Raw genomic sequence first — 115,343 nt, 5'->3', positions numbered from 1 at the left:
TCGCACCGGCGATCTGGCCCGCTGGTTGCCGAACGGAGAGGTCGAGTACCTCGGACGTATCGACCAGCAGGTCAAGCTCCGCGGTTATCGGATCGAACTCGCGGAGATCGAGCATCAACTGCGCGGCTACTCTGGCGTCTCGGACGCAGCGGTGATCGTACGTAACCGTGGTATCGACGCGGTTTTGCATGCTTATGTCCAAGCGCCCGGGGCGGTTGACGAAGACGCGCTGCGTCGCCACTTGGCTAACAAGCTTCCTGAATATATGATCCCCGCGCGTCTGGTCACGCTCACGCAATTTCCGCTAACGCCCAGCGGCAAGCTGGATCGCAAGGCACTACCGCTTCCCGAACAGGGTGGCGCCACCACACACTTCGAGGCGCCGGTGTCGCCGGTCGAGATCGAACTTGCCGCGATCTGGCAACGAGTCCTTGGTGTGCCGGGCGTCGGTCGCTATGACAATTTCTTCGCGTCCGGCGGGACGTCGATTCACTTCGTGACAGTACTCGCGCAGGCAAAGGCACTTGGGCTGGTGTTTTCGTTTCAGGACTTGTTCGCGCACCCCACGGTGGCGAGCCTTTCCGCCGCGATCGCGGTACAGGAGGCGCCCGCGCAGGGCGGGCTCGAGATTCAGCCTTTTGCATTGCTGAGCATCGAGGATCGTGCGCGGGTGCCTGCGGGCGTAGTCGATGCGTATCCGATGACGATGCTGCAGGCTGGCCTGATTTTTCAGAATGAACTGACGTTCGGCACCGCGCAATATCACGACATCCTGACTTATGTGATTCAGAGCCGTTTCGAAGAAGCGCCATTTGTGGAGGCATTCCGCCATCTGGTGAGCCGTCATGCGATCTTCCGCACAAGCTATCACCTGCGAGGCTATTCCGAGTACGTCCAACAGGTTCATGCTGAGTTGCCGTTACCTCTCGAGATCGTGGATTTGCGTCACATGGATGAGGCCGATCAGGAAGCATGGCTGTCCGGCTGGGCGGAGCGTGAGCGGCAACGCCGCTTCGACTGGGAAAACGGCGGTCTCGTCAGATTGCACGTACACGTATTGCGCGACGATCTTTTCCACTACACGCTCGACCAGCACAATTCGGCGCTGGACGGCTGGAGCATCACGCTGGTCCATTCGCAACTGTTCGACATGTATTACCGGCTAATGCGCGGTGAGACGCTCGACGGAGATACTGGCTTTCGCAATTACCTACGCGATTACGTTCTGCTCGAGAAGGCGTCGATCGAATCCGAGCGCGACCGCGCGTTCTGGTCCGGCCTGATGGAGAACGGCACTCATACGGAACTCTCCCGCTGGCAAGCGGAAAGTGAAGCCTCGAAGCTCGACGTCGTCTTCCACGACGTCGATATCTCGAAGCCGCTGTCCGACGCGTTGCTGGCGCTCGCGGATCGCCTGGCGGTACCCCTCAAGTCGATCCTGCTGGCAGCCGACATGATGTTCCTGAGCGTCGCGTCGGCGGTCGACGACGTGATTGCTGGCTATGAGCATAGCGGTCGCCCCGAACTCGAGGGAGCGACCGAAGCAATCGCGCTGTTTCTGAATACAATCCCGTTCAGGGTGAACGTCGCCGAAGCAGCTTCGTGGCAAGCGCTGATCGAGGCGGTCTACCAAGCGGAGATCGCCTTGTTGCCGCACCGTCGCTATCCGATGGCGCAGATCAAAAATGATCTGGGAACCCAGGCGGCACTGTTCGAGACCGCGTTCAACTATACGCACTTTTATCGGCTGAAGGCTCTTCGCGAATTACCAGAGTTCGAGCTTCTCGACATCCGCGCGAATTCCGAAACAGAATTCACACTACGCGCCGAGTTTTCACGGCATTTCTACACCGACGAAGTAAGACTGAGCCTGCATTACCACGCCCATGTTTTCACCACCGACCAAGTCGCGGCATTCGCCGGCTACTACCGCCGTATTTTTGAGCTGATGGTGCAATCGGCCGATGCGCCGCTCCTTGAGGATCCGCTGCTCGCAGACGCGAAGCGGATCAGTTTGGAGGTGAAGAAAGGGCGGCCGCCGACGCAGACGTTCAATGCGAAATGCGCACCCGACCGCACGACGGCAGGATCGACGACAGCACATGCGGCGCTCGCTTCCGATGCTGAGCGTCAGATCGCAGACGTGTGGTCAAAGATACTCGACATCCCAGAGGCGGAGATCGGTGCGGAAGACAACTTCTTTGACCTTGGCGGCAACTCACTCGGTGCAATGCGCGCGGTGATCATGCTGCAGCGCCAGATATCCCTTGGTGACTTCATGCGGAATTCGACGCTGCGACCGCTCGCCGGCCGGCTCGAGGCATCCCGCGCCGCCGCCCGGGACCTGCTACTTGACCTGTCGCCCGAGGTGCAGCGCACGGCCGAAGGCGGTGTGACGCTAGTGTGCTTTCCGTATGCCGGTGGCCATGGAATCAACTATGGACCGCTTGCCAGGGTGCTGGCCGAGCGAGAGCCAGAGCTCAAGGTGCTGGCGGTTGACCTGCCAGGACGCGACGGTTCGACGCGAGATGGTGATCTAACGGATGTCCCCGAACTGGCGAAGTGGCTCCAGGCAGAACTGCTCAAGGGTTACCCCGGCCAGCGCCTGGTGTTCTGGGGACACTGTGCCGGCGCCGCTTTGACGCTGGAGACGGCACGGGGCCTCCAGTTCCACGGACGAGAGGTCGAACACGTATTCATCGGCGGCAAGCTCTACGGGCAGCCGGACGAAACCGCCCGGCTAATCGATCAAATATCGAACTTGACCGATGCGCACGTTACAGAGATCCTTGCCCGCGAAACGGGTTACACGGAACTCCGTGACGCGACAACCGAAATGATGACGACGCTCGCGCGAGCCTTCAGGCACGATGCCTTGTGTTCTCATCGCTATTTCATGAACGCGCCGAAAATCTGGCATGGCATGAGACTCAATGCGCAGCTCAGTGTCGTGGTGACATCGGACGATGCCTTCACCCCTGCGTATGCAACGAACTATCTGCGCTGGAACGCATTTAGCGACAACGTCGAACTGCTTGAACTGAATGACGGAGGGCATTTCTTCTGTCGTACCAAGCCGCTTGAGGTTGCCGAAATCATCGTCGAGCGGGCCGCAAGTCGACGCTGCACGACGCTTGACGGGACGCAACGCAGATAAGCGGCTCGCAGGAGGGGATCCCGATGGCGAAATAAGGTCGAGTGGGATTCCCACTTCCTTCCATACAGCAAATGAGAAACAAGCCGTGCACTCAAAAGGCAACAAGCAAGATCAATACACAGCGGAAATTGAGCATGAGCAGCCCGGCTTCCGCCTGGCAATGGCGCTGAGCGGAATGCGCGGGATGACGTCCTTTCTGGTCTCCGCGTTTCCGATGGGACTGATCGGCGGTGTACTGGGCGTGACGAGCGGTCTAGGCGGCTTCAAAACGTTGGCGCTGGCGATGATCGCCAACTCGGGAACGGCCCAGTTTGTCGCGATCAGGCTGTTGCAGGAGCGCGCGAGCGGCACGGCGATCGTCGTCACGGTCTTGATCCTGAGCTTGCGGCTCCTGATGTATGGCGTGATGCTGAGACCCCATACCAGGCCGTTGTCGCCGCCATGGCGAGCCGTTCTCGGTTTTTTTCTGATCGACGCGGTTTTTTTCGTCGTGATCGAGCGCCTCAAGGGCGAGGAGCGCACGCGTGCAGGGTGGCAGTGGTTCTATCTGGGCGCTGCGGCCGCAATGTACATCAACTGGATGGTCGCTACGGTGATCGGTATTGCAGTCGGTGCCTCATTGCCGAAGGGGCTGATTTACGGCCTTGATTTCCCGATGACCGCCGTGTTCGCCGCGATGCTGGCCGGTGCCCTGACCAATTGGAGATACTGCGTGGCGGCGTTGTTCGCTGCTGCGGTGGGCGTGATCGCGAACCCTCTGCCGTACAACCTGGGTCTCATCCTTGCGGCACTGATCGGTGCATTCGCTGGGATTGCTTGCGATGCCCTTCAGAAACCTCAATTGTCGGGGCGACAAGGAGTCTGACATGTCCATCTATCTAGTTTTCATCGGCGTGGGATTGGCCGCATTCTTGCCTCGATATCTGCCCTTAGTGCTGTGGGGTGAGCTTGAACCGCCTGCGTGGGCCCAGAGCGTCCTGCGCTTCGTTCCAACGACCGTACTGGCGGCGATCGTCGCACCGTCACTGCTGATGCCGTCCGGTGACCGAATCGACTTGAGCATGCATAACGCCTATATCTTCGGCGGCTGTGCGGTACTTATCATCGCGCTGATCTCGAAACGGATGCTGCTATCCTGCTTTGTCGGGGTTGCGGTGTTCTACGCATGGCATGCATTTGTGCGATGACGACCCCAGTGTCGCAAGCGTCTTTATCTGAACTCGTCGGTTCTGCGCAACAGTCGGAAGGGATTGTCCTGGTCGGTCTAAGTGAGCGTGTCATGGAGACGACGGACGACGATGAATTGACGACGCTCACCGATATCGAGCGCGACCGTGCACGAGCGTTTCGCAACCACGACGACAAGCGCGATTTTCTGGCCGGGCATCTCCTCGTGCGGCGGGCTGCCGCGATGCTGACCGGTGCAAGCGCGAGCACGTTCGTCGTGGAGCAGCACTGCGACCGGTGCGGCGGTCCGCATGGTCGTCCGCATCTGCGTAGTCACCCGAATCTGCACGTCAGCCTGAGTCATACGAACGGCGTGGCTGCGGCGGCGTGCAACCGCGGCCCAATCGGCGTGGACATCGAGCAATGGAGCAATGTTCCGGTGAGCCATGGTGAGTTGGGTCGTGTCCTGACCGATGCCGAACGTGAACTGCTGAATGCGTGCGCGGCCGATGTTTCATCGGATGGCTTGGAGCCTGACCAGTTGGCGTTCCTGCGATTCTGGGTGCGCAAGGAATCGCTGGTCAAATTCGGCGCGCTTACGCTCGACACGCTTTCGACAGTCGATCTGTCTGATTTGCCGTTATCTGAGTCCACCGCTCGCCGTTGGTGCCGCCGCGTGAGCAGCGGCCCATGGAAGTTTCTGGAGTGGAGTGATCCCGCACGCCGAATTTCGGGTTGCGCGGTCGGCGACGGCCATGTCAGGCTGGTGGAAATCGCCAGGTAATCGCTGTGTTTTCCGTGGCGTCGTATCCAATCCAACTTACGAGAAGCTCGCTATGTCAGCACCTTTTATCGTAGCGGCAGCCCAGTCCGTTTCGGTTGCCGGCAACCTGCGGAAGAACGTCGATCGGCATCTGATATTTCTACGCGAAGCCGCTGCGGGAAACGCACGCTTCGTTGTCTTTCCCGAGCTTTCATTGACCGGGTACGAAAGAGCACTCGCAAAGGAGTTGGCAATCCACGGCGACGATTCGCGTCTCGTACCGCTTAGGGATGAGTGCGTCCGAAACGGGCTGACCGCCGTCGTCGGCGCCCCGTTGCGATACGACGATGTCGTGCGGATCGGTGCTTTAACCTTCACCCCGGACGGGAAGGTGTCCACTTATACGAAGCAATATCTGCATCCGGGCGAGGATTTGGTCTTTGCTCCAGGGACGGGCGGGAAGCCGATCTCTGTCGACGGTACGACCATCGCCCTCGCGATCTGCGCGGACACGGGTCATCCAGAGCATGCGGAACAGGCAGCCACGAGCGGCTCGAGCCTGTATGCCGCGGGCGCGCTAATCACCGCCAACGGTTACGTCGCGGACACCGCCTTGCTTGAAGGATATGCTATGCAACACCGCTTTGCCGTTTTGATGGCGAACCATGGTGGAGAAACGGGGGGATGGTCGCCGATCGGCAAGAGCGCATTCTGGGCCGAGGACGGTCGTCGCGTGATCGCCGCAAAGGGCGCGGGTGAAGCCTTGGTGATGGCGAGTCGGTCGGGCGCCGGTTGGAACGGCCATGTCGTGACATTGGACTAGACATCATGTATGGCCCTGTCCCGCTCAACGCGGCTCTGAGTCGCGGTGTAACCCATAATCTGCGTAACCTGAAGTACAGCAGGCCTCTCACCCGACACCTAACGCGCTGAAATGCATGGTCGGTGAAACCCGCGCCATAGCGACCATGCCTGCACATCGCGAGGCGTGTTCGTCGGAACGAGTGCATAGCTGCGATGTGCACACGCCGACGCGGACATTATTCCGTCATAAGCGCGCACCCGGGCAGCGCCCCCAACTGTCGGCCCAACGAGGATGGGCGCTTTCGCGCACATTGGGTCAAAAGCAGTGGCCTTGGCGAACTGCGAAACGCGTTGCGGTCTGCAAATCGAGGCCGCTCGTGGCGACATTCGATCTTCGCTAACACTGAAACGACCAGCAGCAGTCGGCCTAACGCTGCCTCCTCTGCTGGTCACGACGCCGAATGCGCACGCAGTTCCACGACGAAGTTGTTCAACTCATTATCGCCGGCATCGGTGATCGCCCAATAGTTCATCCCCGCAGCGCTCCAGTGGGCCAGATGGTAGCCCTGATGCGCCTGTATGCGAGGCACCGCGCCCGCGTCGTTACCCGGCCACACATAGAGATTGAGCGGATGCAGCTTGTAGCGATAAACCATCACCGCCACCGGGCGTCCATTCAGGTAATCAAGGCGCCCACCGACCAGCGGATATCCCTGCTGCGCCAGATCGATCACCGGAGGCGCAAAGTCCAGCTTGCCGTTGAACCAGGGCTTAACCGTATGCTTGTCGGTTGAAATCACGTCGGAGATATGGTTGAACTGCAGCGAGCGGATATGATCGTCCACGACTTCTTGCGTAAGCCGCTGCTCGCTCGTCGGTACACCGAGATAGAGCACCACGCTCCAGCTCAAGGCGATCACGCTCATTGCCATCGCGCCGACCGGCGCCCACGTCCGCGATCCACCACCGAACCAGTTCTGCAAGCCCTCAGTGAATCTTTCCCACGGCGAGCGCCTGCCCGGCAGCGCCGCCTTGATCTTCGCGACCAGTTCCTTCGGCGCCTCCACGCGCAACCCCGCCTGCTTCAGTTGAGAACTCACCTCGCGATGCATCGCATACGCTTGCTGGCAATCTTCACAGCTCGCCAGATGACGCTCGAATTCGAGGGCCTCCGACACGCTCAACTCCTGGTCGAGATAGCCCGGCAACAGTTCAAATGCTTGTTCGTGGTCCATCACTTCCCCCGGTTCGTCGGCGCAAGGATTGCCGCGAGTTGCTGGCGACCGCGAGCGAGACGCGACATGACCGTGCCGATCGGTATGCCGACGATGCTGGCTATTTCCTTGTAAGACAGCTCTTCCAGTTCCCGCAGCACGATGACCTCCCGGTATTCCAGTCCCAGGCTTCGCAGGGCCTTGTGCACCTGTTGCAGGTTTTCGGCGCGTACCAGCATCGCTTCCGGACTATCGTCCCGATCGGCGGTACTCATTTCATGACTATGCAACTCCTCTTCGAAGAGGGTGGTCTCGCTCGCGTGCTCGCGGTTCTGCTGATGCCACGTGTAGAAGGTGTTGCGCACGATGGCGAGGAGCCACGCCCGCGCATCCTCGCCGCGAAACGAATCGAAAAACCGGAACGCGCGCAGGTACGCCTCCTGGACCACGTCCTGGGCGTCCTGATCGTTTCGCGTGAGCCAGCGCGCGACATTGAAAGCCGAATTCATATGAGGTAACACCAGTCTCTCGAAGCGCTGCGCGATCTTAGGGTCGGCCATTTTTGAAATTCCCGCTGTATTCGAAATCCATGACCGCCCAATAGGAAGACCGCCGGTATGCCGGTTTTATTCCCGGCACAGCGCTCTGGAATAGATTCCGCGCTGCTCGGGTAATGGCGGGCATCGGTCACTCGATCCGCGCACTCCGTCCAGAACGCGATGAGGCACGTCCTCGATCGACGCTTCTCGTTCGGCTGCCTGAATCTGTCCACGCCGTGTGCGCCTTGAGCGCGCGACGCGGAACAGGCCAGTACTCGATCAGGGAACTCCTCTTTCTTGCAACTGATCGGCGACACCGGCTTTTGAGTCTGACCGAATCAAAGACATTGTAGCGTCGGTAAGCGCAAAGCGATCCGCGCGCATTGGATGGCACCACCGGTTGAGGGCTTGTCGATACCACGTGCGGACGAACCGATCGCGAGAGCTTGCGCTGATCGTTGAGGATGGTCTGCGTCAGAGCTTCGACAACTGCGTCAGCGTTCGAAAAATTTTTGAACGCATGGGAATAACGGTTGGCAACGCGGCGTCTACTCATGGCAAGTCGCACAACACGCTAAGGAGTGGGAAATGAAGAAGGTCACCATGGTTGCTATCTCTCTTGCCATGCTCGCGTCGTCGAGCGCGTTCGCGCAGGGAAAGACCCGGGCCGAGGTCTATCAGGAACTGATCGAGGCACAACAGTCCGGGCTCAACTACATCACCGACACGTCCTACCCCGACGTCAATCCAATCTACTTGCCACAGGTAAGCCGCATGAAGCATGCGCAACTTGCTCAACACAACGCTGCGACGACGGTCGATGGTACGACCCGGTAAGCAGCCTCAACCCCAGGAGTATTGACATGAAATCAGCTTCGTTGAATCGGAAGGCCGTGCGGTCCATGTGCGGTTCGCTCATCGTCGGTGCCGCGCTGATCGCGACGTCGGCCGTGACCTATGCGCAGACGTCCCTGGACGCCGGTACGCATCCGCTTACCCGTGCGGAAGTGCGGCATGAACTCGAGGAACTGGAGTCGGTCGGTTACAACCCGGCTGCAGGCGACGATCCCGATTACCCCGCTGCCCTCCAGGCGGCGCAACACAGGCTGGAAGTCAAGCATCAAGAGGAAAGGAACGCGCTGGCCAGCACTGATCCGACATCGCCGGCCAAGGCTGCGCATTAGACCAGCATGGCTCAACGCCGACGCAACCGCGTTACGAGCATTGCGCCAGACGAATCGATTGCCAGCCGCCCGACTCGCGACAGCAAATGACGCGGGAATAAAGCGGACGGTCCGGCAGTCTAGCTGTTGAACCCAGCCCAAAGGCTCGTCGGGTCGTCCGGCCGTCTACCTCTTGAAACCACATGTGAGGGCAATATGTCATCAGATCTTCCGTCCGATCCGTCGCGCCGCGGCGCATTGAAATGTCTCGCTTTCGGTGGCGCGGGCACGCTGTTCGTCTTGTCCGGCGGTGTGCTTGCGCCAGTGAACCTGGCTCTTGCCGCGTCGGAGAAAGGCGTGTCGGCGGGCTCGGGCGTCCCCCTGTTCCTGCAGATCAGCGATACGCATATCGGCTTCAACAAGGAAGCCAATCCCGACGTCTCGGCCACGCTCAAGCAGACCATCGACTACGTCAACGCCATGCCCGTCAAGCCGGCGCTGACGATTCACACCGGCGACATCACCCATCTTTCCAAGGCCGAGGAATTCGACCACGCGGCCCAGTTGATGTCCGGCCTGAAAATCACCGAGCTGCATACCGTGCCCGGCGAACACGACGTGACCGATGGTCCCGGAACAGAATATTTCAGCCGCTTCGGGCAAGCCTCGAAAAACAAGGGCTATTACAGCTTCGACCACAACGGCGTGCACTTCGTCGCCCTGGTGAACGTGATGCACTTCAAGCCGAACGGCCTGGGCGGCCTGGGCGACGACCAGCTCGCCTGGCTGCAGGACGATCTGAAGGGCCGCTCGTCCAGCACGCCGATCGTCGTCTTCGCGCACATGCCGATGTGGACGATCTACGAACCGTGGGGTTGGGGCACCGGAGATGCCGGCCAGGCGATGAGCAATCTGACGCGCTTCGGTTCGGTCACTGTCCTGAACGGGCATATCCACCAGATCGTGTCGAAGGTGGAAGGCAATATCACGTTCCATACGGCGCGATCGACCGCCTATCCGCAACCGACGGCCGGCAACGGACCCGGACCCGGGCCACTGACCGTGCCACGCGATCAGCTTGCCGGAATGCTCGGCGTGACGAGCATCAAGGTGATGCGCCACCCGCTCAAGACAACGCTCGCCGATGCCACGCTTGCCTGAACCTCAAGCATCGCTCGGACACCGATTACTCACCTGGATCACTATCATGCTTACGAATACAACGCGTCGCGCGCTCATGCTTCGCATCGGAGTCGGGATGCTCGTGGCCGCATCGACTTGCATGGTCTCCGTCGCCCAAGCGGAGGACCCCAATGTCATCGTATTGAAGAATTTCATGTTCGAGCCGATGTCGCTTACGGTGAAAGCCGGCTCGACGGTGACCTGGAAAAATCTCGACGGCGAACCGCATACGGTAGTCAACGACTCCGGCCTGTTCCGCTCCAGTGCACTCGATCAGAACGATACCTTCAAGTTCAAGTTCGACAAACCCGGCGTCTACCGGATCTTCTGCGGCATACACCCGAACATGAAGGAGACGATCACCGTCCAGTAAGCGGTGCTTTGACGATCGACTCCGCCAGAAGCGAACGTGCCCCCTGAGCCGACGGTTCAGGCGCGTGGCTCTGGCGGGGACGCTCGCAGACCGACGCAGTTACGAAAGCCGAGATAAGCGCAATCATCCGTCGCCGACCACGATGACGTGGCCGACAAGCCCGACGACTTCGCCCGATTCCGGCCGGACGAGTTTGCGGCCTACAGTTGTTCATCCGCCGCAGCGAGCAGGTCGGTCGCTTCTTTTTCCCTCGACAGAAACCCAAGCCGCGCAGCCGATACTCGCCGTCGCTCTACCCGCAGGCGACGACGCGCATGCCTCGCACCTCGCTACGCATTATTTCCGCCACTTCAATGCCTCTTTCACGGACGAGCCGGGCATCACCACGGCAAACCCTTCCAATTGAATCTCGCCGTTCACGCCGGGCAGTCATGGCGGAAATGCACGAGCGCTCGAACGACCCTAATTCCTCGTCAGCGTTGCCCTGCTCCGTCCTGGCCGGCGTCCATGTTCTTTCTCACGCCTCGGCGATGCGAAATCGAACAAAACACTCATTAAACGAACATCTTCGTATCCTGTACGACGTAAGAATGTCGTAGGACAACCTCAGCCACTTCGCCGTCAAAATTTTCCGAAGCCCTTCAGAATGGTTATAACAGGCCCATTCATAGCGTTTTTACCTATTTAAACCACAACGCCAAGTGGTACGATGACCTACCTTGAAGCGGCAGAAAAAATGTTCGTATTCGAACATCGACGATCAAACGGCATGCGGTGTTTCGACAGACAAAAAGGAAGGAGACGAACTTGAAAACTATTGTTGGCTTGCGTTGGTGGATCATCGCGCTCGTGTGTCTCGGCACGATCGTCAACTACCTCTCGCGCAACGCACTCGGCGTGCTGGCCCCGCAGTTGAAGACAATGCTCCATATGACGACGCAGCAGTACTCATACGTCGTCGGAGCGTTCCAGGTCGGCTACACCATCATGCAACCGGTGTGCGGCCTGATCATCGACATCATCGGCCTTCGCATCGGCTTCGCGATATTCGCCTGCCTGTGGTCGCTGGTGGGCTGCCTTCACGGCTTCGCCGGGAGCTGGGTTTCGCTCGCGGCGTTACGCGGATTGATGGGGCTGTCCGAGGCAGTCGCGATCCCGGCCGGCATGAAGGTCGTCGCCGAATGGTTTCCGAACAAGGAAAGGTCCGTCGCGGTCGGTTATTTCAACGCGGGCACGTCGCTGGGTTCGCTGCTCGCGCCGCCGCTCGTCATCTTCATCTCGCTTCGCTATGGCTGGCAGATCGCTTTCGCGACAACCGGCGCGCTCGGTTTCGTCTGGGCTGCGATGTGGTACCTGTTCTATCGCTCGCCCGCGGATCACAAAAAGATCTCCGAGAAGGAGCGCGACAAGATCCTCAGCGGACAGAGCGTCGTGGGGCCGGCCATGCAGGGCAAGCGCCGCGTGCGCGAAGTGCTCGGCACGCGCCGCTTCTGGGCAATCGCTCAAGCGCGCTTCTTCGCAGAGCCGGCCTGGCAGACCTTCAGTTTCTGGATTCCGCTCTATCTCGCGACCGAACGCCACATGGATCTCAAGGAGATCGCCCTTTTTGCGTGGCTGCCGTTCCTCGCGGCCGACCTGGGCGGCCTGTTCGGCGGATACCTGTCTCCGTTCCTGATGAAGTATCTGCGCGTGCCGCTGATCTGGTCGCGCATTGCCGGTGTAGTGCTCGGCGCATTCATGATGATCGGCCCCGCCTGCATCGGATTCGTCGCTTCGCCGTATCAGGCCATCGCGCTCTTTTGCGTCGGCGGCTTCGCTCACCAGATGATCTCGGCACTCGTCAACACCCTGAGCGCGGATGTCTTCGAATCCGGCGAAGTCGGGACGGCCAGCGGTTTCGCCGGCATGGCGGCGTGGATCGGCGGACTGGGATTCTCGCTGCTCGTCGGCGCGCTGGCGGATTCGATCGGCTACAAGCCGCTGTTCGTCGCGCTGGGGGCATTCGACCTGATCGGCGCCACGCTGCTGATGATCCTGATGCGCGGCTACACGCACGAACCCCGTCAACTTCCGGGCAATCACGGCACGAGCACCGCCGCTTAACCCTACGTCAATAGGTGTGACATGGCTTCTCTAAACATTCGACCCCGCTTCGCGCTTACCGGCCACGCCGGCAATCACCTGGAACTGACGGCGGACACCGGATGCCGAATCGAACTGTTCGTCCTCGCCGACGACATCGTCCGCGTGCTCGTCCTTCCCGACGGCGAACTACACGGTCCCCGCACCTGGGCGATTGCGCCGGGGATGGAGGACACAGCAGTCGAGGGCCGCGACCGCCGCGACATGAGCGGCTTCGGTGAAACGCAATACACGCTATCGAACGCGGCGGAGCGCGTTGTCGTCGAAACGGCCTGCGTACGTCTTACCGTCGAGCACGACGGCGGATTTTGCTCGTGGGAGGTGCTGCACGGCGACACATGGCATCGCGTGCTGAGCGACCGCAAGACGCAGGCGTACAACTTCGGCTGGTGGGACTCGCGCGTCTATCACTATGTCGAGCGCCAGCGCGGCGAAATGTTTATCGGGCTTGGCGAGCGTGCCGGTTCGCTCGATCGCGCAAACCAGAGCTACGAGATGCGCAACATCGACGCGATGGGCTACAACGCGCGCACGACCGATCCCCTTTACAAGCACATCCCGTTCTATGTGACATGGCAGCCGGAAAAGGCGACCGGCTTCGGCCTCTTCTACGACACCCTCGCCGACTGCCGCTTCGACATGGGCCGCGAACTGGATAACTACCACGGCGCGTACCGGCATTTCATCGCCGAACACGGCGACCTCGACTACTACTTCATCGCATCGCCCGGCACGCCGCTCTCGGCCGTCAAGCGCTTCACGTGGCTGACGGGCCGCCCCGCATGGATGCCGAAGTGGGGACTCGGCTACTCCGGCTCGACGATGAGCTACACCGACGCCCCCAATGCGCAGGAGCGCATGGGCGAATTCATCGAGCGATGCAGCGAGCACGACATCCTGTGCGACTCATTTCACTTGTCGTCGGGCTATACGTCGATCGGCGCGAAGCGTTATGTCTTCAACTGGAATCTCGACAAATTCCCTGACGTCGATGCGTTCGTCAATAGTTACCTCGAACATGGCGTGCGGCTGTGCGCGAACATCAAGCCGTGTCTGCTGCAGGACCATCCGGCGTTCAAGGAAGTCCATGAAGCCGGACTCCTCGTCCGTGCGGGCGACGGCAGTCCGGCGTGGGTGCAGTTCTGGGACGAGGTCGGTGCGTATCTCGACTTCACGAATCCCGCGACGATCGAATGGTGGAAGACGCGCGTCAAGGAAAGCCTCTTGCGCTATGGCGTGGCGGCCACCTGGAACGACAACAACGAGTTCGAAATCTGGACGCCGGATGCCATCGCGCAGGGCTTCGGCAAGCCGTATCCGGCGCATCAGGCGAAGGTGCTGCAAACGCAACTGATGATGCAGGCATCGCGCGACGCGCAACGCGAACACGCGCCCCACAAGCGCCCGTTCCTCGTGTCCCGCTCGGGCGGGGTCGGCATGCATCGATATGTGCAGACGTGGTCGGGCGACAACTACACGTCGTGGGAAACGTTGCGCTTCAACCTGAAGATGGGCCTGGGCCTCGCGATGTCGGGCGTATCGAACTCGGGGCACGACATCGGCGGATTTTCGGGGCCCGCGCCGGAGCCTGAACTGTTCGCGCGCTGGGTCGCATTCGGCATCTTCCTGCCGCGCTTCAGCATCCATTCATGGAACGACGACGGCAGCGTGAACGAGCCATGGATGTACCCGGACTTGACGCGTCAAGTCGCCGATCTGATCAAGCTGCGTTACCGGCTGATTCCCTACCTCTATGAGCTGCTGTGGCAGTCGCACAGCGCCTATGAGCCGGTCCTGCGTCCGTTGTTCGCGGAGTTTCCCGGCGATCCGAACTGCCTCGCCGATGGCGACGACATGATGCTCGGCGCATCGCTGCTGGTGGCGCCGGTCGTGGAACCGGGGCAAAGCACGCGCGAGGTCTATCTTCCGTCCGGGCAACGCTGGGTTTCCTGGTGGAGCGGCAAAGTTTTCGACGGCGGCCGCACGGTCCGCTTGCCCGCGCCGTTCGAGCAACCCGTCATGTTGATTCGCGAAGGCAGCGTGATTGCGCTCAATGTGGCCGAACAGCATTTCGGACGACCCGCCGACGAGCGCGCATTCATCGTCGTGCCATTGACCGCGCCGGGCGTTGCGCGCGGCGGCTGTGTCGAGGACGACGGCGAAAGCGAAGCGTGGCGTAGCGGAGCGCAAGGCCGGTGGAATGTTTCCATCGAAACGACAGAGCAAAGCCTGCTGGTTTCCGTCACGCGCGAGGGGCGGATGCCCGACGCGCAATCGCAAGTGAAGCTGCTGATCCCGGCTGGCGACATGCGTCCGGTTGCGTGCGCGGGTGGGGAACTGATGGGCGACGAAACGTCGGCGGGCTGGCGCAACCTGACCGTCCGGGTCATCTGACAAACAACATTTCAAGGCGATACCTGATGAACAAGCGGAACAAGCGGAAGATGAACAAACATAGGCGGACGCGCGTACGGACTCTGGCCCTCTCCTTCGTGCCGCTGTGCGGCGTGACGCTGTCGTCGGGCGTCATGGCGCAATCGAGCGTGAGCCTGTACGGCGTCGTCGACGATGCCTTCACCTATGTCAGCAACCAGCGCGGACATTCGAACTTCTACTTGAGCCAGGGCAATCTGCAAGCGAGCAAGTTCGGGTTGCTTGGCGCCGAAGAACTCGGTGGCGGCACGCGGGCCATCTTCCGTCTCGAAAGCGGATTCAACTCCCTCACGGGAGCGCAAAGCAGTGCCGGCTTCATCTTCAACCGGCAAGCTTATGTCGGCTTGAACAACGATACGTACGGCACGGTCACGCTCGGCCGCCAGTACACGCCCTACTTCAACATGGTCGGCAGCCTCGGTCCCACCGGCGTGCTGACGGGCGCCACGGGCGCGCACCCGGGCGACCTCGACGCACTCGATACGACCTTGCGCTTCAACAACTCGGTGACCTACGCGTCGCCGGTCCTTGCGGGCCTGCAATTCAGCGCGCAATACGCGCTGGGCGGCGTACCGGGAAGCGTCACGAACGGCAGCAACTTCAGCGCGGCCCTGCGCTATGACTACAAGGCGTTTGCCGTCGCCGCGGGCTACGTCAAGCTGAAGGACATCGCGACCAGTCAGGCGCTCGGGACCTTCGCCATCAACTCGCCGGTGAACAACGGCTACGCGTCCGCGCACAGCGCTCAACTGATCGCGACGGCGGCGCGCTACAACTTCGACAACCTGATGGTCGGCGTCAACTATTCGAATGTGCAGTACGCGCCGGGTTCGGGATCGCTGTTCGCGGGCGAAGCCGTGTTCAATACCTACGGCGTCATATCGACGTACCGCTTCACGCCTGCGGTGATTGTCGGGGCCGGCTACAGCTACACGATGGCGAGCAAGGCGAATGGCATCAGCGATCCGGCCCGCTACCACCAGGTGTCGCTCGAAGAAACCTACAGCTTGTCGAAGCGCACGACGCTCTATGCGCTCCAGGCGTATCAGCACGCGCAGGGCAAGTCGCTCGTCGCGGCGGGATCGGGCGCCACGAGCATCGTCGACGCCGTCGCCGTCGTGGGCGACTCGCAGAATACTTCGCCGTCGTCGGGACCGTCGCAATTCGTCGGCATGGTCGGGATCCGGCACGCGTTCTGAGTTCTGTCTCCTGTGCTTTGCGCCGCATGAACCGATGGACATGCGCGCCGCCCGTATCCCGATTCCTTCAACTTTGTCCGGAGCGTTCGTGTCATGAGCGGGCCTCGCTACATTCTCGCGCTCGATCAGGGAACGACCAGTTCCCGCGCGATCCTTTTCGACCGCAGCGGCGCACCCGTCGCTGCCGTGCAGCGCGAGTTCGCGCAGCACTATCCGCACCCGGGATGGGTCGAGCACGATCCGCACGATATCTGGCAATCGCAACTGGCCGTCGCGCATGAAGTGTTGCGCAAGGCCGGCGCGCAAGCATCCGATATCGCCGCGATCGGCATCGCGAACCAGCGCGAGACGACGCTCCTTTGGGATCGCGCGAGCGGTGAGCCGGTCGGCCCGGCGATCGTCTGGCAGGACCGCCGCACCGCGGCGCACTGCGAACGGCTCGCGGCGCAAGGTGCCGCGCCGCTGATCCAGAGCAGGACGGGCTTGCTGATCGACCCGTACTTCTCCGGCACCAAGCTTGCATGGCTGCTCGACAGCGCACCCGGCGTGCGCACGCGCGCGGAGCGTGGCGAGCTGGCGTTCGGCACTGTCGATGGCTGGCTCGTCTGGCAACTGAGCGGCGGCCGGCGCCACGTGACCGATGCGTCGAATGCATCGCGCACCTCGCTGTTCAATATCGAAACCCTCGACTGGGACGACGACCTGCTCGCGCTCTTCGGCATTCCGCGCGCCGTGTTGCCCGAGATCGTGCCTTCGAGCGGCGCGCTTGCGCATACCGATGCATCGTTGTTCGGCGCGAGCCTGCCCATTACCGGCATCGCCGGCGACCAGCAAGCGGCGACCTTCGGCCAGGCGTGCGTCGAACCGGGACTCGCGAAGAACACCTATGGCACCGGCCTTTTCCTGCTGATGAACACGGGCGCGCAGCCGGTCGCATCGAGCCATCGGCTTGTCACGACGGTCGGTTGGCAACTCGGCGCGCACAGGACGTATGCGCTCGAAGGATCGGTCTTCATGGGCGGCGCGATCATCCAGTGGCTGCGCGACGGGCTCGGCATCATCGAGAGCGCGCCGGAGATCGAAGCGCTCGCCGCGCAATGCGCAAGCAGCGAAGGCGTGATCCTCGCGCCCGCTTTTGCGGGACTCGGCGCGCCGTACTGGGACCCCTACGCGCGCGGCACCCTCCTCGGCATGACGCGCGGGACGGGACGCGCGCACATCGCGCGTGCCGCACTCGACGCCATCGCGTTGCAGACGGTCGACGTGCTGAGCGCGATGGAGGCCGATGCGGGCATCGCGGTAAGCGAGTTGCGCGTGGACGGCGGAGCGTCGCAATGCGACCTGCTGCTGCAGATCCAGGCCGACCTGCTCGGCAGGCCGGTCGTGCGGCCCGCCGTGATCGAAACCACCGCGCTGGGCGCGGCGTACCTCGCCGGACTTGAAACCGGCTTCTGGTCGGGCCTCGACGAAATCGCGCAGCAATGGCGCGCGGCGCGACGTTTCGAACCCGCGATGTCGGCCGACGAGCGCGGCCAGCGGATCGCCCAATGGCATCGCGCGATCGACCGCGCTCGCGCGTGGGACGTGCCGGCCGATCAACCTTGCAGCGCAACCTGACTCCGACATGCAATCAATCATTCCCCCCGACCGCGCGAGTCTCCTGCGCGAACTCGACCAGACGGCGCTCTGGGATGTCGTCGTGATCGGCGGCGGCGCGACCGGTCTCGGCACGGCCGTCGATGCCGCGTCGCGGGGTTATCGCACGCTGTTGCTCGAAGCGCGGGACTTCGCAAAAGGCACCTCCAGCAAAGCGACCAAGCTGGTCCACGGCGGCGTGCGGTATCTCGCGCAGGGCAATATCGCGCTGGTTCGCGAGGCGTTGCGCGAGCGCGGCCTGCTCGCGCGCAATGCGCCGCATGTCGTCAGCGCGCTCGGCTTCGTGGTGCCCGCGTATCGCCGGCGCGACAAGCCGTACTATGGCGCCGGACTGAAGATCTACGACTGGCTCGCGGGTTCGTTGAATCTCGCCGCGAGCCGCAGCCTGAGTCTCGCCGAAACGCGCGCCGAAATGCCGACGCTCGCCGAGCGTTTGCACGGGCGACCGCTGCGCGGCGGAACGATCTACTACGACGGCCAGTTCGACGACGCACGGCTCGCCATCACGCTCATGCGCACCGTGTTCGATCTCGGCGGCGTGGCGCTGAACAATGCCGCGGTGCGCGGAGTGACTTTCGACGACGCCGCCAGGGAACATCTGATCGCCGTCGAGGAAGTCGAGACGGGCGATCGGCTGACGGTGCGCGCGCGCTGCGTCGTCAATGCGACGGGCGTCTGGGTGGACGCCATCCGCGCGATGGCGGACCCGTCGGCGCGTCCGATCGTCGCTCCGAGCCAGGGCGTTCACCTGACCTTGCCGGGGCACTTTCTCAAGAGCCGTCATGCGATCCTGGTGCCGAAGACGGATGACGGCCGCGTCTTGTTCGTCGTGCCATGGCATGGCAGGACGATCATCGGGACGACCGACACGCCCCGTAGCGACCTGCCGCTTGAACCGCGCGCGAGCGATGAGGAAGTGGACTTCATCCTCAAGACCGCTGCGGACTATTTGTCGGTCGCGCCGACGAGAGACGATGTGCTGAGCGTCTGGGCGGGGCTCCGGCCGCTGGTCAAGGGCGACGACAGTGCATCGACTGCGGCGCTGTCGCGGGAGCATACGGTCGAGTTGCATTCCACCGGGATGATCACCGTGACGGGCGGCAAGTGGACGACCTACCGGCACATGGCGCAGGAAGTGATCGACCTTGCGGTCGCGAAGGGGATACTGCCGGCGGCGCCATGTTGCACTGACGCGCTGCCGTTGCATGGGGCGGTTGGCTTTAGCGGGGATGGCGGGTATTACGGGACCGACGAGAGCGTCGTCGCGCAACTGCCGGGGGCGTCGAACGTGCTTGTGGAGGCGAGCGGACTGACCGAGGCGCAGGTGAGGTTCGCGGCCCAGGCGGAACTCGCGCGCTGCGTGGAAGATGTGCTGGCGCGGCGGAACCGCGCGCTGTTTCTCGATGCGGCGGCGGCGCGGCGGGCCGCGCCGGAGGTTGCAAGGGTTATGGCGGAGGTGTTGGGGTTTGGTGAAAGGTGGCAGCGGGAGCAGGTGGAGCGGTTTGAGGTGTTTGCGCGGGGGTGGGGGTTGGGGTGAGGTGTGGTTTCCTGCTGCGTTTCGTGCTGGCGTTTTTATGGGGCCGCCCGTGATTGCATGACCGTTACTGGCCAGACGCCTCCGTCGGCGTTCCGCTTTAGCTTACGCGTTGTCTTACGAGGCCCGCGAGTCGAGTTTTATCCTGACGGTTTCGATTTGATTGTCCCGTCATAGTCGTCTGGCATGATGCATGGTCGCCTGTTCGGCGCGCAGTGCGCCAAGGCCAGGCAAAAAAAACCCCTCCGCGAATTTCGACCGGATAGCCTATGTGCAGGCCGCGCCGCGCGCTTGCATCGCAGATCCACCGGGACAATAGGAATCGAACACATGAGCTTTGTACACTTTATCGGCGGGGAAAAAGGCGGGGTCGGGAAATCGCTCGTCGCCCGCGTTCTGGCGCAGTACTTCATCGACCACAACTTGCCGTTTCTGGGCTTCGACACGGACCGCTCACACGGAGCGCTGCTGCGCTACTACGCCGATTTCACCGCGCCCGCCGCGCTCGACGACCACGACAGTCTCGACCCGGTTATCGAGCAAGCTCTCGAACAACCCGAGCGCCGCATCCTTGTCGACCTCGCAGCGCAGACCCAACAATCGATCTCCAAGTGGTTCGACGACGCCGACGTGCTCGGTATCGCGCAGGAAAACGGCATTGCACTCACGTGGTGGCAGGTCATGGACGCGGGCCACGATTCGGTCGACCTGTTGCGGCAATGGCTCGATCAGTTCGGCGGCAAGTTGCGCCTCGTGATCGTGCTGAACGAAATCCGAGGCGAGCGCTTCGAATTGCTGGAAGCCTCAGGCCAACGTCAGCGCGCGGAAGCGCTTGGTGCGAACGTCGTTTCGCTGCGCCATCTTCCCGACACGACGATGCAGAAAATCGACCAGAAAAATTCGAGCTTCTGGGCCGCGGCATATCATCCGGATCGCGCGAGCACCGGTCTTGGCATGCTTGAACGCCAGCGGGTCAAGGTCTGGCTCAACCGCATTTATGAGGAAATCGACAAGGTCGCGCCCTGACCGACGAGTGGCGAGCCTCGACGGATCGGGAAGTTCGGTGTCTGCCCGCCATTCGCTGTCCCTCCTCTGATGCGAACGTCCCCTGCCGACCCGTTCCTGCCTTTCAGTTAGTTTCTGCGAATGTCACTACCCCGCTCCCAAGCGGCCGTTTTGCCCTACGTGTCGCCATCGGGTGTGACTGGAGGCCGTCGGTTCGTGTTCGCTCCGTCCATGCTCACGCAGGACTATTTGTCCCGATTGAACGACCCGATTGTCGATCCATCCGCGATTCCTGGTGACTTTTTTTGTCTCGGCTTTTTATGTGTCCGATTCTGGCTCATTAGAAATTTCCGACTCCTGCCCGAGGCGCACGGTGGCGGGATGCGTCGATAAGGGGGCATCATGAAAGGACGTGGCCTGATCACGGCGAGCATGCGCGGACTGGAACGAGTCAAGATCATCGAGGCCGTCGCGGAAGGGCGCCTGCGGTGTTTTAAGGCGGCTGAGCGGCTGGAGCTCGGTGAACGGCATATCGCAGCGCTGAGGACCCGACAGTCAGGGGCGCCCGTCGGTCCCAGGCGTATAGTCGTTTTTGCGCGCAGCCGTTGCAGTTCACGGCCCCCTTCAGGAGGCAGCCCCGTCAGCGCCCACGTAGGCTGCAAAGGACGACCACCATTATGAACACGACCAATCGAAACGCCATCTTCCATCTGCTGAACCAGGCGGGGCGAGTCAGGGGGCTGGACTGGGAGTCACGCGTCGACTTCGGAGCGCTGATACCTCTGATGGACCGATGGTATGACGACTACAAGGCCTTTGAGCGCGACGACACCATCGCCTGCGCCTTCCGCGAGCAGCGGCTGTCGGTGAAGGGCATGGACCCCGTCTGGCAGGATTCGATCGCCTTCAAGGGCGCTGACAAGCAGATGCATCGCTTCGTTGACCCGCGTGGCATGTCGTATGCCCTCGACAAGGGATTGAGCGGTATGCGTCTGAGGATCGACCCACGTAACTTTCTGCCCTTTGAAGGCGGTGACAGCAAGAAGCTGGACCTGGGCCTTCACGACACCAGTTCCGGGCTGATGAGTGCGCAGCGACCCATCAGTGAGCAGCAGTACAAGAAGCTGGAGGCTGGCATGGACAATGTGACCAAAAAGCTTTACGTCTTCATGCCGCTGGGGTACCAGGAGGATCAAGCCTTGTTCCAAATGCTCAACGACCTGGGCAAACGCGTGCGCCTGGAGCGGCCCGAATTCTACCGTCTGGTCAGGTTCATCCGGGCTCGCATGACGCGGGTGAAGCTGGCTGCGGAGCACGACATGAGCACGAACTTCTCGCTGGCCACTCCTGTAAGCTACAAGATCAACAGCGCGGGCGACACGGTGCCGAAGTTCCAATTCGGCCTGCTCGCCGAGACGGGTGCCACCGTGAGGGACAAGGAGTACCTGAACGACGCCGGCAAAGAGGCGCTGAAGACAAAAGCAAAATGGGGGAAGCCTGACGGTAAGATCAAAACGGTCCCCTTCACGCCCGAACTGCTCTCCGCCAGACGGCAGGCCGCCATCAATTACCAGAAACTCGTGCTCGACCAGTACAGCTACGGCGAAGTGACGATTGCCTACCGCAAGCACGAAGGCGGTTTTCCGCTCTTCACGATGTTCTCACACGACGACAAAGGTTTCCTGGTAGGCACGGTCGACAACGACACCTGGGTAGCGAAGAATCCCAAGGAGATCATTCCCGACCGCCCAGTCTGAAGGCGGCGGCGTTGCCGGGCCAGGCGATGTTGACCTTATTGCACTGAAAACCAGTGGTGGGGATTGGTGTGTACCGTCAGTTCCGCCGCCGCCGCTGACCGCTGATCAGATTTCAACGCTCGAGAAGGCGTTTGCGGGTCCATTGCATTCGACGGAAAAACAGCCCTACCCGGATTGGCCCTGGGACGCCAGAGTGAGTGCGCAGTCAGGTACCACGTATAGCCAGAACTGGCGCTCATGATGTCTTGGCGGCTATGCATCGGCGACCAGCAATGCAACCAAGCTGGTCTTTGCACCCGCGGAAGCGGTGGTCTATACCGCGCCGCCACGCGTGCCCATCTCGACGGCTGATGCCCTCAGCTACTCGCTTGCCTACACCTTCGATACCGATCCACAAACGCTGACCGGTCCCCAGGAATCTATGCGCAGTCGGCGGCACCAGCGACCGACAGTTCAATATGCTGCCGCAGCTCGTGAGCTGGGTGGAGAGCGGCGTAGCACTCGACTTGGTCATTGCCAGTGCTACAAACCCTGGTTACCCCAATGTTGCGTCGCGGAGTCGCCCTCTCTGTCCCTACCCGCAGCAGTCACGCTACGGACGATCTGGAGGTATTAACGTTGCTGCGTACTTTGTTTGCCGTTAGAAAGCGACGTCACCCTCGACTGAGGCCTGATTCGTATAAGCGGCCGAATGGGGGAAACCGCAGGGGGCGCCCGTTTGGAAGGCGCTCCCCGCAACTTGCAGTAGCAGCGCTCAATCACTTCACTGGCTCTCTTGGGACAGAGGCCATCTCAAGCGCGTGTTCGTGCGTGCGGACGGCCGGACCACCGAGAGCAGAAGCGACCATCGGCGCACGTCACCTATGCACCAATGAACGGCCGTACGGCGCCAAACCACGACTGTCCCTTCCTGGCCGACTCCCGCCCGTCGCGGTATGGCGCGGTGCCCCTGCATCCCCCAAACCGCACCAATCGTCACGACAGCCAGGCGACTCGTCGGCGTGAGCGATTCCACTCTGCAAAACCCACCCCAAAGCCGTAATCAACCATCCGCCCCCCTTCATAAAACCCCCTGACCACCACCCCCAAAAACCTATCGTCATATCCGACCATTACCTGACCGCCACCTCATCCAGGCAACGCGGAGGGCACCATGAGCAAGCTGACGGACAGCATCAACACCTTCGTAACCGGCGACCTCGTATTCACGCGCCACCCGCCCACGAGTCCGCAGCCGATCCACGTCACCGTGTTCCTCGAACCGCGCGCCGGCCTCGGCGGGCGCAGCTACGTTCACGCGGGCGCAACGCAACTGGAAATCGCGGACGCAGCGACCTACAGGCGCGAATGCTCCTGTCCTTCGACGATGTCGGCCTCACGTGGCAACCCGAGAAGATCCGCACCTGCTTGCAGACGCTCAACGGGCTCGTCGACGCCAAGTACTTAAGCTCGCCCATCCTGTCGGAACGTGTGCGGAAAATCGGCTGGCGCACGGTGGCTTTCGACGCCTACTGATCAAAGGCTCAGGGCGCGGGCGAGGCGCTGCAAGACGGCGTCCTCCGACAATGCGGATCGGCCGGCTTGAGATGAGCCGCACACGAATGTTCGGTATCGACATCGACATCGATATCGACAACCGGACGCGCTCAATCTCTGCACCGCCAAGTCCGCGAACGCTGGCGCCACGAAACGCAGCCTCGCACTACCCTTCCCGGTCTCACCAATCACCCGGCCGACTCGGCCTCGTCAGCCGAAGGCTTGGGGCTGCGATCCGCCAACGCCTCGAGCAACGGTGCCGACGGAACAAAAAACAAGCCCCCGGTCACCGCCCGACTGTAATCGAGCAAGCGATCGTAGTTACCGGGCGGCCGTCCGACAAACATGTTCTCGAGCATCTGCTCGATGGGCTCGGGCGAGCTGGCATAACCGATGAAGTAGGTCCCGAACTCGCCCGCGCCGGGTCGGCCGAAGGCCATGTTGTGGCGCAGGATCTTGACTTCCTGACCGTCCTTTTCGATCGTCGTCAGCGAACTGTGCGACGACGACGGCTTGACCCCTTCGGGAAGCTCGACATCGGACAGCTTCTTGCGGCCGATGATGCGTTCCTGTGCCTCGACGGGAAGCGATTCCCACGCGACCATGTCGTGCAGGTATTTCTGCACGATCACATAACTGCCCCCCGCGAATTCGCGGTCCTGATCGCCGATCAGCGCGAAATCGAGCGCCTCGCGGCCTTGCGGGTTTTCCGTGCCATCGACGAAACCGACCATGTCGCGCAGGTCGAAATAGCGGAAGCCATGAACCTCGTCGACCACCGATACCGCCTCGCCCAGCCGCGCCATCAACTGGGCGGCGAGTTCGAAGCAGAGATCCATATGGTCGGCGCGGATATGCAGCAGGATATCGCCCGGCGTACCGATCGCGCGGCGCGTGCCGTCGCCAAACTCGCGGAACGCGTGCAGGCACGCGGGACGCGGCGCACCGAAAAGCGTATTCCATGCATCGAAGCCGAAGCCGCACACGCATGACAGATCAGCCGTGGGCGCGCGCGTACCCACGGCGCGAACCAGGGCGGCGATGTCGGCACACACCGCGCGCACGGTGTTCTCGCTTTCGACGCCGGGCTTGAGCGTGGCGACGAGAAAAATGGCGCTGCGGGTAATGGAATGGCAAACGGCTTGCGGTTCTGGGATGTCGTCAGGCATCGGACACATTCTCTCGACTCGCTAAAAAATCACGGCAACAGGGGGATGGGGTCTTGAGCGAAAGGCAGGACCCCGCTGGTTGGAACGAGTCCAGCAAGGTTAATCAATTCCAGCGAGCAGCGCGAGGGTAAAGACCGTGACACTTGCAGGTTGCGCCGGTCGTCGCGGCGATGAAAGCTACACCCAGCGCCAGATGCCCGCAGCCCAACCGGCGAGCGGAACATGAGCCCAGGTCGCGGCGAGCCACACCACGACGCCGCCCAAAATGGCGTGCAGGCCAAACCCGCCGAGCCGCGCCCGGCCAGCGGCGATCGCCGCGAACGGCACGTAACTCGTCTTCGACTCCCATGCCGGCCAGAGATCGGGCTGGAGCCGTTCCTTCTTCCGGTCCTGCAACGCGGCGCCGACGAGCGCGAGGATGATCATGGCCGCTGCGACCACGATGTTCTTGGCCACCGGAAACACCGCGATGTGGCACAGCCCCCAGAGGGCGAACGCCCACATCATCGGATGGCGCGTCACCGCGTAGACGCCGCGCGCTGCTTCCGGGATCGCGCCGGGCCGGCCGCCCGTGGGAAGTGCCGGGTTGCGGATCAGCGAACCCATCAGGAGGATCGACGCGATCAGCATAAGCGCGGTCGCGATCGCCCAGAGGCCGTTCCCTACCGGCCAAAGCGGTGCCGTCAAAGGCGCCTTTCGGTATGCCACGATCATCCAGCCGAGCGTCAGGAACGCAACCAGCGAATAAAGGCCCAGGAACCCCCTTTCGCCGATGGCGCGGACCAGGCCCCCGCGCAGCGGATGGGACAGGAGAAAGTGGCTGCCCACGAAGGCGATTGCCGCCACCGCGACTGCGTTGGTGCTTTCCATTGGCCGGTTCCTCGATTCATGTCGTTGGCCGCTGTGGCGCGCTCGTTCGCGAAGCCGCGTGGCGCCGGCATCGAGCGTGCTTCGGCATGACGATGTCTTCATTCGGACATGTCGTCATCGCAATCTGGCCGCCATGGAAGGCGGAGAGTTGCCCTTGCCCCTATACAGTATCGAAGATTGGAACTTCGTGTGCCATCCAGGGGAAATCGACCTCGGCCGCTTCTCTCCATCGAAAAGTCTCGTTCACGCCGCTTTGCCTTCGCGCCATGCACGCGCTCCTGCAAGTGGGTAACGCTCCGGGACACCCCAACTCTAGCTTCGCTCGCGCTTGACCTGGATCAAGTGCGTTACGCCGCTCGCTCGTACAGTCGATGCAGGCCGGAAGCGGTATTCGCGCTCCCGCCCCTACCCACCGGAGACATGCGATGAACCTCAAAAGTATCGTTGTCCACCTCGACGCAAGCGAGCGCGCGCATGCGCGCCTGGAACTCGCACTACACCTCGCCAAGCGCTTCGATGCGCATCTGACCGGACTCTACGCCGTATTCGCACCCGAGGCGCGCTCGTTCTACGTGATGGCGGGCTCGGCTGCTTATTTCGAAACACACGATGCGTCGCGTCGCGAGCGGCGTGGCGCCATCGAACGGCTGTTCCATGCGGAAGTCGCCCGCGCATGCGTGAAGGGGGAATGGGTCGAGGCGCAGGGTCACGCCAATCTCGCGGTGCCGCGCGTTGGCCACTGTGCGGATTTGATCGTCGCGGGCCAGGAAGACCCGAACGACCCCGAGTCGTATATCGGCGAGCACTTCCCCGAGACGCTCGTGATGTCCGCGGGCCGGCCCTTGTTGCTCGTGCCCTACGCGGGCTTCTTCCCGTCGGTGGGCGAGCACGTGATGATCGCGTGGGATGGCAGCCGCGAAGCAACCCGCGCGGTGTACGACGCGCTGCCGCTTCTCAAGATCGCGAGGCGGGTGACGCTCGTCAGCATCGATTCAGAAAGCCACGACGGGACACCTGCGCGCATCTCCGGCTCGGACATCGCCGCGAGCATTGCGCGCCACGGCGTGCACGTCGAGGTGTCCGTGACGGAAGCGGTGGCCGACGCCAATGCAGGAGAACTGCTGCTATCGCGGGCCGCCGATCTGGGTGCGGATCTCGTCGTCATGGGCGGCTACGGCCACGCGCGCTGGCAGGAACTCATGCTGGGCGGCGCGACCCGCACCGTGCTTGGCTCGATGACCGTGCCTGTCCTGATGTCGCATTGAACGCACTTTGCGTTCCGAACCGACGAGACCCTCCATGTACACCCGAATCCTTGTTCCCATCGACGGCAGCGCAATCGCGAACCATGCGTTCGATGAGGCGCTGATGATCGCGCGTGCCACCGGCGCCGAGCTTCAGCCGCTTTACGTGGTCGATGTGCCGCCCGTGAGCGTCGCAGCGACCGCCGACTTCTATGTCGATATCCGCGATGCGTATGTGAATGAAGGCGCCGAGCTGAGCGTCGATGCCGCGGAGCGCCTGAAGCAGGCGGGCGTTCGGGGCGCGCCGCGGGTGGCGGATGTCGAACTGACCGGCGACGACATCGCGCACCGCATTCTCGCGAGCGCGCGGGAGTACGGCGCGGATCTCGTGGTGATGGGCACGCACGGACGGCGCGGCTGGCGGCGGATGGTGCTCGGCAGTGTGGCCGAGCAGTTCTTGCGCCTGTCGCCGTGCCCGGTGCTGCTGGTCCCGGAGCGCGCGTCCAAGGCGCAATCGGAGGCCGTGCGGGAGGAGTCGAACCTGCGAAAGGAGCCGTACTGATGTTTCGTTGAGGGGTCGGTGCGGCGAGCGCCGGCGCAGGTTCCGACAAACCCATCGCACCGGCAAGCAATGTATCCGTCCATCGGCGGCCGAGTCCACGCGCCTTCCTGCCTCTATCCGGCCGCCGAGTGGTTCGTCGAAGCCTTCGGGACGAACGCCGTCGGCGCATGGATCGCCCGCCATGCCGCGCCCGGCTGGTGGCAGCCCGTAGCCCTCGACATCGACCTGCCGGCCCGCTGCGCCGGCGCCTGTGCCTGCGAGCGCACGGATTGCGCGGATTGCGTGGACCGCGCCGATACGAGCCCATGCCTGTCGCAACTCGAAACGGAGATGGCGCTCTATCACGCGGCGCGCGGCGAACCTGCCGACGTGCTCGAAGTGCAATGGTCCGCCGGCGTGACGTCGCGCTCGCCCGCCGCGCTGGCCGCGCTTCGCGATGCAATCGACCGGCACTTCCGGCTCACGGCCAACGCGAACCGCGTGGCGGTCATCGATCCGTGCGACGCAACCGAGGTCTCGCTCGCGACGCTGCGTGCGCTCGGCGCGACCACGCTACGCATCCTGTCGTATGGGGACGGGCACGCGGCCGCCGCCGTCATCACGGCAACGCGCCGGCTCGGCTTTCCGTGGATCGAAGCCTGCGTGTCCGCCACCCCCGCGCGCCGCGTCCGCGAGGCCGCCCGCCTGATCGACTGCCTCATCGCCGCCGCGCCCGATCGAATCGTGCTTCCGGCTGCGCATCGCGGCGACGCGGCGCGGCGGCTCATCGATGCCGGCTATGCCTGCGTCGCGCGCAATGTGTTCGCACCGGCGTCAGGCCAAAGCGCCGACACCCGCGGCCCGCGCCCGGCAAATCGACCACCTTTCGCATGTTCAGCGCGTCCAGTCGGCTCCGTGATTGCGCTCGGCCCGCGCTCGGTCGGCCGGCTCGGGCCGCTGTCGTATCAGAATCACCGCGTGCCGCGCGATTATTTCGCCGCGCTCGAACGGGAAACGCTGCCCATCGAGCGCGGACTACTGCTGACGCACGACGACATCGTGCGCGGCGCGGTGATCGCAAGCTTGTCCGCCGATCTCTTCGTCGATATCGCGACGCTCGAGGCCGCTTTCTGCATCGACTTCCGCCGGTATTTCAGCGCCGAATGGAAGGCGCTGCGCAAGCTGGAACGCGCGGGCGCATTGTCGATCGGTGCGACACACCTCGTTCTTACGCCGCAAGGGCGGCTCGCGTGCGACGACGTGTGCCGCGTCTTCGATCGGCGGACTCGCATGCTGACCGAAGCCTGCACGCGCTCGCACCTGCTTTGAGCGGGCCGGAACAGCCAGGATCGGCGAGAATCGACGACAATGCTTTTGCCGGCGCCGCACGTCATTCGGACGCGCGCTTCTCCTGGCAACGTTCGTCGCATGTCTTCGATCCGGGGCTTTCATGGATGCTCGCGGTAAACCGCGCGCACGCGCTCTGCCGCTCCTGAGCGGCCTTGCCGCATTGCTGCTGGCAGGCGGCGCCGCGTTCGCGCGTGCCCGGCAGCGCAGCGGCGAGACGCGTGCGCAAGCAACGCGTAACGACGCGCGCATGCTCGCGATCGTGCGCACGTCGATGGAGGCGATCATCACGATCGACGAGGCGCAGCGCATCGTCATCTTCAATCCGATGGCTCAGAAGCTGTTTCGCTGCGCAGCCGGGGACGCGCTCGGCGCGCCGCTCTCGCGCTTCATTCCCGAACGCTTTCGCGAAGCGCACGCTCGCCACGTACGGCAGTTCGGCGTCACCGGCGTGTCGGATCGGCAAATGGGACGGCAGCTCGTGCTCTTCGGCCTGCGCGCCGACGGCGAAGAGTTCCCGATCGAAGCGTCGATCTCGCAGATCGACGACGACAACGGCAAGCTCTACACCGTCATGTTGCGCGACGTCACCGAGCGCATGAAAGCCGACGAAGCGCTCAGGCGTTCGCGCGAGGAATTGCGCGAACTGTCGGCGAATCTGCAGAACGTGCGCGAGGAGGAGAAGAGCCGGATCGCGCGCGAGTTGCACGACGATCTCGGCCAGCAACTGACCGCGCTGAAGATGGACCTGTCGTCGGTCGAGGCGGCGCTCGATGACGCGTCGCCGCCCATAGCCGAGATCGTCGGGCGGTTGCACAGCATGCGCGCGCTGGTCGACCGGACGGTCGCGTCGGTGCGGCGCATCGCGGCCGACCAGCGTCCCGTCATGCTCGACGACCTCGGCCTGCTGCCCGCCGTCGACTGGCTGGCCGACGACTTCACGAACCGCTATGGCGTCGAGGTCGAGCGTCGCATCGACTCGGGCGAGATCGCGTTCACGCCACACGCCGCGACCGCGCTCTTTCGCATCGTGCAGGAGGCGCTGACGAACGTCGCCCGCCACGCCGACGCCACGCGCGTCACGCTCGACATGCACATCGAAGCGGAGAATGTCATTCTCACCATCACGGACGATGGACGCGGCAGTCCCGGGACGAATGCCCAGCGCGGCAAATCGTTCGGCCTGATCGGCATGCGCGAGCGGGCCCGCATGCTGGGCGGGTCGGTGTCCGTCCGCACGGCCGGAGGCGAAGGGTTCGCGGTCACCGTGACATTGCCGCTACGCGCCGTCCAGCACGAGGAAGCACCAACATGACGACCCGGGTCCTCATCGCCGACGATCACGCGCTGGTGCGCGATGGCTTGCGGCACATCCTGACGAACGCGTCCGGCTTCGAGGTCGCGGGAGAGGCGAGCGATGGCGCGGGCACGCTCGCCCTCGTGCGCTCGACAGCGGCCCATGTGCTGGTGCTCGATCTCTCGATGCCGGGCCGCAACGGCATCGAACTCATCAGACAGATCAGGGACGAGAAGCCCGCACTGCGCATCCTCGTGCTCACGATGCACGCCGAGCAGCAATACGCGACCCGCGCCTTCAAGGCGGGCGCCGCTGGCTATCTGACCAAGGAAAGCGCGAGCGCGGAACTGGTCGCCGCGGTCACGAAGGTGGCGGCGGGCGGCGTGTACGTGAGCCTCGCGATGGCCGAGCGCCTGGCACAGAGCCTCGCGCAGAGCGTGAACGAACCCTCCGATGCGTTGCCGCATCAGCGCCTTTCGGACCGCGAGCTCGACGTGTTCCAGCGCATCTGCGCGGGCGAAACGATCACCGAGATCGGCGAGGCGCTGTGCCTGAGCGCGAAGACGGTCAGCACCTACAAGGCGCGCATTCTGGAGAAGATGCAGATGCCGCACGAAGCCGCACTCGTGCGGTATGCGGTGCGTCACAAGCTCTTCGACGACCGCAACGAGTTGTGATGCAGTCGAAGTCGTGCCGTGTCAGGAATGCCCTACACAGCTTCGCGAAACCCTACGCCAGCTTCCGCCATCGCCGATTTAATTTTGAGAACGGGCGTCCAATAATGGGCTGCGTGCGGCGCCTCGCGCGCGGCACGCGGCGCCGCCGCGAACGTTCAATGAGCCCAGGAGCCGGACATGCTATCCGCGATCGACAGTGCCACTTCCACGTCGGTGTGTCCTCCCGTGGCGCGGACCGCCCTCGTCGCAGCCAATGGCGGCAAGTGCGTGGCTGGCGCGCGCTGCTCCGGCTGCTCGATGCGGCGCGTCTGCGTGCCAGCGGACTTGTCGGCGGTCGAGTTCGCGCGGCTCGACTCCATCATCGGTTCGACGCGGGTCGTCAGGCGCGGCAAGATGCTGTATCGCGCGGGCGATCCCTTTCACAGCATCTACGCGGTGCGCACCGGTTGCTTCAAGACGCTGCTCACGCATCGCGACGGCCAGGAGCAGGTGACGGGCTTTCACCTGCCGGGCGACACGCTCGGCCTCGATGGTGTCTTCGACGATCGTCATGGCAGCGACGCCATCGCGCTGGAAGACAGCACGGTGTGCATCATTCCGTTCGACCTGCTCGAACTGCTGTGCCGCGAAGTCAAGGCGATGCAGCATCACATCCACCGGTTGATGAGCGGGGAAATCGTGCGCGAGTCGGGCCTCATGATGCTTCTCGGCACGATGACCGCCGAGCAGCGGGTCGCCGCATTCCTGCTCAATTTGTCGAAGCGGCTGAAGGCGCGCGGCTACTCGCCGGCGAACTTCGTGCTGCGCATGAGCCGCGAGGAAATCGGCAGCTATCTGGGGCTCAAGCTCGAGACGGTGAGCCGCATGTTCTCGAGACTGCAAAAGGCGGGCATCGTGGACGCGCGCGGCAAGGAGATTCGCATCCTCGATCACGAGCAACTGGAGCGGCTGTAGTCGCCCGCTGCTGACAAACGCGCTTCGATGGACCAGGGCGCGCGCACCTCGTGCAGCTCAGACGCGCATGCTCCTGCCGCGCAGATCGTCGAGAACCGGCACGACCGCGAGTGCGACGAGGATCGTGGCGAGCGGCACCGTCGCGACGAAGCCGGCATGCTTGAAACCGAAAGCGCCCACGATGGCCCCGGCGAGAAACATCCCGAGCAGCGATGAAAGCAGGCGCAGCCGGGCACGGTCGGCGCGCACCTTGTCGCCGCCTTCCTGCGCCGCGCCGAGATTCCAGTAGAAAAGCTTGCCCAGTTCGATGCCGATGTCGGTGACAAGTCCTGTCACATGGGTCGTGCGGATCTCGGCTTTCGAGATCTTGGTGATCATTGCGTTCTGCAGGCCCATCACGAAGCACAGCAGGCCGACCGTGGCCGGCATGAACATCACGCGATGATGCTCAAGATTCGAACCAAGCAACCCGAAGCAAAGCAGCAAGCCGGCTTCGAGCAATAGGGGCGTCGCGTATTCGCTGTGGGCCTGTCTGCGCCGGCCCCAGTTGATGAGAATCGCCGACACCGCCGCGCCGCATAGGAACGCCGCCAGCGCGCTCAATCCGCCGACGACCAGCATCGTCTCGCCGATCGCGAGATTGTCGGCGAGCGCGGAAACGATGCCCGACATGTGCGACGTGTACTGCCCGACCGCCAGGAAGCCGCCCGCGTTCGCCGCTCCGGCGACGAACGCGAGTGCGAAACCGAGGCGGCGGTTAGCCGCGCCGGTGCGATGGCGTGCAGTGAGACTGCGAAGATAGTGGATCGGCATTGACCGGCACGAGAACGGGCGAGCGCCTATTTTATGCCATCAATATTCGGGGTTTCCGTGCGATGGGTTGCATCAGGATTCCGCGTGACCCGGGATGTTCCACTTCACCTCGACCACCCCGCCCTCCAGATGCCTATGGCGTCGAGGATCACGACAAGCGCGAACAATCCGCCGGGCAGGCCGAATCCAAGACGCCACTGCTGTTTCACGAAGGCCCAGACATAGGTAAAGAAGAACGCGGGCCAGGACCAGCCCTACTTGACCGCCTCACTCATGCCCGACGGATGCTTGAATACCTTGAATTGCGTCATGATCCCTCCCTTGTCTGGCCACCCTGAGAATGATCGGGCGGCACGATCCTGAATTGATCCGCTGCCGCTCGCGATAACTGCGCGCCACGTCATGGCCGCGCCTCGCGCATGCGGGAGACCGCGTCGAAAGTCGCCGTTGCGCGTTCGTCGATAGGTTCTCCCTGGCGTGTGTTTTGGAAGGGGAAGACGCTTGTCCGCGACTGCTCTTTAAAAGGGCCTAGGGCCATATCAACAAGACGAACAGCCGAAAAAATATTGAAAGCGCTTCGAGTGGCGTCGGCGTAGTTCGCACGCTATCCGGCAAGGGTCGCGCTCGAGTTCGCGCCACTGGCTGAATGTGGCACCGCCGTCACTTCGCCAGTGCGACGCCAAGGCACAAAAGACCCCGACTTCAGAATCCGCCGCACTCTTCGTTCTAAGGAAAGGACCGGGAGTCATGCGATGGAAGTATTCGCAAGCGCTCCACGACGAGCCTCGATGACCAACCCAAGCGCCTGCGATGAACAGTTTTGACGACAAGACCGTGCGGTTAAGCCGGTCTCCCCTTTCGACTGAGCAGGGGAGCGACGCGGACGTGGCGACGCGCCCCCGCGCCATCGTCGACGAGGCGCCGAACGCCTTGCCGGTGGGCACCCGGCTTGCGGAATTCGAGATTCTCGGATTGATCGGCGAAGGCGGCTTCGGCATCGTCTATCTCGCCTGGGACACTCAACTCCGGCGCAACGTCGCGCTCAAGGAATACATGCCGGCCTCGCTTGCCTCGCGTCACGGGCACTCGGAGGTGACGGTGCGCTCGGAGCGTCACGAGGAAGCCTTCGTGGCGGGCTTGAAGAGCTTCGTCAACGAAGCGCGAATGCTCGCCCAGTTCGACCACCCGGCCCTCGTCAAGGTCCATCGATTCTGGGAAGCCAACAGCACGGCATATATGGTGATGCCGTATTACGAGGGCACGACGCTCAAGGACGCCCTGCGCCAGATGCCCGCGCCGCCCTCGGAAGCGCTGCTGCTGAACCTGCTCGGCCCGCTCGTCGATGCGCTCGGCGCGCTGCATCGCGCGCAGTGCTTTCATCGCGATATCTCGCCGGACAACATCATTATTCTCAAGGACAGTGGCCGCCCGGTGCTGCTCGATTTCGGCGCGGCCCGCCAGATCATCGGCGACCTGACGCAGGCGCTCACCGTCATTCTGAAAACGGGCTACGCGCCTGTCGAGCAGTACGCGCAAGTGGTGTCCCTGAATCAAGGGCCCTGGACCGACGTCTACGCCCTCGCGGCCACGATCTATTGTGCGATTCGTGGGACGACGCCGCCGGCCTCGGTCGGCCGCATCGTCAACGATACCTATGTGCCGCTGGTCGAAGCCGCGGCCGGCTGGTATTCGGAACGCTTCCTGGGCGCGGTCGATCACGCATTGGGCATCATGCCCGCCGACCGTCCTCAGAGCATCGAAGCATTCGCCGACGAACTCGGCGTGACGAAGGCCGCCAGCGCGACATCGTCGCGGATGTCGTTCGAGACTGAAGCGCCTGCGCCTGTGGCTCCGTCTGCGTCTGCGCGTGCATCTGTGGCTGCTCGGAACGATGTCGGCAAGGCGCCGACCCAGCAAGCACCCGGGCGCGCGACGCCAGGCGCGAGCCAAACTCCCGCAAGCACAGCGGCGCGCATGGGCAAGCCGATGATCGCGGGGCTCGCGGCGCTCGGTCTGGTTGTCGTCGCGGCCGGCGGAGCAGGATGGCGGTACTGGCACTCCACGCATCAGGAGCAGCAGACGGTGTCGCCGATCCCGGCTCAACGCACGATAGTCGAGACGCCTGCTCCCGCCAGGCCGCCGGCCGCGTCCGAACTGCCGTCGCAAGGAGCGTCCGGATCACCGCCGCAGCGAGCCTCGGAAACGCCACCGCAACACACTTCCGAACCGCCGCAGCAACAAGCCTCCGAGCCGCCGCCGCAGCCGCCCGCCACGCCGGCGCCGAAAAACACCACTCGCGTAACGCCCCCGGCAGCGAGCGTCGCGGAAGAGAAAAAGACCCCGCCGGCACAGGAAAAGCCCGGGCTCGAAGGACGCGTGACGGTGGTGCTTGACTCCAGCGCCCTCGTCGTCGCGGGCCACGTCGTCAACCTCTATGCCATTCGCGGCGAGGACGGCGCGCAGGCCGAGGCGCTCAGGCGATACATCAACGCGCGGGGCGGGCGGCTCGTATGCCACACCCGCACCGACGACGCATATCAATGTCTTTTGCGAGGGGAGGATATAGCAGAGCGAGCTGTGCGCAACGGCTGGGCGCGATCGAGAGCGGGCGCTCCCGGCGCATATGTAGCAGCAGAAAACGAAGCGCGCAGTGGCAGACGCGGCATCTGGGCCATGTAGGAACGGCGCGATCGAAACACGTTTCGGCGCGCCGGCATTTCAGGAAAGGGACACAAAATGATCATGCGTTCATCGACCATCGCCAGCGCGCTTTGTGCGTCGGCGCTCATCGCCGGCTGTGCGAGCGACGGAACATTTGGCGACAATGGAAAGACCGTGGGAGGCGCGACGCTCGGCGCGCTGCTGGGCGGCGTGGCAGGCGCCGCCACGACACATGGCAACGCAGGCGCGACGATCGTCGGCGCGTTGGCCGGCGGGTTGATTGGCGGCGCGATCGGCGCGCAACTCGACGAGCGCGACCGCAGGATGCGCGACGCGGCACTCGCCGCATCGCTGGAGTCGCGCCGTGATGTCGCGCGCGAGTGGCGCAACCCGGAGACCGGCAATTCCGGCGCGATCAAACCTCTCAGCGGATACACGAAGACTGCGAACGCTCAAGTGTGCCGCGACTTCAACGAGAGCTACACGAAGGACGGCACCACCCGCACGGAGCAATCGCGCGCGTGCCGCGATACCGACGGCAAGTGGAAGATCGTGCACGCCTAGCATCGATGACCGCGAACCGCCTGCTCGCGCTCGTCATGGCGGCCTTCATGGCGTGCTCGACGGCACGGCATGGGGTAGCCGCGAGCGCCAGGCCGGCCAGTCCGGCAGACACGACACTCCTGCGCAGCGGCACGGCATTCATCGTGTCCCGGGATGGTTACATGCTCACGAGCGCGCACGTGGTGCGAGGCTGCCAGAAAATCGAAATATGGCCCGGCAACGCACCGCCGCTCGCTGCCAGGCTCGTCGCAGTGGACGACCAGTTGGACATCGCCCTCCTCTCGACAAAGCGAATGGTGGATTTTGCCGCCATGCCGCCCGCCGTTCCCCTGAAAGCGGGCCAGGCGGTCATCTACACGATCGGCTTCGGCCTCACGCCATCCACGCCGCGCGTGCCGGTGCTCACCCAGGGTTTCATCGACGGCACGACGTGGCGCGACGGGCGTCCCTTGCTCGTGATTCGCGCGCGTCTGTATGAAGGCAACAGCGGTGGCCCCGTGATCGATACGCGGGGCGCACTGCAGGGGATGGTCATCGGGCGCTATGTGACGAGACCCGATCTGAGCGTCGCGGTGCGGAGCAAGGAGATCGCCGGTTTCCTGAAGGCCCATGGCATCGAATCGATGTCGTTGCGGCTCAGAGCCCAGGCTGGCGGGTCCAGAAGCGAGCAGCTCTCGACGATGGCCTCGCTCGTGCAGTGCGCGCAGGCGCGGTGATAAGGCGCGCGTTCATGCTTGCGCGCATTCGTCTGTGATCTCGTGAATTTCCACCGCTTTTGGCCGGGTGATCCGGGGATCGCGTTCCATGCTCCGCAGGGCCGGCGCCGGCCGGAGCGCGATCTGGTTCGACTCCTCCGCCAGCAAGTTGAGCACGAGCAGAATGGCGTCGTCGTTGTCGGGGCCGATGTCGATGCCAAGCACGTCGACGAGCCAGCGCCCGATCTTGCTTTGCGCATAGTCTTCGGCCGACGCGGTCTTTTTGACCTTGACGCCAAGCCTGATCGCGCGATAGTGGCACGACGACACGCGATGCGCCGCCGCCAGCGCGGCAAGACTGCCCTTCTCGTCCGAGCACCGTCCGATGCTGCCGGCCAGGATGATGCGGTCGACGTCATCGAGCGCCTGGACGAAAGCGTGCGCGGCGCGGCGCACGCTGGATTCGCTCAGTCCGTGTTGCATCAGTACCGATTCGACCGGGTCCGAACCCGGATGCGCCAGCCTTTCCACCTCATGCCTGATCGCCTCGGTTTCCATCGATACATGGCGCTGGTGGTCGGCGCTGCGCAGGCAATCGATCAGGAAGCGCCGGAAATAGGCGCGGATTGCATAGAAGCTGGAGGGCGCGCTTTCCGCCGAGCACCGCGATTCTGCCCGGTTCGACGCGAGCCGCAGCACCTTGAGAAAAATGAACTGGGCGACGAGTTCGTCCTTGTCGTCGCGCAGGCATCGGAGCTCCGGCGGGTGGTAGGCATGAAGCGCGCGCTTCACCGCATCATAGAGCGCCGCCGTCTCCTGCTTCGAAAGCTGCGACCGGCGGCGCCACAAGTCGACGAGTTCGGGGCAGTGGGCGTCATCGTCGAGACGTTGGATCGTCAATGGCATCATCTGGGTCTCCAGGAGATGGCAAGGCAGCCGCGCCGGTAAGTCCGCGATGCGTGGCCACTAGCAGCGCGGCGCGGGGACCGCCGGGGCGGTGTCTGATGCATAAGATGTGCGATACCTCGCAGGTGCCAACGGTCGGACATGCGACGACAAACTTCGCTTCGACTGACCGAGCGACGCGCATCTGCGGCGCGAAGTCGACACGCTTGCCTGGTCGGCTGCTGCAATCGACATCCGACGTTGTGAATGGTGCGATCATTGGCCCTGGGGCAACACCCGCTATATCGAGGGAGTCGCGCCATCCAAAGGAAGGGCTCCTCGGGGGCATGGGCGAGGACGATTGCTCCTGCTTTTACATCTCGTCGGCATCGATCGAGGGCGCGCGTTTGCCTCGCCACGATGTCGGCAGGCAGCGTGTGGCTGGTCTATATGCAAAGCTTTACGACGGCGGGCGGGCATCGAAGAACTCAGTGTGTTCGGCCGCTGTGTCTACGGCGGGCATTGTCAGTGGCGACGGCGTCGCGAAGCATACTTCCCGCGCTCTCGCATCGACTGTTAAGCGCGGCACTTTGGCGGTTAGAATTGATCGTGTGCGCGTCAAGTCGATATGCGTAAAGAACTAAGACTCCCGGCGCGCAAGACTCCCAAACGATCAAACTTTCGATACCGATGGCATATACAAGTCCTCACGTCGCCGAACTGCTGGCACAACACAACGCACTTGAAAAGCAGTTGGCCGAAGCGCGAGAAAAAGAAACGCGGCTTGCGCTAATTGAAATCGTGCAAAAGATGCGCGAGTACAAGATCACTCTGCACGAACTGGTTGGCCGCAAGGCGCCTGCCGTTTCTGATTCCGGCGAGCCGGAAAGCCTCGTGAAGTATCGCGATCCTGTCACGGGTGCGACCTGGAGCGGTCGAGGGCGAGCACCGCGCTGGATCATCGGGAAGGATCGAGGCGAGTTTTTGGTGACGGCACGGGCGAGTGCTCGACGACCAGCGGCTAGCTCGCAGGGCAGCCTGTTCTCTGAAGACAACTGATGGTGGGCTTCGGCGATTTTTGTGAATCGCCGCGGTGGTGAGCTATGACAGTGTGAAAACGCCGCCCGCTGGGGACATTTGCCACTGCCGTTGAGATAGGTAACTGGCACGGCACGAACTGCCGATGCGCCGTGGCTAACGCTTTACCCCGCAGCGAGCGGGAGTTAATAGGTTTTCCGCAACGAGGTTCAGCATTTCCGCTTGGCAGGTTTGCTGAAATACTCCCAGGGGCAGCCCAAAAAAATGGACAACCGCACAGGAGGCTCTACAAGCCGCTCGTGCGACTCGAGTAAGGGGAGCCATCCCCGAACCGCGTTACAAGCCTCCGCAATGGGTATTTCTGCAATCGGGTAGGCGACGAATGGTTTTGCGGCGCCGTACCCTGCGTTCCAAATTTTTTTGATTGGCCACGCGCTCCACGGCGCGATCGCCTCGACGTCGACCGAACTACCGCCGCTGCGTGTTTAGCAGCGATAGTGGGTTTCCTGGCGCTTCAAACGGCGAGTTCGTCTGACGGCTGTCAAATCGCTCCGCGGTTCTAATCGGCTGGTATCAGCATACTTTCGCTTGCCGACCGAGTGTATGCGTCCGCCAAGCCGGGCGCTGACGCAGCATTCAACGGACCTGTTCGGTTGGCATGCGGTTGAACTTCGTTTCAGGACGCATGTGTTTGTCTCACGCTATTGCGCAATACGACGAGCGTCTGGCGGGAGCATTGCAGTCGCTACGTTTTACGTGTTGTCCGCTACATTTTTTGGCTGTAGCGGTGCTTTTGGATATAGGGGTGTCGGCGATAGACGAACACCGATTGCTGTCTTGTTTTTGTGCCGTTGTTTCGTGAAACAAAGTGAGTTTTCTCGCGTAACTAACTGTTTTAAATTGATTTTTTAGTTCTTCGCTGCGGATACCGATGTTTCACGTCTCGTCGAGGTCGTTCATCCAGCAATCGGTCAGGTGCATCGTTCTTTTTTCGGGGCTTTGGCTATCGCGGTGCGGTACCCAAAGCCGAGGTGCAAGGCGCGTATGCACGTTGGGCAATGGCTTCCACCTCCCGACTTCCCATTAGTCTCGATAAACGGGTCAAGCTTTGTCGGCGTCTAGACCGTTTAAGCAATTATTATGCCCGGAACGGGCAGTTTGCTTGGCTTGCGAGATGGCAACTTCCTTCATCTGCGCTCCGTGCACGAGACTATCGATTCCGCCGAGTCGGTTCCTGCTATTCCGAGCTAGGCAGGTATTTTGCGTTGGATGGAACCCTCAAGATGTTGGCCCAAAATTTAGAGCCGTTCCATTTGCTCCGAAGCCCCGCGCGCCGGCCGAATTTACAGGCCGTACGGTATTTACCACGTCGCGGATCCGCGCACCCGCCCAAACAGAGGCGATGAATCGCGATTGAGTCGGTCGCGGGGTCAGGAGTTGGATGGGTCCGGTGGGCGAATGGTTACATTCGATCGTAGAGCGTCGCGGACCGAAGTATGGTGTTGAGTGCTAGTAGTCAGATCCACATCGACGAACAGACTCACTTTGCGTACTCACATGCCGATGCGGCTCGTAAGGCAGGTTGCGGCGCGCCGGGTACAAGCGTTTGCGCAAGGCCGCTTCGTCGCTTCGGCGATACGGGTCCGAATTCCTGTCAGCCTGTGCCTTGCGTACATGCCTCTGCCAACTGTCCGGCGCTCTCACGCTTCTTGCTGATTTCGATGCCGATTCGAACTGTCGGAGAAAATGCCTGCGAATCGGGGAGCAGACAGAACGCCCGTATCGCAACGTCCGGGGAAACGCCTTCTGTTTGTGTTCCGGGCAAGCATGCTCGCAGTAATGGCCCGCGTATCTGACTCGCTCCAGCGAACGTGTGTCGAGTCGACACACTTCACTGCGCCCGCCCCCGTTACCGATCTGTCAGCCCGAGAACGCACGCGAGTCGAGAGCCTTCGCCGCGCGATTTTAGTTTGGGACAGAACGTCTAACCGCGGTAAGGCAATGTGTGTCGACTCGACACACACCGGGGAAGCATTCACCAACCCGCCGAGGCGGCGAATACCGTGCAGTTACTTTTAAGGCGTCGAAGGCTGTAACGTGAGCAGCCAAATCTGAGTCTTCCCGGAAGTCACCGAATGCGACACGGATTTTCGCGAACGGATGAGTGACCGCGTCTGCTTTCCGTGCCGGATGAAATAGGAGGTCCGCGCAGTTAATATTGGTCCTTGCAAGCCCTGCTTGGACTGCGACTACTGTATTGCGACAGTCGGTCGATGTGGTTGAATGACGCGCTCCGGATTTTTCGGAATACCCCGCGACTCAAGCTAGAAACAATATCAGTTCTTAAAGCGCTCGCGATCGCTTGGCGAGGCTCGTAAAAAACACCTGTGTTGCGCACCAAAATTTGCATGGCGTCGCGCAATGTCCGCCCACCATCGGCACGACCGCTATGCGTTACGAGGCATCTTGTATTGGCCGGAAACAAGAGGCCGAGATTTTTTTGCGTTCGTCTAGTCAGGGCGACCGGATTTGAACGTCGACCCAGTTCGTTGGAATCCCGCCACGCTCGTGGCTGCGCGGACCCACAAACGCCTTGGTTTTTGAACCTCAATCCGTGACCCGAAGTTATGCGGTTTGCGCAGCAATGGCCCGGTTGTCCAGTGCAACGCCTCGACTCGGATCATAACGGCAACGCAGCACAGCGACGGCCGCGAGCCGGATTCGGAGATTGCTCGCGCGGGCCAGGAAAGTCGGCCTTGTTACCCTGACGAAGAAGTTCGCAGGCTACGGCGCAATCCTCTGGACTCTAACGTCCATAGCCTTGCATCTGTCCGTCAGACAGAATGTGTAACCTTCTGTGGGTCGTCTTCTCGCGCTAGAGTGCGCCCGAAAGGCATTAGCATATGAGGGAAAGCGGGCGTGTGGCTGTGCAGTTCCGATCAACGGCGCGTCTCCACGTGGCATCTCGAAAAGGCAAAGGGCCCCTGAAAATAAGGCGCAAGAGGATCAGGCAGAGCATCTCACCAAGTCGCGCCGTCTCGCGCAGTCGCGCCCGATCGACGTTGTCGAACACGCTGCCGGCCCGAGCTTAACGTGCACCGCGCCCCATCCGTACGCAGTACTGTTGCTCGGCCAGCCTGCTCAGCCATATATTTCCAAGAAGGCACAAAAGTGACTCGACAGCATCCCGACAAAAATCCGCCCAGATCTTCGTTCTCAAGTCACTTCCAAGAGCAAAAAACAAAAATGCCGCTCAGCGCATAACTGAGCGGCACCACTGAGTCGGATTAATTCCGCGGGGGTTTCGAACGCCCGATCGTCAACCTGGTTTAACGTTGAATAACTCGCTGATGAGTTCGCGAATCTGTGTCTCCTGCGCCTCCGACAAGACACCCGTCCTGAGTTTCACAGTAAAACTGTGTGCATCCTTCGTAATGCTTCCAGCATGGCTTTTGCCCGAAAAGATTTTCTCGATGCTTCGCTCGTGCACGCCTTCAACCGGAATGCCACGCGTAACCTGCGCGACGATCGCGGACGCGAATTTGCCTTGATCAAGCGTTCCGTTCGCGACCGCAGTCCAAAGCTCACGGGCGGCGCCCAGTGCCGCATCACCGTGCTTCTTAATGACCGAAACGACCTCGTCCGCTGCCGTACCACCAAGCAGGCGCGGATTCAGATCAAGGTCCTGTTTGACAAAATCGGGCAACTGCTCGAAAGCCAGATACCGGTAAAGCCCTTTGCGTGACATGCCCAGCGCCTCAGCCATTCGCTTCCGGCTCGGAAATTCGGCCTCGCTCCGACGCAGCGACTGTCCAATTTCGTAGTCTGCCAAGTCCTCCCGGCTGACGTTTTCGACTAGTGCGAAAACGGCCATATCCTGGTCCGAACACTCGACGACGAGCGCCCGGATGGTCGGTTTGTCAACGATCTGATGCGCACGGAATCGGCGCTCGCCAGCGATCAATTGGTAACCCGTTTCCACCCGTCGGACGATGACCGGTTCGATCAACCCAACTTCCCGGATGGACTCGGCCAGTTCTGCCAGCTTGGTATTGTCGAATACCTTGCGCGGCTGCCATGGGTTCGCGGCGATTTCGGCAAGCGGCAGCTCCGATTGAGCGCCGGCTGCTTCGAGTTCCTGAATGCGCATGTTGGCTGCGGCCAGCGCGCCCGCCATGCCCGGCCCCGTCTTCGGCGACGCGGCGCGTCGGACTTCCTCAGGCTGGATATCTGCCGTCGACCGAAGATTCGCAGTCTGCTCAGCCATGCGTGCACGAATGTTCATTGCGCGAGTCTCCATTTCTCGACGTACAGGTCATCAAGCCAGCGGCAGTATTCCATCAGCGGCTGGCGGACCCGCTGGACGGTCTTCGCCACGCCGTCTGCCTTGCTGATGTCGAATACGGTAGAAAGCGCCAGCGCCCCGTTGCTCATCACGGAACTCGCTGGCACTTCCACGGTGTTCAGCCACTCGCCATACGCGCGCTGCACCCACGAGCGCACAATCGGCGCTGACGACGTCTGCCCATAATCCACCTTGGACAGCAATAAGGATATGAAGTCATATTTCTTGTCGCGCTCCATCGACATGAAGTTCGCCGCGATGTCGGAAAAGAGACTCCAGAAAGAGACCGAACTGATGAAATCCAGACTCTCCGGCACCAATGGCATCACCATGGAGTCGGCCGCCATCAGCGCGTTCAGCGTCAGGTACGACAACGATGGCGCCGTGTCCAGGATGATGTAGTCGTACTGTTTGCGGAGCGGCTCAAGGCCCTGTCGCAGAATCGCCCAAAACTTGAAGGTCGGCTTGACCTTCATCATGGCCGGCAGATGAAACTCGGCACCGAACAGGGACGGGTGCGCCGGGATGACGTCCAACCCGTCCCAGTACGTCGACTTGATGACCGAGGACAATCCGCCCTCGATACTCTGGTCATAGATGTAGGGCAATACCGTGGAATCCTCGTCGACCTCTTTCTCGGCGTAAATTCCGCACAGTTCCGAGAGGGACGCCTGCGGGTCGAGGTCGACCACGAGTACCTTGCGACCCCGCAGAGTGAGGCCTTGTGCCAGGCACATGCTAGTGGTGGTCTTGGTCGACCCGCCCTTGAAGTTGGCTACCAGGACGACGCGCCCATCCGCGTCGCGAGAGCCCGTTACCAGCGGAGACTGGTAGATTTCGGAAACTTGCTGGATGTAGGTGCGTGTTTCCGCAAGGGTGAAAAGTCGGCTGCGGCCTGTTCCATACGCCGCGCCGGTCGGCAGTGTGGTTCCTTCCCTGGAGGCAAGATAGTGAATCTTGCTCCGGTCCAGTCCACACAGTTCGGCCACTTCAGAGGTCGTGAACGTTGGCGCATTCTTTCGCGGACGCGGCGCCAGAATTTGATCGCGAAGTTCTTCCGTGAGCGTACTCACCCTTTCCGAGAACTCCGCAATATAGGCCAGGCTCACACTTCTATCTATAACCGGCAATTCGCTTCTAATTGACATTTTCACGCTTTTCCTCGAAATCGGGACGAAGCGTAGAATACAAGAAAAAAGTAAAAACACCCACAAGCAAGTGGGGATTTGGCTGATGAGCCAGGTGTGGTCAGCCGCCGAGAAGGATTTAATGGCGGTTCGCGAGCGGCCTGCGACCCCAGTTTCGCGTCTCAATGTGAATTCGCGGGGTCTATATCGATGACGCCCGCGTCGCGAATCCCTCGACGCGCTCACCTTGACGATCGGCACTGGCAAGCACGCGCCGCGGATGCAGGAAAAGCCAGTGAGGCAAGTTCCTTTTCCTAGTTCCATAGAAATCAGGCGGTAGGTGAGAACTTTTGTTCCAGTTCTTCGCGGCGACGCGGGAATAGCTGTCGCGGGTACAAAGCCTCTCACCTTGCCCGGGTACTTGCGCTCATTAAGCCCGCCACGCGGCTCCTCGACGCCACCCGACCTCTAATATTTGCTCAAATTTTAAGCGCAAGGTGAGAAGTTTTGTGCCGAACGGGCATAGATCGGGGCGTGCACGTCCGGGAGAGAACAAAAGGTCTCACCTTGCGATGCAGCAGAAGGCAAATCGATGGAAATGTGCAAACAAATAGAAATTGGTTGAGGACGATTGCAGATCACGCGCATGTGCCCGTCGTTCAGATCCGCAATTGGGTACAAAACCTCTCACCTCGACTTGTGACAACTGATCCAAAACGTCGCTTCGGGGGAAAAAGTCGTCTTTTACAAAAGCGCAGCCTGACCGCTACGGATTACCGCTGTCGGGAGCGTAGGACGTCGGGTAGAAAATCCTGACTATCTCGGCCAAATCGTGCCCCACAAACGATCATGTAGACATATCCAGCAAAACCCCGGGCTGCGACCGGTCAAGACCTGCGCGTACAAACATTCTCACCTCGTCGAGCGTCCTTCTGGGCACAAAAGTTCTCACCATCAGTTGCGATGCTTAAAGCAGAAAAAGTCGTATCAACGTTGGTTAGTTTTTTAAAAAGACAAACCAGAAAACCAACTTCACCAACATACAGAACCCCGCGAAACTGAATACTTTCAATGCATTAGCCCGAAAAAGGTGAGAGCTTTTGTGCTGAAGGTGAAGGGTTCTGTACAGGCAAGGTGAGATGAATTGGGCCACCGCGGTGAGGCGTTTACCTGCTGTAGGTGATGACTATTGGGTATGCATAACTCGAAGGTGAGAAGTTTTGTAATTGCGGTCAAATCGGCGAAGCGCCTCATGGATAGTGACTTTCCGCGTATCGGTCGTGATTAATGGTGAGCCCTTTTGTACGAGGGAGGTGAGAACATTTGTACCTACTCATCGTTGCCAGGCCGACCAGGCATCGATGGAAGGGCGCCAGTACCGTCCATCTGCTAGCCCAAGCCCGAAACCTCGCGCCATGCCCGCCGATTCATGGTGAGAACTTTTGTGTTGACATCTCACCTACCCATGCTAAATTGCGCCGCAGGAGACGAAGGAGAAGGGGATGGCAGACGAGATTGTGGCAAAAGCGACACCGCGGCAGATGTCGCTTGGACTGTTCGAGGATATGTTCCCCGACGGTTTGCCCATCAACGAATCTCCCAAGGAAATCGGCTTTCAGCGGAATAACGTCTTCGTCGAAATCACCGACATGGGCGTGACCGCGCGCCGGCTTATCGATGCCGCGTACTTCATCGTGGCGCAAGAAAAGGGCAACGCCGACCACTACGACGTCGAGCTCAACTACTTCAAGTGGCTCATGCGATACGACAGCAAGAACCACGTACATTTGCGCGCCGTCATCACGGAAGTCCAGAAATCGCTCATCCAGGTCACCGACACGCCGCCCGACCAGGCACCGCAAGAGAAGGATCTGTGGGTTTCGGTGCAGTTATTGGGCATCGTCGGCATTCACAACGGCCGTATCCGTTTCGAAGTGCCGCCGCAACTGCTGCGTCACATCAAGGATACCGACAAGTCCCATTGGCTGAGCCTGCGCATCACGTCCGCGTTCACGCTCAGTGCCGCGCGGGCAATATACGACCATATCCTGCCGTTCGTGCCGCACGGCATGACGGACTGGATCCCGCTGGACGTCATTCGCAACTGGGCGGGCAAGTCGGGGGCCAGCGCCGCGGTCTTCAAGTATTTCAAACGGGATACGTTCGAGCCGGCCGTGCGTCAAATCAACGAACTCTCCGACATCGACCTGTCGTACGAGACAAGGACCGAATCGGTGTCGTCGAAGAAAATCGACCGCATTCGTTTTCGGATGAGTCGCAAGGAAACGGCCGATTCCGTCAGGGCAAGCCTGCAGGGTGCACAGGAACTCTATCTCGCGCTGAAAAACGAATTCGGCGTGACGACCAAGCAGTTCATCATCATCTCGGAAAATCGCGCGGTGTGGACGGACGAGCGCATCCAGCAAGCCATCGAGTACACCCGGTTCCGCCTCGACCAGGGCAAGATCACCAAGAGCCCCGCCGGTTATCTGATGAAGGCGCTCCGCGACAACTGGCAGGTGCCCGAGGCCGAACGCAAGATGGTTGCGATACTCGAGGAAAAAGCGGAAGCCGAGCGAGTCGAAGAACACGCCAAGGAACATGCGATAAAAAAGGTCGAGGCCAACCATGCGGCACGGGATGCCGAAGTCAGGTCCCGGACGGCGGAAGAGGTCCGACAGGGGCGCGCACTTTTCGAAGCCTTCGATGCGCGGGCGCGCAAGGACCTGGTGCGTTCCTACCTCGTGTCGCCCGCAGGCAAGCTGCTGGTGAAGCGGCTGAAGCTCGAATCTGCTTCGCTTACCGAGGTCGACCTCTTGTCGCACGCCGATCTGGCGTGGGCCTTTTCCCAATTCGTATTCCTGCGCACTAAAAGCAAGGCCAAGAAGACTGAGAGCTGAGTGGACGAGGTCTGCTCGTCTTGGCCAGCGCAACGCGTCTTGAGCCTCGCGGTTAAAAGGTTCGGTTTGTGGAGAAGACCATCGTAAGGATGGTCGAATTCGAGAAGCGCATCGAACCATAAAATCATTGCATGAAGGCATCGCTACCGAGACAGATCGCAACTAACGGTCAATCCCCACCGCGCCGTTCTTCTCACATCGAACCAACCCGGTATCGCAGCGCAACCAGCGACCGACCCACGTTGGGCCGGTTGTGCCCAGCGTGAAGGTGTCATCACCATGCGTCCGCGCAATGACGGATGCGAGAGCGTCGCAGACCTTCATCCCGAAGACTCAGCGCCGCGCTCGAAGCAAACCCGTCGTCCGTGTTCATCCCGCTTGGCGACCTTCGCAACCATCGGTAGGCGCACAACGTTGACGCTCCGGCCGGACAATGCCGTAAAGAGGCCCGTGAGCACAATCACTCGACCAACCGCCAACCCAGGCGGCGATTCGCTGTTTCCGGCCCGACTTGTCCATTGACCAAGTGACGCTACAGCCCCTCTCAAAGCGGAAACCCCTCCGCAAACGCCTCGCGAAGATAAGCGATGAAAAGCGCCACCGCGCGCGGCACATGCGGCGTATACGGCCGCACGACATAGAGCTGTCCGGCAAAGGCCCCCACGGGACGCCATTCCCGCAAGAGCACCACGAGTTTCCCGGCCCGCACGGCGGCCTGTGCGGTGAAGTCCGGCAGCAGCGCGATTCCCATGTCGTCGAGCGCGGCGTCTCGCAACGCCTCGCTGTTGTTCGCCGAAAACGGCCCCGTCACGGTGACGGCGAGCGGGCCGGCGCTCGCCTTGCGTCCCGATTTTTTCTCGAATGACCAGATTCCTGGCCCCAACGCTCGCGGATAGAACAGGCAATCATGCGACGACAGATCGGCAGGCGACGCTGGAACACCTCGCCGCTTGAGATAGGCTCCCGTCGCGACGATCACGGAATGCGTTTCACACAGCTTCCACGCGACATGCGTTTCCGGCGCTTGCGCACTATGCCTGATCGCCAGATCGAATCCTTCGGTTGCGATCGAACTGATGCGGTCGGACACTTCGAGTTGCACGCGCACTTCAGGATTCGCGCGCAGAAACGCCGACATCTTCGGCACGAGTTGCTGACGAACGAAGGCGACGGGCGCCGTCACCCGGATCAATCCGCGCGCGACGCCGGCCATTTCGCGGACCGTCGCGAAGCTCGTCGCGATGCGTTCATACTCGCCGTGCGTGTTTTCCACCAGCCGCCGACCGGCCTCCGTAAATCGCACACTGCGAGTCGTGCGCTGCACCAAAGCAATCCCCGCCGCGCGCTCCAGTTCCGCGATGCGCTGGCTCATCGCCGCTTTGCTCACGCCGAGGCGCGCTGCCGCGGCCGTGTACGTTCCCTGTTCGGCGAGCACCGTGAGCCAGTGAAGATGCGTCCAGAGACCTTCGACCTTTTGCGTGTCCATGTGCTTATTGTTCACAAATCAAAACAATCATTTCAATCTTAGCGCCTTTGCAGACTCGCTGGAGCTTCCTACACTTGCGTCACTGTCAATCAATGTAGAGGAGACGAGATGCAAGCGTTCAACGATACCGCCGACGTGATCCATTTCATTCACGGTGAACTGGCGCGTGGTTCCGGTACGCGAAGCCAGCCCATCTTCAATCCCGCGACCGGCGAGCGTCCGCGTAAACTCGTGCTGGGCGAGACGGCCGACGTCGACACTGCGGTCGCAAGCGCCAAGGCCGCCTTCCCGAACTGGAGCAACACGCCGCCGATCCGCCGCGCCCGCGTGATGCTGCGCTTCCTCGAACTGATGAACCGGCATCGCGACGAACTCGCCGCGATCATCACGGCCGAACACGGCAAGGTCTTTTCCGATGCGCAAGGCGAGGTCGCGCGCGGCATCGACGTGATCGAGTTCGCCTGCGGCATTCCGCAACTGCTCAAGGGCGACTACACGGAGCAGGTCTCGACGGGCATGGACAACTGGACGGTCCGCCAGGCGCTGGGTGTCGTCGCGGGGATCACGCCGTTCAACTTCCCGTGCATGGTGCCGTGCTGGATGTTCCCGGTCGCGATCGCTGCGGGCAATGCGTTCATTCTGAAGCCGAGCGAGCGTGACCCGTCGGCGTCGCTCTTCATGGCCCGGCTGTTGAAGGAAGCCGGCCTGCCCGACGGCGTTTTCAACGTGGTCCAGGGCGACAAGGTGGTGGTCGACGCGCTGCTCGTGCATCCGGACGTGAAGGCAGTCAGTTTCGTCGGTTCGACGCCGATCGCCAACTACATCTACGAAACCGGTGCGAAGCACGGCAAGCGCGTGCAGGCATTGGGCGGCGCGAAGAACCATATGGTCGTGATGCCGGACGCCGATCTCGACCAGGCCGTCGATGCCCTGGTGGGCGCAGGCTACGGTTCCGCCGGCGAACGCTGCATGGCGATCTCGGTTGCGGTGCTGGTGGGCGACGTCGCCGACAAGATCATTCCGCGACTGGCCGAAAGGGCGCGCAATCTGATCGTGAAGAACGGCATGGAAGCCGACGCCGAAATGGGTCCGATCGTCACGCGACAGGCGCTCGAACGCATCGAGGGTTACATCGCGACGGGCGTCGAGGAAGGCGCGAAACTGGTGGTCGATGGTCGCGGCTTGAAGGTCGAGGGCCACGAAGACGGCTTCTTTACGGGTGGCACGCTGTTCGACAACGTCACGCCGGAGATGCGCATCTACAAAGAAGAGATTTTCGGGCCGGTGCTTGCGTGCGTTCGCGTAAAGGACTTCACCGAGGCCGTCGACCTGATCAACGCGCACGAGTTTGGCAACGGTGTCGCGTGTTACACACGCGACGGTCATGTTGCCCGTGAATTCGGTCGTCGTATCGAGGTCGGCATGGTGGGCATCAACGTGCCGATCCCGGTCCCGATGGCGTGGCACGGCTTTGGCGGCTGGAAGCGAAGCCTCTTCGGCGACACGCACGCGTATGGCGAAGAAGGCGTGCGGTTCTATACGAAGCAGAAGTCCATCATGCAGCGGTGGCCGGAAAGCACCGAGAAGGGCGCTGAGTTCGCGATGCCGACGTCGAAGTAAAGCACTCCGTTAAGTCATGGCAAGCGGGCGCCGCGCGCAGCAATGCGTGTGGCGCCTGTTTCTTTGTGCGTCGCACCCGATGTGCTTTTCACGTTGTCGTGCTTCCAGATCACTTCAGCCCGACGCAGGGAGGAGCTACTTTTTCCGGCGTGGAAAGAGTAGCCTGCTTCGTGGTGGTAATGGAAAGGACAGCGCAACGCTAACGAGAACAAGGCGTGGGAGCGATGCTTTCCCGAACCTGCTCCCTTCAGTAAAGAGTGTTTTGCCCCTCGACCGGTTGACCGTTGCATCCCGGGAAACGAATATCGTCTGCAAGGCATTCTTGCGTGAGAATTTAGCTGTTGGGGTGGGTCTGTCGTTGGAAGCATTCAGCGTCACGCGCCAGGCAACTCGAGGAACGATGGACCCCCTCCAAACGCCAGAGCCTTATTGGCAGGGCGAGCGCGCGGAGGCCGGTTGCGCATGAATCGCGAGCTCACAACCAACTCACGACAGGACTCTTTCGCATGCAGCGTCAATTTGACGACCTTCTGCTGGGCAGTATCGAGTTGTTCTGTCTGGCGGCGGAATTGGGCAGCTTCACGCTTGCCGCGACGGCCGCGAGCGTGACACCGGCTGCGGTAAGCCGCTCGGTCGCACGGCTGGAAAAGCGGCTGGGCGTCAGGCTATTCGTGCGCACGACGAGGCAGATCCGTCTGACGGATGCCGGACGCAATTACTTCGAGCGATGCAGGCAGGCGCTCGGTCAACTCGCCGATGCCGAACGCGAAGCGACCGGTCAGCAGACCACGCCTGCGGGCGTGCTGCGCATCAGCATGCCAACGCCGTATGGCCACTTCCGCTTGCTGCCGCTGATGGCCGAATACCGCGAGCGCTATCCGGACGTCACGGTCGAGGTTCATCTGAGCAACCGTAATATCGAATTCGCCGAAGAGGGCTTCGACCTGGCGATCAGAGGACGTGCACCGCGAGACTCGGGCCTGATTGCGCGTGCGCTGGAAGATGCCGAACTGGTGGTGGTGGCCGCGCCCGCCTACTTGCGCAAGCGCGGGACGCCGAAGACGCTGGACGACCTGGTCAATCACGATTGCATCCAGTTCGAGCTGCCGAGCAACGGTCGCAATATTGCGTGGCACTTCAAAGTGGACGACGCGTTGCTCGAAGTGCTGACGCGCGGGGGCTATGGGTCATCGGGCGATGTGCTGGCGGGTGTGACATTGGCGCGTCATGGCGCGGGACTGTTCCAGACCTACCGCTTCGTCGTCGAAGAAGACTTGACGAACGGGTCGCTGGTCGAGGTGTTGCGGCCTTTCGGCGGTTGCACGAGACCCTTCATCCTGCTTTACCCGCACGGCCGGCATCTGGCTTCGCGCGTGCGGACCTTTGTTGATTTTGTCGTGGAAAAGCTGCATGCGTGAACGGCGAGCGACCGTCCGGGATCTCCACCGAGCTGCAGCAAAGAGGAGACGAAGACCGTGACCGGTACATGATCGAAGGTGCCGGGTTGTTGGATGAATCTTTTTGGAAAGGACGTGACATGAGCAGTCAAACCGAAAGCAATTCACTTCTCGCATTGCTGGGAATTCAAAAGCCGATCATCCAGGCGCCGATGGCAGGCGTAAGCACGCCGGCACTCGCGGCGGCTGTGTCGAATGCGGGTGGGCTCGGATCGCTGGGTGTCGGGGCGATGAACGCGGACGCTGCGCGCAAGGTGATTCGCGATACCCGGGCGCTGACCGACAAGCCGTTCCACATCAATGTGTTCTGCCACAGCCCCGCAATCGCGGATGAAGCCGTCGAGCGTGAATGGCTTCGCTGGCTGGCGCCGCACTTCTCGAAGTTCGGCGCGAAACCGCCTGAAAAGCTGGGTGAAATCTATACCAGCTTCCTCGAAGACGACGCCATGCTGAAAGTGTTTCTGGCGGAAAAGCCGGCGGTTGTCAGCTTCCATTTTGGCCTGCCGTCGAAGGAAGCGATCGCGGCACTGAAGGATGCAGGAATCAGGTTGCTCGCATCGGCGACGAACTTGAAGGAAGCAGCGGTTGTCGCCGAAGCGGGAGTCGACGCGATTGTTGCGCAGGGCATCGAGGCGGGCGGACATCGCGGCATGTTCGATCCAGAAGCGCTTGACGAAGGGCTGGGCACGTTCGCGTTGACACGGCTCCTCGCGTGCAACGCCAGACTGCCGGTGATTGCGGCGGGCGGCATCATGGATGGCGCGGGTATCGCGGCTGCGCTGGCCTTGGGCGCGCAGGCGGCGCAGCTTGGCACTGCGTTCGTTGCGTGCCCGGAAACGTCGATCGACGAGGGCTACCGTCGCGCGCTGTTGGGCGACGCTGCGTCTCACACGATCCTGACGCCGGCGATTTCAGGCCGGCTCGCGCGCAGCATGGTGAACGGTTTCACCGAGCTCGGACTCGTGGCGGACCGGCCGAGAACGCCGGACTATCCCATCGCCTACGACGCAGGCAAGGCGTTGCACGCGGCAGCCAAAGCGAAGGGCGACTTCGGCTATGGCGCGCAATGGGCGGGGCAGGCGGCCGCGCTCGCCCGCTCGATGCCGGCGGCGGAACTGATCGCGGTGCTGGAAAGCGAGCTTCGCGATTGCGTGAAGCGTTTGCAGCAGATAGGCGCGTGACGCCGCGTCAGCTCATGGCAATCAAGCGCGCCGGCCTCAAAGGAATCGTAGGGGCCGGGGTGACACGCTCTTCGAAGTGTCGCTGGAAATGAGTCAATGGCGAGTGGGCGTAACTTCCCGCACGAGAGACGAAAACCGTTTCGATGCGCGCCTCGTCCGCATCTATCGCATGACACGCGAGGTTCATGCCGGGCCGCACCACTGAAGTGGGCAACATCGTAATACCGAGACCGGCCGCGACGCAGCCGAGCAGTCCTTCGAGCGTGCCGAATTCGAGGACCTTCACCTTCGCGACCCCGCGATTGCCGAGCAACATTTCGAGCCGCCTGCGGTAGACGCAGCCCTGCCGGAACATGAGAATGCGCACCTCTTCGGACGACGCAATCAGGTGGTCCAGCGACCTCACCTGTCTAGACGTTGCGATAGTCAACTCTTCCTCAAACGCAACCACCGACTCCAGGTCGCGGTGCGCAACCGGGCCGGCGACAAACGCACCGTCGAGCTTGCGATCAAGCACGTCCTGGACCAGTTCTCCCGTGGTTCCCGTATAGAAGTTCACATCGATCAGCGGGTAAAGCTTCGTGAAGCTGATCAAGAGAGATGGCATGCGGACAGCGGCCGTCGTTTCCATCGAACCCAGACGAAGCGTCCCTTTCGGTTCGCCGTTATCGGAAACCGCATGCTTCGCTTCGTCGACGAGAGCGAGGATCTTCGTCGCATAGGATTGCAGATGCGTGCCCGCCGCAGTGAGCGACATGCCGCGACTGTGGCGGTGGAAGAGCAAGACGCCCAATTCCTGTTCCAGTGCATGGAGCCGCGCGGTGACATTCGACTGGACCGTGTTCAGTTGCGCCGCCGCTCGTGTCACGACACCCGCTTCCGCTACAGCGGCAAACACTTTCAGATCGCGCACATCCATGAGCCGTCTCTCCCGGTCAGCCGTTTCCCGGCGGATTGTAGCGCCGACATCCCGTCGCGGGCGCTCACAAATCGCGCGCATCGGTGCACGCCGGGAAGGCAATTCGCAGGCGTGGGTATCTGGTCAAACGATCGCAGCTATCAAAACAAATCGTTTCAAATGCTGGGTGGGATGGGCCACTATTGCTCACGGGAACGGCAAGCGTGACGCGAGTTCGAGTGCTATAGCAAGCGGCCTGGCCGCGCGAGAAACGGTGCCGATCCTGGCGTGATCAAAACAGCACTGTGAGCAGGATGCAGAAAACGCACTTCCCGTCGAGCATGTGCCTGGAAATTCAAAACTACCCGCTGCGTCTGAGCAGCGCCGTGTTCCGAGGAACAGGAGACAACGATGTTTGAGCGTTACGAAGCACTCTCGAAGAAACTGGGCATCGATCATTCGGTGCTGCTTGGTCCGATGGATCTCGTATCGGGCGGCAAGCTCGCCGCGGCGGTCACGCAAGCCGGCGGTCTCGGCATCATCGGCGGCGGCTATGGCGACGAAGCGTGGCTTCGGGAGGAGTTCTCGCAGGCACAAGGCGCGCGCGTAGGCGTCGGCTTCATTACTTGGAGTCTTTCACGACAGCCGCATCTCGTCGACGTGTGTATCGAGCACTCGCCCGTCGCCGTGATGTTCTCGTTCGGCGACGCGAGCAAGCACGTCGAGAAGGTCAAGAAGGCGGGCATCCTGTCGATCTGCCAGGTGCAGACGGCGGAGATGGCGCGTGAAGCTGTCGCGTATGGCGCCGACATCATCGTCGCTCAGGGCGCGGAAGGCGGCGGCCACGGGATTGCGTGCGGGACCCTGCCGCTGGTGCCCAACGTGGTCGATGCCGTCGGTGACAAGGTGCCGGTCGTCGCGGCAGGCGGGATCGCGGACGGACGCGGATTTGCCGCATCGCTCGCGCTGGGCGCGTCGGGCGTCCTGCTCGGTACGCGCTTCTATGCCAGCGAAGAAGCGATCGGTCATGCGGATGCGAAACGCCGTATCGTCGACTGCAAGGGTGGCGAGGAAACCATCCGCGGCATTCTGTTCGATATGGCACGCGATAACGTCTGGCCGTCGCCGTACACGGGACGCGTGCTTCGCAATGATTTCTCCGATCGATGGATCGGTCGTGAACGCGACCTGCTCCAGCACCTGCACACTGAAAGGCCTCGCTTTCTCGAGGCGCGCGCCAATCATGAGTTCGACACCGCGCCGGTCATTGCTGGCGAATCGGCAGGGTTGATCCATGACGTCCGCCCGGCCAAGGCGATCGTCGACGATCTGGTGCGGGAAATGTCGGAGATCCTCGGCTATGCGGGCGCACGTGGACCGCGCGACGCCAAGGCCGCCGCGTGAGTGTCGTGGATGGACATGCGCAAGTGCCGGAGCTTCGATGAACGAGCGGATCGGGACGCAGTTGGAAGCGGCGACAGGGGGCGCAAGTGCGCGTGTGCTTGCGGTCAGTGTCGGTGTGAGCGCGCCGCTCGATATCGGTGCCGCTTCGCCGGGCCTCGTGGTCGAGTCCGGAATCAGAAAGCGACCCGTCAGCACGATCGACGACCCATCCGATGTCGAAGTGAAAAGGCTGGGCCTGACGGGCGACGAGCAGGCGGATCTGAGCGTCCATGGCGGGCTCGACAAGGCTGTCTATCTGTATCCCGTCGAGCACTACGAATGGTGGCGGCGTCGGCGTCTTGAAGCGGGCGTGCTGGATGCGGAGACGCCCTTGATGTTCGGCGCACTAGGCGAAAACCTTACGACCACCGGCCTGCTCGAAAACACCTTGTGGATCGGGGACCGCATCGAGATCGGCGAGGTGGTGTTGCGAGTGGAGGCGCCGCGCAGTCCCTGTTTCAAGCTCAACGCCGTGATGGGCTACAAGCGGGCGGTCAGGCACATGCTGCTCAGCGGACGCGCGGGCATTTATCTGAGCGTCGTGACGACGGGCTTTATTTCCGGCGGAGCGCCGCTGCGGGTCATTCCAGGTCGTCGCGAGGAATCGATCGTGGAGATGCTGGATTGGCGTCGGAGTCGCGCTCGCCGGGAAGCTTAGACATGGTGAGCGCCACGCCGGCTATCTCCGATTCAGATACCCCTATGCAATACCTTCGCTTGATCTTCGTTTTGAAGAGTGCGAACTTGGAGTCGGGCGCTCGGTGCGGCGTTATCAACATCAGCCCGATGCTCGTCGCGATGCGCCATTCCTTAAGAGACGATTGCCGAAAATGACTGACCTCACTACTGTTCAACGCATCGGAACATTCGCTTCGAACGCGAATCCGAGCCATCTCACGCCGGAGGCTCGCACGCTGTTCAAGCGCAATATCCTCGATAGTCTCGGGTGCGCGATTGCAGCGCTACCCGGCGCGCCGTTCAAGGCGCTGCGCGAGCAGTTCGACGAATACCGGGGTTCGGGCGGCGGCTCGTGCTCGCTGATCGGCGGAGGCACGACGTCCCCCGATCAGGCTGCGCTCTATAACTCCGGCCTCGTCCGCTACGTTGACTTGCTCGACAGTTATATGTCTCCCGGCGGCCTGTGTCATCCGAGCGATAACTTTGGCGCGATCCTGGCGGCAGCCGAACACGCGTCGGCAAGCGGCGATGAGTTCATGCTCGCGCTGGCGGTCGCATATGAGATCCAGAGTCGAATCACCGCGATCGTGCCGGTGATGTCGAAGGGCTTCAATCACGCGATTCAACTGGCCATATCGGCGGCGGCGGGGTCCGGCAAGCTGTTTGGATTGAACGCCGAGCAGATCGCTCATGCGATCGCGATTGCAACGGTCGACAACATCTCGCTCACGTGTGTCCACTCCGAACCGGTCTCGCAATGGAAAGGCTTTTCGCCGGGCATTACCGGTATGCGCGCGGTGTATTCGGCCTCGCTGGCGAAGCGTGGATTTACTGGTCCGCTTCGCCTGTTTGAAGGCCCGAACGGCCTGGTCCGGATGTTCGATCAGCCGATCGACGTCGACTGGGAAGACCCGCGGCTCGAAGTCATCTTCCAGACCGTGATGAAGAAGTATTGCTCGCTGATTCATGGCCAGCCGGTGCTGGAAGTCACGCTGGCTTTGAAGCGCGCGAACAACGTCAAAAGTGCAGACGTCGAAGAAGTGATATGCGACATCTTCCAGACGGGATTCGATATCGCGGGCGGCGGCGGCTTCGGTCCCAAGGATCGCCCGCAAACCAAAGAGCAGGCGGACTACAACCTCAAATATCTGATTGCCGCCGCACTGCTCGACGATCAGGTCGGCCCGAGGCAACTGGAAACCGAGCGGATTCAGGCGGCGGACGCACAGGCGCTCCTGAAGAAAGTGAGTGTGCGTCCCGATCCGGCATTTACGGCGCAATATCCGCAAGCGCTGAATACGCGCGTGACGATCCGTTGCAAGGATGGCCGCGAGTTTTCCGAAGCACACGTGGGCTTCGAGGGCGGCCTCGACAATCCCTTGACCTGGGAACGCACCGTCGAAAAATTCAATTGGCTGAGCGAGCAATATGCCGACGAAGCGCTTCGTGCCCGGATCATTGATCTGGTTTCGACATTGGAAGAACACTCGGTGGCTGAGTTGATGCAACTCATGACCAAGGTCAGTCCAGTAGCAACGTTCCCGGCCAAACACCCGGGAATTCAATAACGATACAGGCCCTCAGGAGAGACACAATGGCCCTCATTTCTTGTGACATGCGATTTGGTAGAACGGACGAGCAAAAGCGGCAGCTTGCGGCCGGCTTGTTGCGCGTTGTCAGCGAAGCAACCGGTGAAACCAGGGACGACATTTTCTTCGTGATCCGCGAAGGACGTGGCATCAACTTTGTCGAACATGGTGAGCATCTTCCGGAATATGTGGAAGGCGCCGCCAACGACAAAGACCTGATCAGCCGCCTCAAATAACGATACTCTGGAGACAACTGTGCCCTTCATCGAATGCCATATCAAGGCGGGATTGACGCAAGCGCGACGCACTCAACTGATCCGCGACATCATTCAGGTCACCCATGACTCGATCGGTTCGGATCCGAAGATCATCAACGTGATTCTTCATGAACACCCGGCCGAAAACATCAGCATTTCGAGCCGTATCAACGGTGAGGATTTCAAGAAGAAAAGCGCGGCTTGATCGCGTTTCTTCGCGGGACTGGATAGCCAGCGCCGTTGGCGGATTCATTCGGCATTCGAGCCATTGTCCTCGGCTGCAATACTTGGCGCGCTGCCGCCTCCCGTAGAAAAGTCGTTCCGTTTCGTCCGGCCACATCAAACCAAATATCAACAGGCCGGATGTCTGCAATCCACTATCCTGGCAGGGTAAAGCGATGAACGGAGTACAAGGTTTGGAGACTCGCGCTGATACCGGTCGCGAGAAAGTCGGACTCGCGTTGTTACTGACTTTCATTGAAATAGTCGTGTTTTTTGGTTTTATCTCATTGGCCATTATTTCGCCGGCAATGTTGGGCGCTCCCATTTCCAATGGATCGGCGATTACCGTTGCATTTGGGTATGGTCTGGTAATTCTGGTCGTTAGCGTTCTGCTGACCGGGATGTACGTCCTGGCCGAGAACAGGAACGAGGCGTAGCGCGGCTGCGTCGCTTGTTCTCAGGTATCAGTTCAACGTTTTCTTTCCGGGTTTATCTACTATGAAGCTCATTCGGAGTGGCGCGCCATGTGCACTCGCCGTGGCGGCGTTCGTCTTCAGCAACCCGTGCTTTGCCTCGGGCGGCGCTGTGGGAAAAATCAATCCCATGGCAATTTCATTCTTTCTCGTCTTCGTTCTCGCCACCCTCTGTATTACCTGGTGGGCTGCGCGACGCACTCATTCGGCACACGACTTTTATGCGGCCGGCGGTGAAATAACCGGCCTTCAGAATGGCCTGGCGATTGCCGGTGACTTCATGTCCGCTGGCGCATTTCTCGGGCTGACGGCGCTGGTTTATAGCAGCGGCTTTGACGGGCTCGTGTACGCGGTAGGTTATGCGACTGGCATGCCGATTGTCGTTTTTCTCCTTGCCACCCGGTTGCGCAAGCTTGGCAAGTACACCTTCGCCGATGCAGTGTCGGCAAGGCTCGGAGAAAAGCCGATTCGGCTGTTTTCGGCGTGCGCTTCTCTATGCATCGTGTCGCTCTATCTGATTGCACAGATGGTTGGCGCGGGACAATTGATCAAGCTGCTGTTCGGCCTCGATTACGTCTATGCGGAGTTCCTCGTCGGCGTTCTGATGATGCTGTATGTCGCGTTCGGCGGAATGGTTGCGACGACCTGGGTGCAGATCGTCAAGGCGACGCTGTTGCTGCTTGGCGGCCTGATAATGAGCTTTCTTATCTTGCAGGCCTTCGGCTTCAGTTTCTCCGAGTTGCTGCGGCGCGCGGTGAGCATCCATCCGAAGGGCTCGACCATCCTCAGTCCGCAATTTCTCGTGAAAGACCCAATATCAGGCTTTTCGCTGGGTCTTGCGCTGATGTTCGGCACATCCGGCCTGCCGCACATCCTGATGCGATTCTTCACCGTTCCCGACGCCCGCGCTGCACGCAGTTCGGTGTTCTGGGCAAGCGTCTTCATGAACATCTTCTTTGCGCTGGTCTTCATCATCGGGTTTGGATCGATTGCGCTCGTGGCGTCGAATCCGGCATTCCTCGACGCGGCGGGCAAGCCTCTCGGCGGCGGGAATATGGTGGCGATCCATCTGGCGAAAGCGGTGGGTGGCGACGCGTTGCTGGGCTTTATCTCGGCGGTCGCGTTCGCCACGATTCTCGCGGTCGTATCGGGATTGACGCTGGCAGGTTCGTCGGCGGTGTCGCATGACCTGTACGCCTGCGTGTTCCGCAAGGGTCGTGTCGACGAGAAAAGCGAAGTCAGAGTATCGCGGATATCGACACTCGTGCTTGGCGTCGTCGCTGTCGGACTGGGCATTGCGTTCCAGACGATGAACGTCGCCTACATGATTGGATTGACGTTCTCGGTCGCGTGCAGTTCGACGTTCCCGGTCTTGCTGCTGGCGTTGTACTGGAAGCGGCTGACGACGATGGGCGCGGTGATTGGCGGTACCGTCGGCCTGATCTCTGCCGTGGTGCTGACAGTGATCGGCCCCGCGGTATGGGTCCATGTGTTGGGCCACGCCAGCGCGCTGTTTTCGATCGACCCGCCGACGATCGTCACGATGCCGCTGGCCTTCGTGACATGCTGGGCTGTGTCGTGTCTGGACCGAAGCAAGCAGGCAGAGACCGATCGCGCGAGAACGCACGCGCCGGTGGAGGGCGAGCGATACGTGGGGCCTGTCGGCAGTTGACGGGTCGACTCGCAAGCGTGCCTTGTACGCGCGCGAAGCGGCGGTCAGTATCGTTTGGAACCATGCCGAATAGGGCTTTGGTGTAGGATGGATGTCACATATGGCGCATCGCGAGCATGTTGAGTGACGCTGGCTTTGCGCGGTTTACGTTCACTTGATGGAGGTGCAAAGCATGGACGTTGCCGACCTCAAGGTGTTTGAAGCCGTTGCCCGGCACGGCAGTATGAATCGGGCGGCGACGGAACTGCACACGGTCCAGTCGAACGTCACTGCGCGGATACGCTCGCTCGAGCGGGAAGTGGGCGTCGCGTTGTTCCAGCGTCATGTGCGTGGAGTCAGCCTTACGCCTGCGGGTCAGCGGATGCTTCCGTACGCTGCGCGCATTGCGAAGCTCGTCTCGGACGCCAGGCTCGCGGCTTTAGACGACGGGCCGCCCAACGGCCCCCTCGTCCTCGGCACGCTCGAAACCACCGCTGCGCTTCGCTTGTCGCCGATCCTGAGCAATTTCGCAAGCCTGTACCCACAGGTCAGGCTCTCCCTGACGACGGGGACGAGTTGCAGCCTCACGTCGGACGTCGCCGAGTGCCGTCTCGACGGTGCATTCATTGCCGGGCCGCTCGACCATCCCGATCTACACAGCGAAACGATATTCCAGGAGGAGCTGGTGCTCGTGACGCCACGCACGATGCGTTCGCTCGAACAACTCAGGTCGGTTCAGGACCTCAAGACGATCGTGTTCCGTCTTGGTTGTTCATACCGTCAGCGGCTTGAAGCGTTGCTGTCGGACATGGGCATCATGGTGAAGACGCCGCTTGAGTTCGGTTCGATGGACGCAATCATTGCGTGCGTCGCGGCGGGTATCGGCGTGACGTTGCTGCCGCGAGGCGTCGTTGCGAATGCCGCTGCTCAGGACCTCGTTGGCATCCATGCGGTCGCGCCCGAAAGAGCACACGTCGAGACGCTGTTCATTCGCAGGAACGACGCCTACGTATCGAGCGCGATGCGGGTCTTCATCGAAGTGGCACGTTCGGAATTTGGTCCGCTGATGGTGGCCGCTTAGGCTTGGCATCATCCATCTAGGCAGAAGGGAGAGGGGCGTTGCAACAGACGCCCCTTTTTATTTGACCGGAAATAGCCTGATCGCCCTGCTTGCCGAGAGACAGTCGGCACACGTTCCGCCAGCGCAAATCTGTCTTTACACCGTGTATCCGACGCGGCTTGCGGGTCGCCTGTCACGCCCTTTAGCGATGATGATGCGGCGGTCAAAACACTTTTGCCGTAGCGCGAACAAACTCACGATAATCTCGACATCCTAACGATTTATACTCGGAGGCATCGAATAGACACGCAGGTACTCATTGCCATGGATGATTCCGCTAACGCACTTCGGCCTCCACTCCCCACAGTCGAGCGAGCCACATACGCCACTCGCAACGAACAGTACTGGCGCAGAAATCTTATCGTCTGCGTGTTCGGGTCCTTTACCACGCTGGTCAGCCTGAGCATGCTGCTGCCGTTCCTTCCTCTGTACGTTCAGCAACTGGGCGTCACGTCGACGTCGGCCGTCGTGCAGTGGTCGGGCGTCGCGTTCGGTGTAACGTTCCTTGGCACCGCGCTGACCGCGCCGCTCTGGGGCCAACTGGCGGACCGCTTCGGCCGCAAGCCGATGTTGATCCGGGCGGCGGTCGGAATGGCCGTGGTGATGTCGACCATCGGTCTTGCACACAACGTGTACGAACTCGTCGCGCTGCGTTTCGCTGCGGGGCTGGTGGGCGGCTACGCATCGGCATCGATCGTGATGATCGGCACCCAGGCGCCGCCTGAGCGTTCAGGCTGGGCGCTCGGAGTGCTCTCGACAGGCGTGCTTGCAGGCAACCTGGTCGGTCCGCTGATTGGCGGCCTGTTACCCAACCTGATCGGCATTCGCGGTGCGTTCTTTGCTGCGGGCGGAATGATTGCGGTCGCTGCGGTCCTGACGGTCACCCTGGTCCGCGAGGACTTCAGCAAGCCGCCGAAGCGCGAAGCCGGGACGACCAGGGCGGACGCGCCCGCACAGCGGCAAAACCATGCGACGCTCGCGGCCTTGCTGGTGACTGCGATGATGGTGTTGCTGGCCAATATGTCGATCGAGCCGATCATCACGGTCTATATCGGGCAACTCGGTGTCGTGCATGACCGGTTGGCGACGGTCGCGGGCATCGTAATGGCCTGTTCCGCGTTCGGCAGCATGTTGATGGCGGCACGGCTTGGCGCGCTTGCGGACCGCATCGGTGGATGGAACGTGATCATCGGGTGCCTCGTGGCGACGGGCATCGTCATGATCCCGCAGGCGTTCGTGACGGAATGGTGGCAACTGGCGGTATTGCGCGGCTTGATGGGCATGACGCTGGCCGGGTTGCTGCCGTCGATCGCGAAGCTCGTTCGTCAGTCTGTCCAGGAAAGCAGCTCCGGAAAGATGCTGGGTTATCTTCAGTCGGCGCAGTATGCGGGGCAGGTCATTGGCCCATTGCTCGGTGGTGCAATTGGCGTGCATTTCGGCATGCGGTGGGTGTTCTTTGTGACGGGCGGCGTGTTGATCGGCTGTGCGATTCTCGATCGGTGGGCCAGGGAACGGCAGGTCGCCGGGGATCTGGTGTGAACGGCAGCACCCAAGTATCCGATAGAACGAAGAACACTTCAGCGGTTTTCCTCCCGTCACACAAGATGCGACGGTAGCACTACCTTCCTATCTGTCCGCGCGATATCCCTATCAAAACAAACCGCGCGCGCGTCCGTATGAAACGTTGCTAAGCTACTTGCTACGCGATGAGACAACATTCGGATGTGGTTACGCCGTAGAGCAGTTCCTGAGTCTCGTCAGCACGTCAGACCATCGACCGTGGAAGCGTCGCGAAAATCTGCGCTTACCCAACATCATGCGAGGTAGCTCATGGATCAGCTCTATATGCTGAGGGCATTCGTTGCAGCGACGCAGCATCGAAGTTTTAGCAAAGCGGCAGCGTCGCTCGGCGTGACGACTGGTTCGATCTCCAAAGCCATCGCGAAGCTCGAAGCGAGCATCCAGACGCGCGTGCTATATCGCACGACCCGTTCAGTCACACTGACGGAAGCCGCGCAGCCTTACTACCTGAGCTGCTGTCGCCTGCTTGAAGAACTGGACGAAGCCAATCGCCGGATTGCTCGGGAGCGTGAAGTGGACAGCGGCAGGCTGCGCCTTGTCGTGCATCCGATGCTGGTCAGCGAGACGTTCTCGCGCTTGGTGTCCAGCTATCATGCGATCGCGCCGAACGTCAATTTGATGGTGTCCGTTCAGGAAGGCGCGGTGAATCTCTATGACGGACACTTCGACATGGCGATCCTGCCGCCCCATCTGGTCGAGCAATCGGCGGTGATTCGGCGGACGCTGTCGAAGTCGTCGAGGGTGATGGTGGCGTCACCCGGGTACCTGAAGACGAACGGCACGCCGAAACAGGCCGCCGATCTCGCAGGGCACTTTCTGTTGCTCGACAGCCAGGCGCGGCAGAAGGGGACGAACTTCATCGAGTTGCTCGATAACGGGCGGCGTGTCAGCGTGTTGCCGATGTCGTCGATGGATGGCAACGAGGTGCTCCTGCGTGCCGCGGCGCTGACAGGTACCGGAATCGCAGCGCTCCCGGAAGCCATGGTTCGCGAAGACATCGCGATGGGCCATCTGATCAAGGTACTGCCGGATTGCTCGACGTCCGATAGCGGCGTCGAGGTCTGCCTGTTCTATTCGCACCGTGAATTGTTGCCGGTGCGATTCCGGACGTTCGTCGATTTCTGTACCGAGTTCTTCCGGGCAGACGGTTCAGCGCGCGAAGCGGATGCGGGGATCGTTGCGCCTCGTCTGGTCCAGCACAAGACGCTGGTGTTGGCGGCGGTTTAGGCGCGAGAGAGGCAGGTGCCAAGCACCAAAGAAAACTGCCTTCGGACAAAAAAAGACGCTGCGCAATGGCGCAGCGTCATCCGACTAAATGGGTTCAAGAATTGCTTGATGTTCACGCACGGCCGCATTCTCGGGTATGGCAAGGTCACCCAGGCGAACCGATGACCCCGCCTGCGCTACTGCGCTCAACCCGGTTTAAGCGCCTTCTGTCGACGGTATGCTTCGACGGGAAGTCCGCCCCATCCCCAGTTTTCCGTCTCCACTTCCTGTATCACGACGAACGTCGCTTCCAGCGGCTTGTTCAGCACCTCGCGTAGCAATTCGCTGGCCCCTTTGATGAGGCGGGCCTTTTCATCGGCCGTGACGGCGCTGGTGCCGGGCGTGTTGCCTTCACGGGTAACCTGGATGGTGACGATAGGCATATCGGTGTCCTCGGGCTTGGTGAGCGGGAAAGGGGCGCCAATGGCGGCGCCCGACGATCTGCTTAATGACCGGCGCTTTGGCCGCCGTCGACGTGCAGGATCTCGCCCGTGACGAACGGCGCCGAATCAAGATACAGCACGGCGTTGACGATGTCGCTCATTTCGCCCATGTGACCGACCGGATGCAGCGCGCCGAGCGCAGCGTGCGTTTCCGGCGCGTGCATCGGCGACTTGATGATGCCGGGCGAGACGGCATTGGCACGAATCCCGGCCTTCGCGTATTCGATTGCAAGCGACTTGGTCGCGGAGCTCAGGCCGCCCTTCGTGAGCGACGCGAGCACCGACGGCACGCCACTGACCGCGTGATCGACGAGGCTCGTCGTGATCTGCACGACGTGTCCGCTCGATTGCTTTTCCATTTCAGCGATCGCCAACTGCGTGACGTGGAAGAAGCCATTCAGGTTGACGTTGAGAATCGCTGCGTAGTCTTCAGCCGTGTACTGGGTGAAGGGCTTGGCGATGAAGATGCCGGCGTTGTTGACCAGCGTGTCGATGCGGCCGAAGCGTGCGATGCCCTCGGAGATGACCCGCTTGGCGACTTCGCGGTCGCCGATGTCGCCTGCGACGTTCAGGACGTTCGGATCCTTCGACGGCTGGATCGAACGGGCCGTCGCCACGACGCGATAGTCGCGTTCGCGAAATGCCTTCACCAGTTCAGCGCCGATGCCTTGCGATGCGCCCGTGATAACTACGACCTTTTGTGCGTTGCTCATGATGTAACCTCGAACGAGTTGATTGGCTTGGTTGCCGATCGGGCCAACGGCGCCGATGGGTGCAAATCTAGGCTCATTGAGGGTTGTTGCGTACACCCGCCGCGGACAAACAGTATTGAGTGCCGGGAACAAATGTCGGCCGTTGCGCGCGGCCGCATGATTCCGTGGCGCCAGAGGGGCCACAGGCAAGGCGCAGCGGCTGGCTCGATGAATCGCAAGGCGATGATTGAGCGCACGTCGCCAGCGTTTAAAAATTCGCGCGCGACCTCGTCTTGCTTAAAGACGACTGCTGTCGACCGGATGGCGATGCGAGATCGATAACGACGGCTCGGCGCCAATGACGCTTGCGCAACTCACGTCCACCAAGGACCTTTTCGAGTGGGTCTGCACCACCTTCTTTGTGCCGCGCAGGCTCGCGACCGGGCATCTCTGCAACGAGACCCCATGGGACGGACTCACCCGGAACGTGTGCACGGCTGCCGGCGCTTCGGTGTCCGACTCGCAGCTCGAGACCGTCGCCTCGCATGGGCTGTCCTGTCACCGCTGGCTCTCCTATGACAAGCAGCGGAAAAAAGTGTGTCCGGGCGCCGGGATACTCGCTCAACTTCCGTCGATCGCGAAAGCCGGGCCGGTGTGTTAGCAACGCGCGATGAGCGCTGAGCGTGCCGAAGGGTTCGGCGCTGCGATCAGTGCCGAAATCGCACAAGCATGGCATGGCTTCACGACGCGCTCACCTCGAACACGTGGTAGCCCCACGCCGGCAGATCGACGTAAAGACCGCGCGACACCAGTTCACCGCCATCGCGGTCGAAACTCGCCGGCCTCATCATGTCCGTGAGCCGTACGATGCGGCCGGACAGGTCGGCAAACGGAATCCGGACGTAGCACTGGCTCTGGTTGCCGGCGTAGTTGACGACAACGATCCGCCGTTCGTCGACATCGCGCTGCCACGACCACGCAATGAAACAATCCGAGGTCCAGTTACCCTCCCATGCAGGCTCTCGTTCGAGCAAGCTCCATGTGCCGTCGCGAAAGACCGGCTGACGCAGTACCGCCATCAGCTTCTCGTAGAAGCCTTGCATCCCTTCGTCGACAGCCTCCTGCGGCGCCCGGACGAGATGCGGCGAGATGCGTTTCCTGCGCCCTTCGAACTGCCCCTGGTGAAAGAAGCGCAGGCCGGGCGAGAGAAACGCAATGATGGCGGCGGCCTGGTGTCTGGGGGAATCGAAGGTCGCCGCGCTTCGTGGTTCATCGTGGTTTTCCAGGAAGCGGGCCAGCTTGTTCTGGTAATCGATCTCGGCGTGCAGATGTTCGCGCACCGGCTGTGCGTGTCCATCGCGCAAGCGGTCGTAGAGGTGCTTGTCGTAGGCGTAGTCGAAGCCCTGCTGCTGCATCGTCCATTCGAGATTCCAATACACCTCCGCCATGAAACGGAAGTGCGGATGCTCGCGCCGTACGGCTTCGATGGCTTTCGGCCAGAAGAGATCGGCGCGGACACCCCAGGTGCGCTCGAACACGTCGGGCAAGACGAGCATCGCCATGTCGCAGCGCAGGCCGTCGCATTGCCCGGCGATGCGCTCCAGCTCGCCGATCATCGCCTGCTGCAAGTTCGGATTGCCGTAGTCGAGTTGCAGCGTGTCGGGCCATCCGTCGAAATAGGGATCGCGGCCGTGGGCGAGCACCAGCGGACCATTCCTCGTCTGCACGCGGCAGTAGTTGCGCGGCGCGCGAGCAAGGTCCGCTTCGCTGCCGTGGACAAAGTAGTCCGGATGCTCGTCGACCCAGTCGTGATCGGGCGCCATGTGATTCGGCACGAAGTCGAGCATCAGCTTCAGTTCGCGTTGGCGCAGCCGCTGCCGCAATCGGGCGAGCGCCGCCGCACCGCCCAGATCGCGATGGACCGCATAGCTCTGGATGGCGAACCCGGAGCCGGCGATGTCTTCGTCGGCGAGGTCGGGCAGTGTATCGGCGAACTCGCGACACCATTCTGCATGTGCTCGCGAGATCGCCCGAGCCGCCGGGCCGGTCTGCCAGACGCTCAGCAACCATACCCAGTCGAAGCCGAATCCGGCGATACGATCCAGCTCGGCGTCGGGAATGTCGTCGAGCGTCGCGCGCCTCCCGAGCACGCGAGACAACTCGGTCAGCCAGACGCGAGTGTTGATCTGGTATAGCGTCGGATAGCGCACGTCGTCGGCCATTTTCGATTCCTCAGTCTGCGCCCGTCCCGGGTTTTTCGCCGCTCACTTGCTCCCTGACGACCTGCGCCATCACGCGTCCATGCTCGGTTTCAAGCACGGTCTTGGCGTCGAGGCGCCCGAACAGGTCGAGGAGCGGAGCGACAAGGCCCGTCCAGCCCGTCTGGTGACTCGCCCCGAGGCCCGCGCCATTGTCACCGTGGAAGTACTCATAAAAGAGGATCAGGTCGCGCCAGTGCGGATCGTTCTGGAACTTGTCCGTTCCGCCATAGACCGGCCGTCTGCCGTCGGCATCGCGCAGGAATGTGCCGGTCAGGCGGCGAACGAGCTCCTGTGCCACCTCGAAGAGCGTCATGTGCTGCCCGGACCCGGTCGGGCATTCGACCTTGAAATCGTCGCCGAAAAAGCTGTAGAGATTCACCAGCGCGCGGACGATCAGCAAGTTGACCGGCATCCACACCGGACCGCGCCAGTTGGAATTGCCGCCGAACATGCCCGTATTCGATTCGGCCGGCAGGTACTGCACCTTGTACTCCTGTCCGCCGACATGAATCACGAACGGATGGTCCAGGTGATAGCGGGAGAGCGAACGGATGCCGTGCGGCCCCAGGAACTCGTTCTCGTCGAGCATGTAAGCCAGCACCCGTTCGAGCTTGCGCTTGTTGAGGATCGACAGAAGCCGCCGGTCGTTGTGGCCGATGAAGCCGGTATCGGTCGGGGCAACGTGCTTGATCAGCTCGGGGTAGCGCTTGCGGAACTGCGCGATCAGTTCCGTCAGCTTCGGAAGGCGCGTGAGGGACGATGCTTCGAACACCGTCGATGCACACAGCGGCAATAGCCCTACGAGCGACCTGATTTTCAGGCGCGTCGTCCGGCCGTCGGGAAGCCGCAGGAGGTCATAGAAGAAGCCGTCCTGCTCGTCCCACATCTCGTCCTCATGTTCGCCGCGCCGGTCCATCGCGTAGGAGATCCACATGAAATGCTGGACGAACTTGAAGGCGACTTCCTCGTACATCGGGTCGTACTCGGTCAGGTTGATCGCCATCTCCAGCATGGTCTGGCAGTAGAACGCCATCCACGCGGTCCCGTCGGCCTGCTCCAGCGATCCGCCAGTCGGAAGCTGCGCGCTGCGATCGAACACGCCGATGTTGTCGAGACCCAGAAAGCCGCCGGCGAAGACGTTGCGACCCAAAGGGTCCTTGCGGTTCACCCACCAGTTGAAGTTGAGCATCAGCCCCTGAAACGAGCGTTCGAGGAAACGCGGGTCGGCGCGTCCCAGTTCTTTCTCGTACCTGTAGAGCCAGAGCGTGGCGGCGGCATGCACCGGCGGATTCACGTCGCTGAAGTTCCATTCGTACGCGGGAATCTGGCCGCTCGGATGCACATACAGGCTGCGCAGCATCAGCAGCAACTGCTCCTTCGCGAAATCGAAATCGACCAGCGCCAGCGTGATCGTGTGGAAGGCGAGATCCCAGGCTGCGTACCACGGGTACTCCCACTTGTCGGGCATGGAGATCACGTCGGCGTTCAGCATGTGGAACCAATCCATATTGCGTACGTCGCGCCGATTGCCTTCGAGCAGCGGATGACTCCCGTGCTCGCGCAACCAGAGTTCGAGATCGAAGTAGTAGTACTGCTTGCCCCACAGCATTCCGGCCAGCGCCTGACGGTGAACCCGCCGCTGGTCGTCGGTCAGCGACCTGGGCGCAATGCGTTCGTAGAATTCGTCCGCATCGGCGAGGCGGCTGTTGAATGTATCCTCGAAGCCGGCGAAGGCGTCGTCGAGTCGGGATGGCGTCAGGCGCAACCGGATCGTCGTGCTGCCGCCGCCGGGTACCTCGCACACGTAATGGGCCGCGGCCTTGGTTCCCGTCCTGGCGGGATTCACGGCGTCGCGCTGTCCCGAGATGACGTAGGCGTGGAACGCGTCCTTGACATACGGCGATGCGTTGGGTTGATTCCACAGGCGCTGTGCATTGCTCTCGTTTTCGGTGAAGAGCAATTCCGGGGCGCCGTCGCAATGGAGCCAGTATTCGCCCAGATCGTGATGGCTGGCGCGAATGGCACCCGGTCCCGCGTCGTGGAGCGAAGGCTTGCGGTCGTCCTCGCCGATCGACCATGTGTTGCGAAACCAGAGCGTCGGCAAGACGCGCAGCCGTGCCGCGTCCGGTCCGCGGTTGTGAATCGAAATGCGCACGAGGATGTCTTCCGGGTCCGCCTTCGCATATTCGACGAACACATCGAAATAGCGGTCTTCATTGAAGACGCCGGCGTCGAGGAGTTCGTACTCCATCTCCTCTCGTGATCGCGTGCGGTTGGTCTCGATCAGGTCCCGGTACGGATATTCCCGCTGCGGATACTTGTAGAGATACTTCATGTACGAGTGCGTGGGCGTGCTGTCGAGGTAGAAGTAATACTCCTTCACGTCCTCGCCATGATTGCCTTCGCTGTTGGTCAGGCCGAAGAGACGCTCCTTCAGGATCGCGTCGCGCTCGTTCCAGAGTGCCAGCGCGAAGCAGAGCCGTTGCTGGTCGTCGCTGAGTCCACCGAGCCCGTCCTCGCCCCACCGGTAGGCGCGCGATCGCGAATGGTCATGCGTGAAGTAGTTCCAGGCGTCGCCGTTATCGCTGTAGTCTTCCCGCACCGTTCCCCATTGCCGCTCGCTGAGGTAAGGTCCCCACTTCTTCCACGGGATCCGGGCCTCGCGCGCTTCGTTCAGGCGCTTCTGCTCCGCTACGTCGACGATTACAGGGCACATGTTGGTCCTCCGTTACGGCGAATGAACTCGACTAAACGAAACGCACGAGGACGCTGTCATCCGAGGCTCGTCGTGGGCGGTTCGGGCCATGCTTCTTGCAAAAGGGTGGGGCTGGGAGATCGGCGCTGGCGGGATCGGTCGAACGCTGCGACCACTGCCGACCATCAGCAGCGACACGATCGCAATGATCAGCAGGATGCGGGGCAATATCCGCTTGGGGTCGCGAATTCACAGCATTCTCCCGACGACCGGGCCGCACGGGAGCGACATCGCGGGCTCCGGTCGTGCCTGTCGCCGACGGCGTGAACGGGGCAGCGGCAAGCTCATGTGCGGACGACGGGCCAATTGGCCCGTCTACACAGGCTAGCACCGGGCAAGAAGCGCTGCCATTGGACCTTGGTCCAATAAGCGGGACTCTACCGCACGCGCTCCCCCGGACTCTGGAAATGCGTCATCTCTCCATACATGCTCCGGATGCGCTGCCATTCCGTCGCGTCATGGAACTCGCAGGGATTTTCAGCCGATGCGCTCGTGAAGCGTTTCGCGACTTCCACGCAGAAACGCACCGCTTCGGCGACATCGATCTCATGGTTCGCGCTGGAATCGCTGCCGCCTACGACCGATTGCGCGATGATGGCGACGCCCACGACCGGCGCCGTCGTGGCGATGTGCGGTTGCATGATGCTGTTGAAATGGTAGAGCCCGTTGTCGTACGGCGTGATGTCCTGCTGGCTGATGGGAAGCGTCACGGCGGGCCGGCCGGTGGCGGACTCCATCGCTTTGACGAGCGAAGGCGATACGCGCAGGATGTAGCCCTGCATCGCCGTCGGGGAGATGGCGAAACCGCGTTGCTTGATGATGCTGTTGCCCTTGGACGCATCGATGGAAAGGATCGCGTCCATCTGCGGCGATACCTCGTAGTCGTTCATCGTCTTCGACGACACCGGCATGCCCATGAACGGCACGCCGTCGTTGTAGCTCATCGACACGTCCGTGGCGATATGCGTCGTGATGATCACGTCGCCGCGCAGCGGGTCGCCGGCGCGTTTCATTTGGGCTAGCTTGAGCGCCGTGGCGATCGCGCCGAGCGGGCCGTCGGCGTCCGATACCATGCCCGTGCGCACCGGCCGCGCACCGATGGCGCCATTGCGGCCAATCACGCCAAGCGTCCTCGCCTCGCCGCCGGCGGTCTTGCCATGCGTGCCCGGGACGAGAATGGACACGAAATCGGTGGTCTTCGACGTATCTTCCGGCGGCTCGTCGTTGACGGTGTCGATCCTGACGGTCACCCCGAGATCGCTGAACGGTTCGAACATCCTGGCGATGGTCTTGCCGTTGACTGTGGCGCTGTCGAGCGCCTCGAATACGACGAGTGTTTGTTGCAGTGACATGGTGAAGCAATCCTTGTTTGGGAAAAAGGGAAGCGCGGCGTTTGGCGTGCAAGGCGCTCAGAACGAATGCCGCAGGCCGACCATCACGGTGGTCTGGTTGTCGTGTCCGTTGAGCGGCTTGCCGCTGCCGCCCGTGTAGGCGGTCGTGCTGTTGCCGAAGAGCCCGGACCAGTCGCCATGCACCCAGTCGTAGGCGAGCGCGAGGTACGCGTCGGTGGGCTTGCTGAACGCGTAATCCGCCACGCCGTAAGCCGTTGCCCGCGTACCGTTGAAGGCGTCCGCGCGCGTGCGGTCGTACATCATGCTGGCGGTCAGCGTGACGGCGGGTGTCGCGAGGTAACTGGCGCCGAGCGTGAAGAAGTCGTCGCGGCGCGAACTCGCGAACACCGAGTTGATCGCCGCGGTGTTCGTCGGCGTGGCGGCGGTCGACATGCTCGTGATGGATGCCGTGTCGGTGCCGCCATTGGACGAGTCGAATCCGGCGTCGCGATGGCTGTAGATATAGTTCGCAAAGAGTTTCGCTGAACCGACTGACGCCTTGACACCCGCGATATAGATGCGCGCGGTGCGGCTCGCGCTGTCATGCGTGTACTGCGCGTCTCCGACCAGCGTGATCGGATCGGCCGAGTACTTGAGTCCGAGCGACGTGGACGACCTCGCCTGAAAACTCCCGGCAACGCCTCCGAACGCATACTCCGCGATGCCCATCACGGGGCCGAACGTGCCGGTGTAGCTCACGGCGTTGTCGTAGCGCTGTCCGGTGAGATACACCATCCAGGAGTTCGACGGCGCGGCGCCGATGCCAAGCGGGTCGACGTAATAGAGGATCGTGTTCGCCGTCGTGTATTGGCGCCCGAGGGCGAGATCGCCGTACTGGTTGCCAATCTTCACGAAGGCCTGCCGGCCGAACAATTGGCCCTGCTGGTCGAGCTTGCCATTGTTGATGAGAAAGCCGTTTTCGAGCGTGAAGCCGGCCTTCGCTCCGCCGCCCAGATCCTCGGTGCCCTTCAGGCCGAAGCGGCTGCCGGAAAGAAAGCCTTCGTTGCCTTGCTGAAGGCCGATGAAGCTGTCTCCCGCAGCATTGGCGTGCGTCTGGTAGGTGAGGGCGGCGTCGATGATGCCGTAGAGGGTCACGCTTGACTGGGCCATTGCAGCACAGGGCAGCGCGAACGCGAATGCAGGAAGCCAGCGATAAGGGATCATGAATCGGTTTACTAGGGATTGTTGGACGAGCGCCTCCCTCGCCGGTGCGTTCCCGCCCGGGCGTTGATGTGCGGCGCGACAGATGGGTTAGATCAGGCCTTGAACGCAGGCCACTCGGTCATGCCCGCCGGACCCGCGATCCGCGCAAGCGGGAACGGCTCGTTCTCGCGAAGCGTTTCGACGCGCCCGCCGCCGAGGAAATGCAGTGCGTGGCGCTCGCCGAGCACGGTGCCGTCGATGCCGTCGGTATAGAGCGCGGAGCCTTCGGGCAGCGCGAAAATCTGTTCGGGCGCGTTGATCTCGAGGAATTCGGCGAGTCTTTCTTCGCGGCTTTCGCCGTTGTGCCCGACGGGCTTGCCGCTGATGAAATGCGGATTGACCTGGAACGGCACGAGACCAAGCGCACGGAGCGTTGGCGGCTGGACGATCGGCATGTCGTTGGTCGTTCGGATCGTCGGGCATGCGACGTTGCTGCCCGCACTCCAGCCGACGTAGGGCGTGCCGGCCGCGACCTTGGCCCGGATCGCGTCGACGATGCCCGCGTCGTACATGCGCTTGAGCAGCGCGAACGTATTGCCGCCGCCAACGGCAATGGCCTCGGCCTGCTCGATTGCGGCGAGCGGATCGGCGCTCCGGTGGATCGATTCGAGTGCATAGCCGAGGCGCTCGAACACGGGTCTGACGATGTCCTCGTAGCTGTCGAAGCTGAACGTCACGCCGGCGAACGGCACGAAGAGCACTTTGCGCGGCTCGTGCCTGAGCAGCGTGTGGATTTGCGCGGTGGCGTGTTCGAGATAGCCGAGCTGATCCTTGCGGGAGCTGCTCATCAGAAGGATGCGTTGGGTCATGGCGTATTCCTGGATTGAAGGGGTAGTCAGCGCTCAGGCGATCGTCGAGCGAATGATGCGCACGACGCGGTCGATCTCGTCGCGTGTGTTGAAGTAGTGGAGCGACACGCGCGCCATCGTGCTCACGCCGTATCGCGCGAGGATCGCGTCGGCCATGAAGCCGCCCGCCTCGATGATGCATTGCTGCGCTTCGAGCGCCGACACGAGCGTGGCGGGATCGACGCCGCGCAGGTTGAACGGCACGATGCCGATGCGCTGTGCAGCGTGCTTCGGGCCGTACAGCTCGAAGCCGGGCAGCGTCGAGAACTGCTCGACCGCGTAGGCGGTCAGTTCGCTCACGCGCTTCGCAATCGCATCGATGCCGATTTCCTCGGCGTAGCGCACGGCCGCACCGAGCGCGAGAATCGCGGGCACGATCGGGCATCCCGCTTCGAAACGGCGGGCACCCGCCACGAACGAGAGCGCGCCCGTCGTGCGGTCGAACGCGCCGTTCCACCAGCCCGCGAGCACCGGCTCCAGCGTTTCGATATGCGCTTCACGCACGTACAGGAAGCCCGAGCCTTCCGTAGCCCGCAGTGCCTTGCGCCCGCATCCCGCGAGGAAGTCGCAGTCGAGGTGCGCGACGCTGACCGGCAACATGCCGACACTCTGCGACGCATTCACGAGCGACATGACGCCGCGCTCGCGCGCCACTCTGCAGATGCTCGCGGCGGGCTGGACCGCGCCCGTGGAGTTCGGCACGTGAGAGAACGTCACGAGTCGCGTGCGCGGCGTGATGGCATCGGCGAAGGATTCCGGTGCGAGCATGCCGGCGGCATCGGCTGCAATCATCCTGACCACGACGCCATGGGTCTGTTCCAGGCGGCGCCAGGGCAGCAGGTTGCTGAGCATTTCGGTATCGGCGACCAGGATTTCGTCGCCCGGCCGCCAGTCGATGCCGCGCGCCACGAGCGAGATGGCTTCCGTCGCGTTCTTGGTGAAGGCGATTTCGTGCGCACCCGCGCCAAGGAACGCGGCGAGCCGGGCGCGCACGGCTTCCACCCGCGCGTAGGTTTCCTTGCGGAACGAGGGCAGGTAGATGCCCACGTGCCCGGTGTCGAGCAGATAGCGGCGTGCTTCGTCGAGCACGACGTCGGGCGGCAGGGACGCGGCCGCGGTGTCCATGTAGACGGTGGTTGCGGTGAGCGGCGTGGCCGCGCGGATGGCTTCGATATTCATGCTGCGTTCGGGTCCATAAAAGAGAGAGGCGCGGTTACTTGTGCAGGCGGGTGACGGAACCGCCGAAACTGAACAGTGCGTCGCCGGCGATCACGCCGCCCGCGAACGCGCTCATTTCGGCTGAGTGGCGCTCGCCGCGAAGGCGCGTAACGACGAAGCGGATCGCGAGTCCGGCAAGCACGGCCCAACCGGCGAGCGGGGACGCGATGAGCATGCCGGTGGACAGCAGGATGCCGAGTTGGCGCTTCGCTCCGCCGAGCAGTTGGAGGAGCGCGCCGGGAATCGCCCAGAGCGCGAGGTTGCGGGCAATCTCCATCGACGAGCCTGCCCGGATCGACGCCGCATAGACGCGGTCGACCGGCGGCATCAGGTTGCGCGAGAAGAAGTGGTCGTGGAAGGCGATCACGACGATCGCCGCGACGACGAAGCCAGCCATCGCGGCGATCAGTTGCTGGCGGCGGCCCGCCAGTTCGGCGTCCATGTCGCGGCCTTCGCCGCGCAGCAGATAGCCGGTCTTGAGGTCGTAGCCCATGTCCGCGAAGGCCGGACCCGTCGCCGCCGAGAAGCCGGCCAGCACGGCCAGCGCCGACGGCGGAAAGCCGATCACGATGCCGATCGTCAACGTGATCAGCGCGACGGCGAATGCCGGAAACCAGCCCGAATGCATCGCCGCGATCCCGACGATCAATTCGTGGGCGTAGGCGGCAAACGCGGCGTAGAGGACAAAGGCAACGAGCATCCCCGGCGACAGGTCCGTGACGTGACCCGCGAGCACCGAAATCAGCAAGGCGACGAGCACGTACGCGACGAATCCGCCGGACAGCACCCGCCTGGCCCGCGCACCCGACATTTCAAGGTTGCGCGGATCGGCGTCGCCGCTTGCTCGCGAGCGGTGAATCTCGCGCGCTACCTGGAACAGTGCGACGAGGCCCGCGCCGATCATCAGACCGTGCGGAATGTAGGCCGCCGCGATGTCGATGTGCAGGAGCGGCACGGAGTATCCGCGAATCAGGAGACCCAGGCCGAACATGGTCAGCGCCGCGAGATTGCCGAGGAAGGCCGCGCCGAACGCGGACATCGGCACGCCGAAAATCGCGCCGGCGACGCCGGCGGTGACGCCCAGTCCGAGGAAGGCCGCCTTGCGGCCGCCCTGGTCGCCCGCCCAGATCGCTTCGGCTGTCGCAACGCCCGCCGGCCACGTGCCCGTCGCGGGAAAGATCTTGCTGCCGAAGAGGTGGTAGAGCATCGCGCCGTCGACGAGCATCGCCGCGATCGAACCGATCAGCATCGGCGTGACGAGTTCGGGCATGCCCATCGCGAACGGCACGCCGAGCGGAATCATCAGCGAATTGGCTGCACCGAAGGTGGCCGACGAAATGGCCGTCTGCACGAGGTTCTGTCGTTCGAGCGTGCGGAAGCGGCGTGTTACTTGAAGCGGAATGCGCGAGAACACGATGGCGATCAGCGCGCCGATGATCGACGTGTTGGCGGAGATGCCGAGCGACACGATCAACTGCATGCCGATGATCGCGCCAAGCACCGACAGGCCGACCGACACGAGCAGCAGGAGTGGTTCGAAGAAGGAAACGCGCGGACGTGGCGCGGTTGCAGGAACGGGCGTTTCTAAGGCAGCGGGCATGTCGATCGATCCTTTCATGATGGCGGGTCTTCGCCGGCTCGGGTCGCGCGGCTGATGGGATTGGATGGGTGAATCGTCGGGAGGGTCAGCTGGTCAGCCCGACCACGGGCTCGATCGTTTCACGGGTTTTCTTCAATGCTTCGATGAGTCGCGGGATGGCTTCGCCTTCGAGGCGCTGAACCGGCCCGGCAATGCCCAGCGATCCGACGACGTTGCGGCGGTCGCGTGACCACAGCGGCACCGCCAGGCCGGCGACGGTCGCAGCCGCTTCCTCGCGGGTGTGGCACCAGCCGTCCGCCCGCACCTTGGTCAGTTGGTCTTCGATTTCCGCGCTGTTTGCCAGGCGGGCTTGCTGATAGACCCCGGCGCGGAACTCGTCCGACTGGAACGCGAGGATCGCCTTGGCGTGGGCGCCGGCGACGAGCGCGAAGCGCTGGCCCGACTCGATCGAGAAGCGCAACTGATGCTGGCTTTGCGCCATGTCCGTGCAAACGGCGTCGGTGCCGTCCAGCAGCGAAAGGAAGACGGTTTCGCCGCTCGTCTGGGCGAGCGCATCGAGCGCGGGTTGCACGACATCGGAGGGCGCGAAGGTGCGGTGAGCAACCTGGCCGAGTTCGAAAAGCCGCAAGCCCAGCGAATAGCGCCCGGCGCTGTCCTGTCGCAGAAAGCCGCTTGCGGCGAACGTGGCGAGCGCGCGATGAACCACCGCGTAGTGAATCCCCGTCGCCTTGGCGAGTTCGCGTACGCCCCAGGTGGGTTCCTGCACCGTGAAGCGGGTCAGCAGCGCCAGTGCGCTATCGAGTGTCTTTAACATTTTGTCTCCGTATCAGAGACACTGTCTCTGTATGAGAAAAATGGTAGAGGCGCGGGGTTTTTTAGTCAATCAAGGGTTAACGCGACGAAGGAGTTAGCCGCTGGCGCTCGGGTTCGGGTTTTTCAACCGTTTGATGCGCTTGGGCTTTTATGGAACTTGCGTTGGTGTTGGCTTATTGGCGCGGCCCCTGTGCGGGGCGCGACTTGCTTTCTTGGCTGCTGCGTTGCTGCAAAGTAAGCAAGGAAAGCGGCTTTTCCCGGCAGCAGTATGCGAAGGCCACCGCGCGCTTCATTCGGAGTGGCCCTGCCGGGGGAGTGTCGTTGGCGGGGTCCAGCGCGGGTGGGCTCCTATCGAGGGTACGCGCGTCGCACCGCGATTGGGAGTGAATCAGCCGTCATGCATCGGTGTTGCACTTCGTGCCCGACGACAGGTCTGCCAGGCGGTGGTGAATTGAAGCATGCAGCAAGCACAATCGGAGCGATGTCTTGCCTGACGGGTGAGCGCGTAGTGCGAGGCTGGATCAATGACTGCAGCACCACTTCGTGCAGCGGTGCGTGCCCCAATCAGCTCCCCCGATAAGTCCCAAAGCTCCACGGCGAGCACAACAACGGCACATGATAGTGCTGCGCCGCATCGGTGACGGTGAAACGCACCGGCACGACGTCGGCGAACACATCGGGCGTACGAAAGTACTCCGCCACCCAGAACCGCAGCTCAAAGTCGCCGGCACGAGCCTGCGCCGCGGGCAGGATGGGCGTGTCGGTGCGCCCATCGCGATTGGACCGCGTACGCGCGATGAGCTTCGGCGGTTGCGTGCTCATGTCGAATAGTTCGATCTGCATCCCGGCAGCGGGCTTGCCGAGCGATACGTCGAGCACATGCGTGGTGATGCCTGCGGCCATGGTGTGTCTCCTGAGCGTGGATCGTCAATCGTGAATCGCGCGACGGCTCAACTGCCGCGGTAGTAGTTGTAGCTCCACGGCCCGAACAGCACGGGCAGGTGAATGCGCTGGGTGGCATCGGTCACGCGAAAGCGCAGCGGAATCTTCGACAAGAACAGCGGCTGAGGCAGGTCGGCCTTGCGCGCGGCGAAGTATTCGTCCACGTGCAGAAGCAGTTCATAGGTGCCGGTGCGGTAGGCGTCGCCGATCAGGAGCGGCGGTTCGCTGCGCCCGCTGGCGGCGAGCTTCACTGTCTGCAGGTGCTGGGCCTGACCGTCCTCGATACGAAACATGTCCACCCGCATACCGGCTGCGGGCGTGCCGTGCCAGGTGTCGAGCGCGTGCATGGTCAGGCGCGGATCGAGACCGTCCTGCTGCACCGGGCCCGAGGTCTGGTTGGGCGCGGGCGCGGCGTCCGTGCCGGCTGCGAGCGCCGTACCGGCCAGCACGATACCGCCGCCCAGTGCCACGGATTGCAGCGCAAACCGGCGACGGCTGGCGTCGAAGGCGGGTTGAGTCGGAGTCGGGTTGTCGCGCATGTCAGGCCTCTTGTTTGTTGCCGAGCTTGCGGATGCCGGCGAGCACCAGCACCGCAGCCAGGATCTCGATGACAGCCACCATGTACAAGCCCGTAGTGACCTTGCCGGTGGCGTTCTTGATCAGCCCCATCACATAGGGCGCGCCGAAGCCCGCGAGGTTGGAGACGGAGTTGATCAGGGCCACGCCAACCGCGGCGGCACTGCCCGCGAGGTAACGGTTGGGCAGTTGCCAGAACACGGGGATGGCGCTCATGGTGCCGACCAGCGCAACCGTCATCGCCACCAGCGAGACGACGGCCGGCAGCGACTGCACGCCAAGGAGCGCGGCCAGCACGGCCATCGAGATGCCCCCGGCGATCGCCGGGCCGCTGAAGTGCCAGCGGACCTCGTTGCGGCGGTCCGAGCGCGCGCCGTTCACGATCATGCCGATGGCGCCGCACAGGTAGGCCACCGCCGCGATCCAGCCTACGGTCATGGGTGCGCTGAAGCCCACGTCCTTGATGATGGTCGGGATCCAGAAGGTCAGCGTGGAGTTGGCGCACAGCAGGCAGAAGAAAATCGCGATCATCAGCCACACCTTGCGGTTCGTGAGGAGCGTGCGCCAGTCGTGGCCGCGCTCGCCCATGGCGGCGCTGTCGCGGCGCAGGGCGTCGAGCACCACGCGCTTTTCGTCGTCGGTGAGCCAGCGGGCCTGCTCCGGCTTGTCGGTCATGTAGAACCACGCGAAGATGCCGGCCAGCACCGACGGGATGCCTTCCAGGATGAACAGCCACTGCCAGCCGTGCATGCCATGGAAGCCGCCCATCGAGGTCATGATCCAGCCCGCCAGCGGGCCGCCGAGCACACCGGCGATCGCCGATGCCGACATGAACGTGCCGAAGGCCTTGGCGCGCCGCTGCGAGGGATACCAGTAGGTGAGGTAGAGGATCACGCCCGGATAGAAGCCGGCCTCGAAGGCGCCCAGCAAAAAGCGCAGGAGATAGAACTGCGTGGGCGTGGCGACGGTGGTCTGCAGCATGCAGATCACGCCCCAGCAGATCGTGATGCGCATGATCGTCTTCTTGGCGCCGATCTTCTGCAGCAGCATGTTCGACGGCACCTCGAAGAAGAAATAGCCGAGGAAGAAGATGCCGGCGCCGAGGCCGTAGACCGCTTCGGAGAAGTGCAGCGAGTCCAGCATTTGCAGCTTGGCGAAGCCGATGTTGACGCGGTCCAGCCACGCCAGCACCCAGAGCACGCCCAGGAACGGCAACAGGCGCCAGGAAACCTTGCGATAGGCGCTTGCCTCGGCGCTGGCTTGCGCGTTGTCGGCCTCGTCGGCGAACGCCGGCATGGCCTGTTTGGTGATCGACATGGTGGATTCCTTTGCAAGTCGGTTGACGGCGCCTGGGCCGCGCACCGGGAGGCGTGCGGCGGCCGTGCGTTCGGTTGGAGGCAAGTATAGAAATGCAAAATAAATCGGCAACGGCGCGCGTTGGAATAAGCCTGATAGCAATTCGAGTATGGGTCGCAATGCCTTATGCGGCGCGGCTTGCAGCTTAGCCGCGAGCGATCCTGGCGGGCCTTAAGGATTTCCCTTAAGCCGTTTGCACATTTGTCAACGTGTGTGCCAATGCCCGGCCGGCGGGCAATCCAGCCCGTTGCCCAGCGGTGCGTAATACGCTACAACATCAAATTTGACGTGCGCTGCCCCTGCACGCTCGAGCCTTCCAGACCGGGAACCCCTCATGAATCGGGCCGACGATCCGTTCGATACGTACCTGCTGCGCGTGCTGTGCACGGTGATCGCCGAGCGTAGCGTCTCGCGGACGGCGGTTCGCATGAACCAGTCGCAGCCGGCCATCAGCAGTGCGCTCAAGCGGCTGCGCGAGATCTTCAACGACCCGCTGCTCACCCGCGAAAAGAACGTGATGGTGCCCACCGAGCGCGCGCTGCAACTGGCGCGCAGCGCACAGGCGGCGCTCGGCGCGCTCGACAACCTGCTGGTGTCGGATGACCGGTTCGACCCCGCCACCACCGAGCAGACCTTCACAGTAGGCATGCCCGACTATCTGGCGCCGCCCTTCTTCGCCAGGGTCGTGCGCGAGTTCCGCCGCGCGGCGCCGCGTGCGCGGCTGGTGGCCGTGCCGCTGAGCGCCACGTTCAACTATGAGCAGGGGCTGTCGGAAGGCTCGCCGGATATCGTGATCGGCAACTGGCCGAATCCGCCCGAGCACCTGCACCTGTCGGTGCTGCTGGAGGACGACGTGGTCTGCGTCGTGGCCGAGGACAGCCTCCATGCGCAGCCGGGCAAGTTCACCGCGGAAGCCTACCTGGGCGCGTCGCACATCGTGCCCACGCCGTATTCGCGCGACCAGCGCGGCGTCGTGGATACCGGGCTCAGCACGATGCGCGTGCATCGCGACAACCGCGTGAGCTGTCCTTATTTCAACCTGGCGCCGAGCCTGATCCCGGGCACGGACCTGATCCTGACGACCGGCCGCCACTTCGCCAACTACCATGCGCAACATCTGCCCGTGACGGTGCTCGATCCGCCCATCGATTTCCCGTTCATGCGCTTCTACCAGTTGTGGCATCCTTCGCGCCACCGCTCGGCCTCGCATGTCTGGCTGCGCGGCATGCTGACGGCGGCCGCGCACGAACTGCGCGACCTGCGCGACATGAATCGGAAATAGCCGCGCCGGATGGCGCTATCGGGTTCTGTTATGCGGTTTATAAGACCGCGGTTCTCGCCGCTGGCGCACTCGCTTTCTATACTCGGCCCGTATTCATCATCCATGCCCGGCCAATCGGCGGGCCTTACGGGGAGAGAAGCCCATGTCACAACCGATCGATCTGGCGCCGGTCAACGCGCTCGACCACACCGCCTTTGTCGGCAAGTTTGGCAGCGTTTTCGAGCATTTTCCGCAGGCGGCGGATGGCGCGTGGGCGCGGCGGCCGTTTGCGTCGCCGCTCGCGTTGCATGACGCGATGATGGACGTGGTGCGGGAGCTCGACGCACAGAGCCAGTGCGATTTCCTGAACCTGCATCCGTTGCTGTCCGGCGCCAACGTCCGCGCGGGCACGATGACGTCGGATTCGAATGCCGAGCAAAAGAGCGCCGGGCTGGACGCAATGACGGCCCAGCAGGAAGCCGCGCTCGACCGGTTGAACACGGAATATCTCGCGCGGCATGGCTTTCCGTTCATCATCTGCGTGCGGCACTACACGCGCGAAGGCATCTTCGCTGCGCTTGAGCGCCGCATCGAGCGCGCCACGCAGGAGGAACGGGATGAAGCACTGGCGCAGATCGCGTCGATCACGCGCGGACGGCTGGTCGAGCGCCTGAACGCGCCGGATTGATCGACGACGGGCGACACGGGCATGATTGGGACTTCGCTTCAGTCGCCAGGGACTTCACGCCGATGCCATCCACCGTCCGCAATTCGCTCGTCTGGATTTTCGAAGCATTCGAGCGGGATTCAACCTACATTCGGAAGCGCATGTTCGGCAGCGATGCCGCCTATGTCGACGGCCTGTTGTGTCTGGTCGCGGCCGATCGCGACGAGCCGTGGAACGGCTTGCTGGTGTGCACGTCGCAAGAGCGCCACGCGGCGCTCATGGAGGAAATGCCCGCCTTGCGGCCGCATCCCGTGCTCGGCAAGTGGCTTTACATATCGCAAGACGATCCGGCGTTCGAATCGATCGCGGAAAGGATGACGGCGCTCGTGCTTGCACGAGACGCGCGCGTGGGCGTCGAGCCGAAGCCTCGCCGACGCAGTCGAAAATCTTCCGAAGGATGAACAGCGTCCGTCACATCTTCTGAGCTTTTTGCGCAAAGTACTCGATGCGCCGCTGGTACGTTGACGGGCGCAGCCCGCAGCCAATAAAAGACAGCTTTTCCGCCTTGGTCTATATTGAATCAGTCGGGGACACCCGACAGTTCGTCCGGAAACTGCAATACCAACCAGGCGGAAAACCATCATGAGATCATGTGTTCGTGCCGCGATAGCGGTTTCAATACTCGGCGCGACGACCGTCGCGCTTGGACAGCAGGCGGAGCGCGCGCCTGTTTCGCGGGCACAGGTTCGCGCCGAACTCGCTCAGCTGAGATGCGCGGGCTACGATCCGAATGACTGGTTGAACTATCCTGCGAACATTCAGGCGGCCGAGCAGCGGATCAGGACCGCCGCATCGGAGGGCGCGCGTCTCCAGTGCAAGCATTGAGCATTCGCTCTGCCCGAGTACAAGCCAGAAACCTGATCCGGAATTGCAGCGAGTCCGCGCCGCGAGACCTGCGGTGCGTGCAGCCTTTCCCCGGCTGACGGCTAAATCGCCATGCCGCCCGACACCTCGATGCGCTGTGCATTCACCCAGCGATTGTCCTCGGACAACAGTGATGCAATCATCGGTCCGATGTCGTCGGGCAGCCCGGCCCGACCGAGCGCCGTCATGTCGGCGATGCGCTGGTTCAATTCAGGATTGTCGCGAACGATTCCGCCGCTGAAGTCGGTCTGAATTGCACCCGGCGCCACGACATTGACGGCAATCCTGCGAGGTGCAAGTTCCTTGGCCATGTACTTCGTGAGCACCTCGACCGCGCCCTTCAATGAGCCATAGGCGCCACTCTCCGGTACGATGATTCGAGTCAGGCCGGAGGAGATATTGACGATTCTCCCGCCGTCCTTGATGAGCGGCAGCAGCTTTTGCGTCAGGAAGAACACGCCTTTGAAGTGCACGTTGTAGAGGGCATCCAGTTCCGCTTCGGTGGTGTTCTCGATACTGTTGTGATGCGATGTCCCGGCATTGTTGACTAGAAAGTCGAACCGCTCAGCTTGCCAATCGGCCAGCGTCTGGCGAAGCTTGTCCACGAAGCCGTTGAACGCGCCGACGTTTCCCGTGTCGAGCTGTAGTGTTGCCGCCTTCCGCCCCATATCGGAGACCGACCGCACAACGCTCTCCGCCTCCGTCCGGTTCGTGTGGTAAGTGAAGATCGTGTCAACGCCTCGCCTGGCAAGGTTGAGTACGGTATTTCGGCCTAAGCCCCGGCTACCGCCGGTGACGATTGCAATTTTTTCAGTGGACATGGCTGCGCTCCTGGAATCAAGGAAACAGGATACCGAATCGAGTTTGGCGAGATAATGGGCTCATGTCTGCACGGGCTGTGCTGAAACAGCGAACAATGGGACCCAACCTCAAAGAACTCGAAGCGTTTGTGGCCGTCGTGGAGGCGGGCGGATTTCGCGAGGCTGCTCGCGCGATTGGCAGCAGTGCGTCGGGTGTCAGTGACGCGGTGCGCCGGCTCGAGGCGCGCACCGGCGTACGCCTGCTGCATCGCACCACTCGCAGCGTTACCACCACCGAGGCAGGGGCGCGCCTGCTGGCTCAGTTGAAGCCCGCGCTCGACGGACTCGAGGCGGCGCTGGATGTCGTGAATGGATTTCGGGACAAGCCCGCGGGAAAGCTCAAACTCAATGTCCCTGTGGTCGCAGCCAAACTCATCCTCCCGCGTCTGGTTCCGGCCTTCCTTGCGGCCTATCCCGACATCGAACTTGAAGTGATGGCGGAAGACGGCTTCGTCGACCTGCTGGCGCAAGGGTGCGACGCGGGTATCCGCTACGGCGAACGCCTGGAGCAAGATATGATCGCCGTTCCCATCGGTCCGCGCGAGCAAAGAATGGCACTCGGAGCGGCACCTGAATACCTCGACCGGCGCGGTCGGCCGCAACATCCCCGAGAGTTGCTGCAGCATGCCTGTCTGCGTTATCGCTTCGCCAGCGGCGCGATGACCGTGTGGGAATTCGAGCGCCACGGCGAGGCGATTCGAGTTGAGCCGAGCGGTCCGCTGATTGTCCGGGCAGGCGCCGCCGCCGATCTGGGAATAGCGGCAGCACTGGCTGGCAGCGGAGTCGTGCAGTTGTTCGATGACTGGCTGCATCCCTACTTCGAGAGCGGTGCGCTTGAGCCGGTACTTGAACCGTGGTGGCAGCGGTTCCCCGGTCCGTTTCTCTATTATTCGGGCCACCGCTACGTTCCCGCAACGCTGCGCGCTTTTTTGGACTTTGTTCGCCTCGACGCCTTCGAAAGCCAAGGCGAATAGAAACGACTGTCATGGAGGAGGAGCCGCCGTCATGGAGCAAAAGGAGTTTGAGACTGCCGTCAATCAACTCGCCGGTGCGGCTGAACTGTTGGCATCTGGCGCCGACGAAGACCAGCGGATGAACGCTCATCAAATGCGCGCGTTTTATCGATTGCAGCAAGGACGCTCGAATGAACCGGGAGTGCGACGAACCTCGGACGATGAACTGTTCAAGGACACCGCGAGAGCCGCTCTTACGATGGCAGGTCGAAAAGAGTTTCTCGCCGCAGCGGCGCTTCTCGAACAAGCGTGCTCGCTTCTGCGGAATTGAGACAGTGAAGGAAGGATCGTCGAAGTCCGGCTGGCGAAGATGGCGGCGGTTGCCGAGACCGTGATCGGGAGCATGCCTTTCAGAAGGCTCAGGCGAGCCGGCGGATTCTTATTGAATCAGACATGCTCGATATCATCTCCGTCTGGATTCGTACTCGTGCACAGGTTTGTCGTCTCGATCAAAAAACGCGCACCTGAAATTCATCGCAGCCGCATCGTGCATGACGCTCATGCCGGGTGATGAATGCCGATTTCCAGAATGCTTTCGGCGTCGGCGCGTGCATTGTCGAGCTGGACCAGGCTTGCATGCCGCGCGCCCAGCGGGTCACGGTTCTGGATCGCGGTGAGGATTGCCTTGTGGCGTGGCAACGAAAGCACGTGCGTGTCGGGATGGCGGCTCGTCAGCTTGATCGACTCCGACAACGCGAGCGACAGCATGTTGCCGATATGCGCCAGCAGGTCGTTGTGGGTGGCCGCCATGATTGCGCGGTGGAACGCGAGGTCGGGATCCAGCAGCGCGCTTGCGGTTTCCGCGCACTCCATCCGCTCATAAGCGGACGCGATGCGTTCAAGATCGTCGCTTGTCGCTGCGCTCGCGGCGAGGGCGGCGGCCGCGGGCTCGATGATGCGGCGCACGGTCAGGAGCGAGCTGAAGAAGTCGCCTTCCGGGACGCTGTTGATCGTCCAGTACAGGACATCGGGATCGAGCATGTGCCACTCCGCGCGCGCCTTGACGACACTACCGACACGCGGCTTCGACACGACCAGCCCTTTTGCCACGAGCACGCGGGTGGCCTCGCGCAGCACGGGGCGACTCACGCCATAGCGTTCGCAAAGGACCGCTTCAGCGGGCAAGCGCTCGCCTGGTTGCACCTTGCCGCTTACGATATCCATGCCCAGTTCCTGCACGATGCGACCGTGCAGGCTCTTGCGCTGCTGCAGATGACGATAGTCCATGGTTAGCGATCGCGGTCGTGCCCGACTGGGTCCTGACGGCACTTGCGCCGTCGTTGGGCGCGATTACAGTCCCTTGCGGGGTTAAGGATAGCACGGGGTTTGCCGCAGGCGGGTGGGTCGGGGCGCTTGCGCCGTTTGATGTTTTTGCGCTTCCACGGAACGTGAATGGGTATTGGTTTATGAGCATGACCTCCCGAGTAACGCCGTGCCCAGCACCCTGAAAGCCACCTCCGGCAACTCATGCAAATGCCGAACAACGATGTGATTCCGATAAAACGTCTCGACCGCGTCGTCCAGCACCCCGACGCCAATCGTTTCAATCCCGGCACCCTCGATTGCCTCGATCCGCGCACGCAGGTCGGTGCGAAGGACCCACGGATTGCCGTCTCCGGTCGCCGGATATCCATCGGAAAGCACCATCAGGATGCGGCGCTCCGCGTGGCGATTGCCAAGCCGCTCGGCCGCCCAGGCCAGCGCCTCGCCATCAGGGTTCTCATGACCGCACTCGATCATCGCCAAACCGCTCAGATCGCTTGAACCAAACCGCTTGTAGACCATCAGGTCGAGACGTTCCACGAACCGGTTATAACGATGCAGATCAACGCCGAGCGCCAACTGTTCTTCATAAAGCAGACGCATGTCGGCCGACTCGATCGAGCCATAGCCAAGCACTTCGCAGTCGAACGAAAGTTGCGTCAGCGCGTCGCAGAGTGCCGCCGCACACAATCTCGCAAGCTCGATCTTCTTGCCGGCCATCGACCCGCTTCGATCGATCAACAGCGTGACGGCCGCGTCGCGTCCCTTGCTGATTCGTTTGACGCGAAACGGCGTCCGATATCCCGGCGACGTAGCGAGCTTCGCGAGCGCGGGACGATCGATCTCGCCGCGCTCTTGCTCTCGTCGCCAATGCGTCTGCTCATCGGCTTTCAGCGCGCGTTCGAGTTTGGCCTTCAGCGGAGCGGTTTCCGAACGGGCCAGCGCGCGCAAGTTACGCCATGCCGCGCGATCTCCGCGGCCGGTGAGATCGGTGACGACGTCGAACTCCGTTGTCAACGGGATGGAGAGCAGCGGCCGACCGCTATCGGGCGCTCCTGGCGCCGAAACCTGCACGCCATCCGACGCTGCCGGCAAAGCGTTCGATGGCGACTGGCCCATTCCCACGGCTTGAGACGAGGCGCCCTGTCTGCTATCGAAAGACGACGGGGCGTTCCCATCGCCGTCGCCGCCGAGGTCCTCGAATTCACTCGAAATGGACTGCGCGTCGAACGTATCAAGCGGGCCCGCCGAAAACATCATGTTGCTCACGTTGCCCGCAGCAAGTGCCCGCACACCGGCGATCAGCTTGAGCGCCGCGGATACGCTGTCACGCGTCGAGCGTGCGGCGCGAGCCTGGGCGATGGCGTCATCGGATGCGCGCAAGGCTGCATCGAGCGATGGACTCAGTTCCGTCCGGCGCGGGCGTTCGTTCCACAGCGTGCGCTCGATGAGCCAGACAAGCTTGTCGCGCCATGCGAGTTCGTTCCAGCGACGCGCGGCCTCGTCGGCCGAATGTTGGCGAAGCCTCGCGATGAACGCCCGGGCCCCGGGATACCTCTCGATCAACTGCATGCACGCCCGGCGATCATCGATGACCTGAGCGAGTTGCCTTTCGACAGCCGACGTAACGTGGTCCAGCTCGGCGACATCGCAATACTTCGACCGTGCCACCAGCAGGTCGAGATAGCCAACGAGCAGGTCTTTGGAGGCGTCGTCGGTGACCTGATATTCGGGAATCACAATGCGCCCGGGTTCGACGCGGGGCCCGTGCGGACTGAACACAACGACTACGCCGTATTGCCCCATCAGGACGCGTGCGATCTTCCCGAGCGTCGATTCGAACGCAAAGTCTCCCGTCATGCGATCGCGGCGCATCGCGTTCACGCGTCGAAGACGATGTGATGCCGGATGATGCTTCGAATCAACGCGGCGTCTTCCGGACTGACTTTCGCATAGATCGCGGGTCCCGCCGCGCGCTCCGGGTCTCCGGTGCGCAGCATCAATTCGGCCCAGTCGAGAAGCCGGCGAGTCGAGAATGCGCTTGCCAGGTCCTCGCGAGTAAACGCCGCGCGGCAATCCGAGGCGATCGCGGCCAGGGTTTCGGCCATCGGGCGTGACATGCGCGGCGCGAGCGTGCGCATCAGCACTTCGGCTTCTTCGTCAGGAGAAAGGTAGTCGAGCAGGTAGACCCGCCAGCGATCGAGGAACGCCTCGTTCATCAGATTCGCGCCTTGGTAAAGGTGGCGAAACTGGCTCATCGCGCCGACCGCGTTCGCCGTGGCGAAGAGGCGAAAGGACGGGTGGGCCGCGACGATTTCATTGCCTTTTTCTTTCAGGAGCAGTCGACCGTTGGGTTCGAGAACCGCAGTCAGCACCGCCAGAATCGACGGCTCGGCGAAGTCGAGTTCGTCGATGATCAGCCAGAGCCCTTCGCGCATGGCAGTCGGCAGCACGCCGTCGACCCACATCGTCTCGCCGCCTTTGACGGTCCAGAATCCGACGAAATCGCTGACGGTGGTCTGGCCGTTCATGTTCGAGCGCAGGACGCCGTGCTTCGAGCGGGCTGCAACCTGTTCGATGAGGCTGGTTTTACCAGCGCCGGTGTGGCCGATCAGCATGACGCGCCGATTCTCCACGATGTCGGCGATGATGTCGTTGAAGCGCTCGGCAAAGAGGTAGGCGGAGTTGACCGCTGGAACCAGCGGGCTTGCCCTGCCGACCGGGACACGTACGTTTCCGATCGTGACGGATCTTTCGGCGCGGGGCTTCGCGGATTTCGATGTCGTCTCGATCGCGTGTTTCAGGGCGGCGAGAAAGCCGCTATCCCTTGGCGCTTCCGTTTCGGATTGCTCGTCGCCCGCGCGTGCGAAGCCTTCGCGTTGCCACTTGATCAGTTTGGCACGCAGGTTGTCGAGATCGACCACGGTATCGATATCGACGCGCCCGCCCGCGCCGCCATGTTCGATGCGATACATGTGTGGCCGGTCGGAAAGCGACACGCGCCACCATTCGTCCGCGAGACCTGTCGCGCGCTCATAAACGCCGGTGTGAGGGTCGTTTTGTGCCTGGAGTTCTGGCGCGTTCATTTTTCAAGTTTGACGATCGAAGGGGAAGCGTAAAGAAACCCCTTCTGTACGTAAAGCCGGGGCGCTCAAGATTACACCGTCACCACGATCTTGCCGAACTGGCCGTTGGTTTCCAGATAGCGGTGGACATCCACGATCTCGTCGAACGCGAACGTGCGATCGATCACCGGCTTGAGCGCGCCACTTTCCAGGCCCTTGAGCACGAACTCCACTGCGGCCTTTCGACGTGTCTCGTCGCCGCTCGTCAGCCAGATGTTGTGCGCCTTGACCGTGATGACCTTCGCGATCATCTCGAGCACCGGCAGTGGCGTGACGCCTTCGCTGAGCGCACCGTAGATGTACGCGATGCCCTGGAAGGAAAGCGCCGAGATCAGCTTCGCGAAGGTCGGGCCGCCGACCGGATCGAAAGCGACGCGTGCACCCTTGCCGTCGGTGATCCGCATGATCTCCTGGACGAGGTCGGTCTCGTCGGTGACCACCACATGCGCGGCGCCTGCGTCGAGCAACTGGGCTTTCTTGCCAGATTGACGGGTCAGCGCGATGGAGGTCGCGCCCGCGTAATTGGCAAGCTGGATCGCCGCCAGTCCGACGCTGCTGGAAGCCGCCGGCACGATGACAAAATCGCCTTTTGTCACCTTCGCATCTTCAATCAGGGCGCCATACGCCGTCACGAACATCATCCAGACGGACGCCGCCTCGGCGAACGAAAGCGATTCCGGATGCTTGACGACGGCGTAGTCCGGCACGACGATGACCTCTCCATAGGTGAAATACTGGTTCATCGAAAACGACGGAATCACATTGACCTTGTCGCCGGGCGCGAAACCGCTGACGTCCTTGCCCACTGCATCGACGATGCCGGCGGCTTCATACCCGAGACCGGCCGGAAACTTCACCGGTTCGATGTACACGTCGGTGCGCCACATCGACTCCGCGCGATTGATGCCAATCGCTTTCACCTTGATGCGAACTTCGGTCGGGCCGGGCTCAGGCACTTCGGTGTCGACGAATTCGAGCACTTCCGGTCCACCGGCTTTTGAAAACCTGATCGTGCGTGACATGAGAACCTCCTGCGGTTCATTGCATTGATGGCGTAATAGCGTTCGACTCACGCTGTCGCTTCGGCCTCGATTTCGGCCTCGGCGGCAGGCTGGTAAGCGGGGAAGTCCGAGTAATGCCGTTCATCGCCACCCCAGAACGCGGCGCGCACATACGGCGTAAGCGGCAACTTGTGTTTGAGACGATACGGCAAATCGGGGTTCGACGAATAGTGGCGGCCGAATGCGACCAGGTCTGCATCGCCGGACGCGACGATCGCTTCCGCGCTCTCGCCGTCGAAGCCGCCCGCCGCGATGATCGGCCCCGAGAAGTGGGGGCGCAGGTATTTCGTCGCGACCGGCGCATGTCCTTCGTGGAGCGTTTCGTCGCCCTTGATGCGCGGCTCGATCACGTGCAGGTAGGCGATCTTGTACTCGTCGAGCACTTTGGCGACGTGGCTGAAGGTAGCTTCCGGGTTGCTGTCGGAGATGTCGCCCCATTCACCCGACGGGGAGATGCGCACGCCGACGCGATCCGCACCCCACACCGAGATCAACGCTTCGACCGCTTCACGCAGAAAGCGTACGCGGTTTTCAATCGGGCCGCCGTAGGCGTCGGTGCGCTTGTTGGTGCCGTCCTGGATGAACTGGTCGACGAGATAGCCGTTCGCGCCGTGCAACTCGACGCCGTCGAAGCCGGCATCGAGCGCGCGCTGCGCCGCGACGCGGAATTCCTCGACGATCCCAGGAATCTCTTCGATATCGAGCGCGCGATGCGGAGAGGCCGGCACGAAGCCATCCTTCGTCAACGCGACGCCATCGAACGGAACCACGGAAGGCGCAACGGGATCGGCGCCGCCAGTCATCTCGACGTGGCTTTGGCGTCCGCCGTGTATCAACTGCATGAATACGCGGCCGCCCTTGGCGTGAACGGCATCGGCGATCGCCTTCCAGCCCGCCACTTGTCCGTCGTGGTAAAAGCTTGCCGCACCCAGGTACGAGCGAGCCGTGAGGGAGATGCTGACCCCTTCGACGATTTCGAGGCCGCCTTCGGATGCGCGCTGGCCGTAGAAGTCGGCCATCATCGGGCTGGGAATATCGCCGGGCTGGATCGTGCGCAAGCGAGTCATCGGCGCCAGGACGACACGATGCGAAACGGCGTAAGCGCCGACCTTCGTTGGGGTAAACAAGCTGGTCATGATCTTTCCTTGGCTGGGTAGTGGGTGGATATCGCGTTGCACCGACCGGTCCATTTCCGTTTCCTCTGCGATATAGACAGAAGGCATGGGGGAGATGGATTCCAGACGCCCTTGGAAAGAGTGAAAGGTCGTTGCGATGTCGTCTGGAAGGTAATTTAGCCGGAGCGCGCCGAAAGGAAAAAGACTTTGTGGGCGGGTCGGCATGCCTGGCAGGCATGGCTTTGGCATTTGGGGGCGGCAGCCTGGCTGTCAGGTGCGCAGCGCATGACGCGCTCCTGACGCGCTGCAACGGATGATTGCCGGTGGATCAGCCTGAATGCGGGCGAATGACTACACCTATCGCAAATAGTCCGGGATTCTCGCTTTGCACACCTGTAGCGCCCCGGTACTACGATCGACAATCCCAAACCGGTATTTGCAATAGTCAGCAAAATGCGCGCGATCGATCGGTGTTAATTGGTCGATCGGCGCGTCATCCCCCTCGTTGGCGAACGGGTCGTAGAACTTCGTCTGCAACGTCGGGTATCGCTTCAGGAAGAACTTCGTTTGCGTCTCGTGATCGAGATACGAATTGACATAGCCCGTGTAGGCGATCACTACGATCGCGATGCCTGTACCGGCGATTGCCGCCAGCCATTTCCGTGGCGGATTCATGGCGCGCTGAGCCCAGTCAATTTCCGCAGTTCTTTTACGAGCGTCAAGCCAATGTTGCCTGGGCAAATCTTGCCTTCACCCAATTGGCCAGGGAACTCGCGGTGACCACCAAGCGTATTGATGTAAAAGAACTCTCGCAGGATGGCGATGAATGCTTCAAGCGATTGCTTCTGTTTTTCGGGCACCTGCGGCCGCTTGTTGACACCGATCGCATCAAGAAACTTGCGGACCATCGCGACGCCATCACGACCTTCATCCGGGACCGTCAGGTTCTCCATAAGCACAATGCCGATAACCCCCGTATTGTAGTTGTGCACGTTCTCTCCCTTAAACCGGATATCGCGGCCTTCGAAGATGTTGCCGAAACAGTCGAGCGTTGATCGCCATCGACAACAACGACCCGCGACTTCTCGGAAATTCCTTGGCCGGTACCGAATATCTTGAATGCGCCCTTGCAGATGCCGCAGGTTGCCTCGTCGCCGCTCAGGGCAATCTTTCTCCCATCGTCGTGAAGCGTCGACGAGTAAGCGAGAACGAAACCGCCCGTTGTCGTCGGGTCGCCGTGCCGTACCGCTGCCTTACGCATGACTGATCCTCTCGTTCCTGGCAGTGCCTCGGATGCAGCGAGACTCCGTTACTTCGTTATGCGTTTGTTCTGACATGCTCCATGTCTCCTTGGAATGCTTGCCGCTCGGGTAAGTGACCCTGACAGAATAAGCGCACATCGGAGGCGAACAATCGAGTCGCGGGCGGAGACGCGCCAATTTCAACAAAGTTTGACTCTGTCGCAGGGTGGAGAGTGCAGAGCTATGTCGTTTCTGGGAAATGTGGCGATCGTCACGCCGGTACTGGCTTGGGCGGCGGATTAGCGCGAACCATTGTCCCTTACGTTCTGCTTTTTATGTCCTATATTGCGTTCAGCCGACGCCATGCCGGATCCCTGGACGCAGTTCGATCCACTTCCCGCCCTTGCAGTGCGACTCGGCGCCGGCGAGCGAACACATCATCAAGATACCGAACCAGCTTGCGCACCAGGCCGAACAGGTTTCCGCAAGCTGAAACCACAAGCACCACCAAGCGGGGTGTCAGCCATGCCTCAAGCTGCCAATACGGTTACCTTTCTCGTGACGGGCCGCAACGAACGCGGCGCGATTCCCGGCGCGCAGGCACGCGGCACGGCCGTCCCGGTCGACGCGAAAATCAAGGATGCCGTGACCTTGAGCACGACGCGCGGCGCCGGCGACGACTTCCGGCTGGACGCGACTTCCGGCAACCATTACGTCGTGCTCGACATCAAGGATGGCCCGTCGCTGCTGCTGCATCCTGACAACGCGAAGGACTTGCTGAACGCCCAGGTCAGCCCGGACGACGTCACCGTGAACGGCAGCGGCGAGGTGTTCGTGCCGAGCACGCTTGCGTGGAAGGGCCTCGCCACCCCTGCCAGCACACGCGGCGTCTCGCGCGGGGCGCTCGGCAAGGTGTTCCTCTCGGCCATCCGCGTGGTGGAAGGGCCGATCGAGGATGCCATCGAAGCGGCGGCCATCGAGAAGATCATCGAGCATTTCGACGACTCGGTGGGCAATGGCGTCTTCGCGCTATCGAGAACGCTGCCGGGGCAGATGAAGAAAGCCGACGCCGCCGCCGACGACTCGATTCTCCCGCGTCCCGACGGCACGTCCGTGCTTTTCTTCATCCACGGGACGTTTTCGGACACGAGCGGGAGCTTCGGCAAGCTGTGGAGCGAGCATCCGGAGCACGTCGACAAGCTATTCGAGACTTACGGCGACAGCGTCTACGCGCTGGATCATCCGACGCTCGGCGTGAGCCCGATCCAGAACGCGCTGACGCTCGTCAAGGCGCTTAAGGGAAACAACCGCCTGCACCTGGTGACGCATTCGCGCGGCGGGCTCGTGGCCGAAGTGCTCGCGAGAATCTGCGCGAACCCGGTCATCGGCGCGGCGGACGAGGCGATCTTCAAGGATGACGCAAAGAGCCTCGCGGAACTGCAAGCGCTGGCCGCCGAGGTCAAGGCAAAATCCGTCACCGTCGACCGGATCGTGCGCGTCGCGTGTCCGGTGCGCGGCACGCTGCTCGCGTCGAACCGGCTGGATGCGTACCTGTCGGTGCTGAAGTGGACGCTCGAACTCGCGCAGGTGCCGGTTGCGCCGGCGCTCGTCGAACTGCTCACCGGCGTCGCGCAAACCGGCCTCGATCCGAAGCACGCGCCGGGGCTCGCCGCGCAGGCGCCCGACAGCGCGCTGATCCGCTGGGTGCATTCGCCGGCGGCGCCATTGCCGGGCGACCTGCGCGTCGTGTCGGGCGACGTGAAAGGCGATTCGGTCACCTCGTGGCTCAAGACGCTGCTCTCCGATGCGTTCTTCTGGACCGACAACGACTTCGTCGTGCAGACGCGGTCGATGTACGGCGGCGTGCCGCGCGAGCGCGCCGCGTCGTTCCTCTTCGACCAGACGGGCCAGGTCTCGCACTTCCGCTATTTCACCAACCCGGCCACCGCCGACGCAATCACGTCCGCGCTCATCGAATCGGCGGTGCCGTCCAGCTTTCGCACCATCGGACCGCTTTCCTGGGCCGGCAAGGATTCGGGCGGCCTGCGCGGCGCGGCCCCGGCGAACGACCCGGCAAAGCCCGCGCTGATCGTGCTGCCCGGCATCCTCGGCAGCAACCTGAAGATCGGCGACGAGCGCGTGTGGCTGAGCTGGCGCATCGTCAACGGGCTCGACCGGCTCGGTTACAAGGCGGGCGCCAACGGCGCGCCGCGCATCGAGCCCGACGGCCCGATCGGCATGTCCTACGACAAGCTGATCGAGTTCTTCGGCGCGACGCACAACGTTACGCCGTTCGCCTACGACTGGCGCGTGCCGATCGAGCTGGAAGCCGCCCGTCTCGCCCTCGCCATTACCGACGCGCTCGACGCGCGCACGCAAACGCGGCAGCCGGTGCGCATCGTCGCGCATTCGATGGGCGGGCTCGTCGTGCGCGCGATGCAGCTCGTCGCGCCGGATGTGTGGAAGCGCCTGATGGGCGTCGAAGGCGCGCGCATCCTCATGCTCGGCACGCCCAACGGCGGCTCGTGGGCGCCGATGCAGGTGCTGAGCGGCGACGACACGTTCGGCAACACGCTCGCCGCGGTCGGCTCGCTGTTCGACGCGGAGAAGTCGCGCGGGATCATGGCGCAGATGCCGGGCTTCCTTCAGTTGCAGGCGGGCCTGCTCGACCCGCAGCGCAATCTCGGCACGGCGCAAGGCTGGCAGGATCTCGCCACGAGAGACAAGGAACTCGTGAAGCAGGCGAGCATCTGGCATTCGCTGCCTTTGCAGATGCAGGCATGCACATGGGGCCTGCCGCCGGATGATGTGCTAAAGGCGGCGATCGCGCTGCGCAAGCAGTTCGACACGCAGCGCGCCGACCTCGCGAAGCTGGCGTGCGACAAGCTCGTGCTCGTGGTCGGGCAGTCGAAGTTCACGCCCGACGGCTACGAGGAAACGCCGGAAGACGGGCTGGTCTATCTGAATGCGGTCGATGTCGGCGACGGGCGCGTGACGCTCGACAGCGCGATGTTGCCGAATGTCCCGACATGGACCACGCCGCACGACCACGGCAGCCTGCCGAAAGCGGAGGAAGCGTTCGAAGCGTATCTCGACCTGTTGCGCACGGGTTCGACCACGCACCTCGATTCCGTTTCGGCAACCGGCGCGGCCCGTGGCGCGGGCACGCTGCAGAAGCCGGCCGCCGTCAGCTACGAGCGCTTCCGGCCGTCCCGTTACTGGATGAGCGCACACCCGGCGAGCAGCGAAGCGGAGATGATGGCGTCGTTCCTGCCCGACGAACCCGCCGACGACACCGACCTCAAGGTTGCGATCAGGGTGCTCAACGGCAATGTGCGGTTCGTCGAAGGCCCGCTGATGCTCGGCCACTACGGCCCGGCGGTCCTCACCGGCGCCGAGATCGTGATGAACAAGCTGCTCGGCGAGCGGCTCTCGAAGGCGCTCAACGTCGGGCGCTATCCGGAGGCGGTCGGCACGCAGCAGATCTTTATCAACGGCTGCGTGAATCCGCACAACCCGTTTCTGACGTCGCAGCCATCGGCGGTGATCGTCGTGGGGCTCGGCGAAGAGGGCAAGCTCGGCGCGGAGGGCATGATCCGCACCGTGCGGCAGGGCGTGATTGCGTGGTGCCAGCGCGTCGAGGAGCAGCAGCCCGATAGCAAGCGCGAACTGCATCTCACCGCGACGCTGCTCGCGAGCGGCGGGATGTCGGTGACGCCCGGCGACGCAGCGCAGGGCGTGGTGCGCGGCGTGTGCGAAGCGAACAAGCGGCTCGCGCTCAACGACTCGCCGCACGTGGGGAGCCTCGATCTGATCGAGATCTACCTGGACCGCGCGACCGAGGCCTGGCTCGCGGTGAAGGCGCTGCCGCCGATGCCGGGCGCGCGCCTCGCGATTGGCGATGTCATCACGCCGGGAGTCGGCGGCTTGCGCCGCCCGCTCGACTCGAATTATCGCAGCGCGGGCTACGACATCATCAACGTGACCTCGCGCCGCGACGAATATGGCCGCACCGGCATCGTCTACGCGATGGACACGCGCCGTGCACGCGGCGAGTTGCGCCCGAAGAGCATCCAGCGGTGCCTTCTGCAGAAGCTGATCGCGACGACGTCGGCGGAGCAGGCGAACAACGAGCAGATCGGGCGCACGCTGTTTCAGCTCGTCGTGCCGTTCGAGTTGCGGCCGTTTCTCGGCGAGAAGACCGATCTCGTGCTCTCGCTCGACGAGACGACCGCCGGCATTCCGTGGGAACTGCTGCAAACGCCCGACGACGTGAACGATCCCGGCGCCGTGCCCTGGGCGATTCGTTCGCAACTGTTGCGCAAGCTCCAGACCGTCGACTACCGGTCGCAAGTGATCGACGTGCAGCGCGACGGCGAGATCCTGATCATCGGCGAGCCGAAGGTGGACCTGAAGTGTTATCCGCGCCTGCCCGGAGCAACATCGGAGGCGGAAGAGGTCCACAGCATCATGCTCGCCAACGCGGACCAGATCAGCAAGGATCGCATCAGGGCGATGATCCGCGGCAAGGATTATCCCGAGGGTCCCGACTCGCAGACGATCATCAACACCCTGTTCGAGCGTAACTGGCGCATCGTGCATATTGCCGGACACGGCGAGCCGCCCGAAGTGCTGCGCGCCGCCGATCCGAATGCGCCCGACTCGCGGCCGGTGTATGGCAAGCTGCGCGGCGTCGTGCTGTCCGACGACGTCTTCCTCGGCCCCGACGAGATCGAAGCGGTCGGCGCGGTGCCGGAACTCGTGTTCGTCAACTGCTGCCATCTCGCCGAGCGCGACGTGAACCAGGTGCTCGACGACGCCTCGCCGTTCGACCGGCCGCGCTTCGCCGCGACGGTCGCCGAAATGCTGATCAAGATCGGCGTGCGCTGCGTGATCGCCTGCGGCTGGGCCGTCAACGACGAAGCGGCGCGCACCTTTGCCAGCACGTTCTATCGGGAGTTGTTCGCGGGCAAGCGCTTCATCGACGCGGTGGGCGCGGCGCGCGCGGCCGCACGCGCGAAGTCGGGCAACACGTGGGCCGCCTACCAGTGCTATGGCGATCCGGACTGGATGTTCCGCGCCGGGCTGCCCGTCACCTTGCCCCAGCCGATGACGAGCGAGAAGCTCTATGCCGCGGTCGCGTCGCCGAACGCGCTCATGCTTGCGCTGGAGCACCTGAGCCTCGCCGCCCGCTACGACGAATCGAAACCCGAGCAGCAGAAGGAGCGCATCCAGTATCTCGAGTCCAAGTTCCGCGCGCGCTACGGCGGGATCGGCAAGGTGGCCGAGGCGTTCGCGCGTGCCTGGGCGCAGGTCGGCGTCGACGCGAACGCGGTGCGCTGGTACGAGCGCGCCGTGGGCGCGGTGGACGGCAGCGCATCGTTCGAATCGGGCGCGGAGTGGGCGAGAGTGCGCGCGCGCCTCGCGCTCGAGCGCTTCGTGCTGGCGCTGCCCGCCGATACGAACCGGGCGCCGGACCCGGCGCTCGCGCAGGATTGCATCCGCGAAGTCACCGATGCCGCGGAACTGCTGGAGCGCCTGAGCGTGTTGCGACCGTCGGTGAAGATGGAGACACTGACGGGCTCGGCATGGCGGCGTCTCGCCAATATCGAGCGGCGCATGGCCAACGGCCACGACAGCATCAGTACGACAGGGATCGACCGGGCCGTCAGTCATTTCGCGAAGGCCGTCGATATTTCGAAGGCCGTGCGCAGCGACATGCTGTTCCTTCCCGCGTTGAAGTATCTGTCGGCGAGCACGGTGCAGGCGCTCTGGAAAAACGGGAGCGTGCCAGAGGGCGCAGAGCCGAACGCGGCGCGCGATGCGTTGATCAGGGAGATCTACGCTTCGCTCACCCAGAAGATGCAGCGGCAGACCGACTTCTGGGCGCAGGCAGCGTTGAACGGCATCAGGATCTGCGAGGCGGTGGACAAACGACAACTCGCGCCGGAACTGGACAGCATGCTCGCGTTCTACGAGAAACTGCACGCTACGGCGAGTGCGCAGAAATTCTGGGTGCCGGTGTATCGGCAGGCGGCATTCGTCCTTACCAATTACTCGTCGGGTTCTGGCAAGGACGAGCGAGATGCAGCGGACCGGCTGAACAGCAGATTGCGCCAGTGGAGCGAAGCGTAGTCGAGGCGGGCGCTGGCTATCCCGACTCAATCCACCCGATTCACCAACCGCCGCGGCTGCATCAACGCCAGCACCGCGCCAAGCACGAGCGCCCCCGCCACGCAGTAAATCCCGGCGTTCGTGCTATGCGTGACATCCTTCATCCATCCGATGATCGAAGCGCTGACGAACCCCGCCAGATTCCCGATCGAGTTGATCATGCCAATCGCCGCCGCCGCCGACCCGCCCGCAAGAATCGCACTCGGATAGGTCCAGAACACCGGCATGGTCGCGAGCATGCCGGCGGTCCCGACGGTCAGCGCAAGCACGGTGAGGGGAATGTTGCCGACCAGTTGCGTACTGGCAAAAAGGCCCACGCCCGCAAGCACCGCGGGGATCGCGAAGTGCCAGCGCCGCTCGCCGGTGCGGTCCGCGCTGCGAGCGACGAGAAACATGCTCGCGACAGCGCACGCATACGGAATGGCGGTCAGGAGACCCACGTCGAGCGCGGTGCGCACGCCGCTCGCCTTGATGAGCGTCGGCAGGTAGAAGCTGATGCCATAGAGACCCATCATGCAGCAGAAGTAGATGGCCGCCATCTTCCAGATGCGCGCGTCGGCGAATACGCCGGCAAGCGATCCGTGCGTCTTGCCAGCGTTGTCGCGTTCGATATTCGCCTCCAGCACGTGTTTTTCTTCATCGGTCAGCCACTTCGCCGCGCGGATGCCGTTCGGCAAGTAGCACAACGTCACGACGCCCAGCACGGCCGAGGGAATCGCTTCGAGCACGAACAGCCACTGCCAGTTCGACCAGCCGCCCACGCCCTGGAACGCGTTCATGATCCAGCCAGACAACGGGCCGCCCACCACGCCGGCAATCGGAATGCCCATCATGAAGAGCGCGTTCATGCGTCCGCGCCGCTCGGCCGGGAACCAGTAAGTCAGGTAGAGGACGATGCCCGGAAAGAAGCCCGCCTCCGCGACGCCGAGCAGGAAGCGCATCACGTAGAAGGTCGTCGGCGTCTTCACGAACAGCGACGCCGCCGAGATCACCGCCCAGGTGATCATGATCCGCGCGATCCAGACCCGCGCGCCCACACGATGCATGATGATGTTGCTCGGCACCTCGAACAGGAAATAGCCGATGAAGAAGATGCCCGCGCCGAGGCCGTAGACGGTCTCGCTGAAGGCCAGGTCGTTGAGCATCTGCAACTTCGCGAAGCCGACGTTCACGCGGTCGAGATACGCCGCGACGTAGCACACGAACAGGAAGGGCAAAAGCCGCCAGGTGGCTTTCGCATAGGCGCGGCTCTCGACCGACGCTTGGGATAGCGCGGCATGATCGGGTTTGGCGATGATTTCCATGTCTCCAGTCTCTCTTTTTCGATGCGATAAACGGATGCCGCGCGGACTGCCACGGCGAAATAGGAATATTTCTGCCGAACTTCTGCGAAAGAACACGGACGGTCCCGCGCAGGCCTCAGGTGATCGCTTCGTCGACGATCTCGATCCAGTGGCGCACCGGCGTGCGTCCGCCCGCGCCCAGATGCGTCTGGCAGCCGATGTTGGCTGTCGCGATCACGTCGGGGTTGCCGCTTTCGAGCGCGTCGAGTTTGTTGTCGCGCAACTGGCGGGCGAGCGCGGGCTGCGTGAACGAATAGGTTCCCGCCGATCCGCAGCACAAGTGCGCATCGGGAACCGGCGCGAGGTCGAAGCCGAGCCGGCCGAGCACGCCCTCCACCGAGCCGCCGAGTTTTTGCGCATGCTGCAGCGTGCAGGGGCAATGGAAGGCGACGCGCTGGTCGGCCCTGACCTGCAACTGTTCGAGCGGTGCATCGGCGAGGACTTCGCCCAGATCGCGCGCGATTTCGCTGATGCGCCGGGCCTTGGCCGCGTACGCCGGATCGTCGCGCAGCAGGTGGCCGTATTCCTTGACGAACGCGCCGCAGCCGCTCGCCGTCTGGATGATCGCTTCTGCGCCGGCTTGCACGCGGGGCCACCACGCGTCGATGTTGCGGCGTGCCCGTTCGAGGCCCGCTTCCTGCGCATTCAGGTGATAGTCGGTCGCGCCGCAGCAGCCCGCTTCCGGCGCGGCTTCGATGCTGACGCCGAGCCGATCCAGCACGCGCGCGGCGGCGGCATTCGTATTCGGCGACAGCGAGCGTTGCGCGCAGCCTTCGAGCATCAGCATGCGGCGTGCATGACGCACAGGAGGACGTTGCTTCGCGACGGCCGCGGCCAGCGGGATCTTCTCGCCGAGCGCGGCGGGAAGCACGGGCCGCATCATGCGCCCGACCTTGAGCAACGCGCCGAACGTCCTGGCACGCGGAATCACGTGGCGCAGTCCCGCACGCAGCACGCGCTCGGCGACGGGCCGCTCGACCCGGCGTTCCAGCATCTCCCGCCCGATGTCGAGCAGCGCGTGATACGTCACGCCCGAAGGACACGTGGTCTCGCAATTGCGGCAGGTCAGGCACCGGTCGAGATGCAACTGCGTCTTGTCGGTCACCGGTTCGCCTTCGAGCATCTGCTTGATCAGATAGATGCGTCCGCGCGGTCCGTCGAGTTCGTTGCCGAGAAGCTGGTAGGTCGGGCAAGTCGCATTGCAGAAACCGCAATGCACGCATGAACGCAGGATGTCTTCCGCTTCCTGCGCGCGTGGAAGTGTCCTGGCCTCTTCGCTGAGATTGGTCTGCATGGTCGTGATCGCTGTCAGAAGTCGGCGTACATGCGCCCGGGATTGAAAATGCCACGCGGATCGAGGCGCTCTTTCAGTTGCCGGTGAAAGCGCATCAGCGGATGGGCAAGCGGATGAAAAGGGTCGATGTCCGGCGACGGCGTGAAGCAGGTCGCATGGCCGCCCGCCACGCTCGCGATGTGGCGAACGGTGGCCGCGGGCGCATCGCTCTTGAGCCAGCGTTGTGCGCCGCCCCAGTCGATGAGCTCGGCTCCCGGCAATGCGACAAGCGGCGTATTGTTCGGCAGCGACAGGCGCCAGAGCGGGCGCGGGTCGTCGAAGAACGCGAGCCGGTGATCGCGCAGCGACTCCCAGAAGCGCATGTCCAGGTCCTCGCCGCCGATCCGGTCGAGCGCCGCGCGCACCGAGCCCGTGCCGCCTTCCAGACGCACATGCAGCTTGCCGTCGATGTGGCAGGCGCCGCTCACCGGCAGCGCGGCACGGCGCCACGCGAGCAGTTCGCGCATCGCTTCGTCGGCTTCGATCGCGACGGTGAGGCTGCGCTGTTCGCGCGGCCTGGGCAGCACCTTGAGCGAGACTTCCGTGATGAGCCCGAGACACCCGAAGCTGCCGCCGATCAGCCGCGACACGTCGTAGCCCGCCACGTTCTTCATGACCTGGCCGCCGAAGCGCAGATGCTTCGCGTCGCCGGTGATGATCCGGCAGCCGAGGATGAAGTCGCGCACGGACCCCGCCCACGGGCGGCGCGGACCCGACAGGCCCGTCGCGACGGCACCGCCGACGGTCGCTTCACCGCCGAAGGCGGGCGGCTCGCACGGCAGCATCTGATCGGCGTCGGCGAGGATCGCGTTCAGTTCGGCGAGCGGCGTTCCGGCGCGCGCCGTGATCACGAGCTCGCTCGGGTCATAGCTCACGATGCCGCGATGCGTGCGCGTATCGAGCTCCGCGCCCGCGACCGGGCGGCCGAGAAACGCCTTGCTGTCGCCGCCGCGGATGCGCAGCGGATGTCGTTCGGCAAGGGCGTCGCGCACCTGCTCGACGAGACGCGCGCTGTCGTCGGTGGAAATGAGGTCGCGTCGCATCAGAAGCGCTCCAGTTCGGGGAAGGGCAGCGCGCCGTGATGGACGTGCATCGAGCCGAACTCGGCGCAGCGATGCAGCGTCGGCACGTTCTTGCCGGGATTGAGCAGGCCGTCGGGGTCGAACGCGGCCTTGACGGCGTGGAAGAACACCAGCTCGTCGCTGTTGAATTGCGCGCACATCTGGTTGATCTTCTCGCGGCCGACGCCGTGCTCGCCCGTGATGCTGCCGCCGACCGCGACGCACAGTTCGAGGATGCGCGCGCCGATCGTCTCGGCGCGATCCATTTCGCCGGGTGCATTGGCATCGAAGAGGATCAGCGGGTGCATGTTGCCGTCGCCGGCATGGAACACGTTCGCGACCTGCAGCCCGTATTGCGCTGACAGATCCGCGATGCCCTTCAGCACGCGCGCCAGTTCGCGGCGCGGAATGGTGCCGTCCATGCAGTAGTAATCGGGCGAGATGCGGCCGACCGCCGGAAATGCGTTCTTGCGGCCCGCCCAGAAGCGCTGGCGTTCGGCTTCGTTCCTGGCGAGGCGGATTTCGGTTGCGCCCGCCGCGCTCAGCAGCGCTTCGACGCGCTCGCAGTCTTCCTGCACGTCCGACTCCGCGCCGTCGATTTCGCACAGGAGCAGCGCTTCTGCATCGACCGGATAGCCCGCGTGGATGAAGTCTTCCGCCGCGCGGATGGCGAGGTTGTCCATCATTTCGAGGCCCCCGGGAATCACGCCGGCGCCGATGATCTGCGCGACCGCGTCGCCGGCCTTGCCGATGTCGTCGAAGCTCGCGAGCAGCACCTTCGCGCTTTGCGGCTTGGCGAGCAGCTTCACGGTGACTTCGACCACGACGCCGAGCATGCCTTCCGAGCCGGTGAAGAGCGCGAGCAGGTCGAAGCCGGGCGCGTCGAGCGCTTCGGAGCCGAGCGTGAGGCGCTCACCGTCGATCGTCACGATCTCGATCTTCAGGATGTTGTGGACCGTCAGGCCGTACTTCAGGCAATGCACGCCGCCGGCGTTCTCCGCGACATTGCCGCCGATCGAGCACGCGATCTGCGACGACGGATCGGGCGCGTAGTAGAGGCCATGAGGCGCGGCTGCTTGCGAGATCGCGAGATTGCGCACGCCCGGCTGCACGCGGGCGGTGCCGGCTTCGGGATCGAGATCGAGGATGCGGTTGAAACGCGCCATCACGAGCAGGATGCCTTTTTCGAGCGGCAATGCGCCGCCGGACAACCCCGTGCCGGCGCCACGCGCGACGACGGGCACGCCATGCGCCGATGCGTACTTGAGGAGCGCCTGGACCTGATCGATGGTGTCGGGCAGCGCGACCAGCATCGGCGTGATGCGGTAGGCGGACAGGCCGTCGCATTCGAACGGCCGCAGGTCTTCCTTTGCGTGCAGCAACGGCATGTCGGGCAGAAGCGCCTGCAAGTCGCGCACGATGGCGGCTTTGTCGTGGTTGTGCAACGGGCCGTCGAGGCGCTCGTCGTAAGCGTAAGTCATGCGATGTCTCCGGGATGTCCGCGGCTTCTGTCGAGCGTCGGATTGCTGCTGTTTTCCGGATTGTTCCGGTTCAGAAACCGGGTGTCGATGCGTTTTTCAGTGGTAATACCAGTTTTTTATCAGCCAATTTTTAATTGGATTGGCTGTATTCCCGCTGTGAAAAGGCTTCGGGCGAGCAGTCGGATTCCTGCGTGCTATCATCGGGAAGTGGTCATACCAGTGGTGGGCGCCATGCAAGAGACGGGACAGGAAGACAAACGGCAATTGGCAGACGTGGTCGCGGAGCGGATCGAGCGGCTGATCGTCGACGGCGTGTTGAAGCAGGGACAGACGCTGCCGTCGGAGCGGCGTCTCACCGAAAAGCTCGGCGTATCGCGGACGGCGCTTCGCGAAGGGCTGAAGATACTGCGGGCCCGCGGGCTCATCGAGACGTCGCATGGGAAGGGCTCGGTCATTGCGAAGCTGACGGCCGAGCCGGCGCAAACGCCGATGATGCACCTGCTCGGCTCGCAGCCGCGCACGCTCTACGACCTGCTCGAAGTGCGCGAGATGCTCGAAGCGGAATCGGCGAGACTGGCGGCGCTGCGCGGCACGCCTGCCGATTACATCCTCATCACGCGCCGTTACGACGAGATGGTGGCCGTTCATTCGCCGGACACGGACGCATCGACGCATGCCCGGCTCGATCATGCGTTCCACCTTGCGATCTGCGAGGCGTCGCACAATCCGGTGCTCGTGCATACGCTTGCCACGCTGAATGATCTGATGTTGAGTTCGGTGTTCGCTTCGGTGAACAACCTGTATCACCGCGAACCGCAGAAGCGGGTGATCGACCGGCAGCACGCGCGGCTCTATAACGCGGTGACGGGCAAGTTGCCGGAACAGGCGCGCAGGGCGGCGAGCCAGCACATCAAGAGCGTGCGCGAGAGCTTCAGGGAGATCGAACAGGAAGAGCAACGGCTGGTGAGGTCCACGCTGCGGCTCGACGGATGGGGGTAGGGGTTCGCTGGCGCTTTAGAGGTGCGGTGGCGCCGGCGCCGTCCACGACCGCATTCCCGGCGTCATCGCTTTTGTAATCCGCCGGGTGACCGACTATGCTGAAAATCTTGCCGACGGCCCGAGACTGCGATGCCAGCGCGAATCCCGCTTGTCATGATGTTGATCATTTCCTGCGCTGGTCTGTTCGCCGGTTGCGGCGGCCACAGTGCGCAGCCCGACCCGATCGTGCAGATCATGAGCAAGCCGCGCTACACGCAAGCGAAGTCGCAATGGTCGATGGTCGTGATGGATGCGGCAACGGGCGAGGTCGTCGACTCGGTTCAGCCGGACGTGCTCTCGCTCACCGGTTCGGTGCGCAAGCTCTTTTCCGTGGGCACGGCGCTCAACGCGCTCGGCCCGGATCATCGCTTCCAGACGACGGTCTACCGAACCGGCAACATCGACGCGTCGGGAACGCTGGCGGGTGACCTGATCCTTCAGGCATCCGGCGACCTGACGTTCGGCGGCCGCCTGAAGGCCGATGGAACCATCGACTTCACCGACTTCGATCACAACGACGCCCGCGCGTTCGAAGGCGCGCTGCTCACGCCTGAGGACCCGCTTGTCGCGCTGAACGATCTGGCGAGCCAGGTGCGCGCGGCGGGCGTGTCGCGGGTCAATGGGGACGTCGTAATCGACGATCGTCTCTTCGATAGCTTCCGCGTGCCGAACGGAAACGTGCTCATTTCGCCGATCCTCGTCAACGAGAACCTGATCGACGTCACGCTCATGCCCGGCGCGTCGGCGGGCCAGCCGGGCGCGCTCGACTGGCGCCCGAAAACGAGCGCGTTCACCATGCAGGGCACGTCGTCCACGGCGGCGCTGGGCGCGCCGGCGGACATCGCCGTCTCGGGCGATGCGCTCGGCGACGGCAGCCTCACCTGCATCTCTGCGCCGAATTGCGCGGGCACGCTGTCGGGCGCCGCGAGCCTGACCGTGCCCGCGTCGATTCCGCTCGGCTACCGGGCGCCGCTCGTCGGCAATGCGCTCTTTGTCAGCGCGCTGCGCGTCGAGGACCCGGCATCGTTCGCGCGCAACGCGTTCATCGATGCGCTCGTGCGCGCGGGCGTGACGGTGTCCGCGCCGGCGGTCGCGGCGAATGCATCCGGCAAGTTGCCCGCGATGAATTCATATGGGTCCGCGCAGCAGGTCGCGCGTTTCATGTCGCCGCCTTATTCGGAAGCGGCCAGGCTGATTCTGAAAGTGAGCCTGAACACCGGCGCCAACCTGAGCCTCATGTATGTGGGCCTGAACCAGGGCGCGCGCACAGTTAGCGATGCGCTCGCGGTCGAGCGCAAGACGCTCACGAGCGACATCGGGCTTCCGGGCGCCAGCTTCGACTTTCCGACCAATGGCAGCGGCACGCCGGACAGCCGCGCGACGGCGCGGACGACCGCCATGTTGCTCAGCGTGATGAGCCATCGTTCGACGTATCCGGCTTATCGCAATGCACTGCCCGTGCTGGGCGTGGATGGCTCGCTTGCCGGAGTCGGCACGACCGTGGCGGGCAAGGAGCACATCGCCGTCAAGAGCGGCGCGACGATCACGGATGGTCAGATGGTCGCGATGAACATGGCCGGATATATCGACGCGCGAAGCGGGAGGAAGCTTTGCTTTGCGCTCTTCGTCAATAACGCGGGGCCGCTGGCGGCGTTCAGCGATACGCTCGATGTGTTCAACGATGAAGCACAGATACTCGGGATTGTTTATGGGCGGTATTAGGGGTTGGGTATCAGCACGTATCAGCACCACCCAACCCAGACCCTACAGCGACCGCAATTCAAACCGCTTGAGCTTGCCGGTCTCGGTCCGAGGCAACGCATTGACGAATCGAATCGCACGCGGATACTTATACGGTGCAATCTGCTGCTTGACGAAGCCCTGCAACTCCGCGACGAGTGCATCCCCCGCCACATACCCGCGGTTAAGCACGACAAACGCCTTGACGATCTGCCCGCGTTCCTCATCGGCGGCCCCGATCACGCCGCATTCCGCCACGGCCTCATGCAGCATCAGTGCGCTTTCCACCTCCGGGCCGGAGATGTTATAGCCAGCCGACACGATCATGTCGTCCGCGCGAGCCTGATAGAACACATAGCCATCCGCATCGATGCGAACGGTATCGCCGGGAAGGTTCCAGCCGTCGCGCACGAACTTCGCCTGCCGCTCGTCGCTCAGGTAGCGGCAACCGGTCGGCCCTTTCACGGCGAGCTTGCCGACTTCGCCAACGGGCACCGGGCGCATTTCATCGTCGACTGCCTGCACGATATAGCCCGGCACCGCGCGGCCGATCGCATGCCGCCGCGCTTCATCAGCCGCGCTCGACACGAAGATGTGGATCATCTCCGTTCCGCCGATGCCGTCGATCATCTCGATGCCGGTCGCCTCGTGCCAGAGCTGACGGGTCGCGTCGGGCAGGGCTTCGCCAGCCGATACCGTTTTCTTCAGGCTCGACAGGTCGAAGCGCGAAACGAGCGCCGCCATCTGCCGATAAAACGTGGGCGCAGTGAACATGATGGTCGCGTTAAAGCGCTCGACGCTCGCGAGCAGCGTCTCGGGCGTGAGCCGCTCCATCAGCACCGTCGATGCGCCGGCGCGCAGCGGAAAGAACAGCAGCCCGCCAAGGCCGAACGTGAACGCGAGCGGCGGCGTACCGCAGAACACGTCATCGGGCGTCGGCTTGAGCACGTGACGCGGAAACAGGTCGCACATCGCGAGCACGTCGCGATGAAAGTGCATGCAGCCCTTCGGCTTGCCGGTCGTGCCGCTCGTGAACGCGATGAGGCACACGTCGTCGGCGGCCGTATCGACAGCGGTGAATTCAGCGGGCTGGGCAGCGGCGAGCGCTTCGACCGCGTCGGGGGCGTCGTGATGAAAGAGCCGCACTTGCCGCAGGCTCGGGCAGTAGTGCGGATGCGCCGGATCGCTGCACGGGGCGAGTTCGTCGACGAGCCGCGCATCGCACAGTGCGGCCGCGACCTCGGCCTTGTCGACGATCTGCTTGAGCTCCTTCGAGCGCAGGAGCGGCATGGTCGGCACGACGACGAGTCCCGCCTTGAGCGATGCGAGCCAGACGACCGCCATGTGCAAGGTGTTCGGACCGCGCAGCAGGATACGGTTGCCCGGCACGAGCCCCATCTCGTTCACGAGCACATGCGCCGTGCGGTTCACGCGCTCGCGCAATTCACGGTAGGTCGTGACCTGGGTCGTGCCGTTTTCGTCGGACCAGATCGCGGGCCGCTCGCCGAACCCGCGTTCGTCGATCATCCGGTCGAGCAGTTCGGCCGCGCAATTGAAGCGCGCCGGATACCGGATATCGGCGTTGTCGAGCAGGAACTCCGGCCACTGTTCGGGCGGCGGCAGGTTGTCGCGGGCGAACGTATCGACGTGAGCCGAGGGTTGCATGAAAGACCTCCGGAAAGCGATAAACAGGGTTATGCGTGATGGTGGCTTCTGCTTCAGTCCGGAATGACGGCCGTCGCTTCGATCTCGACCTTCGCTTCGTCTTCGATCAGCGCGACGACCTGGACTGCGCTCATCGCGATGTCGTAGTCGCCGATCAGCTCTCGAAACCCACGGCCGATGTCCTTCAGCGCGGCAAGATATTCGCGCTTGTCGGTCACGTACCACGTGAGGCGCACGAGATGCTCCGGCTTGCCGCCAGCCTCGGCCAGCACGTCGACGATGTTTTGCAGCGCTTGTTTCGCTTGTGCGGCGAAGTCGCTGGTATGAAACCGCGCTTCGGCATCCCAGCCGATCTGGCCTGCGATGAACACCTGGGTGCCGCGCGCGGCGACGCCGTTGGCATAGCCGCGCGGCGCGGTCCAGCTCGGAGGAAGCAAGGCTTGTTTCATGATTGCGGTTCCTGTGTGGTGCCGGCGGCATCCGGTGCGAAGCGAACCAGCGCCGTGCGGATGTCATCCGGGATGTCGATCGATGCGCCCGTCTCGAACGATGTCGTGACGAGCACCTGTTGGGCACTGAAGCGCGTCGCGCCGTCAGCGTGACCCGTGATGTCGATGGTGATCGAGCGGCGCCCCAGGCGCCGCAGTGCAAGGGTCAGCATGATCGTTTCGCCCATCTGGCTCGGCTTGGAGAACGCGCAGTCGAGCTTGACGATCGGCAGGCCGACGCGCCGCGTGCGGATCATCGCGCTGTAGTCGATGTCGAGCGACTCGTTGAACCAGTCCTCGACGAGCACGTTGGTCATCACGAGATATTGCGGAAAGAAGACGATGCCAGCCGGATCGCAATGCGAGAACCGGATGCGCACGGGGCGCTCGAACGTCATGACGCCTCCCTGGCATGCGTCTTCAGCAAGTCGCGTCCTACGATCAGTTGCTGCACTTCGGTCGCGCCTTCGTAGATGCGCAGTGCGCGAATCTCGCGATACAACTGCTCGACGACCGAGTTGCTTTGCACGCCGCGCCCGCCCCAGAGTTGCACGGCCGCATCGATGACTTGCTGCGCGCCTTCGCTCGCGTGCCACTTCGCGAGCGCCGCTTCACGCGTGACCGGCTTGCCCTGATCGCGCAGCCATGCGGCGCGATAGACGAGGAGCGCGGCGCTGTCGATGGTGAGCGCCATCTGGGCGAGCTTCGCCTGCGTCAGTTGAAAGTCGCCGAGGGTCTGGCCGAACATCTTGCGCGATGCGGCGCGCGTGAGTCCTTCGTCCATCGCGCGGCGAGCGAAGCCGAGCGAAGCGGCGGCCACCGAGGTGCGGAAGATATCGAGCGTGCGCATCGCGAGCTTGAAACCTTCGCCGGGGTTGCCAAGCAGCGCCGAGCGCGGCACGCGTGCGCCGTCGAAGCGCAGGCGAGCAAGCGGATGCGGCGCGATCACGTCGATGCGTTCCGCGATCTTGAGCCCCGGCGTGTCGGCATCCACGATGAACGCGCTGATGCCGCGCGCGCCCGGCGCCTCGCCGGTTCGTGCGAACACGACGTAGAAGTCCGCGATGCCGCCGTTCGAGATCCAGGTCTTCTCGCCATCGAGAATGAAGAAGTCTTTTTCGGCGCGCGCGGTGAGGGCAAGCGCGGCGACATCCGATCCGGCGTCGGGCTCCGACAGCGCGAACGCCGCGAGCGCTTCACCGGCGGCCACGCGCGGCAGGTAGCGTTCCTTTTGCGCGTCGCTGCCGGCGAGCGTGATCGCGCCGGAGCCGAGGCCCTGCATCGCCAGCGCGAAGTCGGCGAGGCCGCTGTGGCGCGCGAGCACTTCACGCAGCACGCAGACGGCGCGCGTATCGATGGTGTCGCCGTGGCCGCCATACGCGGTGCCGCCCACGCCGTAACGCAGCCAGCCCGCGGCGCCGAGTTCGCGCACGAGGTGGCGGCAGGCGGCGTCGACGTCGTCGTGTCCGACGTGGTCCAGATGCTCCGCCGCCCACGCAGTGATGCGCCGGCCCAACTCGCGATGGCGTTCCTCGAAGAACGGCCAGTCGAGTGCATCGGTGAATGCGTCGGCCATGTCAGTCTCCCTCGAAAACAGGCCGCGTCTTCGCGGCGAACGCACGATACGCGCGTCCGAAATCCTGCGTCGCCATGCAGATGGCCTGCGCCTGCGCCTCGGATTCGATCGCTTCGTCGATGCCCATGTTCCATTCCTGATGCAGCATCTTCTTCGTGATGCCGTGTGCGAAGGTCGGGCCAGCGGCCAGTTCGGCGGCGAGTGTCTGTGCTTCCTTCACGACGTCATCCGGCTGGCAGAGCCGGTTATAGAAGCCCCACGCGTGCGCTTCGTCGCCGCTTGCGGAGCGGCCCGTGAAGAGCAGGTCGGCGGCGCGTCCCTGGCCGATGATGCGCGGCAGCAGTGCGCACGCGCCCATGTCGCAGCCGGCGAGGCCGACGCGCGTGAACAGGAACGCGAGCTTGCTGCGGGCCGTTCCCAGACGCAGGTCGGAGGCCATCGCCATGATCGCGCCGGCGCCGGCGCACACGCCGTCCACCGCGGCGATCACCGGCTGCGGGCAATGGCGCATCGCCTTCACGAGATCGCCCGTCATGCGCGTGAACATCAGCAGTTCGGGCATCGGCAGATCGACGAGCGGCGCGATGATGTCGTGCACGTCGCCGCCCGAGCAGAAGTTGCCGCCCGCGCCATGAATCACGATGGCCTTGACGTCGGTCGCGTAGGCGAGTTGCCTGAACAGGTCGCGCAACTCGGCATACGACTCGAAGGTGAGCGGGTTCTTGCGTTCGGGCCGGTTCAGCGTGATCGTGCCGACCTTGCCGTCGACCGACCAGCCGAAGTGTTCGGCGCGATAGTGCGCAAGCGTCGTCCGGTTGCCGGTGAAAAGCGCGGCGGCGGGGGTTTCGTTCATCGAGTGTCTCCGTGTTGTTCCGTACTGCGTGCCGCCTGCCGCTGCATCAAGGCTTGACGATGTCGCGCAGGTGCTGCTTGAGCCGCCCGAGCTTCTGGTGCATGCGCGCCTTGTCCGCGAGCGGCAGGCCGCCGAGCAGTTCGACGACCCATTGTTCATGGGCGCGCGCCATGCGGTCGAAGAGCAGCCGGCCGTTCGGCGTGAGCCGTACGGTGTACGCGCGGCGGTCGGCGGGATCGGCGTCGCGCACCACGAGGTCTTCCTTTTCCAGTTGATCGGTCAAGCCCGTCACGTTGCCGCCCGTCACCATCAGGCGTCGCGAAAGCTCGCTCATCTTCAGGCCTTCCGGGTGGCGTTCGAGTTGCGCCATCAGGTCGAAACGCGGCAGCGTGGTGTTGAATTCGTTGCGCAGCCGCTTGCGCAATTCCGTCTGCACGAGATTGGTCGTCGTCAGGAGCCGCAGCCACAGGCGCAGTCCCATGTGGCTGTCGACGCCGGTGCTCATCTCGAGATCGACGACGTTGTCGGCGAGCGCGGCGTCGCGCTTCGGGTTGTTCTTGACGGTACGCGTGGCGGCTTTGGTCACATTACTTCTCCACCTGAAATCGATATCGCCTGGCCTGTGAGGGCATCGGAGCCGGGCGAACACAGCCACAGGACCGAATGCGCGACTTCCTCGGGCGTGACGAAACGGCGTTGCGGGTTGCTGCGCAGCAGGGCGTCGCGCGCCTCGTCTTCGCTGCGCGAGGTCTGCGCGACGATCCGTCCGACCGATTGCCGCAGCAGTTCCGTCTCCGTGTAGCCGGGGCACACCGCGTTCACGGTGACGCCCCGTGTCGCGACTTCGAGCGCGAGCGATCGCGTCATGCCGATCACGCCATGCTTGGCCGCGCAATACGCGGCGACATACGCGTAGCCGACCTGTCCTGCCGTGCTCGCGACGTTGACGATGCGGCCGTTGCCGCGTTCGAGCATCGCGGGAAGCGCGGCCTGCGTGCAGAGAAAGACGCCGGTCAGGTTCACATCGAGCATGCGCTGCCAGAGCGCGAGATCGGTCTTCGCGAATGGCGACGCCTCGGCCTGTCCCGCGTTGTTGACGAGGATATCGACAGCGCCGAACGCGGCGGCTGCGCCTGCAAACGCGGACGCGACCGACTCGGGCTGCGTGACGTCGACAGCCTGCACCTGTACCTCGCCATCGTGGGCGAGCATGTCGCGCTGATAGGCGAGACGCGCCGCATCGCGGCCCATCAGCGTGACGCGCGCGCCGGCTGCGACGAGCGCCTGCGCGATCGCAGCGCCGATGCCGCTGCCGCCGCCTGTCACGACCGCATGGCGATGGGTGAGCAAAGAGCCGTTCATGCTGCGTCCTTCGCGTGCTGTGCGCGCTCGCGTTCGTAGTTGCGTTCGAGTTGCGCTTTCGCCGCGCGATACTGCTTCGGCCATGCGATATCGAAGTAGCCGATCCGCGCCCCCTCGTTGAGCGTCCATGCCGGGTTGGCGAGATGCGGCCGCGCGATGGCGCACAGGTCCGCGCGGCCCGCCGCGATGATGCTGTTCACGTGATCCGCCTCGGAGATCGCACCGACCGCGATCGTCGCGATGCCGGCTTCGTTGCGCACGCGGTCGGAGAAGGGCGTCTGGAACATGCGGCCGTAGACGGGCTTCTCGTCCTTGCTGACCTGTCCCGACGACACGTCGATGAGGTCCGCGCCCGCTGTCTTGAAGGCGCGCGCGATCTCGACGGCGTCGTCGGGCGTCATGCCGCCGTCGACCCAGTCATGCGCGGAAATGCGCACGGACATCGGCTTGTCGGCGGGCCACACGGCACGCATCGCCCGGAACACGTCGAGCGGAAAGCGCAGGCGGTTCGCGAGCGAGCCGCCGTATTCGTCGCTGCGATGATTGGTGAGCGGGGACAGGAAGCCCGACAGCAGATAGCCGTGCGCGCAGTGCAGTTCGAGCCAGTCGAAACCGGCCTCGACGGCGAGTTCGGTGGAGCGCACGAACTGCGCCTCGATCGCGCGCAGGTCTTCGACGCTCGCCTCCCGCGACCAGTGGCTGACGCCGCGCAGATACTGCTGCGGCGACGCCGAAACGGTCGGCCAGTTGCCTTCGTCGAGCGGCTGGTCGATGCCTTCCCACGCCACTTTCGTCGATGCCTTGCCGCCCGCGTGTCCGAGCTGAATGCCGAGCTTCGCATCCGACTCGCGATGCACGAACTCGACGATGCGCCGCCACGCGTCGCGTTGCGCTTCGTTGTAGAGACCCGGGCAGCCCGGTGTGATGCGCGCTTCGGGCGAGACGCAGGTCATCTCCGTCATGACGAGCGCGGCGCCGCCCATTGCGCGGGCGCCGAGATGCATCAGGTGATAGTCGCCCGCGATGCCGTCGACGGCGGAGTACTGCGCCATCGGCGAGACGACGATGCGGTTCTTGAGCGTCACGCCGCGCAGCGTGAACGGCGTGAACATCGGCGGGACCGGGCGCTTCGTGTCGTCCGTCACGTCGATGCCCGAGCGTTGCGCGATCCAGTTCTCGAATTCCGCCAGATACGCGGCGTCGCGTTCACGCAGGTTCTCGTGCGAGATGCGCTGCGAGCGTGTCAGCAGCGAATAGGCGAACTGTTCCGGCTCGAACGAGGCATAGCGCTGCACGTTCTCGAACCACTCTGTCGAATTGCGCGCCGCATTCTGGATGCGCAGGACATCGACGCTGCGCACATCGCTGTAATGCTTCAGCGCGCCGTCGAGATCGTGGGGATGCGCCGCGATGCTGTTCGCCAGTTCGATCGCGTCTTCGAGCGCCAGCTTGGTGCCCGAGCCGATGGAGAAGTGCGCCGTGTGCGCCGCGTCGCCCATCAGCACGATCGGTGTCGTCCGGCCGTCGGCGCGTGGGCGGTAATGGACCCAGTTCTCGTTCACCACGCGCGGAAAGCGGATCCATTGCGCGGAGCCTCGCAGATGCTCGGCGTTCGACTTGAGCTTGTGGCCGTCGAGATAGCGGGCGAACAGCCGTTCGCAGAACGCGATGCTGTCTTCCTTGCTCATCTCGTCGAGCCCTGCCGCGCGCCAGACGCGCTCGGGCGTCTCGACGATGAACGTGGACGTGTGACCGTCGAAGCGGTACGCGTGGGCCTGGAACCAGCCCCATTCGGTTTTCTCGAATGCGAACGTGAAGGCGTCGAAGAGCTTGTCGGTGCCGAGCCACACGAAGCGGCAATCGCGCATGTCGATATCGGGCTTGTAAGTGGCCGCATACTTCGTGCGGATCGCGCTGTTCAGGCCGTCGCACGCGACGATGAGGTCGGCGTCGTAGGCTTCGTCGTTGGTCACCAGCGTCTCGAAGACGAGTTTCACGCCGAGTTCCTCGGCGCGCGCCTGGAGGATGTTGAGAAGCCGCTTCCTGCCGATGCCGCAAAAACCGTGGCCGGAGGAACGCTGCGTGCGCCCGCCGAAATGGATGTCGATGTCGTCCCAGTGGTTGAACGCCTCGAGGATCGCGTTCGCGCTCGGCGCGTCGGCGCCTTGGAGGTTGCCGAGGGTCTGGTCGGAGAACACGACGCCCCAGCCGAACGTATCGTACGGACGATTACGCTCGACCACGGTCACCTCGTGCTCGGGATTCTGCTTCTTCATCAACAGGCCGAAGTACAGACCGGCCGGACCGCCGCCGATGCAAACGATGCGCATGCCCGCTCCTTGCGTGGGGGAAACTGTGACTTTAATTTAAGCTTAGATATTTTAAGTGTCAAGTAATTTTCGCTGGCGCTTGGGGTGGGTGTGGTTTACACCGTTTTGATGCGCTTGGGCTTCCATGGAACTTGTATTCTTAGTGGTTTATTTGCTCTGCCCCTGTCCGGGGCGGGACTCACTTTCTTTGCTGCTGCAAAGAAAGTAAGCAAAGAAAGCAGCTTCCCACCGCCAATGCTTGCCATGCGCCGCTAGACCGTTTCTTCTGAGTGGTCCAACCGGGGGAGTGTCGTTAGCGGGGTTTCATCGTTGTTGGCATGTAGAAGAGGCACGGGCATCGCACCGCAATACGGAGTGGACCAGCAGTCATACATCCGGCCTCGCGCTACGCGCTCACCCGTCAGGCAAAACCGAGACCCGTAACCCATCGCTATATCACCATCCTACGTTCGTGCTTGCTGCATGCTTCAGTTCACCGCTTAGCGAACCTGTCGTCGGGCACGAAGTGCCGAGACGGATGTATGACTGCTGTTCCACTCCCTGTCGCGGTGCGACGTGCGCGCCTTTTCTACATGCCAACAACGATGAAACCCCGCTA

At 62.8% G+C, this 115,343-nt stretch carries 94 protein-coding genes and 2 pseudogenes (1 of these 96 running past the window's edge); 52 read left to right on the top strand and 44 right to left on the bottom strand.

The window, feature by feature from the left end:
• From AWB68_RS08145 to AWB68_RS08125, 5 genes are all read left to right on the top strand, one after another.
• Nucleotides 1–3,157 carry the 3' portion of a non-ribosomal peptide synthetase gene (locus AWB68_RS08145; RefSeq protein ID WP_087643846.1) on the top strand. It extends 1,961 nt beyond the left edge of the window, so 3,157 of the gene's 5,118 nt are visible here — the last part of the coding sequence; its start codon lies off the left edge, out of view; the stop codon is at nucleotides 3,155–3,157.
• A gap of 85 nt (nucleotides 3,158–3,242) precedes the next feature.
• Nucleotides 3,243–4,022 (top strand): AzlC family ABC transporter permease, encoded by a 780-nt coding sequence (locus AWB68_RS08140; protein ID WP_160109989.1) that lies wholly within the window; start codon nucleotides 3,243–3,245, stop codon nucleotides 4,020–4,022.
• A gap of 1 nt (nucleotide 4,023) precedes the next feature.
• On the top strand, nucleotides 4,024–4,344 hold the full coding sequence (locus AWB68_RS08135; RefSeq protein WP_160109988.1) for a branched-chain amino acid transport AzlD family protein: 321 nt from the start codon (nucleotides 4,024–4,026) through the stop codon (nucleotides 4,342–4,344).
• A 92-nt stretch (nucleotides 4,345–4,436) separates the two neighbouring features.
• Nucleotides 4,437–5,108: a 4'-phosphopantetheinyl transferase family protein gene (locus AWB68_RS08130; protein WP_160109987.1), complete on the top strand. Its 672-nt coding sequence runs from the start codon at nucleotides 4,437–4,439 to the stop codon at nucleotides 5,106–5,108.
• Between the two features lie 52 nt (nucleotides 5,109–5,160).
• Complete coding sequence (locus AWB68_RS08125; protein WP_087643842.1) at nucleotides 5,161–5,910, top strand: carbon-nitrogen hydrolase family protein; 750 nt, start codon at nucleotides 5,161–5,163, stop codon at nucleotides 5,908–5,910.
• A 430-nt stretch (nucleotides 5,911–6,340) separates the two neighbouring features.
• Here AWB68_RS08125 and AWB68_RS08120 read toward each other — a convergent pair whose 3' ends face one another.
• Both AWB68_RS08120 and AWB68_RS08115 read right to left on the bottom strand, forming a co-directional pair.
• A complete protein-coding gene (locus AWB68_RS08120; RefSeq protein ID WP_087643841.1) occupies nucleotides 6,341–7,126 on the bottom strand; it encodes an anti-sigma factor family protein in 786 nt (261 codons plus the stop codon).
• Nucleotides 7,126–7,665: a sigma-70 family RNA polymerase sigma factor gene (locus AWB68_RS08115; protein ID WP_087643840.1), complete on the bottom strand. Its 540-nt coding sequence runs from the start codon at nucleotides 7,663–7,665 to the stop codon at nucleotides 7,126–7,128. Before AWB68_RS08115 ends, AWB68_RS08120 begins: the two co-directional genes overlap by 1 nt.
• Nucleotides 7,666–8,232: 567 nt before the next feature.
• Between AWB68_RS08115 and AWB68_RS08110 the strand changes: the two genes are divergently transcribed.
• The 13 genes and pseudogenes from AWB68_RS08110 (at nucleotide 8,233) to AWB68_RS48160 (ending at nucleotide 23,603) form a co-directional block, all read left to right on the top strand.
• Entirely contained in the window at nucleotides 8,233–8,481 is a 249-nt protein-coding gene (locus tag AWB68_RS08110; protein ID WP_087643839.1) for a DUF4148 domain-containing protein, read from the top strand.
• A gap of 26 nt (nucleotides 8,482–8,507) precedes the next feature.
• The gene (locus tag AWB68_RS08105; RefSeq protein ID WP_087643838.1) at nucleotides 8,508–8,828 is read left to right on the top strand and encodes a DUF4148 domain-containing protein; all 321 of its coding nucleotides are present in this window, start codon (nucleotides 8,508–8,510) and stop codon (nucleotides 8,826–8,828) included.
• Between the two features lie 195 nt (nucleotides 8,829–9,023).
• On the top strand, nucleotides 9,024–9,968 hold the full coding sequence (locus AWB68_RS08100; protein WP_087643837.1) for a metallophosphoesterase family protein: 945 nt from the start codon (nucleotides 9,024–9,026) through the stop codon (nucleotides 9,966–9,968).
• Nucleotides 9,969–10,014: 46 nt separating this feature from the next.
• Nucleotides 10,015–10,362, top strand: coding sequence for a cupredoxin domain-containing protein (locus tag AWB68_RS08095; protein WP_087643836.1), 348 nt, complete (start codon nucleotides 10,015–10,017; stop codon nucleotides 10,360–10,362).
• Between the two features lie 807 nt (nucleotides 10,363–11,169).
• Entirely contained in the window at nucleotides 11,170–12,465 is a 1,296-nt protein-coding gene (locus AWB68_RS08090; protein WP_087643835.1) for an MFS transporter, read from the top strand.
• Between the two features lie 21 nt (nucleotides 12,466–12,486).
• Nucleotides 12,487–14,898, top strand: coding sequence for a glycoside hydrolase family 31 protein (locus AWB68_RS08085; RefSeq protein WP_087643834.1), 2,412 nt, complete (start codon nucleotides 12,487–12,489; stop codon nucleotides 14,896–14,898).
• Nucleotides 14,899–14,948: 50 nt separating this feature from the next.
• Nucleotides 14,949–16,136: a porin gene (locus tag AWB68_RS08080; RefSeq protein ID WP_087643852.1), complete on the top strand. Its 1,188-nt coding sequence runs from the start codon at nucleotides 14,949–14,951 to the stop codon at nucleotides 16,134–16,136.
• Between the two features lie 93 nt (nucleotides 16,137–16,229).
• A complete protein-coding gene (gene glpK, locus AWB68_RS08075; RefSeq protein WP_087643833.1) occupies nucleotides 16,230–17,753 on the top strand; it encodes a glycerol kinase GlpK in 1,524 nt (507 codons plus the stop codon).
• A gap of 7 nt (nucleotides 17,754–17,760) precedes the next feature.
• Nucleotides 17,761–19,329, top strand: coding sequence for a glycerol-3-phosphate dehydrogenase/oxidase (locus AWB68_RS08070; protein ID WP_087643832.1), 1,569 nt, complete (start codon nucleotides 17,761–17,763; stop codon nucleotides 19,327–19,329).
• Between the two features lie 327 nt (nucleotides 19,330–19,656).
• Nucleotides 19,657–20,352 (top strand): nucleotide-binding protein, encoded by a 696-nt coding sequence (locus tag AWB68_RS08065; RefSeq protein ID WP_087643831.1) that lies wholly within the window; start codon nucleotides 19,657–19,659, stop codon nucleotides 20,350–20,352.
• Between the two features lie 656 nt (nucleotides 20,353–21,008).
• Nucleotides 21,009–22,088, top strand: coding sequence for a hypothetical protein (locus AWB68_RS08055; RefSeq protein WP_087643829.1), 1,080 nt, complete (start codon nucleotides 21,009–21,011; stop codon nucleotides 22,086–22,088).
• A 443-nt stretch (nucleotides 22,089–22,531) separates the two neighbouring features.
• A pseudogene (locus tag AWB68_RS51340) lies at nucleotides 22,532–22,732 on the top strand (tannase/feruloyl esterase family alpha/beta hydrolase); the annotation flags it as partial.
• Between the two features lie 703 nt (nucleotides 22,733–23,435).
• On the top strand, nucleotides 23,436–23,603 hold the full coding sequence (locus tag AWB68_RS48160; RefSeq protein WP_160109986.1) for a hypothetical protein: 168 nt from the start codon (nucleotides 23,436–23,438) through the stop codon (nucleotides 23,601–23,603).
• 209 nt (nucleotides 23,604–23,812) lie between these two features.
• On the opposite strand, the gene AWB68_RS08045 is transcribed toward AWB68_RS48160, so the two are convergent.
• On the bottom strand, nucleotides 23,813–24,793 hold the full coding sequence (locus AWB68_RS08045) for a Dyp-type peroxidase (protein WP_087643827.1): 981 nt from the start codon (nucleotides 24,791–24,793) through the stop codon (nucleotides 23,813–23,815).
• A 177-nt stretch (nucleotides 24,794–24,970) separates the two neighbouring features.
• Complete coding sequence (locus AWB68_RS08040) at nucleotides 24,971–25,663, bottom strand: NnrU family protein (RefSeq protein WP_087643826.1); 693 nt, start codon at nucleotides 25,661–25,663, stop codon at nucleotides 24,971–24,973.
• A 425-nt stretch (nucleotides 25,664–26,088) separates the two neighbouring features.
• Here AWB68_RS08040 and AWB68_RS08035 point away from each other — a divergent pair, with 425 nt between their 5' ends.
• From AWB68_RS08035 to fnr, 6 genes and pseudogenes are all read left to right on the top strand, one after another.
• Entirely contained in the window at nucleotides 26,089–26,928 is an 840-nt protein-coding gene (locus tag AWB68_RS08035; protein ID WP_087643825.1) for a universal stress protein, read from the top strand.
• Between the two features lie 34 nt (nucleotides 26,929–26,962).
• Nucleotides 26,963–27,469, top strand: coding sequence for a universal stress protein (locus AWB68_RS08030; RefSeq protein WP_087643824.1), 507 nt, complete (start codon nucleotides 26,963–26,965; stop codon nucleotides 27,467–27,469).
• 69 nt (nucleotides 27,470–27,538) lie between these two features.
• Nucleotides 27,539–28,777: a hypothetical protein gene (locus AWB68_RS08025; protein ID WP_087643823.1), complete on the top strand. Its 1,239-nt coding sequence runs from the start codon at nucleotides 27,539–27,541 to the stop codon at nucleotides 28,775–28,777.
• A 52-nt stretch (nucleotides 28,778–28,829) separates the two neighbouring features.
• Nucleotides 28,830–30,110: pseudogene (locus AWB68_RS08020) on the top strand (PAS domain-containing sensor histidine kinase); the annotation flags it as partial.
• Nucleotides 30,107–30,769 (top strand): response regulator, encoded by a 663-nt coding sequence (locus AWB68_RS08015; protein ID WP_087643821.1) that lies wholly within the window; start codon nucleotides 30,107–30,109, stop codon nucleotides 30,767–30,769. The pseudogene AWB68_RS08020 and the gene AWB68_RS08015, both read left to right, overlap by 4 nt.
• A gap of 177 nt (nucleotides 30,770–30,946) precedes the next feature.
• A complete protein-coding gene (gene fnr / locus AWB68_RS08010; RefSeq protein WP_087643820.1) occupies nucleotides 30,947–31,723 on the top strand; it encodes a fumarate/nitrate reduction transcriptional regulator Fnr in 777 nt (258 codons plus the stop codon).
• 57 nt (nucleotides 31,724–31,780) lie between these two features.
• Here fnr and AWB68_RS08005 read toward each other — a convergent pair whose 3' ends face one another.
• On the bottom strand, nucleotides 31,781–32,536 hold the full coding sequence (locus AWB68_RS08005) for a YoaK family protein (RefSeq protein ID WP_087643819.1): 756 nt from the start codon (nucleotides 32,534–32,536) through the stop codon (nucleotides 31,781–31,783).
• An 810-nt stretch (nucleotides 32,537–33,346) separates the two neighbouring features.
• Between AWB68_RS08005 and AWB68_RS49310 the strand changes: the two genes are divergently transcribed.
• The 3 genes from AWB68_RS49310 (at nucleotide 33,347) to AWB68_RS07990 (ending at nucleotide 36,477) form a co-directional block, all read left to right on the top strand.
• The gene (locus tag AWB68_RS49310; protein ID WP_087643818.1) at nucleotides 33,347–35,215 is read left to right on the top strand and encodes a protein kinase domain-containing protein; all 1,869 of its coding nucleotides are present in this window, start codon (nucleotides 33,347–33,349) and stop codon (nucleotides 35,213–35,215) included.
• 63 nt (nucleotides 35,216–35,278) lie between these two features.
• On the top strand, nucleotides 35,279–35,761 hold the full coding sequence (locus AWB68_RS07995) for an RT0821/Lpp0805 family surface protein (protein ID WP_160109985.1): 483 nt from the start codon (nucleotides 35,279–35,281) through the stop codon (nucleotides 35,759–35,761).
• Between the two features lie 5 nt (nucleotides 35,762–35,766).
• Nucleotides 35,767–36,477 (top strand): S1 family peptidase, encoded by a 711-nt coding sequence (locus AWB68_RS07990; RefSeq protein ID WP_087643816.1) that lies wholly within the window; start codon nucleotides 35,767–35,769, stop codon nucleotides 36,475–36,477.
• Between the two features lie 12 nt (nucleotides 36,478–36,489).
• Here the strand turns inward: AWB68_RS07990 and AWB68_RS07985 are convergent, their stop codons facing one another.
• Nucleotides 36,490–37,362: a hypothetical protein gene (locus tag AWB68_RS07985; RefSeq protein ID WP_235028254.1), complete on the bottom strand. Its 873-nt coding sequence runs from the start codon at nucleotides 37,360–37,362 to the stop codon at nucleotides 36,490–36,492.
• Between the two features lie 732 nt (nucleotides 37,363–38,094).
• Here AWB68_RS07985 and AWB68_RS07980 point away from each other — a divergent pair.
• The gene (locus AWB68_RS07980) at nucleotides 38,095–38,400 is read left to right on the top strand and encodes an H-NS histone family protein (protein ID WP_235028253.1); all 306 of its coding nucleotides are present in this window, start codon (nucleotides 38,095–38,097) and stop codon (nucleotides 38,398–38,400) included.
• Nucleotides 38,401–41,698: 3,298 nt separating this feature from the next.
• Here AWB68_RS07980 and AWB68_RS07975 read toward each other — a convergent pair.
• Both AWB68_RS07975 and AWB68_RS07970 read right to left on the bottom strand, forming a co-directional pair.
• Nucleotides 41,699–42,664, bottom strand: a complete 966-nt coding sequence (locus AWB68_RS07975; protein ID WP_235028252.1) for a ParB/RepB/Spo0J family partition protein — start codon at nucleotides 42,662–42,664, stop codon at nucleotides 41,699–41,701.
• The gene (locus AWB68_RS07970; RefSeq protein ID WP_087643813.1) at nucleotides 42,661–43,872 is read right to left on the bottom strand and encodes a ParA family protein; all 1,212 of its coding nucleotides are present in this window, start codon (nucleotides 43,870–43,872) and stop codon (nucleotides 42,661–42,663) included. Before AWB68_RS07970 ends, AWB68_RS07975 begins: the two co-directional genes overlap by 4 nt.
• A 1,481-nt stretch (nucleotides 43,873–45,353) precedes the next feature.
• Between AWB68_RS07970 and AWB68_RS07965 the strand changes: the two genes are divergently transcribed.
• Nucleotides 45,354–46,751, top strand: coding sequence for a replication initiation protein (locus AWB68_RS07965; RefSeq protein ID WP_087643812.1), 1,398 nt, complete (start codon nucleotides 45,354–45,356; stop codon nucleotides 46,749–46,751).
• Nucleotides 46,752–47,295: 544 nt separating this feature from the next.
• On the opposite strand, the gene AWB68_RS07960 is transcribed toward AWB68_RS07965, so the two are convergent.
• Nucleotides 47,296–48,237, bottom strand: coding sequence for a LysR family transcriptional regulator (locus tag AWB68_RS07960; RefSeq protein ID WP_087643811.1), 942 nt, complete (start codon nucleotides 48,235–48,237; stop codon nucleotides 47,296–47,298).
• Between the two features lie 108 nt (nucleotides 48,238–48,345).
• On the opposite strand from AWB68_RS07960, the gene AWB68_RS07955 reads away from it, so the two are divergent.
• From AWB68_RS07955 to AWB68_RS07945, 3 genes are all read left to right on the top strand, one after another.
• Nucleotides 48,346–49,857 carry a CoA-acylating methylmalonate-semialdehyde dehydrogenase gene (locus tag AWB68_RS07955; RefSeq protein ID WP_087643810.1) on the top strand — a complete coding sequence of 504 codons (1,512 nt, stop codon included), beginning with the start codon at nucleotides 48,346–48,348 and terminating at the stop codon, nucleotides 49,855–49,857.
• Between the two features lie 506 nt (nucleotides 49,858–50,363).
• A complete protein-coding gene (locus AWB68_RS07950) occupies nucleotides 50,364–51,275 on the top strand; it encodes a LysR family transcriptional regulator (RefSeq protein ID WP_087643809.1) in 912 nt (303 codons plus the stop codon).
• Between the two features lie 119 nt (nucleotides 51,276–51,394).
• A complete protein-coding gene (locus AWB68_RS07945) occupies nucleotides 51,395–52,495 on the top strand; it encodes an NAD(P)H-dependent flavin oxidoreductase (protein WP_087643808.1) in 1,101 nt (366 codons plus the stop codon).
• Between the two features lie 7 nt (nucleotides 52,496–52,502).
• On the opposite strand, the gene AWB68_RS07940 is transcribed toward AWB68_RS07945, so the two are convergent.
• Nucleotides 52,503–53,414 (bottom strand): LysR substrate-binding domain-containing protein, encoded by a 912-nt coding sequence (locus AWB68_RS07940; protein ID WP_087643807.1) that lies wholly within the window; start codon nucleotides 53,412–53,414, stop codon nucleotides 52,503–52,505.
• Between the two features lie 390 nt (nucleotides 53,415–53,804).
• Between AWB68_RS07940 and AWB68_RS07935 the strand changes: the two genes are divergently transcribed.
• The 10 genes from AWB68_RS07935 (at nucleotide 53,805) to AWB68_RS07890 (ending at nucleotide 63,634) form a co-directional block, all read left to right on the top strand.
• The gene (locus tag AWB68_RS07935) at nucleotides 53,805–54,797 is read left to right on the top strand and encodes an NAD(P)H-dependent flavin oxidoreductase (protein ID WP_087643806.1); all 993 of its coding nucleotides are present in this window, start codon (nucleotides 53,805–53,807) and stop codon (nucleotides 54,795–54,797) included.
• Between the two features lie 37 nt (nucleotides 54,798–54,834).
• On the top strand, nucleotides 54,835–55,494 hold the full coding sequence (locus tag AWB68_RS07930) for an MOSC domain-containing protein (protein ID WP_087643805.1): 660 nt from the start codon (nucleotides 54,835–54,837) through the stop codon (nucleotides 55,492–55,494).
• Nucleotides 55,495–55,666: 172 nt separating this feature from the next.
• On the top strand, nucleotides 55,667–57,082 hold the full coding sequence (locus tag AWB68_RS07925; RefSeq protein WP_087643804.1) for an MmgE/PrpD family protein: 1,416 nt from the start codon (nucleotides 55,667–55,669) through the stop codon (nucleotides 57,080–57,082).
• Nucleotides 57,079–57,339 (top strand): tautomerase family protein, encoded by a 261-nt coding sequence (locus AWB68_RS07920; RefSeq protein ID WP_374729561.1) that lies wholly within the window; start codon nucleotides 57,079–57,081, stop codon nucleotides 57,337–57,339. The genes AWB68_RS07925 and AWB68_RS07920 overlap by 4 nt, the downstream gene beginning before the upstream one ends.
• Before the next feature lie 19 nt (nucleotides 57,340–57,358).
• On the top strand, nucleotides 57,359–57,565 hold the full coding sequence (locus AWB68_RS07915) for a tautomerase family protein (RefSeq protein WP_087643802.1): 207 nt from the start codon (nucleotides 57,359–57,361) through the stop codon (nucleotides 57,563–57,565).
• A gap of 193 nt (nucleotides 57,566–57,758) precedes the next feature.
• Complete coding sequence (locus AWB68_RS07910) at nucleotides 57,759–58,019, top strand: DUF485 domain-containing protein (protein ID WP_087643801.1); 261 nt, start codon at nucleotides 57,759–57,761, stop codon at nucleotides 58,017–58,019.
• Between the two features lie 61 nt (nucleotides 58,020–58,080).
• Nucleotides 58,081–59,727 carry a cation/acetate symporter ActP gene (gene actP, locus AWB68_RS07905; RefSeq protein WP_087643800.1) on the top strand — a complete coding sequence of 549 codons (1,647 nt, stop codon included), beginning with the start codon at nucleotides 58,081–58,083 and terminating at the stop codon, nucleotides 59,725–59,727.
• Nucleotides 59,728–59,899: 172 nt separating this feature from the next.
• Nucleotides 59,900–60,787, top strand: coding sequence for a LysR family transcriptional regulator (locus AWB68_RS07900; RefSeq protein ID WP_087643799.1), 888 nt, complete (start codon nucleotides 59,900–59,902; stop codon nucleotides 60,785–60,787).
• 303 nt (nucleotides 60,788–61,090) lie between these two features.
• The gene (locus tag AWB68_RS07895) at nucleotides 61,091–62,365 is read left to right on the top strand and encodes an MFS transporter (RefSeq protein WP_087643798.1); all 1,275 of its coding nucleotides are present in this window, start codon (nucleotides 61,091–61,093) and stop codon (nucleotides 62,363–62,365) included.
• Between the two features lie 291 nt (nucleotides 62,366–62,656).
• Nucleotides 62,657–63,634, top strand: coding sequence for a LysR family transcriptional regulator (locus AWB68_RS07890; RefSeq protein ID WP_087643797.1), 978 nt, complete (start codon nucleotides 62,657–62,659; stop codon nucleotides 63,632–63,634).
• Between the two features lie 185 nt (nucleotides 63,635–63,819).
• Here the strand turns inward: AWB68_RS07890 and AWB68_RS07885 are convergent, their stop codons facing one another.
• The gene (locus tag AWB68_RS07885) at nucleotides 63,820–64,056 is read right to left on the bottom strand and encodes a tautomerase family protein (RefSeq protein WP_087643796.1); all 237 of its coding nucleotides are present in this window, start codon (nucleotides 64,054–64,056) and stop codon (nucleotides 63,820–63,822) included.
• A gap of 62 nt (nucleotides 64,057–64,118) precedes the next feature.
• Entirely contained in the window at nucleotides 64,119–64,829 is a 711-nt protein-coding gene (locus AWB68_RS07880) for an SDR family NAD(P)-dependent oxidoreductase (protein WP_087643795.1), read from the bottom strand.
• A gap of 337 nt (nucleotides 64,830–65,166) precedes the next feature.
• On the opposite strand from AWB68_RS07880, the gene AWB68_RS07875 reads away from it, so the two are divergent.
• Nucleotides 65,167–65,469 (top strand): hypothetical protein, encoded by a 303-nt coding sequence (locus tag AWB68_RS07875; protein WP_087643794.1) that lies wholly within the window; start codon nucleotides 65,167–65,169, stop codon nucleotides 65,467–65,469.
• A gap of 79 nt (nucleotides 65,470–65,548) precedes the next feature.
• On the opposite strand, the gene AWB68_RS07870 is transcribed toward AWB68_RS07875, so the two are convergent.
• The 11 genes from AWB68_RS07870 to AWB68_RS07820 form a co-directional block, all read right to left on the bottom strand.
• Nucleotides 65,549–67,030 (bottom strand): alpha-amylase family glycosyl hydrolase, encoded by a 1,482-nt coding sequence (locus AWB68_RS07870; RefSeq protein WP_087643793.1) that lies wholly within the window; start codon nucleotides 67,028–67,030, stop codon nucleotides 65,549–65,551.
• A gap of 10 nt (nucleotides 67,031–67,040) precedes the next feature.
• The gene (locus tag AWB68_RS07865) at nucleotides 67,041–69,785 is read right to left on the bottom strand and encodes an MGH1-like glycoside hydrolase domain-containing protein (RefSeq protein WP_087643792.1); all 2,745 of its coding nucleotides are present in this window, start codon (nucleotides 69,783–69,785) and stop codon (nucleotides 67,041–67,043) included.
• Between the two features lie 416 nt (nucleotides 69,786–70,201).
• Nucleotides 70,202–71,176, bottom strand: a complete 975-nt coding sequence (locus tag AWB68_RS07860; protein WP_087643791.1) for a DUF1177 domain-containing protein — start codon at nucleotides 71,174–71,176, stop codon at nucleotides 70,202–70,204.
• A 57-nt stretch (nucleotides 71,177–71,233) separates the two neighbouring features.
• The gene (locus AWB68_RS07855; RefSeq protein WP_087643790.1) at nucleotides 71,234–72,379 is read right to left on the bottom strand and encodes a porin; all 1,146 of its coding nucleotides are present in this window, start codon (nucleotides 72,377–72,379) and stop codon (nucleotides 71,234–71,236) included.
• Between the two features lie 92 nt (nucleotides 72,380–72,471).
• Nucleotides 72,472–73,227: a dipeptidase PepE gene (pepE, locus tag AWB68_RS07850; RefSeq protein ID WP_087643789.1), complete on the bottom strand. Its 756-nt coding sequence runs from the start codon at nucleotides 73,225–73,227 to the stop codon at nucleotides 72,472–72,474.
• A gap of 33 nt (nucleotides 73,228–73,260) precedes the next feature.
• Nucleotides 73,261–74,445, bottom strand: a complete 1,185-nt coding sequence (locus tag AWB68_RS07845) for an aminotransferase class V-fold PLP-dependent enzyme (protein ID WP_087643788.1) — start codon at nucleotides 74,443–74,445, stop codon at nucleotides 73,261–73,263.
• Between the two features lie 34 nt (nucleotides 74,446–74,479).
• A complete protein-coding gene (locus AWB68_RS07840; RefSeq protein ID WP_087643851.1) occupies nucleotides 74,480–76,084 on the bottom strand; it encodes an OPT/YSL family transporter in 1,605 nt (534 codons plus the stop codon).
• Between the two features lie 85 nt (nucleotides 76,085–76,169).
• On the bottom strand, nucleotides 76,170–76,898 hold the full coding sequence (locus tag AWB68_RS07835) for an IclR family transcriptional regulator (RefSeq protein WP_087643787.1): 729 nt from the start codon (nucleotides 76,896–76,898) through the stop codon (nucleotides 76,170–76,172).
• 563 nt (nucleotides 76,899–77,461) lie between these two features.
• On the bottom strand, nucleotides 77,462–77,800 hold the full coding sequence (gene uraH / locus AWB68_RS07830; protein ID WP_087643786.1) for a hydroxyisourate hydrolase: 339 nt from the start codon (nucleotides 77,798–77,800) through the stop codon (nucleotides 77,462–77,464).
• 47 nt (nucleotides 77,801–77,847) lie between these two features.
• Nucleotides 77,848–78,378, bottom strand: coding sequence for a hydroxyisourate hydrolase (uraH, locus tag AWB68_RS07825; RefSeq protein ID WP_087643785.1), 531 nt, complete (start codon nucleotides 78,376–78,378; stop codon nucleotides 77,848–77,850).
• A 1-nt stretch (nucleotide 78,379) separates the two neighbouring features.
• Nucleotides 78,380–79,732: an MFS transporter gene (locus AWB68_RS07820; RefSeq protein WP_087643784.1), complete on the bottom strand. Its 1,353-nt coding sequence runs from the start codon at nucleotides 79,730–79,732 to the stop codon at nucleotides 78,380–78,382.
• 373 nt (nucleotides 79,733–80,105) lie between these two features.
• Between AWB68_RS07820 and AWB68_RS07815 the strand changes: the two genes are divergently transcribed.
• The 4 genes from AWB68_RS07815 to AWB68_RS07800 all read left to right on the top strand — a co-directional run bounded on the left by AWB68_RS07815 (nucleotide 80,106) and on the right by AWB68_RS07800 (nucleotide 82,584).
• Nucleotides 80,106–81,053, top strand: coding sequence for a LysR family transcriptional regulator (locus tag AWB68_RS07815; protein WP_087643783.1), 948 nt, complete (start codon nucleotides 80,106–80,108; stop codon nucleotides 81,051–81,053).
• 142 nt (nucleotides 81,054–81,195) lie between these two features.
• On the top strand, nucleotides 81,196–81,720 hold the full coding sequence (gene uraD, locus AWB68_RS07810; protein WP_087643782.1) for a 2-oxo-4-hydroxy-4-carboxy-5-ureidoimidazoline decarboxylase: 525 nt from the start codon (nucleotides 81,196–81,198) through the stop codon (nucleotides 81,718–81,720).
• 62 nt (nucleotides 81,721–81,782) lie between these two features.
• The gene (locus AWB68_RS07805; protein ID WP_087643850.1) at nucleotides 81,783–82,160 is read left to right on the top strand and encodes a hypothetical protein; all 378 of its coding nucleotides are present in this window, start codon (nucleotides 81,783–81,785) and stop codon (nucleotides 82,158–82,160) included.
• A 181-nt stretch (nucleotides 82,161–82,341) separates the two neighbouring features.
• Nucleotides 82,342–82,584, top strand: coding sequence for a DUF4148 domain-containing protein (locus tag AWB68_RS07800; RefSeq protein WP_087643781.1), 243 nt, complete (start codon nucleotides 82,342–82,344; stop codon nucleotides 82,582–82,584).
• A gap of 101 nt (nucleotides 82,585–82,685) precedes the next feature.
• Here AWB68_RS07800 and AWB68_RS07795 read toward each other — a convergent pair whose 3' ends face one another.
• Nucleotides 82,686–83,444: an SDR family NAD(P)-dependent oxidoreductase gene (locus tag AWB68_RS07795; protein WP_087643780.1), complete on the bottom strand. Its 759-nt coding sequence runs from the start codon at nucleotides 83,442–83,444 to the stop codon at nucleotides 82,686–82,688.
• A 95-nt stretch (nucleotides 83,445–83,539) separates the two neighbouring features.
• Between AWB68_RS07795 and AWB68_RS07790 the strand changes: the two genes are divergently transcribed.
• Both AWB68_RS07790 and AWB68_RS07785 read left to right on the top strand, forming a co-directional pair.
• Nucleotides 83,540–84,457 carry a LysR substrate-binding domain-containing protein gene (locus tag AWB68_RS07790; RefSeq protein WP_087643779.1) on the top strand — a complete coding sequence of 306 codons (918 nt, stop codon included), beginning with the start codon at nucleotides 83,540–83,542 and terminating at the stop codon, nucleotides 84,455–84,457.
• A gap of 31 nt (nucleotides 84,458–84,488) precedes the next feature.
• Nucleotides 84,489–84,767 (top strand): hypothetical protein, encoded by a 279-nt coding sequence (locus AWB68_RS07785; protein WP_087643778.1) that lies wholly within the window; start codon nucleotides 84,489–84,491, stop codon nucleotides 84,765–84,767.
• A 227-nt stretch (nucleotides 84,768–84,994) separates the two neighbouring features.
• Here AWB68_RS07785 and AWB68_RS07780 read toward each other — a convergent pair whose 3' ends face one another.
• The 8 genes from AWB68_RS07780 to AWB68_RS51335 form a co-directional block, all read right to left on the bottom strand.
• Entirely contained in the window at nucleotides 84,995–85,723 is a 729-nt protein-coding gene (locus AWB68_RS07780; protein ID WP_087643777.1) for a FadR/GntR family transcriptional regulator, read from the bottom strand.
• 177 nt (nucleotides 85,724–85,900) lie between these two features.
• Nucleotides 85,901–87,619 carry a cobaltochelatase CobT-related protein gene (locus AWB68_RS07775; protein WP_235028250.1) on the bottom strand — a complete coding sequence of 573 codons (1,719 nt, stop codon included), beginning with the start codon at nucleotides 87,617–87,619 and terminating at the stop codon, nucleotides 85,901–85,903.
• Nucleotides 87,620–87,639: 20 nt separating this feature from the next.
• Nucleotides 87,640–88,845, bottom strand: coding sequence for an AAA family ATPase (locus tag AWB68_RS07770; RefSeq protein WP_087643776.1), 1,206 nt, complete (start codon nucleotides 88,843–88,845; stop codon nucleotides 87,640–87,642).
• Between the two features lie 71 nt (nucleotides 88,846–88,916).
• On the bottom strand, nucleotides 88,917–89,906 hold the full coding sequence (locus AWB68_RS07765; protein ID WP_087643775.1) for a zinc-dependent alcohol dehydrogenase family protein: 990 nt from the start codon (nucleotides 89,904–89,906) through the stop codon (nucleotides 88,917–88,919).
• 47 nt (nucleotides 89,907–89,953) lie between these two features.
• Nucleotides 89,954–91,081 carry an alkene reductase gene (locus tag AWB68_RS07760; RefSeq protein WP_087643774.1) on the bottom strand — a complete coding sequence of 376 codons (1,128 nt, stop codon included), beginning with the start codon at nucleotides 91,079–91,081 and terminating at the stop codon, nucleotides 89,954–89,956.
• Nucleotides 91,082–91,417: 336 nt separating this feature from the next.
• Nucleotides 91,418–91,735, bottom strand: a complete 318-nt coding sequence (locus tag AWB68_RS07755) for a hypothetical protein (RefSeq protein ID WP_087643773.1) — start codon at nucleotides 91,733–91,735, stop codon at nucleotides 91,418–91,420.
• On the bottom strand, nucleotides 91,732–92,052 hold the full coding sequence (locus tag AWB68_RS07750; RefSeq protein WP_200828654.1) for an N-acetylmuramoyl-L-alanine amidase: 321 nt from the start codon (nucleotides 92,050–92,052) through the stop codon (nucleotides 91,732–91,734). Before AWB68_RS07750 ends, AWB68_RS07755 begins: the two co-directional genes overlap by 4 nt.
• Nucleotides 92,001–92,321, bottom strand: coding sequence for a PAAR domain-containing protein (locus AWB68_RS51335; RefSeq protein WP_125482898.1), 321 nt, complete (start codon nucleotides 92,319–92,321; stop codon nucleotides 92,001–92,003). Before AWB68_RS51335 ends, AWB68_RS07750 begins: the two co-directional genes overlap by 52 nt.
• Before the next feature lie 505 nt (nucleotides 92,322–92,826).
• Here AWB68_RS51335 and AWB68_RS07745 point away from each other — a divergent pair.
• The gene (locus tag AWB68_RS07745; RefSeq protein ID WP_160109984.1) at nucleotides 92,827–98,436 is read left to right on the top strand and encodes a CHAT domain-containing protein; all 5,610 of its coding nucleotides are present in this window, start codon (nucleotides 92,827–92,829) and stop codon (nucleotides 98,434–98,436) included.
• A gap of 26 nt (nucleotides 98,437–98,462) precedes the next feature.
• Here AWB68_RS07745 and AWB68_RS07740 read toward each other — a convergent pair whose 3' ends face one another.
• The 4 genes from AWB68_RS07740 to glcD form a co-directional block, all read right to left on the bottom strand.
• Nucleotides 98,463–99,779 (bottom strand): MFS transporter, encoded by a 1,317-nt coding sequence (locus AWB68_RS07740; RefSeq protein WP_087643771.1) that lies wholly within the window; start codon nucleotides 99,777–99,779, stop codon nucleotides 98,463–98,465.
• A gap of 115 nt (nucleotides 99,780–99,894) precedes the next feature.
• Nucleotides 99,895–101,112 (bottom strand): glycolate oxidase subunit GlcF, encoded by a 1,218-nt coding sequence (glcF, locus tag AWB68_RS07735; protein ID WP_087643770.1) that lies wholly within the window; start codon nucleotides 101,110–101,112, stop codon nucleotides 99,895–99,897.
• Nucleotides 101,113–101,126: 14 nt separating this feature from the next.
• Nucleotides 101,127–102,194: a glycolate oxidase subunit GlcE gene (gene glcE / locus AWB68_RS07730; RefSeq protein ID WP_087643769.1), complete on the bottom strand. Its 1,068-nt coding sequence runs from the start codon at nucleotides 102,192–102,194 to the stop codon at nucleotides 101,127–101,129.
• Nucleotides 102,194–103,693 carry a glycolate oxidase subunit GlcD gene (gene glcD / locus AWB68_RS07725; RefSeq protein ID WP_087643768.1) on the bottom strand — a complete coding sequence of 500 codons (1,500 nt, stop codon included), beginning with the start codon at nucleotides 103,691–103,693 and terminating at the stop codon, nucleotides 102,194–102,196. The genes glcE and glcD overlap by 1 nt, the downstream gene beginning before the upstream one ends.
• 231 nt (nucleotides 103,694–103,924) lie before the next feature.
• On the opposite strand from glcD, the gene glcC reads away from it, so the two are divergent.
• Nucleotides 103,925–104,692, top strand: a complete 768-nt coding sequence (gene glcC / locus AWB68_RS07720) for a transcriptional regulator GlcC (RefSeq protein WP_087643767.1) — start codon at nucleotides 103,925–103,927, stop codon at nucleotides 104,690–104,692.
• A gap of 129 nt (nucleotides 104,693–104,821) precedes the next feature.
• On the top strand, nucleotides 104,822–106,453 hold the full coding sequence (locus AWB68_RS07715) for a D-alanyl-D-alanine carboxypeptidase/D-alanyl-D-alanine-endopeptidase (RefSeq protein WP_087643766.1): 1,632 nt from the start codon (nucleotides 104,822–104,824) through the stop codon (nucleotides 106,451–106,453).
• Nucleotides 106,454–106,495: 42 nt separating this feature from the next.
• Here AWB68_RS07715 and AWB68_RS07710 read toward each other — a convergent pair whose 3' ends face one another.
• The 8 genes from AWB68_RS07710 to AWB68_RS07675 are packed head-to-tail and all read right to left on the bottom strand — an operon-like array spanning nucleotide 106,496 to nucleotide 114,745.
• On the bottom strand, nucleotides 106,496–108,136 hold the full coding sequence (locus AWB68_RS07710) for an AMP-binding protein (protein ID WP_087643765.1): 1,641 nt from the start codon (nucleotides 108,134–108,136) through the stop codon (nucleotides 106,496–106,498).
• Between the two features lie 53 nt (nucleotides 108,137–108,189).
• Nucleotides 108,190–108,585, bottom strand: coding sequence for a RidA family protein (locus AWB68_RS07705; RefSeq protein WP_087643764.1), 396 nt, complete (start codon nucleotides 108,583–108,585; stop codon nucleotides 108,190–108,192).
• The gene (locus tag AWB68_RS07700; RefSeq protein WP_087643763.1) at nucleotides 108,582–109,022 is read right to left on the bottom strand and encodes an acyl-CoA thioesterase; all 441 of its coding nucleotides are present in this window, start codon (nucleotides 109,020–109,022) and stop codon (nucleotides 108,582–108,584) included. Before AWB68_RS07700 ends, AWB68_RS07705 begins: the two co-directional genes overlap by 4 nt.
• Nucleotides 109,019–110,200 (bottom strand): acyl-CoA dehydrogenase family protein, encoded by a 1,182-nt coding sequence (locus AWB68_RS07695; protein WP_087643762.1) that lies wholly within the window; start codon nucleotides 110,198–110,200, stop codon nucleotides 109,019–109,021. The genes AWB68_RS07700 and AWB68_RS07695 overlap by 4 nt, the downstream gene beginning before the upstream one ends.
• Nucleotide 110,201: 1 nt before the next feature.
• Nucleotides 110,202–111,053 carry an enoyl-CoA hydratase family protein gene (locus tag AWB68_RS07690; RefSeq protein WP_087643761.1) on the bottom strand — a complete coding sequence of 284 codons (852 nt, stop codon included), beginning with the start codon at nucleotides 111,051–111,053 and terminating at the stop codon, nucleotides 110,202–110,204.
• 46 nt (nucleotides 111,054–111,099) lie between these two features.
• Entirely contained in the window at nucleotides 111,100–111,639 is a 540-nt protein-coding gene (locus tag AWB68_RS07685; RefSeq protein ID WP_235028249.1) for a MarR family winged helix-turn-helix transcriptional regulator, read from the bottom strand.
• Complete coding sequence (locus tag AWB68_RS07680; RefSeq protein WP_087643760.1) at nucleotides 111,636–112,415, bottom strand: SDR family NAD(P)-dependent oxidoreductase; 780 nt, start codon at nucleotides 112,413–112,415, stop codon at nucleotides 111,636–111,638. The genes AWB68_RS07685 and AWB68_RS07680 overlap by 4 nt, the downstream gene beginning before the upstream one ends.
• Nucleotides 112,412–114,745, bottom strand: coding sequence for a bifunctional salicylyl-CoA 5-hydroxylase/oxidoreductase (locus AWB68_RS07675; protein ID WP_087643759.1), 2,334 nt, complete (start codon nucleotides 114,743–114,745; stop codon nucleotides 112,412–112,414). Before AWB68_RS07675 ends, AWB68_RS07680 begins: the two co-directional genes overlap by 4 nt.
• Nucleotides 114,746–115,343: the final 598 nt, after the last annotated feature.

The organism is Caballeronia choica, from assembly GCF_001544535.1.
Classification (GTDB): Bacteria; Pseudomonadota; Gammaproteobacteria; order Burkholderiales; family Burkholderiaceae; genus Caballeronia; species Caballeronia choica.
This window is presented reverse-complemented; position numbering and strand designations above follow the sequence as displayed.

Excerpts from the sequence above, each read along its gene's own strand:
- AWB68_RS08135 (WP_160109988.1), top strand. The coding sequence starts at position 4,024 with ATGTCCATCTATCTAGTTTTCATCGGCGTGGGATTGGCCGCATTCTTG.
- AWB68_RS07815 (WP_087643783.1), top strand. The coding sequence starts at position 80,106 with ATGAATCGGGCCGACGATCCGTTCGATACGTACCTGCTGCGCGTGCTG.
- AWB68_RS07935 (WP_087643806.1), top strand. The coding sequence starts at position 53,805 with ATGTTTGAGCGTTACGAAGCACTCTCGAAGAAACTGGGCATCGATCAT.
- uraD (WP_087643782.1), top strand. The coding sequence starts at position 81,196 with ATGTCACAACCGATCGATCTGGCGCCGGTCAACGCGCTCGACCACACC.
- AWB68_RS07760 (WP_087643774.1), bottom strand. The coding sequence starts at position 91,081 with ATGACCAGCTTGTTTACCCCAACGAAGGTCGGCGCTTACGCCGTTTCG.
- AWB68_RS07975 (WP_235028252.1), bottom strand. The coding sequence starts at position 42,664 with ATGAACATTCGTGCACGCATGGCTGAGCAGACTGCGAATCTTCGGTCG.
- AWB68_RS07960 (WP_087643811.1), bottom strand. The coding sequence starts at position 48,237 with ATGGACACGCAAAAGGTCGAAGGTCTCTGGACGCATCTTCACTGGCTC.
- AWB68_RS07955 (WP_087643810.1), top strand. The coding sequence starts at position 48,346 with ATGCAAGCGTTCAACGATACCGCCGACGTGATCCATTTCATTCACGGT.
- glcE (WP_087643769.1), bottom strand. The coding sequence starts at position 102,194 with ATGCGACGCGACCTCATTTCCACCGACGACAGCGCGCGTCTCGTCGAG.
- AWB68_RS49310 (WP_087643818.1), top strand. The coding sequence starts at position 33,347 with ATGAACAGTTTTGACGACAAGACCGTGCGGTTAAGCCGGTCTCCCCTT.
- AWB68_RS07875 (WP_087643794.1), top strand. The coding sequence starts at position 65,167 with ATGACGCTTGCGCAACTCACGTCCACCAAGGACCTTTTCGAGTGGGTC.
- glpK (WP_087643833.1), top strand. The coding sequence starts at position 16,230 with ATGAGCGGGCCTCGCTACATTCTCGCGCTCGATCAGGGAACGACCAGT.
- AWB68_RS07950 (WP_087643809.1), top strand. The coding sequence starts at position 50,364 with ATGCAGCGTCAATTTGACGACCTTCTGCTGGGCAGTATCGAGTTGTTC.
- AWB68_RS07755 (WP_087643773.1), bottom strand. The coding sequence starts at position 91,735 with ATGAATCCGCCACGGAAATGGCTGGCGGCAATCGCCGGTACAGGCATC.
- AWB68_RS07990 (WP_087643816.1), top strand. The coding sequence starts at position 35,767 with ATGACCGCGAACCGCCTGCTCGCGCTCGTCATGGCGGCCTTCATGGCG.
- AWB68_RS07910 (WP_087643801.1), top strand. The coding sequence starts at position 57,759 with ATGAACGGAGTACAAGGTTTGGAGACTCGCGCTGATACCGGTCGCGAG.
- AWB68_RS08030 (WP_087643824.1), top strand. The coding sequence starts at position 26,963 with ATGTACACCCGAATCCTTGTTCCCATCGACGGCAGCGCAATCGCGAAC.
- AWB68_RS08105 (WP_087643838.1), top strand. The coding sequence starts at position 8,508 with ATGAAATCAGCTTCGTTGAATCGGAAGGCCGTGCGGTCCATGTGCGGT.
- AWB68_RS08015 (WP_087643821.1), top strand. The coding sequence starts at position 30,107 with ATGACGACCCGGGTCCTCATCGCCGACGATCACGCGCTGGTGCGCGAT.
- AWB68_RS08070 (WP_087643832.1), top strand. The coding sequence starts at position 17,761 with ATGCAATCAATCATTCCCCCCGACCGCGCGAGTCTCCTGCGCGAACTC.
- AWB68_RS07900 (WP_087643799.1), top strand. The coding sequence starts at position 59,900 with ATGGACGTTGCCGACCTCAAGGTGTTTGAAGCCGTTGCCCGGCACGGC.
- AWB68_RS07840 (WP_087643851.1), bottom strand. The coding sequence starts at position 76,084 with ATGCCCGCTGCCTTAGAAACGCCCGTTCCTGCAACCGCGCCACGTCCG.
- AWB68_RS07945 (WP_087643808.1), top strand. The coding sequence starts at position 51,395 with ATGAGCAGTCAAACCGAAAGCAATTCACTTCTCGCATTGCTGGGAATT.
- AWB68_RS08005 (WP_087643819.1), bottom strand. The coding sequence starts at position 32,536 with ATGCCGATCCACTATCTTCGCAGTCTCACTGCACGCCATCGCACCGGC.
- AWB68_RS08040 (WP_087643826.1), bottom strand. The coding sequence starts at position 25,663 with ATGGAAAGCACCAACGCAGTCGCGGTGGCGGCAATCGCCTTCGTGGGC.
- uraH (WP_087643786.1), bottom strand. The coding sequence starts at position 77,800 with ATGGCCGCAGGCATCACCACGCATGTGCTCGACGTATCGCTCGGCAAG.
- AWB68_RS07785 (WP_087643778.1), top strand. The coding sequence starts at position 84,489 with ATGGAGCAAAAGGAGTTTGAGACTGCCGTCAATCAACTCGCCGGTGCG.
- pepE (WP_087643789.1), bottom strand. The coding sequence starts at position 73,227 with ATGACCCAACGCATCCTTCTGATGAGCAGCTCCCGCAAGGATCAGCTC.
- AWB68_RS48160 (WP_160109986.1), top strand. The coding sequence starts at position 23,436 with ATGCTCCTGTCCTTCGACGATGTCGGCCTCACGTGGCAACCCGAGAAG.
- AWB68_RS07705 (WP_087643764.1), bottom strand. The coding sequence starts at position 108,585 with ATGAAACAAGCCTTGCTTCCTCCGAGCTGGACCGCGCCGCGCGGCTAT.
- AWB68_RS07865 (WP_087643792.1), bottom strand. The coding sequence starts at position 69,785 with ATGTGCCCTGTAATCGTCGACGTAGCGGAGCAGAAGCGCCTGAACGAA.
- AWB68_RS07985 (WP_235028254.1), bottom strand. The coding sequence starts at position 37,362 with ATGCCATTGACGATCCAACGTCTCGACGATGACGCCCACTGCCCCGAA.
- AWB68_RS07995 (WP_160109985.1), top strand. The coding sequence starts at position 35,279 with ATGCGTTCATCGACCATCGCCAGCGCGCTTTGTGCGTCGGCGCTCATC.
- AWB68_RS07835 (WP_087643787.1), bottom strand. The coding sequence starts at position 76,898 with ATGTTAAAGACACTCGATAGCGCACTGGCGCTGCTGACCCGCTTCACG.
- actP (WP_087643800.1), top strand. The coding sequence starts at position 58,081 with ATGAAGCTCATTCGGAGTGGCGCGCCATGTGCACTCGCCGTGGCGGCG.
- AWB68_RS07855 (WP_087643790.1), bottom strand. The coding sequence starts at position 72,379 with ATGATCCCTTATCGCTGGCTTCCTGCATTCGCGTTCGCGCTGCCCTGT.
- AWB68_RS07895 (WP_087643798.1), top strand. The coding sequence starts at position 61,091 with ATGGATGATTCCGCTAACGCACTTCGGCCTCCACTCCCCACAGTCGAG.
- AWB68_RS07820 (WP_087643784.1), bottom strand. The coding sequence starts at position 79,732 with ATGTCGATCACCAAACAGGCCATGCCGGCGTTCGCCGACGAGGCCGAC.
- AWB68_RS07965 (WP_087643812.1), top strand. The coding sequence starts at position 45,354 with ATGGCAGACGAGATTGTGGCAAAAGCGACACCGCGGCAGATGTCGCTT.
- AWB68_RS07880 (WP_087643795.1), bottom strand. The coding sequence starts at position 64,829 with ATGAGCAACGCACAAAAGGTCGTAGTTATCACGGGCGCATCGCAAGGC.
- AWB68_RS08045 (WP_087643827.1), bottom strand. The coding sequence starts at position 24,793 with ATGCCTGACGACATCCCAGAACCGCAAGCCGTTTGCCATTCCATTACC.
- AWB68_RS07860 (WP_087643791.1), bottom strand. The coding sequence starts at position 71,176 with ATGTCACTGCAACAAACACTCGTCGTATTCGAGGCGCTCGACAGCGCC.
- AWB68_RS07775 (WP_235028250.1), bottom strand. The coding sequence starts at position 87,619 with ATGACGGGAGACTTTGCGTTCGAATCGACGCTCGGGAAGATCGCACGC.
- AWB68_RS08065 (WP_087643831.1), top strand. The coding sequence starts at position 19,657 with ATGAGCTTTGTACACTTTATCGGCGGGGAAAAAGGCGGGGTCGGGAAA.
- AWB68_RS08130 (WP_160109987.1), top strand. The coding sequence starts at position 4,437 with ATGGAGACGACGGACGACGATGAATTGACGACGCTCACCGATATCGAG.
- AWB68_RS08100 (WP_087643837.1), top strand. The coding sequence starts at position 9,024 with ATGTCATCAGATCTTCCGTCCGATCCGTCGCGCCGCGGCGCATTGAAA.
- AWB68_RS07940 (WP_087643807.1), bottom strand. The coding sequence starts at position 53,414 with ATGGATGTGCGCGATCTGAAAGTGTTTGCCGCTGTAGCGGAAGCGGGT.
- AWB68_RS08125 (WP_087643842.1), top strand. The coding sequence starts at position 5,161 with ATGTCAGCACCTTTTATCGTAGCGGCAGCCCAGTCCGTTTCGGTTGCC.
- AWB68_RS07870 (WP_087643793.1), bottom strand. The coding sequence starts at position 67,030 with ATGGCCGACGACGTGCGCTATCCGACGCTATACCAGATCAACACTCGC.
- AWB68_RS08025 (WP_087643823.1), top strand. The coding sequence starts at position 27,539 with ATGTATCCGTCCATCGGCGGCCGAGTCCACGCGCCTTCCTGCCTCTAT.
- AWB68_RS07765 (WP_087643775.1), bottom strand. The coding sequence starts at position 89,906 with ATGTCACGCACGATCAGGTTTTCAAAAGCCGGTGGACCGGAAGTGCTC.
- AWB68_RS07790 (WP_087643779.1), top strand. The coding sequence starts at position 83,540 with ATGGGACCCAACCTCAAAGAACTCGAAGCGTTTGTGGCCGTCGTGGAG.
- AWB68_RS07770 (WP_087643776.1), bottom strand. The coding sequence starts at position 88,845 with ATGAACGCGCCAGAACTCCAGGCACAAAACGACCCTCACACCGGCGTT.
- AWB68_RS07680 (WP_087643760.1), bottom strand. The coding sequence starts at position 112,415 with ATGAACGGCTCTTTGCTCACCCATCGCCATGCGGTCGTGACAGGCGGC.
- AWB68_RS07890 (WP_087643797.1), top strand. The coding sequence starts at position 62,657 with ATGGATCAGCTCTATATGCTGAGGGCATTCGTTGCAGCGACGCAGCAT.
- AWB68_RS07845 (WP_087643788.1), bottom strand. The coding sequence starts at position 74,445 with ATGAATATCGAAGCCATCCGCGCGGCCACGCCGCTCACCGCAACCACC.
- AWB68_RS08095 (WP_087643836.1), top strand. The coding sequence starts at position 10,015 with ATGCTTACGAATACAACGCGTCGCGCGCTCATGCTTCGCATCGGAGTC.
- AWB68_RS08055 (WP_087643829.1), top strand. The coding sequence starts at position 21,009 with ATGAACACGACCAATCGAAACGCCATCTTCCATCTGCTGAACCAGGCG.
- AWB68_RS08085 (WP_087643834.1), top strand. The coding sequence starts at position 12,487 with ATGGCTTCTCTAAACATTCGACCCCGCTTCGCGCTTACCGGCCACGCC.
- AWB68_RS07690 (WP_087643761.1), bottom strand. The coding sequence starts at position 111,053 with ATGAACGAAACCCCCGCCGCCGCGCTTTTCACCGGCAACCGGACGACG.
- AWB68_RS07695 (WP_087643762.1), bottom strand. The coding sequence starts at position 110,200 with ATGGCCGACGCATTCACCGATGCACTCGACTGGCCGTTCTTCGAGGAA.
- AWB68_RS07675 (WP_087643759.1), bottom strand. The coding sequence starts at position 114,745 with ATGCGCATCGTTTGCATCGGCGGCGGTCCGGCCGGTCTGTACTTCGGC.
- AWB68_RS07885 (WP_087643796.1), bottom strand. The coding sequence starts at position 64,056 with ATGCCTATCGTCACCATCCAGGTTACCCGTGAAGGCAACACGCCCGGC.
- AWB68_RS08035 (WP_087643825.1), top strand. The coding sequence starts at position 26,089 with ATGAACCTCAAAAGTATCGTTGTCCACCTCGACGCAAGCGAGCGCGCG.
- glcD (WP_087643768.1), bottom strand. The coding sequence starts at position 103,693 with ATGACTTACGCTTACGACGAGCGCCTCGACGGCCCGTTGCACAACCAC.
- glcC (WP_087643767.1), top strand. The coding sequence starts at position 103,925 with ATGCAAGAGACGGGACAGGAAGACAAACGGCAATTGGCAGACGTGGTC.
- AWB68_RS07800 (WP_087643781.1), top strand. The coding sequence starts at position 82,342 with ATGAGATCATGTGTTCGTGCCGCGATAGCGGTTTCAATACTCGGCGCG.
- AWB68_RS07805 (WP_087643850.1), top strand. The coding sequence starts at position 81,783 with ATGCCATCCACCGTCCGCAATTCGCTCGTCTGGATTTTCGAAGCATTC.
- fnr (WP_087643820.1), top strand. The coding sequence starts at position 30,947 with ATGCTATCCGCGATCGACAGTGCCACTTCCACGTCGGTGTGTCCTCCC.
- AWB68_RS07925 (WP_087643804.1), top strand. The coding sequence starts at position 55,667 with ATGACTGACCTCACTACTGTTCAACGCATCGGAACATTCGCTTCGAAC.
- AWB68_RS07970 (WP_087643813.1), bottom strand. The coding sequence starts at position 43,872 with ATGTCAATTAGAAGCGAATTGCCGGTTATAGATAGAAGTGTGAGCCTG.
- glcF (WP_087643770.1), bottom strand. The coding sequence starts at position 101,112 with ATGCAGACCAATCTCAGCGAAGAGGCCAGGACACTTCCACGCGCGCAG.
- AWB68_RS51335 (WP_125482898.1), bottom strand. The coding sequence starts at position 92,321 with ATGCGTAAGGCAGCGGTACGGCACGGCGACCCGACGACAACGGGCGGT.
- AWB68_RS08080 (WP_087643852.1), top strand. The coding sequence starts at position 14,949 with ATGAACAAACATAGGCGGACGCGCGTACGGACTCTGGCCCTCTCCTTC.
- AWB68_RS08115 (WP_087643840.1), bottom strand. The coding sequence starts at position 7,665 with ATGGCCGACCCTAAGATCGCGCAGCGCTTCGAGAGACTGGTGTTACCT.
- AWB68_RS07740 (WP_087643771.1), bottom strand. The coding sequence starts at position 99,779 with ATGGAAATCATCGCCAAACCCGATCATGCCGCGCTATCCCAAGCGTCG.
- AWB68_RS07745 (WP_160109984.1), top strand. The coding sequence starts at position 92,827 with ATGCCTCAAGCTGCCAATACGGTTACCTTTCTCGTGACGGGCCGCAAC.
- AWB68_RS08110 (WP_087643839.1), top strand. The coding sequence starts at position 8,233 with ATGAAGAAGGTCACCATGGTTGCTATCTCTCTTGCCATGCTCGCGTCG.
- AWB68_RS08120 (WP_087643841.1), bottom strand. The coding sequence starts at position 7,126 with ATGGACCACGAACAAGCATTTGAACTGTTGCCGGGCTATCTCGACCAG.
- uraH (WP_087643785.1), bottom strand. The coding sequence starts at position 78,378 with ATGCGCGACAACCCGACTCCGACTCAACCCGCCTTCGACGCCAGCCGT.
- AWB68_RS07795 (WP_087643780.1), bottom strand. The coding sequence starts at position 83,444 with ATGTCCACTGAAAAAATTGCAATCGTCACCGGCGGTAGCCGGGGCTTA.
- AWB68_RS07710 (WP_087643765.1), bottom strand. The coding sequence starts at position 108,136 with ATGCAACCCTCGGCTCACGTCGATACGTTCGCCCGCGACAACCTGCCG.
- AWB68_RS07715 (WP_087643766.1), top strand. The coding sequence starts at position 104,822 with ATGCCAGCGCGAATCCCGCTTGTCATGATGTTGATCATTTCCTGCGCT.
- AWB68_RS07930 (WP_087643805.1), top strand. The coding sequence starts at position 54,835 with ATGAACGAGCGGATCGGGACGCAGTTGGAAGCGGCGACAGGGGGCGCA.
- AWB68_RS07700 (WP_087643763.1), bottom strand. The coding sequence starts at position 109,022 with ATGACGTTCGAGCGCCCCGTGCGCATCCGGTTCTCGCATTGCGATCCG.
- AWB68_RS07780 (WP_087643777.1), bottom strand. The coding sequence starts at position 85,723 with ATGGACTATCGTCATCTGCAGCAGCGCAAGAGCCTGCACGGTCGCATC.